Origin of the sequence: Massilia phyllostachyos, from assembly GCF_021044825.1 — a bacterium.
GTDB classification, from domain to species: Bacteria; Pseudomonadota; Gammaproteobacteria; order Burkholderiales; family Burkholderiaceae_D; genus Telluria; species Telluria phyllostachyos.
In genome coordinates this window covers 53362-167555 of record NZ_JAJNOC010000002.1, presented here as the reverse complement: position 1 = coordinate 167555, position 114194 = coordinate 53362, and the positions used below count along the sequence as shown (strand labels likewise).

Sequence of the window (114194 nt, the reverse complement as noted above, 5' to 3'; positions counted from 1 at the left end):
AGACGGCCCACTTTTCTCGGAACGACCGTGATGCGCTACCTGGCTGCCCTGGCATTGCTGATCGCGGCCCTGCTGCCGATGCCGGCGCTGGCCGCCCCCGCCTCCGCCCACGCTCCGGTCTGCCTGCTGGGCATCGACGGCGCCCTCGGCCCGGCCACCGCCGACCACGTCGTGCGCGGCATCGACGCCTCGCACCGGCGCGGCTGTCAGCTGCTGGTCCTGCGCATGGACACGCCCGGCGGCCTGGATACCGCGATGCGCGGCGTGATCAAGGCGATCCTGGCGAGCCGGGTGCCGGTCGCCGCCTTCGTCGCCCCCAGCGGCGCGCGCGCCGCCAGCGCCGGCACCTACCTGCTGTACGCCAGCCACATCGCGGCCATGGCGCCGGGCACCAATGTGGGCGCTGCCACTCCGGTCGCCATCGGCACGCGTCCGGGCGAGGCGCCCGCCCAGCCGGGAGCCGGCAAGCCGGACGGCGGCGCATCGGCGATGGAAAGAAAGGCGCTGAACGACGCCGCCGCCTACCTGCGCAGCCTGGCCCAGCTGCGCGGACGCAACGCCGACTGGGCCGAGGGCGCGGTGCGCGAGTCGCTCAGCCTGAGTGCCGGGGAAGCCCAGCGCCTGGGCGTCGCCGACCTGAATGCGCCGGACGTCGCCGCCCTGCTGGCGCAGCTCGACGGCCGCAGCGTGACCGTGCTCGGGCAGGAGCGGCGCCTGGCCACGCGCGGCGCGCCGCTGGTCGAATTCGCGCCCGACTGGCGCACCGAGGTGCTGGCCGCGCTCACCAATCCGAGCGTGGCCCTGCTCCTGATGACGGTCGGGATCTACGGCCTGGTGTTCGAATTCATGAATCCCGGCGCGGTGGCGCCCGGCGTGATCGGCGCGATCTGCCTGCTGCTCGGGCTCTACGCGCTGCAGCTGCTGCCGGTAAACTACGCCGGCCTGGCCCTGATCGCGCTGGGACTGGTGTTCATGGGCCTGGAAGCGTTTTTGCCCAGCTTCGGCATCCTCGGCCTGGGCGGCGTCGCCGCCTTCGTCGCCGGCGCCCTGATGCTGATCGATACCGAGCTGCCCGGCTACGGCATTCCGCTCGGCCTGCTGGTCCCGCTGGCCGTGGCCAGCGCCCTGCTGCTGTTCGCCACCGCGCGCCTGGCGCTGCGCACGCGCCGGCGGCCGGTGGCGGGCGGCATGGTCGGGATGCTGGCGACGGTCGAGCGCATCGGCGACTCGAGCGGACATGAAGCCTGGGTCCACGTCGAGGGCGAATCCTGGCGCGCGCTCAGCAGCGCCGTTCTGGTGCCGGGCCAGGCCGTGCGCGTACTCGGGCGCAGCGGCCTGACCCTGGAAGTCGCGCCCATCGTTGACAAGGAGCTCCCATGATTCCCGGTCTCGGCCTCGGCTTCGCGGCCCTGCTGTTCCTGCTGCTGGCGCTGCTCGCGACGGCGATCCGCATCCTGCGCGAGTACGAGCGCGGCGTGGTGTTCCAGCTGGGGCGCCTCTGGGGCGTCAAGGGGCCGGGCCTGGTCATCATCATCCCGGCGCTGCAGCAAATGGTGCGGGTCGACCTGCGCACCGTGGTGCTGGACGTGCCGACCCAGGACGTGATCTCGCGCGACAACGTCTCGGTCAAGGTCAATGCGGTGATCTACTTCCGCGTGGTCGATCCGGAGCGCGCCATCATCCAGGTCGCGAACTTTCTCGAGGCGACCAGCCAGCTGGCCCAGACCACCCTGCGCGCGGTGCTCGGCAAGCACGAGCTGGACGAGATGCTGGCCGAGCGCGAGCGCCTCAACGTCGACATCCAGCAGGTGCTCGACGCCCAGACCGACGCCTGGGGCGTCAAGGTCGCCAACGTCGAGATCAAGCACGTCGACCTGGACGAATCGATGGTGCGCGCGATCGCGCGCCAGGCCGAGGCCGAGCGCGAGCGGCGCGCCAAGGTGATCCACGCCGAGGGCGAGCTGCAGGCGTCCGAAAAGCTGCAGCAGGCGGCCATGGTACTGGCGCGCCAGCCGGGCGCGATGCAGCTGCGCACCCTGCAGACCCTGAGCGCCATCGCCGGCGACAAGTCCTCGACCATCGTGTTCCCGCTGCCCCTCGACATGCTGGCCGGGAACGCCACGTCCCATCTTGCCCATACCTCGGCCACGCCAGGGCCCGCCGGCGCGCCCTGAACGCGGCGCCGCGCCGCGCGCGCAGCCCCGGCAGGGTCAGCCCAGCCGGCAGCAGCACCCAGGCCGCCGGTTCCGGCACCACCAGCACCGGATCGAGCAGCATCGTGCCGCAGCAGAACACCCCGGCGCGGTCGCAGGAGTGGGCCAGGATCTCGCGGCGGTCCTTGATCGCGACCGTTCGGGCAAGCGCCGAAGGCGCTGCTGGCGGTGGACGATTCGCCCATGGCGGGGAGGGAACTTCCTTCAGTGATTCGCCCTGCCCGCGCCGCCGTAGCGCCGCTCGAACGCCTCGATCGGCATCGGGCGGCCCAGCAGGTAGCCCTGCAGGGTCGGACAGCCCTCCGCCACCAGGAAGCGGCGCTGGGCCTCGTTCTCGACGCCCTCGGCGACGATGTCGAGCTTGAGCGCGCGCGCCAGCGCGATGATGGCTTCCACGATCGGGGCTGCGTCCGGGTCCAGGTGCACGTCGTGCACGAAGGAGCGGTCGATCTTCAGGGCCGCCAGCGGGAAACGCTTCAGGTAGGACAGCGAGGAATAGCCGGTGCCGAAGTCGTCGAGCGAGAACTCGACGCCGTGGCGGCGCAGCGCGTGCATGCGCCCGATGATGGCGGCGGCGTCCTCGGCGAACACGCTCTCGGTCAGTTCCAGGCACAGGCGCCGCGGCGGCGCCCCGGTGTCGGCCAGGATGCGCGCGACCTGGTCCGGGAACTCGGCGCTGCGCAGCTGGTGCACGCTGACGTTGACGGCCAGCTTGAGCGCGCCCAGCGTGGCGTCGGCGCGCCAGCGCGCCAGCGCGCCGCAGCTCTGTTCCAGCACATGGCGGCCCAGCGGCGCGATCAGGCCGGCCGCCTCGGCCAGGCCGATGAAGGCGTCCGGTCCCACCAGTTCGCCGTCCGCGCGGCGCCAGCGCACCAGGACTTCGGCGCCGACCAGGCCGCCGGCGCTGTCGAACTGCGGCTGGCAGAACAGCACGAACTCCCCTTGCGCCAGGCCGTCGCGCAGCGCCCCTTCGAGCGCGAGCTGGCGGTCGGCGGCGGTCTGCATGCCGGGGTCGAAGAAGCGCGCGGTGTTACGCCCGCCCGCCTTGGCCCCGTACATGGCGAGGTCGGCCTGGCGCAAGAGCGTGTCGATGTCGCCGGTGGCGCCGTCGAACAGGACGATCCCGATGCTCGGCGTGCTGAGCAGGGTGCGGCCGGACAGTGCGTAGGGTTCGCCCAGCGCGGACAGCAGCTGCTCGGCCACGTGGCTGGTCTCGTTCACCGCCGCGCCCTCCGCCGCGCCGAGCTGCTCGAGCACGATCACGAACTCGTCGCCGCCCAGGCGCGCCAGGGTGTCGCTGTGGCGCAGCGCGCCGCGCAGGCGCCCGGCCACCTGGCGCAGCAGCGCGTCGCCCAGTTCGTGGCCGAGGGTGTCGTTGAGCAGCTTGAAGTTGTCGAGGTCGAGCAGCAGCAGCGCCCCGTGCTGGCCGGAGCGGGCGGCGCGCGCCAGCGCCTTGTCCAGCTCCTCGATCAGCAGGCGCCGGTTGGGCAGCCCGGTCAGGTGGTCGAAGTAGGCGGCTTCGTAGATGCGCCGCTCGGCCAGCTTGCGTTCGCTGAGATCGGTGTTGGTGCCCGAGACCCGCAGGGGACGGCCGTGGCGGTCGCGCAGGACCAGGCCGCGCGACAGCACCGGCACGTAGTGGCCGTCGCGGTGGCGCAGGCGCAGCTCGACGCTGTAGCGGGTCAGGTCGGTGGCGTACAGATCGTGCATGAAGGTGTCGAGCGCGGCCCGGTCGTCGGGGTGGGCCAGTTTCATCCACACGCCGGGGTCGGCCGCGATGGAATCGGGCCGGTAGCCGAGCATGCTCCACCAGCGCCGCGAAAAGTAGATCTCGCCACTGACCAGGTCGTGGTCCCAGGGCGCGTCGAGCGAGCCGCGCAGGGCCAGCCGCAGGCGCTGCTCGGACTTCTGCAGGCGCTGCTTGGCGCGCTTGAGCGCGGTGCAGTCGGTGAAGCAGACCACCACCTGGGCCAGCTGTCCGGCGCGGTCGAATTCGGGATAGGCATTGCAGATCAGCCAGCGCAGCGGTTCGGGACCGGCGCCGCAAATCCCCACGATCCGCTGCGCCACCTTGCGGCGCGTGCGCAGCACCAGGTTGACGGGAAACTGCTCGGCCCGCATGGGCGTGCGGTTGGTGCGGACCAGGCGCCAGGCGTCGGCGCTGGCGGCGCTGCCGATCAGCTGCGCCGCATCCTGCCCCAGCAGGGTGCAGGCCATCGGGTTGGCGGAACGGATGCGGCCATCCGGACCGTGCACGACGACGCCCGCCGGCAAGTGGCCGAGCAGGTCGTCGAGGCGCCGCTGAATGCCGACGGCCGAACCGGGTTCCATGATCGCTGCGCCGTGCGGGGGCGAAGTTGGTGTGGATCCCATCCTAGCATGCCGGGCCGGATGGCGGCGGCGCGCGTGGCGTGTGCGGGGCGATGGCGACGCATTTGATCAAGGTCAAACACATGAGCCGCGCCAGGCCGGATCGTTCCGGTAACGCCGCCGCGCGGCACCACTCGCCAAGGGAGCGAACCATGATCAAGACCATCGTCGTCCACGTCGACGGCAGCGCGCACCAGGACAGCCGGCTGCGCGCCGCCGCGCGCCTGGCCAGCGAGCACGACGCCCACCTGGTCGGCAGCGCCGCCACCGGCATCTCCTTTGCCGACATGGCCCTGCTGGCCGGCGCGGTCTCGCCGCCGTCGCCGGTGGTCGATCTCGATGCCCTGCGCGCCGGCGCGCGCCGCCGCCTCGACGATTTCACCGTCCAGGCCGGCCGCCTGGGCGTGGCCTCGATCGAGACCCGCCTGGCCGAGGAAGACACCGCCTTCGGCCTGCTGCTGCAGTCGCGCTATGCCGACCTGCTGGTGCTGAGCCAGGACCCGCCCCGCGGCAGCGCCGCGCCCTCCACCCCGCGCGACCTGCCCACCCACCTGGCCCTGCACGGGGTACGCCCGGTGCTGGTGGTGCCGGACAGCTACCACGACGCACCGATCGCCTCCACCATCGTGGCCGGCTGGGACGGCGGCGGCTGCGCGCTGCGCGCCATCGACGCCGCCCTGCCTCTGCTGTGCCGGGCCGATGCGGTCAAGCTGGTGCTGGTCAACCCGGACACCCTGTCCGGACTGCATGGCGAGGAACCCGGCGCCGACATGGCCCTGTACCTGGCGCGCCACGGCGTGGCGGTGGAGGTGATCGTCGAGCGGACCCAGGCCACCGCCGGCAACGCCCTGGCCACGGTCGCGCGCGACAGCGGCGCCGGCCTGATCGTCGCCGGCGCCTACGGCCACAGCCGCCTGCGCGAGTGGGTGCTGGGCGGCGCCACCCGCGAGTTGCTCGAGCGCACCCCGGCGCCGCTGCTGCTGGCGCATTGAAAGGGATGGCGTGAACGCCCGCAACGGGATCCCCGCCAGCGAGCAGCGGCGCGAGGCCAGCGCCTGGCAGGGCGGCATCCGCCCGCGCTATCCGGAAACCCGGATCGAACACGCCCAGATCGACCTGGCGCTGAACGCCTGGCTGGGGCGCCTGACCGCGTGGGTCTCCCCCGCCGCCCTGGGCGCGGCCTGGCAGGACTGGGCCGCGCACCTGCTGCTGTCGCCGGCCAAGCAGATCGAGCTCGGCATCCAGGCCGCCGCCGACGGCGCCGACTGGCTGCGCTACTGCGCCGGCGCGCTGCTCGGCGGCGGCGGCGAAGCGGTGCGCCCGCTGGCCCAGGACAAGCGCTTCGACGATCCGGCCTGGCGGGCCTGGCCCTGGTCCGCGCTCAGCCAGGGTTTTCTCCTGAGCCAGAAGTGGTGGCACCGCGCCACCAGCGGCGTGCGCGGGGTCGCGCCCCACCATGCCGACGTGGTCACCTTCGTCGCGCGCCAGCTGCTCGACAGCGTGGCCCCCTCGAACTTCCTGGCGACCAATCCGGTCGCCCAGGACGTCACGCGCGCGCGCGGCGGCGAGAACCTGCTGCGCGGGGCGCTGCGCTTCGGCGCCGACCTGCGCCGCGCGCTCGCCGGGACGCCCGCCGCGGTCGCTTTCCGGCCGGGGCGCGAGGTCGCGGTCACCCCGGGCACGGTGGTGATGAAAAACCGCCTGGTCGAGCTGATCCGCTATGCGCCGCAGACCGCGCAGGTGCACGCCACGCCGCTGCTGGTGGTGCCGGCCTGGATCATGAAGTACTACATCCTCGACCTGTCGCCGCACAATTCGCTGGTGCGCTACCTGGTCGAACGCGGCCACACGGTTTACATGATCTCCTGGAAGAATCCCGATGCCGGCGACCGCGACCTGACGCTCGACGACTACCGGCGCCTGGGCGTGATGGCCGCCCTCGACGCCATCACCGCGCAGACCGGCGCGCCCGCCGTCAACGCCTGCGGCTACTGCCTGGGCGGCACCCTGCTCGCGATCGCCGCGGCGGCGATGGCGCGCGACGGCGACGCGCGCCTGGCCAGCCTCACCCTGCTGGCGGCCCAGGTCGACTTCACCGAGCCGGGCGAACTGTCGCTGTTCATCGACGACAGCGAAGTCGCCTTCCTGGAAGCGGCCATGTGGCAGCAGGGCTACCTCGACACGCGCCAGATGGCCGGCGCCTTCCAGCTGCTGCGCTCGAACGACCTGGTATGGTCGCGCCGGCTGCGCCACTACCTGCTCGACCTCCCGGACCGCGACAACGACCTGGCCTCCTGGAACGCGGACGCCACCCGCATGCCCTTCCGCATGCACACCGAGTACCTGCACAACCTGTTCCTGCAGAACCGGCTGGCCAGCGCGCGCTACCTCGTCGGCGGCCGGCCGGTGGCACTGAGCGACATCGGGGCGCCGGTGTTCGCGGTCGGCACCATGACCGACCACGTGGCGCCCTGGCGCTCGGTGTACAAGATCATCGCGCTGACCGAGACCGAGGTCACCTTCCTGCTGACCTCCGGCGGGCACAATGCCGGGGTGGTGTCGCCCCCGGGCGTGGCGGGCCGCAGCTACCAGGTGGCCCTCCACCCGCAGGACGCGCGCTACCTGGCGCCGGACGCCTGGCAGGCCGCGAACGCGCTGCACGAGGGCAGCTGGTGGCCGGCCTGGGAAGCCTGGCTGGCGCGCCATGCCGGCCCGGCGCGCGCGCCGCCGCCCCCTGTGGCCGGCGCGGCGGCGCCCGGCAGCTACGTGCTGGCGCCGTGAAGCGGGAGCCGGGAGCGGCGGTGGCGGCGGCGCCGGCGCCGGCCACCCTGGCGGCGCTGGACGCCGGCGCCGCCCTGCGCCTGCTCGGCAGCGGCGCGGACGGCCTGGGCGCCGCCGAGGCGCGCCTGCGGCTGGCGCGCCATGGTCCGAACGCGGTCGCCGCCGCGCCGCGCCGCCCACCGTGGCTGACCTTCCTGGCCGGCTTCGCCCGTCCCCTGCCCCTGCTGCTGCTCGGGCTTGCCGGCCTCGACCTGGCCACCGGCGCGGGCTTCGGCGCGCTGGTGATCGCCGCCATGGTGCTGCTGGCGGCGGTGCTCGGCTTCGCCCAGGAATACCGCGCGGACCGCGCCGCCGACGGCCTGCGCGCGCTGGTGCGCACCACCGTGCAGGTGCGGCGGCCCGGACCCAGTGGGCCCGATGACGCCGGCGCCGTCGTCGAGACCGCGCTCGAAGACCTGGTGCCGGGCGACGTGCTGCAACTGGCCGCGGGCGACCCGATCCCGGCCGAGGTGCGCTTCATCGAGGCGATCGACCTGTTCGTCGACCAGGCCGCGCTGACCGGCGAATCGCTGCCGGTGCGCAAGCACGCGCAGGCCTGCGCGGCGAGTGCGCCCACCGGTGGCGGCTTCGCCGACGCCGCCAACCTCGGCTTCATGGGCAGCCACGTGACCAGCGGCAGCGCGCGCGCCCTGGTGTTCGCCACCGGCGCCGGCACCGGCTTCGGGCGCCTGGCCGCCGCACTCGCCGAAACGCGCGAACGCAGCGACTTCGACCGCGGCATCGCGCGCGTGATCGCCCTGCTGCTGCGCATCATGCTGGTGATGGCGCCGCTGGTGCTGGTGCTGAACTGGGCCGGCAAGGGCGACCCCTACGGCGCGCTGCTGTTCGCCACCGCGGTCGCGGTCGGCCTGGCGCCCGAGATGCTGCCGGTGATCGTCACCGCCAACCTGGCGCGCGGCGCGCTGGCGCTGGCCACGCGCCAGGTGATCGTCAAGCGCCTCGCCGCGGTCCAGACCCTGGGCGCGATCGACGTCCTGTGCACCGACAAGACCGGCACCCTGACCCAGGACCGGGTGGTGCTGGAGCGCCACGTCGACATCCACGGCCGCCCGTCCGAACGCGTGGTCGACTACGCCTACCTGAACAGCTACCACCAGACCGGCCTGCGCAACCTGCTCGACACCGCGGTGCTGCGCTACGCCCACGTGCATGCGCGCCTGCGGCCGGACCTCGGCTGGCGCAAGATCGGCGAGGCGCCCTTCGACTTCGAGCGGCGCCGCATGTCGGTGGTGCTGGAGGATCCGGACGGGACCCGGGTGCTGGTCTGCAAGGGTGCGTCCGAGGAGATCGCACGCGTCTGCAGCGCGGCCGAGGACGGCGACGGCCGGATCGCCTTCGACGCCGGCCACGCCGGCGCGCTGGGGGCGGTGGCGCAGGGCCTGAACGAGGAAGGCCTGCGCGTGATCGCGATCGCGATCCGGACGCTGGCCGCCGGCGAGGAAGCGGGCGGCGGCGCCGCGCTGGAGCGCGGCCTGGTGCTGCTCGGCTACATCGCCTTCTTCGACCCGCCGAGGGAGTCGGCGGCGCCGGCGATCGCCGCGCTGGCGCGCCACGGGGTCGCGGTCAAGGTGCTCAGCGGCGACAACGCGGCCGTGTGCGCCCACGTCTGCCGGATGGTCGGCATCGATCCCGGTACGGTGGTCGACGGCGCCCGGGTCGATGCCGAGGACGACGCCGGCCTGGCGCGGCTGGCGGCGGCGAGCACCGTGTTCGCCCGGCTGGCCCCGGCCCAGAAGACGCGCGTGATCCGCTGCCTGCAGCAGGCCGGGCGGGTGGTGGGCTTCCTCGGCGACGGCGTCAACGACGGCCCGGCCCTGAAGGCCGCCGACGTCGGCATCTCGGTCGACACCGGCGCCGACGTGGCGCGCGCCTCGGCCGACCTGATCCTGCTGCAGAAGAGCCTGGTGGCGGTCGACGACGGCGTGCTGGCCGGGCGCCGGGTGTTCGGCAACATCGTCAAGTACATCCGCATGAGCGCCAGCTCGAACTTCGGCAACATGCTCAGCGTGCTGGGGGCCAGCGTGCTGCTGCCCTTCCTGCCGATGGCGCCGGTCCAGGTGCTGCTCAACAACCTGCTGTACGACTGCGCCCAGACCGCGCTGGTCAGCGACCGGGTCGATCCCGGCTTCCTGGCGCGCCCGCGCCACTGGGACGTCGAGGCCCTGCGCCGCTACGTGCTCTGCTTCGGGCCGATCAGCTCGCTGTTCGACTACGCCACCTTCGCCCTGCTGTGGTTCGGCCTGGGCGCCGGCGCCGCGCCGGCCCTGTTCCAGACCGGCTGGTTCGTCGAGTCGCTGCTGTCGCAGACCCTGATCGTCTACGTGATCCGCACCGGCGCCGGCGCCGACGCCGGGAACCGGCCCTCGGCGCCGCTGGTGGCGACCAGCCTGGCCGCCTGCGGCATCGGCCTGTGGCTGCCTTGGTCGCCGCTGGCGGGGCCGCTCGGCTTCGTGCCGCTGCCGCCGGCCTACTGGTGGGGACTGGCGCCGATCCTGGCCGGCTACCTGCTGCTGACCCGGGCCGCGCGTTCCTGGCTGCACCGGCGCGCGGGGCTGGGATAGAACGCGATTGAGCGATGTCAGTCTTTTTCCCGGACCACGGGATAAGCTGCCCCGACAACCAACCAGAAGGAGGATTGCCATGATCGACACCAAGGTCCACACCGCAGGCGGCGCCATCCTGGGCCGCGTCATCCGCCGCCGCGCGCTCTGCTGCGGCGCCGCCGCGCTGCTGCTGGCCGCCCTGCCGGCCGGAGCGGCCCAGGATGGACGCGCGGGCGCCCAGGCCACTCCGGCGGCGGGTCAGGACGGGACGACCGAGGCCCAGCGCAAGGACGCCGCCGGCCGCCGCCTCGACGACGCCGCCGCCGTCGTGCGCACCATGTCGGCCACCCCGGCCCTGGCGGAACTGCTGCGCATGGCGCGCGGCGTCTACATCGTTCCGCTCTACGGCCGCGCCGCGCTCGGCGTCGGCGCCGCGGGCGGCTCCGGCGTGCTGCTGACCCGCCATGCCGACAGCCACTGGGGCAACCCCGCTTTCTTCACCATCGGCGGGCTCAGCGTGGGCCTGCAGGCCGGCGTCGAGAGCGGCCCCATCGCGCTGCTGCTGATGAACCAGAAGGCGGTGGAGCACTTCCGCAAGCGCAACAACTTCTCGCTGAGCGCCGACGCCGGCCTGACCGTGGTCAACTTCGCGCGCATGAAGCAGGGTTCGACCGCCGGCGACGTGGTCGCCTGGTCGGGCGCCAAGGGCCTGTTCGGCAACGCCGCGACCGTCGCGCTGAACGACATCCGCTACAACGAACGCCTGACCCATGCCCATTACGGCAAGCCGGTCACGGCCCAGCAGGCGATCGACAGCAGCGCGCCCGACCCGCGCGCCGAGGCGCTGCGCGCGGCGCTCGGCGCCGGCGCCGGCGGTTCCACCACGGCCAGCGACTGAGCGCCCGGCGCACCCTCTCAGCGCGGCCGCAAGGCCGCGCCGAAGCGCGCCAGCGCCAGCGCGAACAGGACGGCGCCGATGCCCAGCAGGGCCAGGCAGGGCCGCCACACCGCGTCCAGGCCGGCGCCGCGGAACAGGATCGCCTGGCTCAGTGCGACGAAATGGGTGGTCGGCGCCAGCAGCATCGCCTCGCGCAGCAGCGGCGGAATGCTTTCGCGCGGGGTGGTGGCGCCGGACAGCATCTCGAGCGGCAGCAGCGCCAGGATCACCAGCAGGCCGAACTGGGGCATGCCGCGCGCCAGCGCCGCCATCAGGATGCCGAGCGAGGTGGTGGCGAACAGGTGCAGGGCGGCCCCGAACAGGAACAGCGGCACCGAGCCGGCGACCCCGACCTGCAGCAGGCCGCGCAGCACCACCAGCAGCGCCACCGCGGTGGCCAGCAGCACCACCGCCGCCATCGACCACAGCTTGGCCAGCAGGATCTCGGCCGGCCGCACCGGCATCGCCAGCAGGTGCTCCACGGTGCCGTGCTCGCGCTCGCGGATCAGGGCGGCGCCGCTCAGGATCACCGACAGCATGGTCACGTGGTTGATCATTTCCATCAGGCCGCCGAACCAGGACGGCGCCAGCGCCGGGTTGAAGCGCGCCCGCAGCGCCAGCTCCACCGGCGGCGCCGGCTGCGCCCGCACGCCGCGCACGAAGGCGTCCACCTCGCCCAGCGCGATGCGCTCGACGTAGCCGCTGCCGGAAAATGCCTGGCTCATGCGGGTGGCGTCGACGTTCAGCTGCAGCGCCGGCGCCTGGCCGGCCAGCACCCGGCGCTGGAAGCCGGCCGGGATCACCAGCACGAAGGTGGAACGGCCGCGGTCCAGGCGCGGGTCGAGCTGGTCCAGCGGCACGGCTTCGGGCGGCACGAACTGCGGCGCCAGGAAGGCCTGGCGGATGCGCAGCGACAGCGGCGACGCGTCTTCGTCGACGATGGCCAGCGCGGCGCGGCTCAGCGTGTCCGGCTGCGAGGTGGCGGCGATGTAGACCCCGGCGGTGAAGCTGTACACAATCAGCACCAGCAGCACCGGATCGCGCGCCAGGCTCCACCATTCCTTGACGCCGAGGCGCCAGACCTTGCGCCAGGACGGTCCCACGGCTAGCGCTCCTGGCGCGGCAGCGCCGCGATCGCCAGGCCCAGGATCACGGGGATCGCCGCCAGCAGGGCCAGGAATTCACCGCCCAGGTCGGCGAAGCCGAGCGCCTTGGCGAACACGCCGCGGCTGGCGGTCAGCATGTGCGAGACCGGATAGGCGGCGCCGATGAGCCGGCCGGCGCCCTCGAGCGAGGCCACCGGGTTGATCAGGCCGGCGAACTGGATGGCCGGCAGCATGGTGCCGATCATGGTGAGGAAGATCGCCGCGATCTGGCTGCGCGTGAAGGCCGAGGCCAGCAGGCCGATGCCGGTCGAGCTGACGCAGAACAGGAAGGCGGCCGTCGCCAGCGCCGCCACGCTGCCCTTGAGCGGCACCCCGAGCAGCAGCACCGCCAGCAGGGTCATCAGCAGGAAATTCAGCATGGCCAGCAGCACATACGGCGCCGCCTTGCCGAGCAAGAATTCGCTGCGCCGCAGCGGCGTCACGTAGAGGTTGACGATCGACCCCATTTCCTTTTCGCGCACCACCGCCAGCGCCGCCTGCATCGCCGGCAGGTTCAGCAGCAGCAGCGCGATGATGGCCGGCACCATGGCCGGCATGCTGCGCACGTCGGGGTTGTAGCGAAAGCGCGTCTCGACCCTGGCCGCGTCCGCCGGCGGGCCGGCCGCGCCCGCCACGCGTGCGCGCAGCCAGTGCGCGTGCACGCCCTGCACATAGCCTTGCGCGGTCTCTGCGCGGAACGGGTTGGCGCCGTCGATCCAGGCGCCGATCCGGGCCGGGCGGCCGCGCTCGAGCGCGCGCGCGAAGCCGGACGGGATCTCGATCGCCAGCGCCAGCTCGCCGGAGCGCATGCGCCGGTCGAGCTCGGCGTAGCCGGCCAGCGGCGCCCGCTCGCTGAAGTAGCGCGAGCCGGCCAGGTTGAGCGCATAGTCGCGGCTGAGGGCCGTGCCGTCGCGGTCCAGCACGGCGTACGGCAGGTCCTCGACGTCCATGTTCAGGCCGTAGCCGATGACGATCATCAGGAGCAGCGAGCCGAGCGTGGCCAGCAGGGCCCGCACCGGGTCGCGCGCCAGCTCCAGTGTCTCGCGCCAGCTGCAGGCGGCGGCGCGGCGCAGCCAGGCCCCGCCCGCGCGCCGCGGCGGCGCCTGGGCCGGCGGCAGCACGGGCGGCGCCCCGCCCGCCTCGGGATCGGCCTCGCGCAGCCAGGCCACGAAGGCGTCTTCCAGGCTGGCCGCCCCGCGCGCGCGCCGCAGCTCGGCCGGCGTGCCGCAGGCCAGCACCCGGCCGCCATGCATCAGCGCCACCCGGTCGCAGCGCTCGGCCTCGTTCATGAAATGGGTCGAGATGAAGATCGTGACCCCGCCGCCGCGCGACAGGGCCAGCATCTCGTCCCAGAAGCCGTCGCGCGCCAGCGGATCGACGCCCGAGGTCGGCTCATCCAGGATCAGCAGCTCCGGCGCGTGCACCAGCGCGACCGCCAGCGACAGGCGCTGGCGCATCCCCAGCGGCAGCGCGTCCGGCATCGCGTCCAGCAGCGGCGCCAGGCCGAAGCGCTGCGCCAGCGCCATGCAGCGGGCGCGGCCGGCGGCATCGGGCAGGTCGAACAGGCGCGCATGCAGCAGCAGGTTCTGGCGCACGCTCAGTTCGCGGTACAGCGAGAAGCCCTGCGACATGTAGCCGACCCGGCGCCGCGCCGGCAGGTCGTGGCGGCGCAGCGGCTGTCCCAGCACCCAGGCCTCGCCGCCGCTCGGCGCCAGCAGGCCGGTCAGCATCTTCATGGTGGTGCTCTTGCCGCAGCCGTTGGAACCGATGAAGCCGAAGATCTCGCCGCGCGCGATGCGAAAGCTGACGTCGCGCACCGCGACGAAGGCGCCGTAGCGGCGCCACAGGCCGCGCGCCTCGACCACCGGCGCGGCGCCGGCATCCGGCGCCGGTCGCGGTCCCGGCGCCGGCCGCGACGGCGGCGGCCGTCCCGCGCCCGGCAACAGGGCCACGAAGGCCTGCTCCAGGCTGGCGCAGCCGGTGCGCGCAAGCAGCGCCGCCGGCGCGCCCTCGGCCAGCACCCGCCCGCCGTGCAGCGCCACCAGCCAGTCCATCCGGCCGGCCTCTTCCATGTAGGCGGTGGCCACGAGCACCGACAGGCCCGGGCGCGCCGCGCGGATCGCCGCCACCAGCTCCCAGAACTGGACCCGCGCCAGCGGATCGACCCCGGTGGTGGGCTCGTCCAGGATCAGGAGGTCCGGCTCGTGCACCAGGGCGCAGCACACGCCCAGCTTCTGCTTCATCCCGCCCGACAGCGCGCCGGCCGCCCGTCCGAGGAAGGGCAGCAAGCCGGTGCTGCGGGCGAGCAGCGCGATGCGGCCGCGCGCCGCGTCCTGGTCCAGGCCGAACAGGCGCGCGAAGAACGCCAGGTTTTCCGCGACCGTCAGCGCGGGATAGAGATTGCGTCCGAGGCCCTGCGGCATGTAGGCGATGCGCGGGCTGACGCGGGTGCGGAAAGCCGCGCTGCGCATGTCCCCGCCCAGCACCTCGACCCGGCCCTGGCGCACGCGGCGCGCCCCCGCCAGCACCGCGAGCAGGCTCGACTTGCCGACCCCGTCCGGCCCGATCAGTCCGGTCATGGCGCCCGCCGGCAGCACCAGGTCGACGCCGTCGAGCGCGACGGCGTGCCGGTAGCGCAGGCGCAGTCCGGCGACCCGCGCCACCGCCGCCTGCGACGGCATGCCTTCGCTCATGCGCCGCTCCGCAGCGCCAGCGCCGGCGGCCAGGGCGCATCGCGGTCCACGCGCAGCCAGGCCACGCCCGGCACCCCGGCCTTGACGTAGCCGGCGTAGCGCTGCAGCACGGCGCGGTCGACCTGGGCCTTGACGCGGAACATCAGCTTCTCGCGCTCGCTCGCCGTTTCCACCGACTTCGGCGTGAACTGGGCCGCGCTGGCGACATAGGTGACCCGCGCCGGCACGATGAAGCCGGGAGCGGCGTCGAGCTGCAGCCGCACCTCGGCGCCGAGGGGAATCCGGCCGGCCGCCGCCTCCGGCACGAAGAAACTCATGAACACGTCGCCCAGGTCGATCAGGTTGAGCACCGTGGCGCCGCCGGCCAGCACTTCGCCCGGCTCGGCGACGCGGTACTGGACCCGGCCGGCGCGCGGCGCGGTGAGCGCCAGGTCGCGCAGGTCGGCGTCGATGCGGGCGGTCGCCGCCGCCGCCACCGCCACATTGGAGCGCGCCTCGACCACCTGGGCCGCGGCCGCGGCGCCGGCCGCCGCCGCCGCTTCGCGCTGGGCGCGCGCCGCGGCCAGCGCGGCCTCGGCCCCGCGCACCCGGGCCGTGTCGTCGTCCAGTTCCTGCGCCGCCACGGCGCCCGCCGCCGCCAGCGCGCCGGAGCGGCGCAGGCGGCGCTCGGCCGCATCGAGCTCGCTGCGGCGCTGGACCACCGTGGCCGCCAGCGCCGCCTCGTCGCTGCGCCGCATCGCCCGGCCCGCCTCGGCCTGGGCCACCGCATCGCGCGCCTGGCGCTCGCGCGCCCGCGCCTCGCCGCGCTGGGCCAGCAGCGGCAGCGAATCCATGCGCGCCAGCAACTGCCCCGCCACCACGGTGTCGCCCTCCTCGACCAGCACCGCAGCCAGGCGTCCCGGCAGGCGGGTGGCCACGTCGACCTCGACCGCCTCGATGCGGCCGTTGCCGCTGACGAAGCCCGGCGGCGCGCCGGCGCCGCCGCCGGCCCGCCATGGCCCCGCCAGCACGCCGATCGCCGCCAGCGCGGCCAGCACCAACAGCGCGGCGGCGAGGCGCCGGCCGGACAGCGCGCCGAAACGCAGGCCGGGCCCCGCCTCGCCGCCCCAGAATTTGATCTTGGTCAAACCATCCATCATGGGTAGCCCCAATGCTGTCGATTCAGCGATTGCCGGAGGGTGTCATGTTCCTTGAAAGAGTCTGTATCGCCACCGATGGTTCCGACCTCGCGGTGCGCGCGGCCCAGATGGGCGTGGTGCTCGCCCGCGGCGGCGCCGGCCGCATCGTCGCCGTCGCCGTCGCCCAGCCGCGGTTCTCCATGCCGGAGGCGGCCGGCGGCGCCCTCGCGGCCGGTTCCGCCGCGGTGGACGCCGCAGCGGACGAAGCGAGCCTCGCGCGCCGCGAATTCGAACGCGTCCGCCGCGCCGCGCGCGCCCACCTCGACACCGTCGACCGCATCGCCCGTGCCGGCGGCGTCGCCTGCGACGGGGTCGCGCCGCTGGCTTCCAGTCCGGGCCCCGAGATCCTGCGGGTGGCCCAGGCCCACGGCTGCGACCTGATCGTGATGGGCGCCCACGGCCCGAACGACGCCAACCGCTCCTTCGCCGGCAGCGTCGCGCAGTACGTGCTGGCCAATTCGCCGATCCCGGTGCTGCTGCTGCGCGATCCGCGCGAGGCCGCCCCGCCCGACTTCGCCGAGCCTGCCGCGTGATGGCGGGACGGACCTCACGGCACGATCGCCACCTTCAGCACGCCGTCGCGCTGGGCCGCGAACAGCGCGTAGGCTTCCTCGATCCGGTCGAGCGGGAAGCGGTGCGTCACCAGGGGCCGCAGATCGACCCGGCCGGACGCCACGATGTCCATCAGGCGCCGCATCCGGTGCTTGCCGCCGGGGCACAGCGTGGTGACGATCCGGTGGTCGCCCAGGCCGGCCGCGAACGCGTCCACCGGCAGGCTGAGCTTGCCCGAGTACACGCCCAGGCTCGACAGCGTGCCGCCGGGGCGCAGGGCGCGCAGACAGTTCTCGAAGGTGGGCTGGGTGCCGAGCGCCTCGATCGTCACGTCGGCGCCCTGGCCGCCGGTGAGCGCCAGAATCGCCTCGACCGGGTCGTCGCGGGTATGGTCGACCACGTGGTCGGCCCCCAGGCGCCGCGCCATCTCCAGGCGCTCGGGCACGCTGTCGACCGCGATGATGCGGCTGGCCCCGCGCAGGCGCGCGCCGGCGGTCGCGCACAGGCCGATCGGCCCCTGCGCGAACACCGCCACGGTGTCGCCGATGCGGATCGCGCCGTTCTCGGCGCCGCCGAAGCCGGTGCTCATGATGTCGGGACACATCAGCACCTGCTCGTCGCTCAGTCCGTCCGGCACCGGCGCCAGGTTGGCCATCGCGAACGGCACCCGCACGTACTCGGCCTGGCAGCCGTCGATCGTATTGCCGAAGCGCCAGCCGCCGATCGCATGGCCGCCGCACTGCGACTGGTGGCCCTCGAGGCAGGGATGGCACTGCCCGCAGGGCGTGATGGCGCCGACCACCACGCGCTGTCCGAGCCGGTAGCCGTCCACCCCGGGGCCGAGCTCGGCGATCGTGCCGACCGGCTCGTGGCCGACGATCAGGCCGGGCGCGACCGGGTACTCGCCCTTCAGGATATGCACGTCGGTGCCGCAGATGGTGGTCATGGAGACCTTGATCACCGCCTCGCCCGGCCCGGCGCGCGGCACCGGCCTGCGCTCCAGCACGATCCGTCCCGCTTCCTTGAATACCGCCGCCTTCATCGTGTCCATCCTTGCCTCCTTTTCTCACGGGGCGTCAGCGCGCCATCAGCAGCGGCAGGGTCGCGTCCTGCAGCAGCCTGCGCGTGACCCCGCCCAGGAACAGTTCGCGGAATTGCGAGTGGCCGTAGCAGCCCATCACCAGCAGGTCGTAGTTCTCGCGCCGCGCGAGGTCGAGCAGCGCGCGCCCGCCGTCGACGTTGCGGTGCAGGACCAGCAGTTCGGCCTGCACCTCGTGGCGCGCCAGGAAAGCGGCCAGGTCGGCCTGCTGCTGCGGCTCGTCGAGTTCTCCCGCGCCCTGCGGAAGGAAGGCCGCCACCGTCACCCGCACCGCACGCCGCATCACTGGCAGCGCGGCCAGCAGCGCGCCGGCCGCTTCCTTGCCGCCGTTCCAGGCGGCCAGCACGTGGCGTCCCATGCCGTGCAGGACCGGCGCGCACGGGACCACCAGCACCGGGCGGGCGCTGGTGAAGGCCACGTACTCGGGGATGCGGCCGATGGTGTCCTTCAGGGCCTCGTTCGGATCGTCCTGGCCGACCACCACCAGGTCGGCGAAGCGGCCGATGCGCGCCAGCGCCTCGCTGGCCAGGTCGCACACCAGCCGCTTCTCGAACGACACCCCGGCCCCGAGCGCCAGTTCGCCGAACACCTCCAGCGCGCGCGCCGCCGCGTCGTGCAGGGGCTGGAAATAGCTCGCCTCCAGCGTGCCGGGTGCGGCCTGGTAGCCGTGCGGGAACACCTCGCGTGAGACGCCGGTGACCGCCACCCCGACCAGGTGCGCCTCGTGCTCGGCGGCCAGGCGCGCGGCCAGGCGGATGCGCTGGGGCGCATGGCGCGATTCGTCCACGTGCACGACGATGGTGCGGTAGCTCATGGCGTTCCTCGTATCGACGATGGCGGCAAGGGGCGTTGGATGGCGGGCTAGGTGCGGCGCGGCGCCGGCGCCGTCCGGGAGGCGCGGGCATGGCGCGCCAGCGGGCCCGGCGCGCGGGCGTGGCGCAGCGCGTGCACCGTGCGGCGCGCCTGCGCCAGTACGCGCAGCGAGCAGAAGCGGTGCAGCGACAGCAGGCAGGGCAGCGCGTCCACGACCTCGCGTCCGACGCCGAGCTCGCCCGACTCGACGCGCGCGGCGGCGTGGTGCAGGGCGCTGAGCAGCTGCGCGTTGTCGCGCCGCTGCTCGCGCACGCCGGGAAAGCCGATCGCTTCCATCTGGATTTCCTCGGCCCGGAACGCCGCTTCGACGGCCGCGACCAGGTGGCCGAAGAGGTTGGCGAAGGCGGCGTCCGGCGCGCGGCCGGCGGCGCGCACCCGGACCAGCAGGCGGTTGCGGGCGCGCGCCATCGCCCGCACCACGGTGTGCGGGCCCTGGCCGGGCAGGGGCGGAGAAATCATGGCGATACCTCGTGTGGATGAAAGCTGCGACCGAGCTGGCAGTCTCCGTGCTCTCCGGGTCCATGCGTTTGACCCAGATCAAATCCTCAGGATTCGCCGCGTGTCTTTTCGCCTGGAAATAGCGCAACAGAAGTACGAGGGTTTCGGCGAGCGATTTGACCTGAGTCAAACAAACGGCGGACCCGCTTCGCTAGGCTGGTCCGGACTCTCCCACTAGCAGCCCGGCCATGAGCATCCGCAACCTGCAGCACCTGTTCGCCCCCGCCTCGGTCGCCGTGATCGGCGCCTCGGACCGCCCCGGCAGCGTCGGCGCCACCGTCTGGCGCAACCTGGCGGCCGGCGGCTTCGCGGGCCCGCTGTGGCCGGTCAACCGGCGCCACGCCCGGGTCGGCGGCCAGGCGGCCTGGCCGAGCGTGGCCGCGCTGCCCGGCGTGCCGGAGCTGGCGGTGATCTGCACCCCGGCCGCCGGCGTGCCCGGCCTGGTGCATGAACTGGGCGCGGCCGGCTGCCGCGCCGCCGTCGTGCTGAGCGCGGGGCTCGGCGCCCCCGATCCGGACGGCCCTCCCGGCGCCACCCTGCGCCAGGCCATGCTGGAGGCGGCCCGGCCCTGGCTGCTGCGCATCCTGGGACCCAACTGCGTCGGCCTGCTGGTCCCCGGCATCGGCCTGAACGCCAGCTTCGCGCCGGGCGCCGCCCTGCCCGGCCGGCTCGCCTTCGTCGCCCAGTCCGGCGCCCTGGTCACCGCCGTGCTCGACTGGGCGGCGGCGCGCCGCATCGGCTTTTCCTGCTTCGTCTCGCTGGGCGACGGCAGCGACGTCGACTTCGGCGACCTGCTCGACTGGCTGGCCGCCGATCCCGGCACCGACGCCATCCTGCTGTACGCCGAGAGCGTGCGCCAGGCGCGCAAGTTCATGAGCGCGGCGCGCGGCGCGGCGCGCGCCAAGCCGACCCTGGTCGTCAAGGCCGGCCGCGGCGCCGAGGCGGCGCGCGCGGCCTTCAGCCACACCGGCGCGCTGGCCGGATCCGACCTGGTCTACGACGCTGCCATCCGCCGCGCCGGCATGCTGCGCGTCGGCACCACCGGCGAATTGTTCGATGCGGTGGCGATGCTGGCGCGGGTGCGCCCGCCGCGCGGCGAGCGCCTGGCCATCCTGACCAACGGCGGCGGTCCGGGCGTGATGGCGCTCGACGCCCTGCACGACGCCGGCGGCGTCGCCGCCCGGCTCGGCGCCGGGACGCTGGCGCGCCTGGACGCGGTGCTGCCGCCACTGTGGCCGCGCGCCAATCCGGTCGACATCATCGGCGACGCCCCTGCCGCGCGCTACCGCGACGCCCTCGCGCTGCTGCTCGACGGCCCCGAATGCGATGCCGTGCTGCTGATCCACGCGCCCACGGCGCTGGTGCCTTCCGCCGAGATCGCGGCCGCCCTGCTGCCCCTGCTCGGGCAGGCCGGACGGCCGGTGCTGTGCTGCTGGCTCGGCGGACCCAGCGTGGCCGAGGCGCGCCGCCTGTGCATCGAGGCGGGCGTGCCGGTGTTCGACACGCCCGAGGAAGCGGTCAAGGGCTTCCAGCAACTGGTCGATTACCGGCGCAACGCAGCCCAGCTGCTGCAGGCGCCCGGGCCGGCCGAGCTGCCGGCGCCGGACCGCCAGGCGGCGCGCAGCCGCATCGACGCGATGCTCGCCGCCGGCCGCCTGGAAGGCGGCGACCTCGACGCCAAGGCGCTGCTGGCCGCCTACGGCGTCCCGGTGCTGGCCACCGAGGCGATCCCGGACCGCGCCGGCGCCTTGGCGGCGGCGCGCCGCATCGGCTACCCGGTGGCGCTCAAGATCCTCTCGCCCGACATCCCGCACAAGACCGAGGTCGGCGGCGTGGCGCTCGACCTGGCCGGCGACGCTGCCCTCGCCGCGGCGCTCGACGCCATGGAGGCGCGGGTGCGCGCCCTGCGCCCGCAGGCGCGCCTGCAGGGCTACACGGTGCAGGCCATGGCGCGCCGGCCGCAAGCGCTGGAACTGATCGTCGGTCTCACGGTCGATCCGGTGTTCGGCCCGGTCGTGCTGTTCGGCCAGGGCGGCATCGCGGTCGAGCTCAGCGCCGACCAGGCGGTCGCCCTGCCGCCGCTGAACCGGCTGCTGGCCGCGGAACTGATCGGGCGCACCCGGGTCGCGCGCCTGCTGCAGGGTTACCGCGGCCTGCCGCCGGCCGACCTGGACGCCCTCGCGGACGTGCTGGTCCGGGTCGGCCGCATGGCGGCCGAATTGCCGGAGCTGGTGGAACTCGACATCAATCCGCTGCTGGCCGATGCGACCGGGGTACTGGCGCTGGACGCCCGCCTGCGCCTGGCGCCCGTGCCCGCCGGCCAGGACGCCGCCGCGCGCCTCGCCATCCTGCCCTACCCGGCCGAACTGGAGCGCCGCGCCGACAGCGCGCTCGGCCCCTTGACCATCCGCCCGATTCGTCCCGAGGACGCCCAGGCCCATATCGCCTTCTTCCGCGCGCTCACGCCGGAAGACGTGCACATGCGCATGTTCGGCATGATGCGCGAACTGACGCCGCAGCAGCTGGCGCGCTTCACCCAGATCGACTACGCGCGCGAGATGGCCTTCATCGCCACCCGCCCCGTCCAGGACGGCGCAGCGGCGGACGGCGCCGAGACCCTGGGCGTGGCGCGCGTGGTGCTCGATCCCGACGGCGAGCGCGGCGAGTTCGCCGTGACGGTGCGCTCCGACCTCAAGGGCCGCGGCCTGGGGCGGCTCCTGATGGAGCGCCTGCTCGACTACTGCGCGGAGCGCGGCGTCGCCGTGGTGGAGGGCGCCGCCCTGCCGGAAAACACCCGCATGCACGCCCTCGCGGCCACCCTCGGCTTCGCGCTGGACAGGGGGGCGGACGGCGTGCTGCGCATGCGGCGCCGGTTCAGGCAAGAGGCGGCATGAGCACCATGGGCAAGCGCATCCTGATCATCCAGGGCCATCCGGACGGCGCCCACCGGCACCTGTGCCACGCGCTGGCCGCGGCCTATGCGGACGGCGCCCGGGCGGCCGGCCACAGCGTCGAGACGGTCGACGCCGGCCGGCTGCACTTCCCGCTGGTGAGCGATCCGCGCCGCTGGCTGGACGATCCGGCGCCGGAAGCCTTGCAGCCGGCGCAGCAGGCGATCGCGCACGCCGAGCACATCGTGCTGGTGTTTCCACTGTGGCTGGGCGACATGCCGGCGCAGCTGAAAGGCTTCCTCGAGCAGGTGCTGCGGCCCGGCTTCGCGCTGGCGCGCGCACCCGCCAACCCCATGCGGGCCGGCCTGCTGGGCGGGCGCAGCGCGCGCATCGTCGTCACCATGGGCATGCCGGCCTCCTTCTACCGCTGGTTCTACCGCGCCCACGGCCTGCGCCTCCTGCGCCGCAACATCCTGGCCTTCGTCGGCATCAGGCCGGTGGCCGCGACGGTGGTCGGCGAGGCGGGCGCCATGCCGACGGACCGGGTGGCGCGCTGGTGCGCACGCCTGAGCCGCCTGGGAGCGCGCGCCGCCTGAGCCCGGGCCTAGCGGCGCCGCGCGGCCAGCCGCTTGCGCAATTCCAGACCGCCCAGCGCCAGCACGGCCGTGGCGAGGGCGGCGCCCAGCGCGGCCGGCGGCGGCGGCGCCAGCAGCAGCACCCGCGCCGCCGCCGGCGCCCAGATGCCCACCCCGAGCAGGGCGACGGCGGCGGCCGCGATCGCCCAGAACACCGGGTTGGCGGCGCGCAGCGTGCGCCGCAGTCCCTCGCGCTGGCGGTTCGACAGCAGCAGCGCCAGGTTGCACAGCACCAGCGCGGCGAAGGCGGCGGCGCGCGCCTGCGGCGGCGCCAGCCAGGACAGGGCCCAGCCGTACAGCGCAGCCACCAGCGCCAGCACCCAGCCGCCCTGCAGCAGCGCGCCGAGGAAGGCGGCGCGGTCGAACAGCGCTGCGCCGGGGGCGCGCGGCGGGCGCCGCATCTGGTCCGGCTCGGCCGGCTCGTTCTCGAAGGCGAGCGAACAGGCCGGATCGATCACCAGTTCGAGGAACACGATATGCAGCGGATACAGCATCACCGGCCAGCCCAGCAGGACCGGCGCCAGCGCCATGCCGGCGATCGGCACGTGCATCGCGATCACGTAGCGCATCGACTTGCGCATATTGGCGAAGATGCGCCGCCCCGCCGCGATCGCCTCGACCAGCGCGGCGAAGCGGTCGTCGAGCAGGGTCAGCTCGGCCGCCTCGCGCGCGACGTCGGCGCCGCGCAGTCCCATCGCGACCCCGACGTCGGCGGCGCGCAGGGCCGGGGCGTCGTTGACGCCATCGCCGGTCATGGCCACCACCGCACCGCCGCGCTGCAGGGCCTGGACGATGCGCAGCTTCTGCTGCGGGGCGATGCGCGCGCACACGTCAACCGCGGCCAGCCGCCGCGCCAGCGCGGCGTCGTCCAGCGCCGCGATCGCCGCGCCGCCCAGCAGCTCGGGATCGCCGCGCGCCAGCCCGGCCTGGCGCGCAATCGCGCGCGCGGTTTCCGGATGGTCGCCGGTGATCATCAGCACGCGCAGTCCGGCCGCGCGGCAGGCCGCCACCGCCTCGGGAATGTCGGGCCGCAGCGGATCGGCCAGCGCGACCAGGCCGAGCAGCTCGGGCTGGAAGCCGTCCGGCTCGTCCGGCCAGGGTCCGGCCATCGGCGGCAGCCGTCTGCGCGCCACCGCGAGCACGCGCAGGCCGTCGGCCGCCATCTTTTCCGCGGCAAGCAGCGCCTGCTGTCCCGGTCCCGATGCGCACATCGCCGCCACCGTCTCGGGCGCACCCTTGATCGCCACCAGCAGCATGCCGTCGGCGTCGCCCCAGACCTGGGCCAGGGCCGGGCGCTGCGGGGTCAGGCCGTATTCGTGCAGCAGACGCCATCCCGGCGCCGGCGCGCCGCCCATGCGCCAGAGCGCCGCCTCCATCGGATCGCTGCCTGGCGGACGGCTGGCGTACAGCGCGCAGTCCAGCACTGCGCGCTGCGCCGGCGCCGGCGCCGTCCCGGACGCGGTTTCGTACACCGCGCCATCGCGCCACAGGCGCGCCACCGCCATCCGGTTCTCGGTCAGGGTGCCGGTCTTGTCGACGCACAGCACCGAGGTCGAGCCCAGGATCTCGATCGCCGCCAGGCGCCGCGTCAGCACCCGGCTGCGCGCCAGGCGCCAGGCGCCGAGCGCCGGGAACACGGTGAGGATGACAGGAAACTCTTCCGGCAGCATCGACATCGCCAGCGCGATCCCCGCCAGCAGCGCCGGCAGCGGCGCGCTGCCGCGGCTGATGAGCAGGACCACCAGCAGCACGCTGACGATGCCGCCCAGGATGGCGAAACGACGCGCCAGCGCGGCCGTTTCACACTGCAAGCGCCCCCTCGGCGGGGCGATGCTCCCGAGCGCGGCGCCGATGCGGCCGATCTCGCTGCGCGCGCCGGTGGCGGCGACCCGCGCCAGGCCGTGGCCCTGCACCACCAGGGTGCCGGCGTACACCCAGGGCAGGCCGGTTCCGCCCGGGGCGCTCGGCGCAGCGCCGCCCGGCGCGGCCTGCTTGGCGACCGGCGCCGATTCGCCGGTCAGCAGCGACTCGTCCACCAGCAGGCCGGCGGCCGCCAGCAGCAGGCCGTCGGCCGGCACCCGGTCGCCCTCGCCCAGCTCGACCAGGTCGCCTTCGACCAGCGCGCCGGCCGCCAGGCGCGCCAGGCGCCCGTCGCGCCACACGAGGGCGGTCGGCGCACCGAGCGCACGCAGGGCCTGCAGCGCGCGCTCGGTGCGGCCTTCCTGGAACAGCGTCAGGCACAGCATCAGCAGCACCATGGCGGACAGGAAGGCGCCCTCGAGCGGCTCGCCGAGCGCCAGGTAGACCGCGGCGGCGCCGAGCAGCAGCAGGTACATCGGTTCGCGCGCGGCGTCCAGCGCGATCCGGCGCCAGCGCCGGCCGCCGCTGTCGGGCAGGCTGTTGGGGCCGTCGCGCGCCAGGCGCCGGGCGGCCTCGGCGCTGTCCAGTCCCTGCGGCGGCGCCCCTGGCGCGTCCTGCTTCATGGCTGCGGCGCGCCCGGCGCTTGATCGGGACCCGCCTTTGCCGGATACTGGATGGCGCGGCCGCCACGGCCGCGACGGGGGCTTCCATGCACATCCTGACGCTCGACGGGCCCGAACCCCGCTGCCACGACTGCCCGGTGCGCGCCGCCTGCCTGGCGCCGCAAGCCGGCCTGTGCGGCTGCCGCCGGAGCCTGGACTGCGACCGCCCGCTGTTCGGCCGCGGCCAGCCCTTCGCCTTCCTGTACACCGTGCGCAGCGGCCGCCTGAAACTCTGGCGGCCGGATCATCGCGGCCGGCCGCTGGTGACCACGTTTCCCGCCGCGGGCGACCTGCTGGGCCTGGACGCCATCGGCGCCGGGCGCCACGCCTGCAGCGCGGTGGCGCTCGAACCGAGCGAGGTGTGCGAGATTCCCTATGCCGGCCTGCAGGCCGCCCTGCCCGGCGCGCCGCGCCTGATGCGGCGCTTCCACGCCGCGCTGAGCGAAGAAATCGTGCGCGAGCAGGCCGTGCTGCTGCAAGCCGGGCGGCCGGCCGGCGCCCGCCTGGCCGGCCTGCTGCTGGACTTGTCGGCACGCCAGGCCGCCGGCGGCGGGGACGCCGACCGCCTGCGCCTGCCGATGTCGCGCGCCGATATCGGCAACCACCTCGGCCTGACCATCGAGAGCGTCAGCCGCCAGCTGGGGCGGATGCGCACGGCCGGCTGGATCGCCGTGGACGGGCGCGACCTGACCCTGCTGCGGCGCGACCGCCTGCAAGCGCTGCTGGCGCCGGGCGGAGAGCTTCATTCGTCCGCCTGACGCCCGGCCAGCTCGATGCGGTCGCGGCCGTTCGACTTGGCGCGGTAGAGGGCGCCGTCGGCGGCCGCCATCAGCGCCGTGAAGTCGGCATGCGCGCTCCCCAGCGCCGCCACGCCGAGGCTGGCGGTGCAGCGCACGACGCCGCCGGGCGCATCGAGCCGGATGGCGGCGACCGCCACCCGCATGCGTTCGGCGCAGGCCAGCGCCTCCGCCTCGCCGGTCTCGGGCATCACGCACACGAATTCCTCGCCCCCGACGCGTCCCAGGTAGTCGCTGGCGCGCAGCTGGGCGGCGCAGGCCCGGCTGACCGCGCACAGCAGGCGGTCGCCGACCGCGTGGCCCCAGCTGTCGTTGACGCGCTTGAAGTAGTCGATGTCGAGCATAGCGATCGCCAGCGGACGGCCGTAGCGGCGCGCCGCGGCGAGGTCGTGCCCGGCCAGCTCCATCAGGTAGCCGCGCGCCAGCACGCCGCTCAGGCTGTCATGGCGCGCCGTCCAGGCCAGGACGCGCTCGGCCAGGAAGTCGGCGCGCAGCAGGCGCCGCTGGAACACGGCGACCGCGGCCACCAGGCACAGCACCACGCCGTACACCAGCACGCAGGTGGCGAATACGGGCGGCGCCATCACCTGCGCGGCGAGCAGCAGGAACAGCAGCGAGGGCGGCAGCACCAGGACGGCCAGGCGCGCGGGACGCGGCTCGACCAGGGCCAGCGGAAACATCGCGCCGGTGATCGCGGGCATCGCCAGCACCATCCCGCCCGGCAACAGGGCGGAACTGACGACCATCGCGCTCGCGTGCGTGATGTAGACCAGGGCGCAGCGCCAGGCGACCGGAAAGCGGCCGCCCCAGGAAACATAGCCGGCGGCGCCCAGCAGAACCAGCCCCAGCCGCACCACCAGCGTGCCGGCGGCAACAACGGGGTCGACCCAGTAATCCCAGGCGCTGAACAGCAGCACCCCGATGCCGAACACCAGCCCGAGCGCGGGCAAGGCGTCGGACAGCGAGCGGTCGAGGGCCGCGTCGAACTCGCCCTGCGCTTCCGGGTCGAGCCCGTCCGTGCTGCGCTCGGCCAGGAAGCCGCGGCGCCAACCGGCGCCGGCGCCCCTGCCCGCGTTGGCGACGCCGGGAGCATGCTCCGGCCAGTCGTGGTGCGCCGCCATGCGCAGAGCCGCCGATCCCTTGCCGAAGCGCACCTGTCGGTCCGGTCAGGCGGCGCCGCCCGCCGGCTGGCTGGCGGGACGCGTTTCACGCTGCGGCAATGGCGGACGCAGCACCATGACCGGCGCCGGCGCATAGGCCAGCACGCCCTGGGTGACGCTGCCGGCCAGCAGGCGGCTCAGGCCGCGCCGCCCGTGCGAGCCCATGACGATCAGGTCGCAGCCGTGCTCGCGCGCGGCGTCGGCGATCGCCGCCACCGGGTCGAGCGCGCAGCTGGCCACCGTGGTGCACGGGACGCCGGCCGTGCGCGCACGCGTGGCGACCGCGCCCGCATACTCTTGCGCCTGCCTGAGCAGCTGCTCGGCCTGCAGGCGCGGGTCCCAGGCCACAGCGCCCTCGAAAGCCTGGAAGACGGGCTCGGTGACGGCCACCGACAGGGCGACGATGTCGCTGCCGCAGGCGCGCGCGAAGTCGATCGCCGCATCGGCGGCCTGGATGGCCACCGGCGACCCGTCGGTCGGGACCAGGATGTGCCGGTACATGGCCGCCCCTAGCGGTGCACCAGCACCGGGATCGCGCTGTGCACCAGCACCTTCTGGGTCTCGCTGCCCAGCAGCAGGCCCTTGATGCCGCGCCGGCCGTGCGAGGCCATCACGATCAGGTCGCACAGCTTGTCGCGCGCGGCCGCGATGATCGCCTCATAGGGCTCGTCGGACACCCGCTGCACGGTGCTGCAGGGAACGCCGGCGTCGCGCGCCACCGCCGCCGCCTCGTCCAGCAGGCGCTGCCCGGCCGCGCGGCTGGCCGCCAGGTATTCGTCGCGGGTCTGCTCCAGCATCTCGGCATTCGCGCTCAGGACATGGAATTCCGGGGTCGCCGTCATGGCGACCACCTCCGCTCCCACGTCGCGGGCGAACTCGACGCCCGAGCGGATGGCGCGCCGGGACGCCTCGGAACCGTCGGTCGGCAGCAGGATGCGCTTGTACATGGCGAACCTCCAGGAAAGGGAAGCCGGCGGCGCCGGCGTGGCGTTGATGGATATTCGATTGCTTGCCCCTCAGTCTGTTCACCCCACAAAGCGTGTTGTTTGACCGAGATCAAAAACTTCAACATCGGTGCGGAGCGCGCCGCATCCGGCGGCTCAAGCCGGCGCCAGGTCGTCGCCGAAGCAGACGCCCAGCTCGCGCGCCGTACGGATGGTGTCGCCCTCCAGGGGAACGCGGCGGTTGCGGCCCGCCACCGCGGCCAGCGGCACGGCGCCGATGTCCTGCCCGGCGAGCGCCACCATCACCCCCGACTCGCCGCGCGCCAGCGCCCGCACGGCGGCGGCGCCGAAGCGGGCGGCCGTGACGCGGTCGAAGGCGGAGGGACTGCCGCCGCGCAGCAGGTGGCCCAGCGCGACGCTGCGGCACTCCTGGCCGAGGCGTCCGGCCAGCCTGGCTTCGACCCAGGCGCCGATCCCGCCCAGGCGCTCGGCATGTCCGGCGCCTGCCGCCGCCCGCAGGACTTCCTCGCCGCCGCGCGGGCGCGCGCCTTCCGCCGCCACCACGATGGCGTGCCCGCGCCCGGCCGCGTGGCGCCGCGCCACGCAGCCGGCGATGGCGTCGATGTCGAACGCAATTTCAGGCAGCAAAATCGCGTGGGCGCCGCCGGCCAGGCCGGCATGCAGGGCGATCCAGCCGCCGTAACGTCCCATCGTCTCGACCACCATGACCCGGTGCTGGCTGTCGGCGGTGGCGTGCAGGCGGTCGATGCAGGCGGTGGCGAAATTCACCGCCGTGTCGAAGCCGAAGGCCTGGACTGTGCCGTCGAGGTCGTTGTCGATGGTCTTGGGCACGCCGACCACCGGCAGTCCCCCCTCCTGCAGCCTGGCCGCGATCTCCATCGAGCTGTCGCCGCCGGCCAGCACCAGCGCGTCGAAGCCGCTGGCGCGGATCAGGGCCAGCAGCTCGCCGCTGCGGTCGCGCGCCGCCCCGCCTCCCGGCTCCGGATAGTGCAGCGGATTGCCGCGGCTGGTGCTGCCGATGACGGTGCCGCCCAGGTGGCCGATGCCGTGCACGGCTTCCGGCAGCAAACGCGTCACCGGCTCGCCAAGGCAGCTCGCGGGCGCAAGCAGGCCGTTGAAGCCGTCGCGGATGCCCCAGCATTCCCAGCCCAGGCGGCTGGCGGCGAGCACGACGGCGCGGATCACGGCGTTCAGGCCGGGGGCGTCGCCGCCGCCGGTGGCGATGGCGATGCGGCGGATGGGCGTGGGCATATGCGTCGCTCCGGTGTCGGCTGCGGCTATGGCGGCGCGGGCGCCGCGTCGTCGTCCCGGGCCGCCGGCACCAGCACCGCGGCCCCTTCGACGCGGCCGGCGCGCAAGGCGTCCAGCGCGGCGTTGGCCTGTTCCAGCGGGTAGGACGACACCGCGGTCCTGACCTCGCCATGGGCAATCTTGCGGAAGAACGCGGCGCCGTCCGCACGCCGCAGGTTGGCCACCGAGCGCAGGCAGCGCTCGCCCCACAGCAAGGCATAGGGAAAGGACGGGATGTCGCTCATGTGGATGCCGGCGCACACCACCACCCCGCCAGGACGGACGGCGGCCAGGGCCCGCGGGACCAGCTCCCCGGCCGGCGCGAACAGGATGGCGGCGTCGAGCGGCTCGGGCGGCCGGGCGCCGGCGTCGCCGGCCCAGCCGACCCCCAGAGCGCGCGCGAAGTCCTGGGCGCGGGTGTCGCCGGGCCGGGTGAAGGCGTACACCTTGCGGCCCTGGCGCAGCGCCAGCTGGGCCAGCAGGTGGGCGGCCGCGCCGAAGCCGTACAGGCCGAGGCGCTGCGCCGTTCCCGTCATGGCATAGGCGCGGTAACCGATCAGTCCGGCGCACAGCAGGGGCGCGGCATGCAGGTCGTCATAGGCGTCGGGCAGCGCCAGGCAGTAGCGCTCGTCCGCCAGCGTGTAGTCGGCGAAGCCTCCGTGGCGGTCGTAGCCGGTGAACACCGCATGTTCGCACAGGTTCTCGCGCCCGCCGCGGCAATGGCCGCAGGCGCCGCAGCTGCCCCCGAGCCAGGGCACGCCGACCCGCTGCCCCATGTCGAAGCGCGCAGCCAGCGGCCCGGCGCCGGCCACCCGGCCGACGATCTCGTGCCCGGGCACCAGGGGCAGCAGGTGCGGCGGCAGCTCGCCGTCGACGATGTGCAGGTCGGTCCGGCACACCGCGCAGGCGCCCACCCGGATCAGGATCTCGCGGCCCCGCGGCGCCGGCACGGGCAGGATCGCGCGCCGAAGGGGGCGCCCGGGTGCGTCCAGCAGCATCGCCGTCATCTGCGCGGCCACGGGTGCGCTCGATGGTGCGCCCGATTGCGCGCCCGTGTGTGCGCCCGTGTGCGCCGTCATTGGACCTCCCCGAGGATCGCGGCGGCGCGCGTGTCGCGCCACTCCGGGGCCGGCGCCGGCGGCCCGCTGTCGCCCAGCACCGTGCTCCAGGCGCGGACGATGCGCCGGTACTCGACCCCGGCGCGGCGGATCCGGCGCTCCAGGTCGAACAGCCCGTTGGCCACCACGTGGCCGCGCGCCTCGCGCAGGTCGATGTCCCAGTCGAACTGGTCGGTCAGGCTGTACCAGGTGAAGCCGATGATGGGGAAATCTTCCTGGCGCAGGCGCAGCACGTTGGCCCACTGGCGCTCGAGCCAGAAGGCGGCGTTCAAGCCCTGCATCTGGTTGGTCTCGGTGTGCATGATGGGCAGGCGGTAGCGCTCGTAGTACTGGCGCGTCAGGCCGTAGTAGCCGAGCACGTTCGATCCGCGCGTGCTGCCGTCGGCGAACACCACCGATTCGCCCGCCTCGTAGTAGTCGGTGCCCATGATGCAGGCGGGCCAGCACTGGCGGCGCAGGAAGAAGTCGAGCCGCGACTGCGGCATGCCGTTGCCGAGCAGGTAGTCGACCATGCGCGGCGACGGCCGGCGGCCATAGTTCAGGTCGAGCGAGAGGAAGCGCTGCTCGTTCAGGTAGTCGGCGTGTCCGACGGCGTCGGGGTCCCGGGGGTGGTAGTAGCGCGTCGCCTCGCTCTGCACGAACCAGGGATCGGCGGCGCGCAGGATCGCCTCGCTGGCGCGCACATTGGCTTCGACCAGGTTGCCCAGCGCCGTCACGAAGGCGCGGTCGCTGCGCAGGCGCTCGTTCCAGAAACCGCGCAGGGCGGAGTATTCGGCCGTCACCAGCATCTCGTTGACCGGCGTGTACAGCCAGATCCAGGGATAGCGCCGCGCGAACGCCTCCGCATACTCGGCGAAGTAGCGGGGAAACTCGGGGTTCTGGAAGTCGCCCAGCCAGTCGGGCAGGCCGAAGTGGCAGAGATCGGCGATCGGCACGATGCCCAGGCGGCGCAGTTCACCGAAGGCCGCATCGGCGAAGTCCCAGTCGTAGCGGCCGGGGCCGACGTGGGTCCGGTGGTAAGGCGTTCCGTAGCGCAGGCAGCGCAGGCCGAGTTCGTGCACGAGCCGGAAGTCTTCCCGCCAGCGCCGGTCATGGCCGCACGCAGCCATCTGGTCGACCCGGCAGGGCCGGCCGTCCGGGCCGGCGATGACGGGGGCGCTGTTCTCGATGCCGGTGCAGAACGAGAACGAGCGCAGCAAATTCTCGGGCGTCAGCGGCGGTAAGGCGCGGCCGGCGGGCGGCATCGGCGGCAGCGTCGTGGGCGGCGTCGTCATTGCCGGATATCCGAGCCGCGCCGGGCCTTGCGCTTACTGCACCGCGATCTGCTTGCGCGCCGTGCCGGGCTTCTTCGGCAGGGTCAGGTGGAGCACGCCGTCCTGGTACTTGGCCTCGGTCTTGCTGTCGTCCACTTCCTGGAGCAAGGTGAAGCTGCGGTACTGCGAACCGCTGTAGCGCTCGCTGTAGACCGTATCGCCGACGGTCTGCTCGTCCTGCCCCTGGGTCGTGGCGCTGATCGACACCATGGTGCCGTCGACCGCGATCTTGATGTCTTCTTTCTTGAATCCCGGCATGTCCGCCTTGACCAGGTAGGCCTGGTCGGTTTCCTGGACGTCGATGCGAATCTGGCGCTCCGCGTCGAAACCGCGCATGCCGCCGGCGATCGGGAAGTCGCGCATGAACTCCTCGATGGTGCGCAGGGGCGACAGGCGCATCGTGTCGCGGAAGGGGTCGAAGCGGGTCAGGTTGTTGGCCATGGTGTTCTCCTTGTCGGTTGTTGTATCGTGGACTCATGAAGGGACAGGCGGTGATCGGGAAGCGCTGTTTCCGCCATGTGTTTGACTATGTTAGGTGCGACCAACAAGCTCTATATGAGCCGTATCAATGTGTGCCGCTTGAAAAGCACGGCTTGCGTACTGTACGGGCACGCGGCGCAACGCCGCCACCACCGGCAGGCACGCCGCGCGCAGGTCCTGCGCCCCCGGCGCAGCACCGGTGTCGACCACGACGGCGTGCCGGCGCTCGCCCCGCGACAGCGGCTGCGCCGCCTGCAGCTGCCGCTCCAGCACCTCCGGACCGGCGTCCGACGCGTCGCCGCCCGCACGCCGGCGCGCCGCCACGCGCGCGCGCATGAGGTCCCGCCCGGCCTGGGCCACCACCAGCACGCAGGGCAGGCCGAGGTCGCGGGCGACGGCGCGCAGCCGGGGGCGCTGGACCGCCGCGAGGCAGGCGGCGTCGATCACGACCGGCCAGCCGGCGCCCGTCACGGCGCGCGCCAGCTCGCCCAGGCGCTCGTAGGTCCGCCGCGTCATGTCGTCGCCGTACAGGTCGACGCCGGCGGCCCGGTCCAGGCGCTTGCGTTCCACGTCGGAGCGCAGCTGCACCGCGCCGAGCAGCTCGACCAGCATGCGCGCCACCGTGGTCTTGCCGCTGCCCGCCGGACCGTACATGACGACCATGGCCGGGGCGCCGTAGCGGCTGGCATGGTGCGCGAATGCGAGGTAGGCACGGCCCGCGCGGCGGCAGGCCGCGCGCTCCGGCGCCGGCGTGCCCGGGGCGCCCGCGCGCAGCAGCATCACCCTGGCCCGCACCAGCGCCCGGTGCACGCGATAGTGGCGCAGCAGCGCCAGGCCGGCGTAGTCCCCGCCCTCTTCCAGGTAGCGGTTCAGCAGGCGCGCGGCGAGGTCGGGCCGGCCGCGGCAGGCCAGGTCCATGTGGACGAAGGCGAGATCGTCCATGACGTCGATCCAGCGCAGGCTGTCGTCGAACTCGATGCAGTCGAACGCCATCACCGTGCCGTCCCGTGTCAGGATATTGCCGCAATGCAGATCGCCGTGGCATTCGCGCACCATGCCGCCGCGCTTCCTGTCCGCCGCCAGCGCCGCCAGCGCCGGGCCCTGGCGCGCGGCCCAGGCGCGCAGGCCGGCGAGCACGCCGCGTCCCACGTCCCCGGGCGCCGCTCCTGCGAGCGCATCCAGGGTGGCGCCGAAGGTGTCCGCCACCTGCCGCGGCGTCCCCCAGGGGCTGTCCGGCGGCGCGCGCGCCGCGTCGCGGTGGAAGCGCGCCAGCAGCGCCGCCAGCCGGTCGACTTCGGTTCCCGTCAACAGGCCGCGGGCGATCCGGTACGACCACAGCGCCGACTGCGCGAACGCGCGCATCCGCACCGCATACTCGATCGGCGCTCCCGCCCCGTCGAGGCGGGGACGGGCCGGGTCGCCCGCGACGGCGCTGACGCCGAGGTAGAGGCCGGGCGCCAGGCGGCGGTTCAGCCGGCACTCGCGCTCGCACTGGCGGCGGCGCGCGGCCAGCGTGGCATAGTCGAGAAAGGGCAGGCGCAGCGCCTTCTTCAGCTTGTAGGCGTGCGCGCCGCACACCAGCACCCACGAGATGTGGGTCTCGAAATACTGCACCGGCGTCCCGCCGGCCGCCAACGCGCAGGCCAGGCGCCGGACCAGCGCCTGCTGCGCCGCCGGCGCATCGCCGGACGGCGGCAAGGGCGCGCCGCATGGGTTCGCCGGTACGGCAAGAGCGCGTTTCGATTCTTCGTCCACCCATCTTGGACCACGATCCCGCCGCTTGATTCCGTGACGCGCGCCGACCGCCGGCGCCATTGGGGCCGTCATGTCCAGGGCCGATTCGATTGTATGACGCGCGTCAAAGCATGCAGCATCGCCATGCACTTTTGGCGGAAAACGGATCGAATCATTTCAACATATCCCTTGTCTCATTAACATTTTTTTGAACAGGAGGCCCACATGAACAGGCTGGCGCTCGACATGCCCGTCGTCGGCGAATGCACCGTCGGCGATTGCGCATACAACGCACACCACAGCTGCCAGGCGCGCGCCATCACGGTCGGCGCCGGCATCCATCCCGGCTGCGACACCTTCCTCGCGGCGACGCCCCATTCCAGGGACGCGGGCCGCCATGCCGGCGTGGGCGCCTGCAAGGTCGCCGCCTGCGAGCACAACGAGGATTACGAATGCGGCGCGCAGCAGATCGCGGTCGGCCGCGACGGCGACGGCGCCTGCTGCCTGACCTTCCGGCGCCGCGCGCCGGTGCAGCCGGACAGCCGCGAGCGCAAGCGGGCGGCCGATTAGTCAAAGCCGCGGTATTTGATCTGGGTCAAGGACCGAGCGTGAGGCGCCGGCGTACCTTCGACCCGGTTCAATCCCCAATCTTCCTCCAATCGTGATCTTCGCCCGCAGCGGCCTGGCCGCCCTGTTCCTGGTTGTGGCGGCCCTGCCCACCGACATTCCTGCCGGCGCCGCTGCGCCGCCCCTGGATGCGCCGGCCCGGGTCCAGCGCCTGGATGCCCCGGGCCTGCCGCCGCGCTGGCTCGACGACGGACAGGCCCTGGCGCGCGAGGCGCTCGGCCTGCTCGCGGATGCCGGCTCGCACGGCCTCGATCCGGCGCTGTACGGCACGGCAACGCTGGCGCGGCGCCTGGAGGCGGCGGACCCGGCCGACATCGGCTTCGAGCGCGACCTCGGCGCCGCCGTGCTGCGCTACCTGGCCGACCTGCACGGCGGGCGCACCGCCTCGCCCTACCGGACCGGGCCGCCCGCGGACGGATTCGACCCGGCGGCGGCGCTGCGCCGGGCCCTCGACGCCGGACGCGTGGCCACGGCGGTCGCGTCCGCGGCGCCGGCCATCGTCCTCTACGGCCGGGTGCGGGAAACGCTGGCGCGGTATCGCCTGCTGGCGCAGGAACATCCATCCTGGCCGCCGCTGCCGGCTGGCGGCGCTGCGCCCGCCGCGGCCGCAGAAGCGCTGCGCGAACGGCTGCGCACGCTGGGCGACCTCGAGGATGGAGCGGAGGGAGACGGCGCCGGCGAGGCCGATGGCGCGGCCCTGGCGGCGGCGCTGCGGCGCTTCCAGTCGCGCCACGGCCTGGAACAAGACGGGGTCCTGGGTCCGGCCACCCGCGCGGCCCTGGCGGTGCCGCCGGCGCGGCGCGCCGTCCAGCTGGCGCTGACCCTGGAACGCCTGCGCTGGCTGCCGCCGCTGCATGGGCGCGTGATCGCGGTCAATGTTCCGGCCTATCGGCTGTGGGCCTTCGACGGGGTGCCGGGCGGGCCGCCGGTCCTGGAAATGCGCGTCATCGTCGGCAAGGCGGCCGGCACGCCGACGCCGCTGTTTCTCGGGCAGATGCGCTATCTCGAATTCAATCCCTACTGGAATGTGCCGCACAGCATAGCCGGCGCCGAGATCGCGCCGAAGCTGGCGCGCGACCCGGGCTGGCTGCGTCGCAACGACATGGAGCTGGTGACGGCGGACGGGCGGGTGCTGGCTGCGGCCGGCGCGGATGCGCCCGCCGCCCTGCGCGCCGGGTCGCTGCGGGTAAGGCAACGGCCCGGCGCCCGCAACGTGCTGGGAGCGGTGAAGTTCGCCATGCCGAATCCCATGAACATCTACCTGCATTCGACCGCGGCCAGGGAACTGTTCGCGCGCAGCCGGCGCGACCTCAGCCACGGCTGCATCCGCGTCGAGGACGCGGCCGGCCTGGCGCGGTTCGTGCTCGCCGACCCGCAGCGCTGGGACGCCGAACGGGTGGCGGCCGCCATGCGTCCCGGCCCCAGCCGCACCGTGGCGCTGGCCGTGCCGGTGCCGGTGGTGCTGTTCTACGCCACCGCGGTCGCCGACCGCCACGGCCGCGCCCTGTTCGCCGACGACATCTACGGGCGCGATGCGGCGCTGCTGCGGGCCCTGGGTGGCGGCGGACCGGCGCGTACGATTGAGCCAACGCAAACCGAGCGCTCGACCACCGCGCACGATGGGCGCTTCATGATCGAAGGAGAAGTGCGATGAACGAGCCGACTTCGCGCCAGCCGGACGACGCGGTCCACGACCCCTATGCCGCCCTGCAGGCCCTGGCATCCCCCGCGGTGTGCGGCGGGTGCGGCGCCGTGCATGCCGATGGCCACTGGGCGTGGTCGCCGGCGCCGCCCGGCGCCGCCGCTACCACCTGTCCGGCCTGCCTGCGCGAACGCGACCGCCAGCCCGCCGGCGAGCTGACCGTCGACGCCGCGCTGGCCCGGACGCACCGCGAATCCATCATCGCGCTCGCGCGCGCGGTGGAAGCGCGCGAAAAGCGCCTGCATCCGCTGCAGCGCATCATGGACATCGCCCCGGTGGCGCCGGCGGACGGCGCGCTCACGATCACGACCACCGACCCGCACCTGGCGCGCGGCCTGGGCGAAGCGCTGCAGGAACGCTTCCGCGCCCGCGCCACGTATGCCTTCGCCAGGGGCCAGCACCTGCTGCAGGTCGCGCTCACGCCCTGACCTGCGCCGCACGCGGCGCGATCCCGAGGGCGCTTTCGACCTCGAGCAGGTCGCGCAGCGTCGCCAGCAGCGAATCCGGGTTGAGGCTGATCGCATCGATGCCCTGCTCCACCAGGTAGCGCGCCACTTCCGCATAGTCCGACGGCGCCTGCCCGCAGATGCCGATATGGCGGCCATTGCGGCGCGCCCCGGCGATGGCCTGGCGCAGCATCTCCAGCACGCCCGGGTCGCGTTCGTCGAAGTCGAAGGACACGATGTCGGAGTCGCGGTCCACGCCCAGCACCAGCTGGGTCAGGTCGTTCGAGCCGATCGAGAAGCCGTCGAACAGGCGGGCGAAGGCGTCGACCTGGATCACGTTGTTGGGAATTTCGCACATGACGTGGATTTCGAGGCCGTCCCGGCCCCGTTCGAGGCCATGCCCGGCCATGGCGTCCAGCACCGCCTCGGCTTCCCGCACGCGCCGGCAGAAGGGAATCATCAGGCGCACATTGCTCAGCCCCATTTCTTCGCGCACGCGGCGCATGGCGCGGCACTCGAGCGCGAAGCCGGGCGCATAGGCCGGATGGACGTAGCGCGCGGCGCCGCGGAAACCCAGCATGGGATTGGCCTCGACCGGCTCGAACGCGGCGCCGCCGAGCAGGCCGGCGTATTCGTTGGTCTTGAAGTCGGACATGCGCACGATCACCGGTTTCGGGTAAAACGCGGCGGCGATGGTGGCGACGCCCTCGGCCAGTTCGCGCACGAAGTAGTCGGCCGGCGTGGCGTGGCCGGCGCACAGGCGGGCGATCTCGGCGCGCGCGGCCGGATCGGCCACGCGTTCGGGCTGCACCAGCGCCATCGGGTGGATGCGGATGTGCTCGGCGATGATGAATTCCATGCGCGCCAGGCCGACCCCGTCGTTCGGCAGGAAGCGCGTGCGAAAGGCGATGTCCGGGTTGCCGATATTGAGCATCAGGCGGGTGCGCGGCATCGGCAGCGCGGACAGGTCGGTGCTGGTGCGACGAAACGGCAGCCGCCCCGCGTAGACATGGCCGGCGGCGCCCTCGGCGCAGGACACCGTGACCGCGTCGCCGGTATGGATGCGCGCGGTGGCATCGCCACAGCCGACCACGGCCGGCACTCCGGTCTCGCGCGCCACGATCGCCGCGTGGCAGGTGCGGCCGCCGCGGTCGGTCACCACCCCGGCCGCGGTCTTCATGACGGTGCCCCAGTCCGGCATGGTGGTCGCGGCCACCAGGATCTCGCCGGGACGGAAGGCTTCCAGCGCGGCGGCGTCGGCGACCACCCGGGCGATGCCGCTGGCCACCCCGGCGCCCACCGCGCGCCCGGCGGCGAGCAGCGCGCCGCTGCCTTCCAGCCGGTATTCGTCGAGCAGCGTGGCCGAACGGCGCGCGGCGACCGTCTCGGGACGCGCCTGCACCACGTAGAGCTGGCCGTCGAGCCCGTCGCGCGCCCATTCGATGTCCATCGGCACCGGGTGGCCCGCCCTGGCTCCGTAGTGCTCCTCGATCCGCAGCGCGGCCTCGGCCAGCTCCAGCACGCCGGCGTCGTCGAGGCAAAAGCGCGCGCGCTCGGCCGGCGCAGTCTCGACGTTGCAGGTGGCCTGCGCGGCCCCCGGCGGCGCGTACACCATGCGCACTTCCTTGCCGCCCAGGCTGCGCCGCAGCACGGCGCGGCGGCCGGCGCGCAGCGCCGGCTTGAACACGTAGAACTCGTCGGTGTCGACCGTGCCCTGCACCACGTTCTCGCCCAGCCCCCAGGCCCCGGTCACCAGCACCACGTCGCGGAAACCGGTTTCGGTGTCGAGGGTGAAGATGACGCCGGAACAGGCCAGGTCGGAGCGCACCATCTTCATCACCCCCACCGACAGCCAGACCTTGAAGTGGTCAAAGCCGTTCTCGATGCGGTAGACGATCGCGCGGTCGGTGTACAGGCTGGCGTAACAGCGCCGGACGGCGTCGAGCAGCGCCTGTCCGCCGTCGACATTGAGATAGGTTTCGTGCTGGCCGGCAAAGCTGGCGCTGGGCAGGTCTTCGGCCGTGGCCGAGCTGCGCACGGCCACCGTCAGGCCGGCGCCGTACTGCGCGCGCAGGGCCTCCCAGGCGCGCAGGATGTCCTCCGCGAGCGCCGCCGGCAGCGGCGCGGCCAGCACCACGTCGCGCGCCGCGCGGGCGCGCCGCGCGAGGCCGGCGACGTCGCGCGGGTCGAGCCCGTCGAGTGCGGCGTGCAGCCGCGCCCAGGCGCCGGCGGCGTCGAGGGTGGCGCGGAACGCATCGGCGGTGACGGCGAAACCGTTCGGAACGCGCACGCCGCGCCCGCCGAGTTCGCGCACCATTTCGCCGAGCGATGCGTTCTTGCCCCCGACCGATGGAATGTCGTCGATGCCGATTCCGGCGAACCAACGGATGAAGCCGCCTTCTGTATCCATGTGCCACCCTCCCCGCTACAAGGCCGTATCGGTCGATCCTAGCGAGGCACGCGCCCCGGTATTTAATCTGGCTCAATCGCGCCTCCCCGGAACGGCGTGCCGGCGGGCGCATACTGGGCACCGCTTGCCTTGACGGAGATTGCGATGTACAAGCGCATCCTGGTGCCGACCGACGGCTCCGAAACCGCGATGCAGGCGGCCGAGACCGCCCTGTACCTCGCGCGCCACTGCCACAGCGAGATGGTGGCTTTCGCCGTCGCCTGCCCGCGCGACTACCTCGGAGGCGCCGAGCGCGGCCTGGTAAGCGGCACGGGTCCGCTGGCCGAAAAGCTGCTGCGCGAGGCGGATGGCTGCGCGGAGGCGGTGGCCGCCCGCGCGCGCGGCGCCGGCGTGCCCTGCGATACCGAAACCGCCTGGTCGCTCAGTCCCGGCGAGGCGATCGTCGCCGCCGCCGATGCGCGCCAATGCGACCTGATCGTCATGGGCTCGCACGGCATGCGCCGGGCCACGGACGAGCTTGCGGGCAGCGTCACGCGCCACGTGCTCGCCCGCTCGGCGGTTCCGGTCCTGGTACTGCGCCCATCCGCATAGGCGAAGACGGTCCACGCGCGCTCCGGGGCAGAGCGAACAGGCGCATGTTAGCGGCGGCTCATGCTGCCGCATTGCAAGAAATTCTGGTGCGGCGTAAAATCGTTAGTCACCTAATGATTAGCCGCCTAACATGCACGATCCCACCTTCCCCGCCCGCAGCGAGCGCTTTTCCAAAGCCCTGCACTACGGCGCCCGCGCCTGGCGCCAGTTGCTCGACAAGCGCCTGAAGCATCTCGGCATCGGCCAGTCAGGCTGGATGACCATCGCCATGGTCGCGAAATCCGAGGAGGCGATGTCGCAGAAGACCCTGGCCACCCTGGTCGAGGTCGAAGGCTCGTCGATGGTCGCGATGCTCGACCGCCTCGAGCGCGACGGCCTGGTCGAGCGCCTGCCCTCGCCCACCGATCGCCGGGTCAAGCTGGTGCGGCTGACCGCCGCCGGCCACACCGTCTACCAGGAGGTCAAGCGCGAAGCCGGCGCCATGCGCAACGAGATGCTGGGCGACGTCGACCCGGCCGCGCTGGAGGCCGCGACGCGCCTGCTGGAGTCCGTGCGCCAGCGCATCGAGGACGCCCTGTGAGTTCGGCAGCACCGGTCAACCGCACCATGATCACGGTCTCGATCATGCTGGCGACCATCATCCAGGCCCTCGACGGCACCATCGCCAACGTCGCGCTGCCGCACATGCAGGGCGCCCTGTCCGCCTCCCAGGACCAGATCACCTGGGTGCTGACCTCCTTCATCGTGGCGGCGGCGATCGCCACACCGCTGGGCGGCTGGCTGGTCGACCGCTTCGGCCTCAAGAACGTGTTCCTGGCCTCGGTGGCGGGCTTCGTGATCGCCTCGGTGCTGTGCGGAGTCTCGACCTCCCTGACCGAGATCGTGCTGGCGCGCATGCTGCAGGGCGTGTTCGGCGCGGCCCTGGTGCCGCTGTCGCAGTCGGTCCTGCTCGACATCAATCCGCGCGAGAAGCACGGCTCGGCGATGGCGGTGTGGGGCATGGGCGTGATGATCGGGCCCATCCTCGGCCCCAGCCTGGGCGGCTGGCTGACCGACAGCTACAGCTGGCGCTGGGTCTTCTTCATCAACGTGCCGATCGGCGCGCTGGCCTTCTGGGGCATCTGGCGCTACATCCAGCCGTCAAAAGCGGCGCGCCGGATGCGCTTCGACATGTTCGGCTTCCTCACGCTCTCGATCGCGATCGGCGCGCTGCAGATGCTGCTCGACCGCGGCGAGCAGAACGACTGGTTCGCATCCGGCGAGACCTGGTTCGAACTGGTGCTGGCGCTGCTGGCGTTCTCCTACTTCATCGGCCACACGCTCACGCGCCCGGCCGGCCAGTCCTTCGTCGACTTCCGCCTGCTGAAGAACGCCAACTACGTCACTGGCCTGCTGTTGATCTTCATCGTCGGCGTGGTGCTGTTCGCCACCCGCGCCTTGATGCCGACCATGCTGCAGGGGCTGATGGGCTATCCGGCCGCGCTGGCCGGCCTGGTCACCGCGCCGTCGGGACTGGGCACCATGCTCGCCATGCTGGTGGTCGGCAGGCTGACCGGCAAGGTCGATTTCCGCATCCTGCTCGGCACGGGGTTCGCGATCACCGCCTTCTCGCTGTGGCAGATGACCCAGTACACGCTGGTGCTGTCGCAGTCCGACATCGTGTGGCCGGGCGTGATCCAGGGGATCGGCCTGGGCCTGGTGTTCGTGCCGCTGTCGGCCGCCACCTTCGCCACCCTGTCGCCGCAGATGCGCGCCGAAGGCACGGCGCTGTACAGCCTGGTACGCAACATTGGCTCGAGCATCGGCATCGCGCTGGTGCAGGCCCTCTTGGTGCGTAACACCCAGGTGGTGCACGCGTCGCTCGCCACCCACATCAACAATGCCAACCCGGCCGTTGCGGCCTCCGGCGCCAGCCTGGCGATGATCGACGGCGAGATCACGCGCCAGGCCTCGATGATCGCTTATGTGAACGACTACTGGCTGATGATGCTCCTGACCCTGGCCGTGATTCCCACGCTGCTCCTGATCCGCCCGCCCAAGGCATCCGCCCCCGCGCCGGTGGACCACGCGGCCCTCGACTGACCGAAAGACTTCAAGTGCGATATCTACGACTTCTACCTCTTGCCGCGGCGCTGGCCGGCTGCATGCATGTGCCTACCGACGCCTCGCGCGCGCAGGGACCGGACTTTGCCCGCGCCCAGCACGCCGCCGCCATCGACCTGCCGCTGCATGACTGGCCGAACGAAGCCTGGTGGCGCGCCTACCGCGACCCGCAGCTCGACGCCCTGGTCGCCGCGGCCCTGCGCGACAATCCGAACCTGGCCGTGGCGCAGGCGCGCGTGGCCAGCGCCAACGCCGCGGTTGCCGCCGAGCGCGCGGCCGACGGCGGCCACGTCGGCGTCGAGACCGGCTTCAACCGCCAGCGCTATTCCTCGAACGGCTTCTTCCCGCCCCCGATCGGCGGCGCCTTCTATAACGACGCCTCGGTCCAGCTGCGCGCCGGCTACGACTTCGACTGGTGGGGCAAGCACCGCAGCCTGATCGCGGCCGCCCTCGGGGACACCGACGCGCGCCGCGCCGAAGCCGCGCAGGCGCAGCAGGTGCTGGCCGCCAGCGTGGCGCAAAGCTACCTGCGCCTGCAGATGCTGTGGGCGCGCCAGGAGAACACGGCCGCGCTGATTGCCCTGCAGCGCGACCTGCTGGCCGGCCGCGAGAAGCGCCTGGCGCAGGGCCTGGCGGGCAGCGACGATGCGCGCAATGCCGAACTCGATCTCGCCGTCCTGCAGGAGCAACAGCAGCGCTTCGACACCGACGCCGGCCGCGAGCGCGAAGCGCTGCGCGCGCTGATCGGCGGCGACCCTGCCGCGCTCGGCGAACTGGCGCACGTGCGCCCCGCCCCGCCGCAGGACGCCGTGCCGCGCGAACTCGGCCTGGAACTGCTGGCGCGCCGTCCCGACCTGCAGGCCGCGCGCTGGCGGGTCGAGGCCCAGCTGGGCCGCGTGGCGGCCGCTGAAGCGGCGTTCCGGCCCGACATCAACCTGGCCGGCGCGATCGGCCTCGACGCGGTCTCGCTCGGCAAGCTGCTGCGCTACCCGAGCCGCACCCTGCTGCTGGGCGCGACGCTCGACCTGCCGCTGTTCGACAGCGGGCGGCTGGACGCCCAGCTCGGCCAGGCGCGCAGCAGCCGCGACGAGCTGCTGGCCGAATACAACGGGGCCGTGCTCGACGCGGTCGGCGAAGTGGCGCGCGAAGCCGCGACCCTGCAGGGGATCGCGAAGGAAACCGCGCTGCACGTCGACGCCGCGCGCGCCACCACCCGCCTGGCCGAGAACGCGGAGGCGCGCATGGCGCGCGGCCTGGCGACCCGCGCCACCGTGCTGCAGGCGCGCCAGGCCGTGCTGCGCCAGCGCGACGTCGCGCTGCAGCTGCTGGACGCGCAGCTGCAGACCCAGGTCGCGCTCACCAAGGCGCTCGGCGGCGGCTATCACGCCGCGAACAACAACAACCATTCCTGACCCAGACATGAGCACTGAAAACGCAAACCCGAATTCTCTCAATTCCCCCAAGCGCCGCGCCGTCCTGGCCGGCATCACCGCGGCCTTCCTGCTGGCGGGCGCCGGCTATGGCGCCTGGCACCTGATGGTCGGCGCCAGGAACATCGAAACCGACAACGCCTACGTGGGCGGCAACCTGGTCAACGTGTCGGCGCAGGTCGCCGGCAGCGTGGTCGAGATCCGCGGCGACGAGACCCAGCTGGTGCAGGCGGGCAGCGAACTGGTTCGCCTCGATCCGGCCGACGCCGAAGTCGCCCTCGCCCAGGCCGAGGCGCGCCTGGGTGAAGCGGTGCGCGCGCAGCGCGAACGCTATACCGGCGTGGCCCAGTACGAGGCGGTCGTCGAACAGCGACGCGTGACCTTGAAGACCGCCCAGGACGACCTGGCGCGGCGCCTGCCGCTGGCCGGCGAGAACATCGTGTCGGGCGAGGACGTGGCGCACGCGCGCCAGGCCGTGCAAGATGCGCGCGCGGCGGTCGATGTGGCGGTGAAGCAGCTGGCGGCGGCGCGCGCGGGCGTGAGCGGCGTGGCCCCTGGCGAGCACCCGGCCGTGCTGGCCGCCAGGGCTGACTACATGGCCGCCTGGCTGGCCGCGCGCCGCAACACCATCTCCGCCCCGGTCACCGGCTACGTCGCCAAGCGCAGCGTGCAGGTCGGCAGCCGCATCACCCCGGGCGCGCCGCTGCTGTCGGTGGTGCCGCTCGACCAGCTGTGGGTCGACGCCAACTTCAAGGAATCCGAACTGCGCGACATCCGCATCGGCCAGCCGGCCACCATCGAAGCCGACATCTACGGCGACAAGGTGGTCTACCACGGCGAGGTCGTCGGCCTCGGCGCCGGCACCGGCAGCGCCTTCTCCCTGCTGCCGGCCCAGAACGCGACCGGCAACTGGATCAAGGTGGTGCAGCGCGTGCCGGTGCGGATCTCGCTCGATCCGAAGGAATTGCAGGCGCACCCGCTGCGCGTGGGGCTGTCGACCACGGTGGACGTCGATATCAGCAAGCAGGAAGGCGGCGTGCTGGGGGCTATGGCCCCGCAAGCGCCGGCGTATGTGACGCAGGTCTTGAATCAGCCGCTGCAGCAGGCAAAGCTCGCCACCGACGCGATCGTCGAACGAAACCTGCATTAACGTAGGGTGGGCGGTCCTCCGCCCACGCGTCCAACTTCGGCATGCGCTGTGGCGAATCAACCTTGAGTTGAACGCGCGGTCGGCGGAGCCGACCACCCTACGGTAAAAAAGAAAAAGGCTCCCGGTAGGAGTAATGCCGTTCAGTTAGCAGTAAAACCGTCGCCCCGGCGCAGGCCGGGGCCCAAGTCAAGCGTCTCGACAAAGCATGCAAACTTGGGCGGAACACTGCCAGTGGCAGTGTTCCGGCCTGCGCCGGAAGTCGTAGGCGCCAGTGGCGCGTACGACGTTCAAACGCTAACTGAACAGCATTACTCGCGGTAGGAGCCTTTTTCTTTACTACTGGCGAAGAGGGTGGGATTCGCCCACGTCCCGCGGGCCGCCCTCGCGCAAGTATGCGCGAGTCTTCGAATCCCACACGCAAGGCCCGCGTTGCAGGGCGCCCCACGTCCTGCAACCCTTGCTCCTCTCCGCCACAAAAATAAAAAGGGCCCCGATTGGGGCCCTTTTTATTTTCTTGGCGGAGAGGGTGGGATTCGAACCCACGGTACGGTCACCCGTACGCCTGATTTCGAGTCAGGTACATTCGACCACTCTGCCACCTCTCCTGAATCGGTGCTGCGTGGTCGCGTAAGCGAGGCCGCATTATAGCGACTCAATCGCGTTTCGTGAAGGGACATTTATGTTGAAATATTATTTCATCGAGGCATGTGAAATGAAAGAATATTTCAAATACAAAAAGGGCCCCGATCTGGGGCCCTTTTCTTACTACTGGCGGAGAGGGTGGGATTCGAACCCACGGTACGGTCACCCGTACGCCTGATTTCGAGTCAGGTACATTCGACCACTCTGCCACCTCTCCTGAATCGGTGCTGCGGTCGCTCGTATGCGAGAGACAAGATTATAGCGGCACTCTTGCAAAAACGGAAGAGTAATTTATTCGCGTGCGCGAACAATCACTCACGCGGCCGCCAGACGCTCCTGCCCACCCATATACGGGCGCAGCACTTCCGGAATCACGACCGAACCATCGGCCTGCTGGTAGTTCTCCAGCACCGCCACCAGCGTACGCCCCACCGCCAGCCCCGAGCCATTCAGCGTATGCAGCAACTCCGGCTTGCCCGCCGCATTGCGGAACCGCGCCTGCATGCGACGCGCCTGGAACGCTTCGCAGTTCGACAGCGACGAGATCTCGCGGTAGGTGTTCTGCGCCGGCAGCCAGACTTCAAGGTCGTAGGTCTTGGCGGCCGAGAAGCCCATGTCGCCGGTGCACAGCTGCATGACGCGATACGGCAGGCCCAGCGAGGTCAGGATGAACTCGGCCTGGCCGACCATCTCTTCCAGCGCCGCATACGACTGTTCCGGATGCACGACCTGCACCATCTCGACCTTGTCGAACTGGTGCTGGCGGATCATGCCGCGGGTGTCGCGGCCGTAGCTGCCGGCTTCCGAGCGGAAGCACGGGGTGTGGGCGGTCATCTTGAGCGGCAGTTCGTCCGCCGCCACGATCTGGTCGCGCACCACGTTGGTCAGGGAGACTTCCGAGGTCGGGATCAGGTAGAAGGTCTCGCCCTCGCCTTCCGCGCCGCCCTTCTTCACCGAGAACAGGTCGGCTTCGAACTTCGGCAGCTGGCCGGTGCCGCGCAGCGAGTCGGCGTTGACCATGTACGGGGTGTAGCACTCGACATAGCCGTGCTGGCCGGTGTGGGTGTCGAGCATGTACTGCGCCAGCGCGCGGTGCAGGCGCGCCATGCCGCCCTTCATCATCGAGAAGCGCGAACCGGTCAGCTTGGTCGCGGTATCGAAGTCCAGGCCCAGCTTTTCGCCGATGTCGACGTGGTCCTTCACTTCGAAGTCGAACGCCGGCGGGGTGCCGATTCTCCGCACTTCGACGTTGCCCGATTCGTCCGTGCCCTGCGGGGTGCTCTCGTGCGGCAGGTTCGGCACGGCTTCCATGAAGCGCGCCATCTGGTCCTGCACCTCGGACAGCCTGACTTCGTTGGCCTTCAGCTCGTCGCCCAGGCCGGCCACTTCCGCCATCACGGCGCTGGTGTCCTCGCCCTTGCCCTTCATCATGCCGATCTGCTTGGACAGCGAGTTGCGCTTGCCCTGCAGTTCCTCGGTGCGCGTCTGGATCGCTTTGCGTTCCGCTTCGAGGGCGCCGAAGGCGTCCACGTCGAGCTTGAACTTGCGGGTCGCCAGGCGCGCGGCGACGGTGTCGATGTCTTTGCGGAGAAGTTGGATGTCAATCATGTCGGGTTGGGCTTGCTATGTCGAAAACACAATTGTACCAAGCCGACAGACAATCCTAGCGAGATTCGGCATCCGCGTGCCCGGGCCCGTCGCCGGCCCGCCGTTGCGTTACCTCTGGATTAGTTCAGGCCGGCTTTTTCGGCGACGCTCAGGCGCGGCGCCTTGACGACGACCACGTGCACGGTCGAGTCGATCAGGACGGCGGCGTCCTGCTGGACGATCTCGACCGGACGCGAAGCGGCGGTGGCGTAGCTGGCGACCAGGCCCAGTGCGGCGGCGGTCAGGAAGACGGCTTCGAAGTTTTTGCGGATGTTCATGGTGGGCTCCTTGGGGTTCGTTGAGTGATTCGGTATGGTTGAACTTTACCGATCACGCCCCTCGACCACCATCGACTTGCGATGAAGCGCCAAAAACAGGGCGCAGAATGCGCAACGCGCGGACCGACCGTGAAAAACGGTGCGTAGCCCGCGCTTTGCGTGCAGATACGGGATGTACAGCTCAGTCGACCGTGCCGTCGCCCCTGGCGTCCTGATCCAGCCCGCGCAAGAAGGCCAGCTTTTCCGCCACCTTCGACTCCACCCCGCGCGGCACCGGCTGGTACCAGCCCGGCTCCGGCATCCCGTCCGGCAGATAGGTTTCGCCCGCCGCATACGCATGCGGCTCGTCGTGCGCATAGCGGTAGGCGTGGCCATAGCCGAGCTCTTTCATGAGCTTGGTCGGCGCGTTGCGCAGGTGGACCGGCACCTCGCGCGACTTGTCCTTCTTGACGAAGGCCATGGCCGCGTTGAAGGCGTTGTAACCCGCATTGCTCTTGGCCGCGATCGCCAGGTAGATGACCGCCTGGCCCAGCGCCAGCTCGCCTTCCGGCGAACCGAGGCGCTCATAGGTCGTGGCCGCGTCATTGGCGATCTGCAGCGCGCGCGGGTCGGCCAGGCCGATGTCTTCCCAGGCCATGCGCACGATGCGGCGCGACAGGTACTTGGCGTCGGCGCCGCCATCCAGCATGCGGCACAGCCAGTACAAGGCAGCATCGGGATGCGAGCCGCGCACCGATTTGTGCAGGGCCGAGATCTGGTCATAAAAATTGTCGCCGCCCTTGTCGAAGCGGCGCGCGTTCAGGGTCAGCGCATTCTCGACGAACTCTTTCGTGATGCGCGTGACGCCCGAGGTATCGGCCGAGGTCTTGGTCTGCTCCAGCAGGTTGAGGAAGCGGCGCGCGTCGCCGTCGGCGTAGCCGACCAGGGTGTCGACCGCAATCTCGTCGAACGCCAGGTGCTGCAGCACCTTCTCCTGGGCGCGCGCCAGCAGCTGGCGCATCTCGTCGTCGCTCAGCGCTTTCAGCACATAGACCTGGGAGCGCGACAGCAGCGCCGAGTTGACTTCGAACGAGGGGTTCTCGGTGGTGGCGCCGATCAGCGTCACCAGCCCCGACTCGACGAAGGGCAGCAGCGCATCCTGCTGCGACTTGTTGAAGCGGTGGATCTCGTCGATGAACAGGATGGTGTGCTTGCCGCGCGCCAGGTACTGCTCCGCCTGTTCGACCGCGGCGCGGATGTCCTTCACGCCCGACAGCACGGCCGACAGGGCGATGAACTCGCAGTCGAAGGCGTAGGCGGTCAGGCGCGCCAGCGTGGTCTTGCCCACGCCCGGCGGGCCCCACAGGATCATGGAGTGCGGCTTGCCGGACTTGAACACCAGGTTCAAGGGTTTGCCGGGGCCGAGCAGGTGGCTCTGGCCGATCACCTCGTCGATGGTGCGCGGACGCAGGGCTTCGGCCAGGGGTGGGGCGGGTTCGGTTTTGAAGAGATCGTCCATCTGCCTAGTGTAAACGATAGGCGTCGGGACGTTGGTGCGTGGCGGCGCTATTGGATTGCGCGCAAACTAGGGCCGGTACGACGTTGTTCGAGTTTACCTTTAGCTGAAAAACCGTCATCCCGGCGCAGGCCGGGATCCAAGTCTCTTGCGTAGCCAGCAGCCTTACTGGCTAACCACGTCGGCCCCCTTCGGCATCGCGAAGGTGAACTGCTGGGCGCTCAGCGCCGGATTACGCTGGAAGTTGGTGAACTTCAGCACCGACACCTGGCCGAACTGGTCCTTCAGTTCCATCGCCACCGGCACGCCGCCCTTCAGGCCGATGCCGATCTGTTCGAAGGTGGTGTCCTTGGTCTTCGGCACGGCGGTCAGCCATTCGGCGCCGTCACGCTCGCCTGCTTCCGACAGGGTGAAGTTCTTTTCCAGGTCATTGGAGCCGAACAGGATGGCGGCGGGCGACGAGCCCAGCGCGTTGCCGAGTTTGCGGGTGGTGACCTGGTTCAGGTCCTTGTCGTAGACGTAGAGGGTGTCGCCGTCGGCCTGCAGCAGCTGCTCGTAGGGCTTCTGGTAGGTCCAGATGAACTTGCCGGGGCGAGCGAAGACGAAGGTGCCGCTCGAGACCGGGGCGGCCTTGCCGGATCTCGATTTGCCGGTTTGCTGCTGGGTGAAGTCGCCCTTGGCGGACTTGGTGCCGGCCACGAAAGACTTGAACTGGTCGAGGGCGGCGGCTTGCGCGGCGCCGGTGAAGGCGGCGGCGCTGGTGGCGATGAAGGCTGCGATGACTTGGGGGGTGAATTTCATTTGTCTATTCCTCTTGTTGTGGTGCGCTACGCGCGTTGACCGGGTGGGCGTTTGTCATTCCGGGCATTGCCCGAAATTACCCCGCCCACCCTACGAACAGCATGCAGCCAACGTAGTAGCGGACGCGGGTTATTCGGCGGCGGAGGTGGCGGGCACCAGGATGTCGCGGTTGCCGTTCGACTGCATCGGCGACACCATGCCGGCGTGTTCCATCTGCTCGATCAGGCGGGCGGCGCGGTTGTAGCCGATGCGCAAGTGGCGCTGGACCAGCGAGATCGAGGCCTTGCGGTGCTTGAGCACCACGGCCACGGCCTGGTCGTAGAGCGCGTCGGACTCGCCGCCGCCCTCGCCCGCCGGGACGCCCTCGGCATTGCCCTCTTCCAGCGTGCCGCCCTCCAGGATGCCTTCAATATAGTTCGGTTCCCCGAGCGACTGCAGATGTTTTACAACTCGATGCACTTCGTCGTCCGACACAAAGGCGCCGTGCACGCGGATCGGCAGGCCGGTCCCCGGCGGCATGTAGAGCATGTCGCCCATGCCGAGCAGGGTTTCCGCGCCCATCTGGTCGAGAATCGTGCGCGAGTCGATCTTGGACGAGACCTGGAAGGCGATACGGGTCGGGATGTTGGCCTTGATCAGGCCGGTGATCACGTCCACCGACGGGCGCTGGGTCGCCAGGATCAGGTGGATGCCGGCCGCGCGCGCCTTCTGGGCGATGCGGGCGATCAGCTCTTCCACCTTCTTCCCGACCACCATCATCAGGTCGGCCAGCTCGTCGATGATGATGACGATGGTCGGCAGTTTTTCGAGCGGCTCGGGCGAGTCCGGGGTGATCGAGAACGGATTCGGGATGTGCTCTTCCCGCTTGGCCGCTTCCAGGATCTTGCCGTTGTAGCCGGCCAGGTTACGCACGCCCAGCTTCGACATCAGTTTGTAGCGGCGCTCCATCTCGTTGACCGCCCAGTTCAGCGCGTGGCCGGCCTGGCGCATGTCGGTCACCACCGGCGCCAGCAGGTGCGGGATGCCTTCGTAGACCGACATCTCCAGCATCTTCGGGTCGATCAGGATCAGGCGCACATCAAGCGGGTCGGATTTGTAGAGCAGCGACAGGATGGTCGCGTTGATGCCCACCGATTTACCCGAACCGGTGGTGCCCGCCACCAGCAGGTGCGGCATCTTGGCCAGGTCGGCGCAGACCGGCTTGCCGGCGATGTCCTTGCCCAGCGCAACCGTCAGCGCCGAGGCGGCGTCGCCGTAGACCTTGGAGCCGACGATCTCCGACAGGCGCACGATCTGGCGCTTTGGGTTCGGCAGCTCGAGCGCCATGTAGTTCTTGCCCGGGATGGTCTCGACCACGCGGATCGAGGTGAGCGAGAGCGAACGCGCCAGGTCGCGCGCCAGGTTGACGATCTGGCTGCCCTTCACACCCGTGGCCGGCTCGATCTCGTAGCGCGTGACGACCGGGCCCGGGTAGGCGGCCACCACCTTGGCTTCGACGCCGAAGTCGGACAGCTTCTTCTCGATCAGGCGGCTGGTGAATTCCAGGGTCTCGATCGACACCGCTTCCTGGGCCGGCGGCGCTTCGTCGAGCAGGCTGAGGGGCGGCAGGCCGCCGTCGCCGGAGAGCTCGTGGAACAGCGGCGTCTGCATCTCTTTCTGGGCGCGCTCGGACTTCGGCACGCTGGTCATCTGCGGCTCGATCTTGATCGAGGGCGCGGCGGCTGCCACCGGCGATGGCATGGCCGGCATCGCTGGCTCCAGCTTCGGTTCCGGCTTCGGTTCAGCCTTCGGTGCGCGCGGCGCCTCGAACACTGGCTCGGCCTTGACGATCGGGGTCGGCTCCGGATGCTTCTCGGCGAACTTCTGGCGCTCGTGCACCACCAGCTCGTCGCGCGCCACGGCGGCCGCTTCTCCGCGCCTGCGGTCTTCGTGGTCTTCCATGCGCAGGCGGAACCAGCCGATGGTGTTCTCGACCGACTCGCCGATACGCTCGGCCACGGCCAGCCAGGACACCTGGAAGAACAGCGAGAAGCCCAGGCCGAACAGCAGCAGCATCAGCAGGGTCGCGCCGGTGAAGCCGAAGGCGACGTGGCTCGAATGGCCGATCACCTGCCCCAGCACGCCGCCGGCGGCGCGCGGCAGCTCGACGTGCCAGGACCACATGCGCAGGTATTCCAGGCCCAGGCTGCCGGCGAACATGATGGCGAAGCCGGTCCAGCGCACGTACATCTCGCCGGTATGCACCGGTTCCTCGGCCGGCTCCAGGCGCCCGGTCAGGCGGCGCCAGCCCTGCCAGACGCCGCGCAGGAAGATCACGCCCCACCACCAGGCGGAAAAGCCGAAGATGAACAGCAGCAGGTCGGACAACCAGGCGCCGGCCTTGCCGCCCAGGTTGGCGATCTTGGGGACGGCGTTGGCGTGCGACCAGCCCGGGTCGCCCTTGTTGTAACTTAATAAAATCAGCACGAAATAGAGAAAGGCGACGGCCATGGCGATCCAGCGCGCTTCCATGAGGAGGCGCGAGAGCCGGCCCGGCAGGGGCTGGCGGGACCGCGTCGACTGGGCGGTACGGGTATAAGCTGAGGTGCTTGCTTGGCTGTTCTTGCTCATGCTGGGTACTGCTTGAAGTAATCGCTAACGGCAATCCGCCCATTCTAAGCCATATACCGCTGGGCTGGCCTACGATTCATGCTCGCGTGCATCATCGACTATAATCTTGTGTTGCTCGCCTGTCGCATTCAGCCCTTGATTCCGGCGCAGGCCGCCCCCAGTTTCCGCATGTTCATCTCTTTACGATAAGCTCCCATGACGACTACCAAACACGCCAAAGTCCTGATTCTCGGTTCCGGTCCCGCCGGCTACAGCGCCGCCGTGTACGCCGCGCGCGCCAACCTGCAGCCGATGCTGGTGACCGGCGTCGAGCAAGGCGGCCAGCTGATGACCACGACCGACGTCGAGAACTGGCCGGGCGACCCGCTGGGCGTGCAGGGTCCGGAACTGATGCAGCGCCTGCTGCAGCATGCGGAGCGTTTCAATACCGAGATCGTGTTCGACCACATCCACACGACCTTCCTACAAGAGAAGCCGATCCGCCTGGTCGGCGACAGTGCCGAATACACCTGCGACGCCCTGATCATCGCCACCGGCGCCTCGGCCCAGTACCTCGGCCTGCCCTCGGAACAAGCCTTCATGGGCAAGGGCGTGTCGGCCTGCGCCACCTGCGACGGTTTCTTCTACCGCAACCAGGAAGTCGCGGTCATCGGCGGCGGCAATACCGCGGTCGAGGAAGCCCTGTACCTGGCCGGCATCGCCTCGAAGGTCACCCTGATCCACCGCCGCGACAAGTTCCGCGCCGAGCCGATCCTGGTCGACCGCCTGATGCACAAGGTCGGCGAAGGCAAGATCGTGCTGGAGCTGAACCACACCCTGGACGAAGTCCTGGGCGACGACAGCGGCGTGACCGGCCTGCGCCTGAAGTCCACCGGCACTGGCGAATCGAAGGACCTGACCGTGCACGGTCTGTTCGTGGCGATCGGCCACAAGCCGAACACCGGCATCTTCGAAGGCCAGCTCGAGATGCACAACGGCTACATCAAGACCAAATCGGGCACCGAAGGCATGGCCACCGCCACCAGCGTGCCGGGCGTGTTCGCGGCCGGCGACGTGCAGGACCATATCTACCGCCAGGCGATCACCAGCTCGGGCACCGGCTGCATGGCCGCGCTCGACGCCCAGCGCTACCTGGAAGCGCTGGAAGACGATCCGAAATAAGCGGCAGGAGTACGATGGCGGGCATGAAAGACTTTGCTGACCTCAAGGGCTTGCGCGACAAGCTCGCGGAAGACGAGCGCCTGCGCGCCATCGAACAAGCCGCGCGCGAAAAGCGCGAGCGCATCGCAAAAGAACGCGCCGTGGAGTTCCGCGGCGCGATGGAAGGCGTGCACAAGCTGCCCGAATCCGACCGCTACGTTTACCGCCCGGTCTACGTGGCCTCCGAGCGCGCCTTCCAGGACCGCAAGCCTCTCACCGAGGAAGAGGAAACCGAGGCCGTGCTGCGCGAGTCGCTGTCCGACCTGTTCGACGTCGACGGCCTGCTCGACGAGGATCCGTCGCTCAGCTACGCCCAGCCGGGCGTCGGCCCCGACGTGGTGCGCAAGCTGCGCAAGCGCCACTGGCCGGTGCAGGACGAGCTCGACCTGCACGGCATGAACCGCGACCAGGCGCGCGACGCCGTCACCGATTTCCTGTCGCGCGCCAACCGGCGTGGCGTGCGCTGCGTGCGCATCGTCCATGGTATCGGTTACGGGTCGCCGAAGGGACAGCCGGTGCTGCGCGGGATCGTGCACAGCTGGCTGGTGCAGAAGAGCGAGGTGGTCGCCTTTTGCGTGGCCGGCAAGAAGGACGGCGGCCATGGCGCCCTGGTCGTTCTGCTGCGTGCCGCCCTCGTTGACTAATTGTGACAACGTAAGTCGTAAAAGTTGCGTCAAGCAATTGTCATTCATTGTAAAATGCTGAGCACCGGAATTTGCCGGAATTGACGAGAAAGGGTGGCGCGTGGAGGGAAACATCGTGGTGCCGATGGAGCACGGTCGCCAGGTCGACCTGTTGAATTGCGCAGACGAGCCGATCCACATCCCCGGATCGATCCAGTCGCACGGCGCCCTTCTCTTCTTCAGCGCTGATGGCGCCCTCGCGGGCTGGAGCGCCAACGCCCCCGCGCTGCTCGGCATCGAACTGGCGCTCGGATCGCCCTACTCCGCCCTGGCGCTGCCGGTAGCCGCGCTCGAACTGATGGTCGATTACATCGACCCCGAAGACGGCGAGACGACGCCGACCATGGTGCCGGTGAGCGTCCAGGGCGCCGAGTTCGATTGCATCGTCCATGCCGGTTGCGGGCGCGTCATCGTCGAATTCGAGCGCCGCGAGGCGCCGGCCGACGAGGTCACCCTGTTCGCGGTGAAGGCGCACGGCTCGATCGAGCGCCTGCGCCGCCAGAAGTCGATCGAGGGCCTGCTTGCCAGCGCGGTCGACCAGATCCGCGAGTTCACCGGCTTCGACCGCGTCATGGCCTACCGCTTCCGCCCGGACGACAGCGGGGACGTGGTGGCCGAGAGCCGCCGCGACGACATCGTGCCCTACCTCGGCCAACGCTACCCGGCGTCGGACATTCCGACCCAGGCGCGCCGCCTGTACGTGCTGAACACCCTGCGCTCGATCGTCGACATCGGCGACACCGTGGTGCCGCTGCTCGGCGCGCCGGATGCGGCGCCGCTCGACATGAGTTACGCGGTGCTGCGCAGCGTCTCGCCGGTGCACATCGAATACCTGAAGAACATGGGCGTGGGCGCCTCGATGAGCGTGTCGATCGTGATCAACGGCCGCCTGTGGGGCCTGATCGCCTGCCACCACATGGCGCCCAAGCTGGTGCCCTACTCGATCCGCATGGCGGCCGACGTGCTGGCCCAGGTCATGGCCTCGACCATCCACAGCCTCGAGTCGCGCTCCGAAGCCCAGGTGATCGAACGCTCGGCCTCGACCCGCACCAAGCTGATCGAAGACCTCCTGATCGAGGACGATCCGCTCGAGACCTTCGAGCGCTTCGCCGACGCGATGGTGGAAGTAACGGATGCGCAGGCCCAGGTCACCAGCTACTACGGCAAGCTGCGCGTCCACGGCGACCTGCCGCGCGAGCTGGCCGAGGCCATCGTCGCCACCCTGCCCGAGTCCGGTCACGACCTGCTGGTGCGCGAGCAGCGCGCCGACTGGCCGGAAGCGATCCGCGAGCGGCTCGGCAAGTGGGTCGGCATGCTGGCCCTGCCCTTCGACCCGGCGTCCGGTGGCTGGAACATCGTGCTGCGCGTCGAGCAGATCGAGCAGGTCGCCTGGGGCGGCCGTCCCGAGAAGATCGTCGCCATGGGCCCGCTGGGCGAGCGCCTGACGCCGCGCGGTTCCTTCGACGCCTGGTTCGAGACGGTGCGCGGCCACGCCCATCCATGGGAGCCGACCATCGTCGCCAACGCGCGCCTGACCCTGGCCGAACTGGTGCGGGTGATGGCCTCGCGCCGCGCGCAGACGGAGGCCACGCGCGCCCAGTTGCTGGCGATGCTCGGGCACGACCTGCGCGACCCGCTCCACTCGATCAATATGGCCGGCATGGTCATCGAAAAGGGCAACAGCCAGCCGACTATCGGCCGCCGCATCCAGTCTTCCACCAGCCGCATGCAGCGCATGATCAGCCAGGTGCTTGACATGAGCCGCATCGACGGCGGCCTGGGACTGGGCGTGACGCTCGAGCCGACCGACTTGAGGGCGCTGGTCGAAGACCTGATCGACGAGGCGCGCCTGGCCTATCCGGCGATCCCGTTCCAGCTGGTCTGCGACGAACGCGCCATGGTGAACGCCGACGGCGGCCGCCTGGGCCAGGTCCTGTCCAACCTGCTGAGCAACGCGCGCCACCACGGCGAGCCGGGCAAGCCGGTGCGCGTGTGCGTCACGACCCGAGGCAGGGAGGCCGTCATCGACGTCAGCAACGCCGGCGCCGAGATCCCGCCGGACGTCGCCGCGACCCTGTTCAACCCCTTCAAGCGGGCCTCGCTGAACAACCCGCGCAACCGCACCGGCATGGGCCTTGGCCTCTACATCGCGCAGCAGATCGTGCGCGAGCACCATGGCGAGATCACCTACCGCCATGACGACGGCGAAGTCATCTTCTCGGTTCGCCTTCCGCTGCTGTAGGGTGGGCGGAGGACCGCCCACCCTACCGTCATGCACATCCGCATGGTAGTCTAGCAACACCTCGGGCTACCGTTCACCGCATGACCCTCATCAAGTTCATCGAAATCATGGCGATCCTGGTCGGCGCCTTTTCCGGCTTCATCGAAGCCCGGCGCAAGCGCATGGACCTGGTGGGTGTCTTCACGGTGGCCTTCATCACCGCATTCGGCGGCGGCACGCTGCGCGACATCCTGCTCGACCGCCGCCCTCTGTTCTGGGTCATCCACCAGGAATACGCGATCCTGATCTTCGTCCTCGCCCTGGTGGCCTCGCCCCTGATCCGCACCCTGCGCCAGATCGTCTCCGAACGCCTGATCGTGATCGCCGACGCCGTCGGCCTGGGCCTGTTCTCGATCGCCGGCACCTCGGCCGCGCTGGACGCCAACATGCCGATCTTCATCGCCTCGATGATGGGCGTGATCACCGGGATCTTCGGCGGCGTCCTGCGCGACATCGTCTGCAACGAGGTGCCGATGGTGTTCCGCGACGGGAAACCCTATGCCATCTGCGCATTCCTTGGCAACTGGATGTTCCTCCTGATGGGCAAGTACGGCGCCGAGCACGATTTCGCGCTGTGGTCGAGCGCCCTGTTCATCAGCGGCCTGCGCCTGATTACCTGGAAGTTCGACCTGCGCATGGGCCGCTAGCGCAGGCCGCTGACAGTCCCCTCTTTCGGATAGCCGATCGTGTAGTCCATGTCGAAGCGCGCCGTCTCGTTGGGCTTGAGGCTGCGCTCCCAGCCCACCAGCCCGCGGCGCGCCTGCCAGTCCTTCAGCGTCGGCTGCGGGCCGAGCGCCACCTTCACCTGCACCTGCTCCGACTCGCTCACCGGGGTCGGTTCCAGCACCAGGATGTCGATCGGCGTGCGATGCAGGTTCGTCACCACGTAACTGTCGGCGATGCGGCGCTCGTTGTCGCGCACTAACAGACCCTTCTCGCCCGACTTCTCGTTGCGGTTCTCGACCACCACGCGCACCAGCGGATCGCGGCCGAAGGCCAGCGAGAAGCGCTCGTTGTCCCCGGGCCGCCAGTGCAGCGCGCCGACGTAGGCGCCGTCGCGGCGCAGCTGCACCTGGCCGGGCAGCCAGACACCGTCGAGCCGCGGCGCATCCGCCGTCACCACCGCCAGTTCGTGGTAGTAGCGCGGCGCGATGCGCACGCTCTGCTTCACCGGCACGCTTTGCCGCGACAGCGCCACCGAGATTTCACGCCCGTCCGAGGCCAGGTCGACCCGCGCCGGCACCTCGAACTCGGTGGTGAAGCCTCCCTGGGTTTCCAGCACCGGCGCGATGTAGTCGTCGGCCACCCGCGATCCGCTCACCGCGACCCGGGCACGGGCATCCGGCGCAGGCGGGGCCGGCGGCGCCGGCGCGTAGGCCGGGCGGATATTGCGCGATTCGCCGATCAGCGGCAGCGGCGGCTGCCAGCTCAGGAGCCAGGGCGAGGGATCGGGCGCGTTCACCGACAGGTTCGGCTGGCCGGTCGACAGGCGCAGCTTCACGCGGCTCCAGTCCTCGCCGGTCTTTTGCGAGATCGTCGCCATCCGTTCGATGTCGACCGTCGACGCGTTCGAATCCAGCGAAGCGCGGTAGGCCGGCTTCCAGCCGGCGCGGTTGACCTGGTAGCTCAGCACGATGCGGCCGGCCTGCTTCGCGGCGACGGCCACCGTCATGGTGCGGCTCTCGCGCGTCGCGGCATTGGCCTTGGCCAGGTCGCGCCTGAGCACCTCGAGTTGTTTGGTCAATGCCCGCTTTTTGACTTCGCCCGCGTGCACGCGCAGCAAGGCTTCGCTGGCGCCCTTGCGGATGGCGTCGAGCGTCCCCGCCAGCGCCTTCGGATCGACCGGCGCCGGCCGGCCCGCCGGGGTGTCGGCGCCGCCCAGGCGCTCCAGGTAGCCCTGCACCACCTGCGACGCCTTGGCTTCGGCGTCGATCAGCGCCACCTGGTCTTCGAGCGACTGGATTTTCGCTTCGAGCTCCGCCGCGCGCGGACTCGGGTTGTCCGCCTGGCCCTGGTCGCGCGTGAGAACCTGGCCGACCTGGATGCCGGGGTCGGCCTGCAGGCGCACGGTGCCGGTGTCGAAGTTGGCCAGCAGGCCGGTGATCTCGACCTGGGTCATGCCGGGGCTGACCTGCACGCTACGCTCGACGGTGGCGCTGCCGGGGTAGAGGGTGACGCTCTGGATGGGGGCGTCGGCGGCCGAAGCGCCGGACGCGAGGAGGGTCAGGATGATGGCGCCGTGCCGCTGTATGAATGCCATGGGAACGCTCTGGGTAAGGATTGTCCCACGAGCGTAGCAGATGGCGGGCGTGGCAATACCCACGAAATGTCACCGGGCCCGCGGCTCATACCCTACAACAGCCGTCCCAGCGCCTTGCGCAATTCTTCCTGCGTGTACGGCTTGGCCAGCACGCTGATCGACAGGCCCTGCAGCCGCTCCGGCGCCACCACGTAGCCGCTGGCGAGCAGGATCGGCATCGCGGGCCGCAGCTCGCGCACCTGGCGCGCCAGGCCGATGCCGTCGAGGGCCCCGGGCATCACGACGTCCGAGAACAGCAGGTCGAAGCGATCGAGCGGCTGGCGCAGCGCTTCCTGGGCGTCGCGCGCCAGCGTGGCCTTGCAGCCGAGATTGTCGAGCAGGGTAAGCGTCGCATCGGCGACCTCGGGGTCGTCCTCGACCAGCAGCACGCGCGCACCCGCCACCGTCACCATGCCGGCCGGCTCGCCCGCCTCCACCTTGCCCTGCGCCTCGCTGGCGCGGCTGCGCGGCAGCAGGATCGAGACCGTGGTGCCGTCCGGCGAGCTGTCGATCCAGGCCGTGCCGCCCGACTGGCGCGCGAAGCCGTAGACCTGGCTCAGGCCCAGCCCGGTGCCGGCGCCGACCGGCTTGGTCGTGAAGAAGGGATCGAAGGCCTGGGCCGCGACCTCCGGCGCCATGCCGGGCCCGGTGTCGGCCACCGTCAGCCACACGAATTCGCCGCGCAGCTCGGTGTCGGGCACCTTCGGCGAAGGCAGCGTCAGGTTGCAGGCGCCGATGGTGACCGCGCCGCCGCGCGGCATCGCGTCCTTGGCGTTGACGGCCAGGTTCAGCAGCGCCACCTCCAGCTGGGTCAGGTCGGCGTCGGCCAGCCACAGGCCGGCTTCGATGTCGAGGGTGAGCGGGATCTGTTCGCGCAGCGACTGCTGCAGCAGGTCGCGCATCTCTTCCAGCTGGCGCGCCAGGTCGAGCACGCCGCCGGCCAGGGCCTGGCGGCGCCCGAAGGCGAGCAGCTGGTGGGTCAGCTTGGCGCCGCGAGAAGCGGCGCGCTGGATCGCGTGCAGGGCGCGCTGGAAGCGTTCGCCGCCCGGCTCGACCAGCGGCAGCAGGGTGGTCGAGCCCTGGATCACCTGCAGCAGGTTGTTGAAGTCGTGGGCCACGCCGCCGGTCAGGCGGCCGATGGCTTCGAGCTTGCGCGATTCGTTCAGCGCGCTCTCGACCCGCTTCCTGGTCTCGACTTCGGCATACAGTTCGGCGGTGCGTTCCAGGACCCGCTGTTCCAGCAGGGCGGCGGCGGCCGACAGGGTCTGCATCTGCTCGCGCACCGTGAACTGCCAGGCGCGCGCGCGGCAGGCGGCGTCGAAGGCCGCGCGCAGGACGTTGGCCGGGCTGGGCCGCGCCAGCACCGTCAGGTTGGCGAACTGGCGCAGGAAGGCCCACTGCTCGAGCGAACCGCCGCTATTGGCCTGGGCGCTGAAGACGATGATCGGCAGGTCCGACCAGGACGGCTGTTCGCGCAAGCCCTCGGCCAGCGGCGCCGCGTGCGCCTCGAGCGCATCGTCGGTGACCAGCAGCACGGTCAGGGCGGCGTCGCGCACCGCGGCCGCCAGCGTCTCGCCGTCGCCGCAGGGCCGCGCGCGGGCGCCCCATGCCTCGAGCTGCTCCGCCAGCGCCTGGCCGTCCTGGCCGAAAGGCGCGCAGACGGCGGCGACGACATCCCAGCCGGCTTTGCGCGGATCCGTCATGGCGCGTGGCGCGCGCCCTCGGCGGCCACGCGCGGCACGCCGGTGAGAACGCCCTGCAGGTCTTCCAGCGGCGCGCCGACCTGCACGCCGCGGCTGGTCAGCGAAAACTCGCGGATCGTCGTCTCATGGTGACCCGGACGCTTCTTGATCACCGAGATCGCCTTGCGCATCGCGCCCTCCGCCTCGAAGTAACGCAGCAGGATCACGGTGTCGCTGATGAAGCCGACGTCGAGCGTGTCGCGCACGTCCTGCAGCAGGCCGCTCTGGCTGACGATCAGGAGCGAGAGCACGCCCTGGTTCGCCAGGTAGCTGAGCAGCTCGTGCATCTGCAGCATCAGAGACGCTTCTTCCTGCATGGTCTCGATGTAGGAATTCAGGCTGTCGATCACTACCACCGCGGCACCGTGGTCTTCGACCTGGCGCCGCACCTTCCAGATAAACTCTCCGGGGGTGATGCGGGTCGGGTTGATCCGCTCCCAGTACACCTTGCCGGCGTCGATCGCCTCGGACGCACGCATCGACAAGCCGCTGGCGCGGTCGAGCAGCGTGTCCTTGGTCTCGTCGAACGCGAAGTAGGCGACCTGCTCGCCGCGTTCCGCCGCGACATTGGCGTATTGCAGGGCGAGCGAAGACTTGCCGACTCCGGTCGGGCCCAGGATCATGGCCGACGTGCCGCGCACCAGTCCGCCGCCAAGGATGGCGTCGAGTTCGGCGACATCGCTGGTGACCGCCTCGCGCCTGCGCTCACCCTGGTGTTCTTCGGCGATCAAGCTGGGGAAGACATACACTTCGCGCGACGTGATGGCGAAGTCGTGCCAGCCGCTCTGGAACTCGGCGCCGCGCATCTTGACCACCCGCAGGCGCCGCCGCGCCGCGCCGAATTCGCGCTCGCGCTGGTCGAGCGTGATCACGCCGTGCACGGTGCCCTGCAGGTCGAACTGGCGCGGCTCGTCGGTCAGGTCGTCCATCAGCAGCGTGGTGCATTCCTGCTGCAGCAGGAAACGCTTGAGCGCCACGATCTGGCGCCGGTAGCGCATCGGATCGTTCGCGACCATGCGCAGCTCCGACATCGAGTCGATCACCACCCGCTCCGGCTGCAGCTCGGTGATCGCCGCCATGATGGCGTCGATGGTCTGGCTCAGCTCCGCTTCCGAAGGAAACAGCACGCTCTGCTGTCGTTCGAGCTGCGCTTCGGCCGGCACCACCTCGCGCAAGGCGATGCCGTTCAGCGACCAGCCATGGCTCTGCGCAGTCGCCTGCAGCTCCTCGACGGTCTCGGACAGCGAAATGTAGAGGGAACGCTCGCTCTTCTCCGCGGCGTCGATCAGGAAGCGCAGGCCGATGGTGGTCTTGCCCGTGCCCGGACGGCCTTCGATGAGGTGGATGCGCCGCTTCGGCAGCCCGCCGCGCAGGACGAGGTCGAGCTCGGGAATTCCGGTGTGAATTTTTTCCAGGTCGCTCATGGCATGCTCAATAAAGTGGAAGCACACTGACAATCAATATTGTCAATTATGTAATTTTGCCTCCATCATAACTCAGCTGTTGGCCCGTCCGCTTGAGCGGCTCGCCCGTCACGACGCCGGATAATGCCTACAAACTTCAGGCCCCAGTGACGGCCTCAGACCGCATCCGGTCCGGTCTCGCCGGTGCGGATGCGGATCACCTGCTCGACGTTCTGAACGAAAATCTTGCCGTCGCCAATCTTGCCGGTGCGCGCCGCCTTGATGATGGCGTCGACCACGCCGTCCGCCATGCCGTCATCGACCACCACCTCGATCTTCACTTTCGGCAGGAAGTCGACCACGTATTCGGCGCCGCGATACAGCTCGGTGTGGCCCTTCTGGCGGCCGAAGCCCTTTACTTCGGTCACCGTCAGGCCGGTGACGTTCACGTCCGCCAGCGCCTCGCGCACCTCGTCGAGCTTGAAGGGTTTGATCACGCAGGTAATCTGTTTCATGCTTTGTCTCTCTTTTCAGTCAGGGATATTGTTCAGGTCATCCAGCCACACCGTGGCTTCGGAGTCCGAGGGCGCACGCCAGTCGCCGCGCGGCGACAGCGAGCCGCCGTTGCCGACCTTCGGCCCGTTCGGCACGCAGGTGCGCTTGAACTGGCTGGTCTTGAAAAAGCGCCACAGGAAGATGCCGAGGTTCTTCTTGATCGCCGCCAGGTCGTACTGCCTGTGCGCGCCGGCGGCGTTCGGCCACCTGCCCTGCTCGCGGTCGTGCCAGGCGCTCCAGGAAAGGAATGCGACCTTGCTCGGCTTGAAGCCGTAGCGCAGGGTGTAGTACAGGTTGAAGTCCTGCAGCTCGTAGGGGCCGATGGTGTTCTCGGTGATCTGGGCCGGCTTGCCGTCCTTGTCGTCGCCGGGCACCAGCTCGGGGCTGATCTCGGTCTCGAGGATGCGGATCAGGACGTCCGCGCCGTCCCGCACCACGGCCCCGGTCTCGGCGACCCAGCGCACCAGGTAGGAGATCAGGGTCTTGGGCACGCTGGCGTTCACGTTGTAGTGCGACATGTGGTCGCCCACGCCGTAGGTGCACCAGCCCAGCGCCAGCTCGGACAGGTCGCCGGTGCCGATCACGATCGCGTTGTGGAAGTTCGCGAGGCGGAACAGGTGGTTGGTGCGCTCGCCCGCCTGCACGTTCTCGAAGGTGATGTCGTATTCGGGCTTGCCCTCGCTGTAGGGGTGGCCGAGGTCCTTGAGCATCTGGATGCAGCTCGGCCGGATGTCGATCAGCTGGGCGCTGCAGCCGACCACGCGCATCAGCTCATTGGCCTGGTGCAGGGTGCGCTCGCTGGTGGCGAATCCCGGCATGGTGTAGGCCAAAATGTTGGTGCGCGGCAGACCCAGGCGGTCCATCGCCCTGGCGCAGACCAGCAGCGCGTGGGTCGAATCGAGCCCGCCGGAGACGCCGATCACGACCTTCCTGATGCCGGTGCTGGACAGGCGCTGGATCAGGGCCTGCACCTGGATGTTGTAGACCTCGAGGCAGCGCTCGTCGCGGCGCGCGGCGTCGGCCGGCACGTAGGGGAAGCGTTCGACGGTGCGCGACAGCGGCATCTCCTTGTCCAGCGGCAGGTCGAGCTGGAACTGCACGAGGCGGAACTTCGCCACCTCGTCGGCATGGCGGCGCACCGATTGCGCGAAGGTGGTGGCGTGCATGCGCGCGTTCGACAGGCGGTCCAGGTCGACGTCGGCGTGGATGACGTGCGAATCGTCGCTGAAACGTTCCGATTCGTTCAGCAGGTCGCCGTTTTCGTAGATCAGCGACTGGCCGTCCCACGCCATGTCGTTGGTCGACTCGCCGCGCCCGGCCGAGGTGTAGAGGTAGGCCGCCATGCAGCGCGCCGACTGCTGGCTCACCAGCTGGTGGCGATAGCCGCTCTTGCCCACCACGACGTTCGAGGCCGACAGGTTGACCAGCACCGTGGCGCCGGCCATCGCGGCGAACGAGGACGGCGGGATCGGCACCCAGACGTCTTCACAGATCTCGACGTGGAAGCGCAGCAGGGGCAGGTTCTCGACCTCGAACAGCAGGTTCGGACCGAATGGAACCGTGGCGCCGAACAGGTCGACCTGGTCCACCGCCGCGCAATCCGCGGCGCTGAACTGCCGGGATTCGTAGAATTCGCCATAATTAGGCAAGAAGCTCTTGGGCACCACACCCAGCACCCGGCCATTCGCGACCACGGCGGCGCAGTTGAACAGCTGGTGGTTGACCTTCAGCGGCAGGCCGACGACCAGGGCCAGCGGCAGCGTGTTGGAGGCCTCGACGATCTGGGCCAGGCCGGCAAGGCAGCCGTCGAGCAGCGCGCGCTGGTGGAACAGGTCTTCGCAGCTGTAGGCCGACAGGCCCAGTTCCGGAAAGGCGGCCAGCACCGCGCCATCGTCGGCGGCCTGGCGCGCCAGCGCGAGGGTCTGGGCGACGTTGAAGGCCGGGTCGGCGATGCGGATGCGCGGGATGGCAACCGCGACGCGGGCGAAGTGGTGGGTATAGAGATTGAAGAATTGCTTGTTCATTGGTGAGTCTTTCGCAGGTGCGCATGAAGGCGCAGCTCATCAATTCCTTAGGGATGTCATTTTGAATTATCGCACGCATATCGTTTCTTCCTTGTCCGAGATTGGGCAAGACCAGTGGGATGCGCTGGTCGCCACGCAGGACGATCCCAATCCCTTCCTGTCCTACGCTTTCCTGCACGCGCTGCACGAATCCGGCAGCGCGGCGCCGGAGAGCGGCTGGCAGCCGCAGTACATCGTGCTGTTCGACGGCGAGCGGCTGGCGGCCGCCCTGCCCCTGTACGTGAAGGGCCACTCGTACGGCGAATACGTGTTCGACTGGGCCTGGGCCGACGCCTACCAGCGGCACGGGGTCGAGTACTACCCCAAGCTCCTGTCCGCGATTCCGTTCACGCCGGTCAGCGGACCGCGCCTGATGGCGGTCGACGGCGCGGCGCGCGCGGCGCTGGTCGACGTGCTGGTGGCCACGCAGAACGCGACCGAGGTCTCGTCGACCCACGTGCTGTTCCCGCCCGAGGACCAGGCGCGCCAGCTGCGGGAGGCGGGCTTCATGCTGCGCAGCGGGGTGCAGTTCCACTGGCTGAACCAGGGCTATGCCTCGTTCGACGAGTTCCTGGCGACGCTCGAGCAGAAGAAGCGCAAGAACATCCGCGCCGAACGGCGCAAGGTGCGCGAGGCCGGCGTCACGCTGCGCCGGGTGCGCGGGCGCGACGTCACGGATGCCGAATGGGTGCTGTTCAACCGCTGCTACCGGCATACCTACCAGGCGCATTACTCGACGCCCTACCTGAACCTCGATTTCTTCCGCCGCATCGGCAGCGCCATGCCGGACAACATCCTGCTGGTGATCGCTTCGCGCGACGGGCGCGACATCGCGGCATCGCTCGTGATCCACAGCGAGACCACGCTGTTCGGCCGCTACTGGGGCGAGCTGGAACACGTGCCCTGCCTGCACTTCGAGGCGGCGTATTACCAGCCGCTCGAGTTCTGCATCGAGCAGGGCATCCGGGCTTTCGAGGGCGGCGCCCAGGGCGAGCACAAGATGGCGCGCGGCTTCCTGCCGACCCGCACCTGGTCGGCGCACTGGCTCGCGCACCCGGCGTTCGCGGATGCGATCGAGCGCTTCCTGGAGCGGGAGAAAGGCGGGATCGACGACTACATGGACGAGCTGGACGAGCGCAATCCGTTCAAGCGTTGATATGATGGGCGCATGGCGCCCACGCCTTCCCTGTTGACTGCCTGCCAGGCTGCCGCGATCGACTTCGTGCGCGGCCGCAGCACGGGCGGGCTGTTCGGACTGGCTAGATGCGGCGCTGATCGGCGCGGCGGCGGCGCACACCGGCCGTCATGATTCGCAGGGGCTGAAGAAGGTCTGGCACATCCTGGCCAGGTACGGGGACCTGTCGGCGGCCTGAGTCAGGATCCGGCTGCCGGCCAGTTCGACAGCTGCTCCAGCGCCGCCGGCAGAGCTTCGGCCGGCAGCACGTAGCGGCCGTAGGCGACGCCGCCGATCGGATCGAGATCGCGGTCGCGCGTGAAGCCGAGGGTGGTGTAGAGACGCAACGCGGTCGCCATCATCGGGCTGGTGTGCAGGCCGACGGCCGGGGCGCCGTCGCGCAGGGCGTGGCGCAGGCAGGCGGCCATCAGTTGCCGGCCGATGCCGCGTCCGCGCTGGCCGGGCGCGACGACCAGCATGCGGATCACGGCCCAGTCATCCGGGAAGATCGCGCTGCGCGGCTTGCCGGGGGCGAGGTGCAGGACCGCGCCCAGCACCTCGCCGTCGATGTCGGCGACCAGGAGCTCGGCCTGGCTTGCCAGTTCCGAGGTGCGCGCGCTGAACGCCGGCCAGTCGGCGTAGGCGTGGGCGTATTGGGAGAAGGCGGCCAGCGCCACGCGGTCGACGGCGTCGCGGTCCGCCTTTCGATAAGGTCGTATCGAGCACTGCATGCCGTCAGCCGTCTCCTTGCGCGTCCAGTCGTCGAGTATAGCGACATGGCGCGGCATGTTTGTCACGCTTTTCCACTGGCGGCCGGGGTATGATGGGCGGATGAGATCACGCGCACACCCGTTCGCTGCCGCTGCCGCGGCAGCATTGCTGCTGTCGGCCTGTTCGGATGCCGGCCAGCGCGGACGCAAGGGGCCGGCGCCGTTCACGGCCTTCGATGCGCTGACGGTGGAACAGTCGGGCTGTTATCGCGGCTGCCCGGTATTCGAAGTCAAGATCTTTGCCGACGGGCGGGTGCGCCACTCCGGCCCGGAGTTCGAATTCACGGGCGGCGCCCACGCATCGCGCATCGACCGCCGTGCCCTGGACAGCATCGCCGGCGCCTTGCGTACGGCGCGTCTCGACGATATGCGCGACCGCTACCGGGACCGGACCGACGGTTGCGAATACACCTACATGGACGCGTCGACGCTCAGTATCAGCCTGACCCGGGCCAGCGGTCATCGCAACAAGAGCGTCGACCTCTACACCGGCTGCCTCGGCCCACGCGTTCCGACGGAGCGGATCGGTGCATTGATCGACGCGATCGACAAGGTCACCGGTACGGCCGCGCTGCTCGAACAGCGCAAGCGCTTGCGTCCGCAGAACGGCGAGACGGCCGGGGCGGCGTGGTAGCCCTGCCGTTGCAGCGCCACGGCACGCCAACACGGTATGATGCGCGCATGAGAATTCAAGCGACATGGTTTGCGGCCGCTGCGGCGCTGCTGCTGTCCGGCTGCTCGGACGGCGTTCCGCCCTGGCGGCAGGCGCACTGGCCCACCGGGGGATTCGAGGTCGTGTACCTGGCGCGGTCGGCGTGCTACGGGACATGCCCGGTGTACGAAATCGACGTGTTCGCGGATGGCCGCGTGCGCTACACCGGCGAAGAACATGTGAAAACCACGGGCACCCACGAGGCCCGCCTGTCCCCGCACGCCGTGACACAGCTGGCGGCGGCGGTCCAGGCGGCCCGCTTCGAAACGCTGGGCGGCAGCTTCCAGGACGCGAATGATGGTTGCCGGGATCTCGTTACCGACGCGCCCTCGCTCACCATCGGCGTCAAGCGCACGGGACGATTGCTGCGCGTGAATTACTACACCGGCTGCTCGGGGCCCGCGGTGCCGTCCGCGCGGATCCACGCCCTGGCGGACACAATCGACCGGATCGCCGGTACGCAAGCGTTCATCGTCGGGCAGGCGCAGCCGATTGCCGGGGCGAGGTAGGCGGCGCGAAACAGAAGGGCCGGATCGCATGGTGCGAATCCGGCCCTTCTTGATTTCCTACCCTTGCCGGCATGCGGCAAGGAGGGATGATGTGCTGGCTTAGTTCCAACCGCCCGCGTTCGAGCGGAACTCGACGTGGAAGGGTTTGGACAGCTCGGCCTGCTTGCGCAGCACGTTCAGGGCGCGGCCATTGGCGGCGGACATCAGCACACGGGCGACGTTGTGGAACAAGTTCTTCATGCTCGACTCCTTCTGGTGCGGAGCCCATTCGAGCGGCCCCGCGCAACGGTTTGATCGCACATGCGATCGACACCTACCGTTATAGAGCTCAGTCGAAGCAATTTCCAATTCTGATTTGCAATACCAGATATCGACCTGGTGAATGTTATTCGAGCCGCCTCCCTAGCCAGGAGCGTATCCCGTCGAATGAGCGGAATTCGGTAACGGAACGGCATGCGATGCCTGGGTTGCGTGCTTGCAACATCCGCGACATGGCCGCGCCGGGGCCAAGCTCGAGCGCGACGGTTACCCCTGCCTCGCCGGCGGCGTCCATGCAGTCCATCCAGCGGATCGGCTCGGCAAGTTGGCGCGACAGCACGCGAGTAGCGAGCCCGGCATTGTCCACCTTTTCGGCCGAGATGCCGGACAGGACCGGGCACACCGGTGCGCTCCAGGCTTGTCGCGCCAGCAATCCGGCGAACGGCGCCACCGCTCCCTGCAGCAAGGGCGTATGCGACGCGACCTCGACCGGCAACACGGTGGCGCGGGCGCCCGCATCGGCGGCGGCTAGCGCCAACGCCTCACGCGCCGCGGCCGGGCCGCCGGCGACCAGGGCATCCTCGCCGGTCACGATCGCCGGGAAAAAGCCGAATCGCTGGAGCAAGACCTCGATGGCTTCGAGCGGGATGCCGGACACGGCGACCATGCCCTGCGCCGCACCGGTGTCGAGGCAGGCGTCCATCAACCCTGCACGCTCGGCGGCGAGACGCACCGCGTCGATCGGGGCGAGCGCGCCGGCGACGCCGTAGGCCGCCAGTTCGCCGATGCTGTAGCCGGCCACCAGCGCCGGTGCGGGAACGGTCTCGCGCAGCGCCGCCCACATCGCCAATGTCGCCGCCACGATCGCCGGCTGGGCGACGCGGTTGGCGAACAGGGACGCGCCGTCGGCCACGCCGGTGAGCACGGGCGCGAGTGCGGCGTCGGCGAAGCAGGCGTCCAGCAGGACGGCGGCGGCGGGATCGGCGCGCGCCATGTCGAACATGCCCGGGTGTTGCGCACCCTGGCCGGGACAGAGGATCAACAGCCTGCCTGCCACGTCAACCCTCGCCGCCGCAGACGGCATGCACCAGGCAGACCGCGCCCAGCAGATCGGCCGCACCGCCCGGCGACAGGCGCGCCGCGACGAAACGACGGTGGCAGGCCAGCGCCCGCGCTTCCCAGTCCGGCGCCGCGCTGCCGCCGCGGGCGACGAAGGCGCGCGCCTCGCTGCGCACGGTCAAGGCGCCATTGATGCCGCCGCGGTGGTAGACGTTGGTGTCGCTGATGCTGGCCATCAGGGAGAACAGCGCGTCGATCCGGGCCCGGCGCATGCCGCGTCCCTCGCGCAATGTGCGCTGCAGGGCCGGCAGGCCGACTTCGAATACGGCAGGAAAACCGCGTGCGCCCTCTTCTCTCGCGCCGCTGGCGGCGTAGCGCAGCAGGGCTTTGGCGCCATGCGATTGCGTGCCGGTGTCGACGCTGTGGGCGCCGAGTGCGGCGGCCCAGTGCGTTGTCAGGGCGGCCCGGATTGCGCCTGGGGTCAAGGGTGTCCGTTCAGCTTGGCAGCGGCCGATTGCCGCGCACAGCATGCCGAGGCAGAAGATGGCGCCACGGTGGGTGTTGATGCCGGCGGTGGCGCGCAGCATGCGGGCCTCGGCGGCGATGCCCAGGCGCTTGAGTTCGAAGAAAGGTGCGCCCGCCATGCCGGCTTGGGCGATATCCAGGAAATAGCGGCGCAGGGAGAACATGCTGCGCAGGAAGGTTGCTGCCGTCATGTCGTCGTGGCTGCCGTTGTCGACGAGTGAGACAAGGCCGGGCTTTGGGTACAAGGCTAGTTCCACATAGAGGCTACGTACGGCGAGGCGGGCGACGTGGTGGCAGAACTGTCGGTCGCGGTGGGCGCTTGGTACGCCACTGGCGCTTGTACTATGGTGGAGAAGCATCATCGGACGGCCCATGCTGTCGTGTTCGCTCTCGCAGCGTCATCGTCGAGCTGACGATTGCCGGAAGGCGGGGTTGTGTTCGCCGGCGACCAGTTCGTCAGGATGATTGGACTGGGCAAGGTCACGCGTGGCGAGTATGCGACGAAATTGGGCACCGGCCTGCCCGGGTGCGACGGGGCGGGTGCTTGTGGAAGTCGGGTGGTTTTCGGCTGGGCGACGGCATTGGGCACCCGCCCGCGCGGGTGCGACGGGGCGGGCGGTTGTGGGAGGTGGTTGGTTTTCGGCTGTGCGACGACATTGGGCACCGGCCTGCGCGGGTGCGACGGAGTAGGCACTGGTGGCAAGAGATTGGGCCGCGACGGCGCAGCGGACTTGGGCACCGGCCTGCGCCGGTGCGACGGAGCGGAGGATGGTAGTTGCAACATGGAGCGCCTCATCTCGAGCACTATGTGAGGGATTCCGTGCGGCGCGAGCGAGGCGGTTAGTTCAGGCATGCGCCGTCCTCCAGTGTCGTGATCAATTCCTCGGGCTTGACGAGGGCGACCCGTTCCAGCGCCTTGGCCAGCACCCGGGTGCCGGGGGCGCTTTCGAAGGCGGCGCGCAGTTCTTTCCAGGCCACGGCGCGGCCGTCGGGGAACACGACTTCGCCGTCGAGCGGCAAGCTTGCGGCGTGGGCGTTGAGCAGGTCGAGCCCGGCCATCAGCTGCGCACGGCTCAGGGGACGCAGCAGCAGGTCGATGTCGGATTCGGGCCGTACGTAATGCTGGCCGGTAAGCGCCTCCAGGGCGACCGAGCCGTACACCGCCAGCCCGAGCCCGGCGCCGGCCGCTTCCTGTTCGAGGCGCGCCAGGGCGTCGCGCCATTCCTCGGGCACGGCGTCGAGGGCGCCGACCAGGGGCAAGGCGCGGGTCCGGCGCTTGACGTCGGACAATTCGACCCGGCAGGCGAGGCGCAGCTTGCCGCCGTCCTCCTCCCGGGGCGGCATGGCGAAGCCGATCGCGACTTCGCTGGCGGCCAGCGCCGTCTCGGCGCGCCGCACCACGGCGGGCCAGCCGGCGTCGCGCCAGGCGTCGAGCGCGCTGCGGGCTTCCTGTGGTGCGCCGGCGCGCACGCGGTCCCAGCCGCGGTGGGTCAGCCAGACCAGGTCATGCCGGGCGAACATGGCTGCCCGTCCTGACCGCTTCCGCGACCGGCTGCGCCAGCTGGCGTCCGCCGCGTTCGCGTCCCAATGCCATGCGCACGTCTTCCACGGGACTGTCGGCAAGCGCACGCGACAGCTCGGCGGCGAGGCTTCCTTCCTGCTCTCCCTGCCAGATGCCGTGCAGGCCGCCCATGCGCAGGTAGTTTTCCGGCCCCGGCGCGAACACCGGGTTGTCCCTGGCCAGTTCCGTGAGGCGTTCCTCCGGCACCTTGGTGATGCGCGCCATCGCCGGCAGCCCCATCACGCGGATGGTCGCTTGCGGCAGCGCGTAGCAGCTGCTGGCGATCAGGCCGCTGGTGATGAAGCCGCCGCTCAAGGCCTGGTCGTAGACCAGGCCGACGACCGTGTGGCCCTTGCGGCGCGCCAGGTCGACGCATTTGCCGAGGTGGGCCATGTAGCTGTTGATGCCCAACATTTCGTCGCGGTGGCGCAGGCGCTGGCCGACGGTGTCGACCAGGATCAGGATCGGCCGTCCCGGATGCTCTTGCACGGTGCGCAGGATGGCGCGGGCCTGGCTGAGGGCGATCTCGATGCCGATCGGGACGTGGCCGGTGGTGCCGATCACGTCGACTGTCTTGCCCTCGACCTGGGCGCTGCCGGACAGGAAGTGCTCGTGCTCGACGATGTCCTGCCCTTCGGGGAAGAGCTGCGTTGCAAGTTGGTGCCAATCCATTCCTATTCCCCCTTCCCGGCCTGCACACGGTGCCGGCTCGCCAGCGCCATGAAGGCGTCGGCGTCCAGCATCGGCACTGTGGCCGGCTCCGCGATGCCGAGCCGGCGCCAGATATCCATCGGTTCCGCCAGGCCCTCGCTGAGCGTGATGCGGCGCTCGAGCATGGCCTGCTCGCCGAGCAGTTCTTCCAGGCTGAGGCGGCTGCCGGCGGCCTTGATGTCCGCGATGGCCTGGATGGCGGCGGCGCGGAATGCCGCCGTATCGTCCGGCACCAGCGCCTGGCAATCGCCCATCAGATAGCGGTGCTTGCCGCCTGTGGTGCGCCAGACCAGGGCGCGGTCGCGCGAGTCGAATTCCTCGACGCCGTTGGCGGTTTCGATCACCTCGGGGCCGGACATGGCGAGGCGCCCTTCTTCCGACATGATGACGGCGTTGGCGCAGCGCGCCGAGATGCCCATGCCGCCGAAGCAGCCGTTCGAGCCGCCGACCAGGGCGACGACCGGGATGCCGGCCTCGCGCGCGTCCAGCATGGCGCGCATCACTTCCGACACCGCGATCAGGCCGGCATTGGCCTCGTGCAGGCGCACCCCGCCGGACTCCAGCAGCAGCACGACCGCATCCGCCCCTTCATCGACCGCCCGGCGCAGCATGCCGACCAGCTTGGCGCCGTGCACCTCGCCGACCGCGCCGCCCATGAAGGCGCCCTCTTGCGCCGCGCCGAACACCGTCAAGCCGTCGAGCTTGCCGCGTCCCACGATCACGCCGTCGTCGAAGGAAACCGGGGCGTCGAGCTGGGCCAGGTGCGGGCTGGCCACCCGTGCGCTCGGCGGCAGGAATTCCTCGAAGGAGCCGGCGTCGAAGATCGCCGGGATGCGCTGGCGTGCGGTGAGTTCCAGGTAGCTGCTCATGGCGTGCCTCCGGTCAGCGATTCGACCGCCTGGTCCAGGCGCAGGCCGACCACGGCGGGCGTGGCGCCCATGTCGTTGATGCTGATGCGGGCGTCGCTCAATTGCCAGCGCGCGTGGAAGTCGGCCATCACCGCCTCCCAGGTGGCGCCGAAGCCGACTGCTGCGGTGCGCACCTCGATCTCGCAGGCGCCGTTCAGTTGCGCCGGCTCGATCAGCACCTCGAGGTTGCCCGAGCCGACCACGCCGACCAGCTGCGGATTGCCAGCCAGGGGACGCGTGCCCGCCTCGAAGCGAAAATGTAGGGTTTCCATTCAGACTCCTTGATCACTGCTACTACCAGTTCCTGAAGCGCTTGGGCGGCTCGTACAGGCCGCCGGATGCGCGCACCAGGCCTTTCATGTTCTTGGCGGCCAGCAGATCGCGGGTCGCCAGGCGCTTGTCGATGCCGAGGTCCTCGGCGCGCCGGATCACGCCGCGGTCGCGCAGGTTCTCGACCATGCGCTTGTCGCGGCCCATGCCCACCGGGGTGTAGCCGGCCACGCCGCGGATCGCCTGCTCGCGCTCCTCCTCGCTGCGGCACAGCAGCAGGTTGGCGATGCCCTCTTCGGTCAGGATGTGGGTGACGTCGTCGCCATAGATCATCACCGGCGGGATCGCCATGCCGGCCTGCTCGGCCAGCTGCCAGGCGTCCAGTTTTTCCACGAAAGCCGGCGCCATGTGCTCGCGGAAGGTTTCGACCATCTGCACCACCAGCTTCTGGCCGCGCGGGATGGTGTTGCGCCCTTCCCGCGCCTGCCTGCCCGCCTTGAGCCAGGCCGCGCTCGGGTGCCGGCGGCCGCGCGCATCCGCGCCCATGTTCGGGGCGCCGCCGAAGCCGGCGATACGGCCCAGGGTCGCGGTCGAGGAATTGCCCTGCAAGTCGATCTGCAGGGTCGAGCCGATGAACATGTCGCAAGCATAGTGCCCGGCGGCCTGGGAGAACGCACGGTTGCTGCGCATCGAGCCGTCCGGCCCCACGAAGAACACGTCCGGCCGCGCGCGGATGTAGTTTTCCATGCCGAGCTCGGAGCCGAAGGAATGGACCGATTCGACGAAGCCGGCCTCGATCGCGGGAATCAGGGCCGGGTGCGGGTTCAGGGCCCAGTGACGGGCGATTTTCCCTTTCAAACCAAGGTCGGCCGCATAGGTCGGCAACAGCAGTTCGATGGCGGCGGTATCGAAGCCGATGCCGTGGTTCAGGCGCTCGACCTCGTATTCCGCGTAGATGCCTTTGATCGCCATCATCGCCATCAAGACCTGGATTTCCGAGATCAGGGCCGGGTCGCGCGTGAACAAGGGTTCGATGTAGTACGGAGCCGGCGACTGCACCACGTACTCGACCCAGCCGCCCGGGATGTCGACGCGCGGCAGCTTGTCGACGATCTGGTTGACCTGGGCGATCACGATGCCGCTCTTGAACGCGGTGGCTTCGACGATGGCCGGGGTGTCCTCGGTATTCGGGCCGGTGTACAGGTTGCCCTCGCGGTCGGCCATCTCGGCCGCCACCAGGGCCACGCGCGGGGTCAGGTCGACGAAATAGCGCGAGAACAGTTCCAGGTAGGTGTGGATGGCGCCGATGTTCAGCTTGCCGCTTTGCGCCAGCTTGGCCAGGCGCCCCGCCTGCGGCCCCGAGAAGGAAAAGTCCAGGCGCGATCCGATGCCCTTCTCGAACACGTCCAGGTGCTCGGGCAGCGACAGCACCGACAGCAGCATGTGCAGGTTGTTGACCTGGGCCGGGTCGAGCCGCGTCAGGGCCTTGCCGAGGAAATCGGCCTGCTTCTGGTTGTTCCCCTCGAGGCAGACGCGGTCGCCCGGCTCCAGCACGGCGTGCAGCAGCTCGACAATGTGGGTGGCCTGGACGACTTTGCCGTCCAGCTCGGCCCCGAGCGCGGACCTGGCCCGCGCCAGGCGTTCGCCGCGGTTGCGTTGCTGGGTGGACCAGCGGCCTTCGACAGCATTCATACGATTTCCTTTGATTCCTACTACGATTCAGAGCACCACGAACAACAGCCACACCACCACCGGCGCGACCAGGGTGACGATGCCGCCATAGATCATCAGCTGCCTCAGGAACACGTCGCGATCGATGTGCTGGGCGCTGGCCAATACCAGGGCGCCGTTGGTCGAGAACGGGCTGACGTCGACGATGGTGGACGCCACCGCCATGGCGGCGATGAAGCCGATCGGGTCGACCCCGGTGCCGGACGCCAGGAAGGGCACGGCCAGCGGGATCAGGGAACCGAGCACCGCGGTCGACGAGGCGAAGGCGGACACGATGGCGCCGACGAAGAGCAGCAGCAGCGCCACCATCAGCGGCGAGGTCAGGCTGGCGACGCTGTCGCCGACCCAGGTGATGGTGCCCATCTTCTGCATCACGCCGACATAGGTAGAGACGCCGACGATCAGCATGATCTCGGGCCAGGACACCTGGCCGATGGCGCGCTTCTGCACCTGCGGCGACAGCAGCGAAATGAGCAGGCCGATGGAGATCGCAACGAAGCCGATGTCGAGCTTGTACATCAGGGTGAGGACGGCGAGCGCGATCAGGCCGACCACGGTGACGACCTGGTGCAGGTCCGGCCCTTTGTCGAGCGCTTCGCGCGCCGCGCCGGCCACGCCGCCGGTGCCCTGGGTGCCGCCGACGCCGGCCGCGGCGGAGGCCGAGCGCTGGGCGGTCAGGCGTTCCTCGCTGGCCGCTTCGTTCTCGGCGTCGCCGTAGATCTGCGGGCCTTGCGCGGCCACCGCCACCGGCGGGCCGAAGGGCGAGATGCCGATGCCGCCGCCGCTCGTGGCTCCCCTGGGCGCGGTCTGGCGCATCAGCTTCATGCCGCCGAAGACGAAGAACAACACCGCCGACACCGCCAGGTTGACGCCCAGGCTGGTCAGCGCGGTGGTCAGCTCCGAGATCGGCAGGCCGGCTTCCTGCACCACTTTGTTCGTGATGCCGCCGTAGATGCTGATCGGCGAGAAGCCGCCGCCCTGGGCGCCGTGCACCACCATCATGCCCATCATGAGCGGGTTGATGTTGTACTTGGCGGCGAAGCCGAGCGCGATCGGGGCGATGATGGCGACCGCCGCCGGGCTCACCGCGCCGACGGACGTCAGCACCGCGGTGATCGCGAACATCACCCAGGGAATGGCGGCGATGCGTCCGCCGACCGCGCGCACCGCGAGCCGCACCAGCCAGTCGATGGTGCCGTTGTTCTGGGCCTGGGCGAACAGGAAGGTGATCCCGACCAGGGTCAGGAACAGTTCGGCGGGAAAGCCCGCCATGATGGCCTTGGCCTGCATGCCGGCCACGACGGAGCCGACCAGGAAAGCGCCGACGAAGGCGATGACGCCCATATTGATGGGCAGCGCGGTGGCGATGACGAACATCAGGGCCAGCACGCAGATTGCGATCATGTGCGAAGACATGGGGCTTGCTCCTCCAAGGCGCGGCGCCAGTCGTGCTGTGCCGCTGGTAATACGTCTCCAAATGCATGCCTGGTCCGGTGGTACAGCCGGCCGGGCGTGCTCTTTTGTCATGCTATTTTGTGACGTAAAGGTAGCGCCGAATCCGCATGCGATCAATTAGGCTCGCCGTGCGACGTTTACTTTCAGCGGAACTATCGAGGCTGAACGTGATCGTGCGGCCGGTGTTCAAGCGTGCTTGAGCATGCGGCAGACGGCCGCCAGCGCCAGCAGGTTCGGGTCGCGTTCGCGCACCCGCAGGAAGGAAAGGCCGATGGTCTGGCGCATGTGGAAGTCCGCCTTTAGCGGGATCAGCTGGACCCGGTCGCCGAAGGCGTCGCGCACCCGTCCCGGCAGCAGGGTGTAGCCGATGCCGGCGCCGACCAGATTCATCAACGAGAAGATGTCGCCCACGCGGGTGACGATGGTGGGCGCGAAGCCGGCGATGCGGAAGGCTTCCTGGAAACCGCTGAAGGTGACGAAGCCGTCGCGCAGGCAGACGAATTTTTCGCTTGCGCATTCGCGCAGGTCGACTTCCTTCATCTGGGCATAGGGCGAGCCGGCCGGCGCGGCGAAGAAAACCTCGTCCTCGAACAGCGGGATCGATTCGACGTCCGGGTCGGGGTCGGGCACCGCCATCAGGGCGGCGTCGATCGCGTTCTGCTTGAGCTTGTTCAGCAGGTCGGCGTTCGAGCCGAGCACCAGTTCGGTTTCCAACTCCTGCTTGCGTAGCTTGATGCCGATGATGACGTTCGGGATGGTGCCGGTGGTGAGTGAATACAGGGAGCCGATCTTGAGGTGGTCGGCCGAGTAGCCGGCCGCCGAGCGGGTGGCGGCGATGCCGTCTGCCATCAGCTTGACCACGTCGCGGCTGACGTCGGCCAGTACCTGGGCCGCCTCGTTCGGGATCAGGTTGCGGCCCTGCAGGCTGAACAGCTGGCAGCTCATCGCCTCTTCCAGCGAATGCAGGGCGCGGTGCACGCTCACCGCGCTGATGTCGAGCATGCGCGCGGCGGCGTTCAGGTTGCCGCCCTCCATGTAGGCGAGCAGGACTTCGAGCTTGCGGAAGGTGATGTCGTCGCTGATGCGGCTGCGCATGGAATCCCTTTTTGATGTGGTTACGTATGAGGATACCGTAGGGTGGCCGGCCGTACACCCTACACGAAGAGGTCGGGATGCCCTTCGGCGCATTCGCGCAGCAGATTCCACACCACCTTCACCCTCCGTAACCGGTACAAATCCGTCGGCGCCGCCAGCCAGAACGAGCGCTCGGCCTGGAACCCCGGCAGCACCCGCACCAGCCGCCCATCGTTCGGCACCGCATACGGCGGCGCCATCATCAAGCCCATGCCGAGCGAGGTCGCCTCCAGCTGCCCGGTCATGCCCGAACAGCAGATGCGCCGCCGCGGCGTGAACCCGAGCTCGTTCAGGTAGGACAGCTCGCGGCTGGCCAGCCGGTCCTGCACGTAGTCGACGAAGTCGTGGCGCGCCAGGTCGGCCTGGGTGCGGATCGGCGGATGGCGCGCGAGGTACGACGGCGAGGCGTACAGGTAGAAGTGGAACGACGCCAGCCGCGCCACCATGTAGCGTCCGGTGGTCGGCGGATCGAGCATCACGCCGAGATCGGCCTCGCGGTTGGCCAGGTTGGCGAAACGCGGCAGGTTCAGCAGGTCGATCGACAGGTCCGGATGCTGCTCCAGCAGCTTGGCCAGCAAGGGCGCCACCACCCTCACCCCGAACACCTCGGGCACGCCCAGGCGCACCACGCCGTGCGCCGCCACCTCCGCCCCGCCGATCTGTTCGGCCGCCGCCAGCGCCGCGCCCTCCATCGCCTCGGCGTGCGGCAGCAGGGCCTGGCCGACCTCGGTCAGCTCGTAGCCTTCGCGCGAGCGGTCGAACAGCGTCGAGCCGAGCTGCGCCTCCAAACGGTCGATGCGCCGGGCCACGGTCGTGTGCTCGACTTCCAGCCGGCGCGAGGCCCCGGACAGGGTGCCGGCGCGGGCCAGCTCGAGGAAGAAACGCAGGTCGGTCCACTCGGGCAGCGTGTTCATGGCTTGTCTGTTCTCTATCAAGGCTCATATTGTGCACCAGTGCACATTCCTCCTGCAATCGCTTCGGACAATTTCCATATTGCAGCGCACAAAAGGTGCACGCCTCGATTCCTCCCTAGTCAAGACATGCACGCCACTGCTGCGGGGAGGCTGTGCATTTTTGCACACCGGGTGGGCGATTGTTGACTATCGAAGCAGACCGGAGCGGTGCACACTGCCGACCATGCGACATCCTGAACGCGTGCCGCTATCAAATAATTAGGAGACATCGATGCGTCTGACCAAGAACAAAATGAAGCTGCTGAACCCCGCCATTCAATCCGCCGTGGCCCTCCTGGTGCTGTCGACGGGGAACACCGCGTATGCACAGGAAGCGACCGGCGCCCCGCCGGTGGCAAATGCCGAAGAAGGCGTGAACAAGGTGGTGGTGACGGCCCGCCGCCGCGAAGAGACCCTGCAGGACGTGCCGGTGTCGGTCACCGCCTTCAGCGCCGACCAGCTCTCGAAAGTCGCGACGCCGGACATCACCGCCCTCGCAACCGCCCTGCCGAACACCACCCTGAAGGCCTCGCGCGCCACCAACTCGACCCTGACCGCCTTCATCCGCGGCGTCGGCCAGGCCGACCCGCTGGCCGGCTTCGAGTCGGGCGTCGGCATCTACATCGACGACATCTACCTGGCCCGCCCGCAGGCGGCGGTGGCCGACATCTACGACGTCGAACGCATCGAGGTGCTGCGCGGCCCGCAGGGAACGCTGTACGGACGCAACACCATCGGCGGCGCGGTCAAGTACGTGACCCGCAAGCTGGCCCCGCAGACCGACGCCCGCCTGCGCGCCACCGTCGGCCAGTACGGCCAGAAGGAAATCGTCGCCACCGTCAGCACCCCGGTCAGCGACACCGCCCGCATCGGCGGCACCTTCGCGCGCTTCAAGCGCGACGGCTTCGGCAAGAACCTGACCACCGGCGGCGAGAACTACGACAAGGATGTCACCGCGGCGCGCCTGTCGGCCGAATTCACCCCGACCCAGGACCTGTTCATCCGCATCGCCGGCGACGTCACCCAGGACGATTCCAGTCCGAAGAACGGCCACCGCCTGATCGTCGGCCGCACCAGCGGCGCGCCGATCCTGAGCAACGTCTTCGACACCCGCGCGAACCTGATGAAGGCGATCGGGAAGGACCAGGAAGTCAAGGCGCACGGCGTTTCGGCGACCGTCGAGTACACCCTGAACGACGCCTGGACCTTCAAGTCGATCACCGCCTCGCGCAAGGACAAGTCCTATGCACCGATCGACTTCGACTCGCTGGCGGTGGTCGACATGGAAGTGCCGGCCCTGTACACCAATGAGCAGTTCAGCCAGGAATTCAACCTGACCTACACCGGCGACAGGCTTGCCGGCGTAGCCGGCATCTACTACATCGACGCCAACGCCTTCAACAAGTTCGATACCATCCTCGGTGGCGCGGTCCCGACGTCGACCTTCACCAGCGGCGACATCGACACCAAGGCCTGGGCGGTCTACGCCGACGGCAGCTACAACGTGACCGACGCCTTCAGCGTTTCGCTGGGCGGCCGCTACACGGTCGACGAACGCGACGCCGAAGTGCTGCGCCAGATCTACCTGGGCGACAAGGGCTCGCCGGGCCTGGGCAATGCGGGCGCCATCCTGTTCCGTACCGACACCGACCTGCGTGGCGGCGTGCTGCACCGCAAGGACAAGAAATTCACCCCGCGCGTGGCCCTGAGCTACAAGATGAATGCGGATCACAACGTCTACGCGTCCTACTCGGAAGGCTTCAAGGGCGGCGGCTTCGATCCGCGCCTGAATGTGGTCGGCACCCGCATCCCGCTGGCGACGGCGCGCGCCGGCTATGCGCCCGAGACGATCGAGACTTATGAACTGGGCCTGAAATCGGCCTTCAACGGCGGCCGCATCACCACCAACGCCGCCGTGTTCTACAGCGACTACCAGGACGTGCAGATCCCGGGTTCGGTGGCGATCGACACCAACGGCGATGGCCGCGACGACAGCTTCGCCGGCGTGACGACCAATGCGGGCAAGGCCAAGATCAAGGGCGCCGAACTGGAAGCCATCGCCAACATCACCCCGAACTTCATGATCGCGGGCATGTACAGCTACATCGACGCCGAATACAAGGAATACATCTCGGCCGGCGTCAACGTGGCGGCGCAGCGCACCTTCCAGAACACCCCGAAGAACTCGGCCAACCTGCGCTTCAACTACGATATTCCGATGCCGATCGCGGGCCGCACCGGCAAGCTGTCCCTGATCGGCAGCGCCTCCTACAAGGGCGCGACCGCCCAGTTCGAGACCGCCTCGCTGCTGGACCAGGAATCGTACAAGCTGTATGACGCCAGCATCGTCTGGACCCGCACCGATGGCAAGATCCGCGCCGGCATCCATGGCAAGAACCTGAGCGACAAGCATTACAAGACCGGCGGCTACCTGTTCCCGACCCTGGGCAACGAAGGCACCCTGACCGCCTTCTACGGCAACCCGCGCCAGTGGTCGGCGACGCTAGAGTACCGCTTCTAAGCTTCAGGCTTCCCCGCAGTACCCGCACCCCGCTGGCTGGCGCTTTCGACAGCGCCGGCCGGGGACGGTGCGGTCTCATGAAATGGCAATACGCCAGACAAGCAACGAAACACAGGATCAGCCAGCGTGTCCACCTTCACACCAATCAGTTACACCAGCGGCGACGGGCTGGCGCTGTACGCGCGGGATTATGCTGCCACTGCGGCCACTGCGGCGGCCCCGGACGGCGCCCCGGCGCGCCTGCCCGTGATCTGCATCCACGGCCTGACACGCAACTCCGCCGACTTCGACGAACTCGCCCCGATACTTGCCGCCATGGGACGCCGCGTGATCGCGGTCGACGTGCGCGGCCGCGGCCACTCGGCGCACGACCCGAATCCGGCCAACTACAACCCGGTGGTCTATTCTTCCGACATCGTCAGGCTGATGGAGCAGCTGGGCCTGGCCCGCGCCGTCTTCGTCGGCACCTCGATGGGCGGCCTGATCACCATGACCCTGGCGGCGCGCCGGCTCGACCTGATCGCCGCCGCCGTCCTGAACGACGTCGGTCCGACCCTGTCGGTACGCGGCCTGCAGCGCATCGCCGGCTACGCGGGCCGCTGCAACACGGTCGCGTCCTGGAACGACGCCGCCGACTACGTGCGCGACATCAATGCCTGCGCCTTCCCCGCCAATTCCGACGCCGAGTGGGACAAGTGGGCGCGCCGCGCATTCGAACAGAAGGATGACGGACAGCTGGCGCTGCGTTACGATCCGCATATCGCCACCGCGATCCAGACCGGTAAACTCCGTCCGACCTCGATGGCGGCGCGCATGGCCTTCCGCCGCCTGGCGCGGCGCCGCCCTACCCTCCTGGTACGCGGTGCGCTGTCCGACCTGGTCGAACTCGACCAGGCCAACTGGATGCGCAAGGCGGCGCCGGAAATGCAGTATGCCGAAGTACCCGAGGTCGGCCACGCCCCCATGCTCACCGAGCCGGCGGCACTGGATGCGATCCGCGCCTTTCTGGCCCGGGTGCCGTGAGAACACGCAAGAACAAGGAGACTCCATGAAACACCTGCTCAAACCCCTGTCCGTCGCCATGCTGGCCGCCTTTGCCGCCAGCGCCGCGCCAAGCGTCTTCGCCCAGGGCAAGGACATCAAGATCGCCCTCATCGCCGGCAAGACCGGCCCGCTCGAAGCCTATGCCAAGGAAACCGAGCTAGGGTTCATGATGGGCCTCGAGTACCTCACCAAGGGCACGATGGCCATCAATGGCCGCAAGATCAAGGTGATCGTCAAGGACGATCAAAGCAAGCCAGATCTCGGTCGCACCCTGCTGGCCGAAGCCTATGGCGACGACAAGGTCGACATCGCGGTCGGCACCACCTCGTCCGGCTCGGCGATCGCCATGCTGCCGGTGGCGAAGGAATACAAGAAGGTCCTGATCGTGGAACCGGCCGTGGCCGACGCCATCACCCAGGAAAAGTGGAACAAGTACATCTTCCGCACCGCGCGCAGCTCGATGCAGGACGCGCTGGCCGCGGCCAGCACCCTGAAAAGCGGCAGCATCGGCTTCCTGGCCCAGGACAACGCCTTCGGCCGCGACGCCATCGAGGCCGGCAAGGACGCCCTGAAAGCGACCGGCAGCAAGGCCGCGACCATCCACGAGGAATACGCGCCGGCCGCCACCGCCGACTTCACCGCCCCGACCCAGCGCCTGTTCAACGCCCTGAAGGATAAACCCCAGCCGCGCGTGCTGGCCATCGTCTGGGCCGGCCCGAACCCGCTGAACAAGATCGCCGACATGAAGCCGGAACGCTATGGCATCGCCCTGGCCCCGGGCGGCAACATCCTGCCGGTGATGAAGACCTGGAAGAGCTATGCCGGCACCGAAGGCACGGTCTACTACTACCACGGCTTCCCGAAGAACAAGATGAACGACTGGTTCGTCGCCGAGCACACCAAGCGCTACAAGATGCCGCCCGATATGTTCACCGCCGGCGGCATGGCGGCGGCCAGCGCCGTGGTCTCGGCCTTGAGCAAAGCGCCGAACGCGAAGAACGGCGACGAGATGGTCGCGGCCATGGAAGGCATGAGCTTCGAGACGCCGAAGGGCACCATGAGCTTCCGCAAGGAAGACCACCAGGCGATCCAGCCGATGTACCACTTCCGCATCAAGAAGGACCAGAAGAGCGAGTGGGACCTGCTGGAACTGGTCCGTGAAATCCCGGCGAGCGAAATGCCGCTGCCGGTGAAGAACAAGCGCTGACATGACGGCTCCAGGCACCCAGCCCTCCCTGTCCACCCGCGACCTGACCATCCGCTTCGGCGGCCACGTCGCGGTGAACGGGGTGACGGCGGACTTTTATCCCGGCACCCTGACCGTCATCGTCGGCCCCAACGGCGCCGGCAAGACCACCTACTTCAACCTGATCTCGGGCCAGCTGCCGGCGACCTCGGGCAGCGTCTTCGTGCACGGCCAGGACGTGACCAGGGCCGGCGCCGCGCGCCGTACCCGTCTCGGCATCGGGCGCGCCTTCCAGCTGACCAACCTGTTCCCGAACCTGACGGTGATCGAGAACGTGCGCCTGGCGGTACAGAGCCGCGCCGGCATGGGCCTGAATTTCTTTTCGATCTGGTCGAGCCACAAGGAACTGATCGCGCGCGCCGAGCATTACCTGGAACGGGTGGCGCTGGCGGCGCGCCGCGATGCCTATGTGGCGACCCTGTCGCACGGCGACCAGCGCAAGCTGGAAGTGGCGATCCTGCTGGCGCTCGAACCCGAAGTCATGATGTTCGACGAACCGACGGCCGGCATGAGCGTCGACGAAGTGCCGGTGGTGCTGGACCTGATCCAGGCAGTGAAGGCGGAGCGCAACAAGACCGTGCTGCTGGTCGAGCACAAGATGGACGTGGTGCGCGCCCTGGCCGACCGCATCATCGTGCTGCACAACGGCACCCTGGTCGCGGACGGCAAGCCGGCGGAAGTGATGCAATCGAAGATCGTACAGGAAGCTTATCTTGGAACACCTGAAACCGCAGTCGCCTGAGCCGCTGCTCACCCTGTCCGGCGTGCACACCCACATCGGCCAGTACCACATCCTGCAGGGCGTGGACCTGACCGTGCCGCGCGGCGGCATGTCGATCCTGCTGGGCCGCAACGGCGCCGGCAAGACCACGACCCTGCGCACCATCATGGGGCTATGGAAGGCCAGCGCCGGATCCATCGTGTTCGACGGCCGCGACATCACCAGGATGTCCACGCCCGACATCGCCCGCCTCGGCATCGCCTATGTCCCGGAAAGCATGGCGGTGTTCTCGGACCTGACGGTGCGCGAAAATCTCTATCTGGCCGCACGCAAGGGCGCCCTGGACGAGGCGCGCGTGGACTGGATCTGCGGCTTCTTCCCGGCCCTGAAGAAATTCTGGAACTACCCGGCCGGTAACCTGTCCGGCGGCCAGAAGCAGATGGTGGCCATCGCCCGCGCGATCGTCGAGCCGCGCAAACTCTTGCTGGTCGACGAACCGACCAAAGGCCTGGCGCCCGCCATCGTGGGCAGCCTGATGGCGGCCTTCCGCGAGCTGAAGGACACGAATACGACCATCCTGCTGGTCGAGCAGAACTTCAACTTCGTACGCACGCTCGGCGACACCGTGGGCGTGATGGACGACGGCCGCGTCGTGCACGCCGGCTCGATGCCGGCGCTGGCCAATGACGAGGAACTGCAGCAACGCCTGCTCGGGCTCTCGCTCGACTCTCACCAATAGGAACACGATGAGCGCAACCTTACCCCTTGCCGCCAAGGACACGCCGCTGCCGAAGGCCAAGCGCGACATCGCGCCGCTGCTGCTGGTGCCGGTCCTGATGCTGGCCGTACTGCCGCTGGTCGGCGACTTCCCCACCTGGGTCACCCTCACCGTCGCCGGCCTGGCGATGGGGATGATGATCTTCATCATGGCGAGCGGCCTGACCCTCGTCTTCGGGCTGATGAGCGTGCTGAACTTCGGCCACGGCGCCTTCGTGTCGGTCGGGGCCTTCGCCGCCACCACGGTGCTGATCCCGATGCGCGGCTGGCTCGAAGTCGACTCGCTGCTGCTGAACCTGGGCGTGCTGGCGCTGGCCGTGACGGTCGCCATGCTCGTCACCGCCATCATCGGCTGGGCCTTCGAGCGCGTGATCATCATGCCGGTCTACGGCCAGCATCTGAAGCAGATCCTGATCACCATGGGCGGCATGATCGTCGCCGAACAACTGATCCACGTGATCTGGGGCGCCGAGACCATCGCCCTGCCGCTGCCGACCGCCCTGCGCGGGGCCATCTTCCTGGGTGACGCGGCGATCGAGAAATATCGCCTGGTCGCGGTGGTGGTGGGCTTGCTGGTGTTCGTCGGCATGTTCCTGACCCTGAACCGCACCAAGATCGGCCTCCTGATCCGCGCCGGCGTCGAGAACGGCGAGATGGTCGAAGCGCTCGGCTACCGCATCAAGCGCCTGTTCGTGACCGTGTTCGCGGCCGGCTCGGCGCTGGCCGGCCTGGGCGGCGTGCTGTGGGGCCTGTACAAGGAAACCCTGAACGCGGCGATGGGCGGCGAGATCATGGTGATGATCTTCATCGTCATCATCATCGGCGGCCTGGGCTCGGTGGGCGGCTGCTTCATCGGCGCCCTGCTGATGGCCCTGGTCGCCAACTATGCCGGCTTCCTGGCCCCGAAGGTCGCGCTGGTCTCGAACATCATTTTGATGATCGCGATCCTGCTGTGGCGCCCCGCCGGCCTGTATTCGAAGATGCGAGGTTGAATCCGATGCGCTACCTTCTCCTTTCCGGCGACCTGCCGCGCAGCCGTGCCCTGAGCCTTGTCCTGCTGCTGATCCTGTTCGGCCTGGCCTTCGCGCCCTTCCTCACCAGCGGCGCGCGTCCGCTCAACACGGCGGCCACGATCTGCGTCTACATCGTGCTGGTGGCGTCCTACGACCTGCTGCTGGGCTATACCGGCATCGTGTCGTTCGCCCATACCATGTTCTACGGCATCGGCGCCTACGGCATCGGGATCGGCCTGTCGCGCGTCGACGAGCCAACCTGGGGCGCGGCGCTGGTGGGTCTGGGCATCGCCCTGCTGGTGGCGCTGGCGCTGGCCCTGGTGGTCGGCCTGTTCGCCCTGCGCGTGCGCGCCATCTTTTACGCCATGATCACCCTGGCCGTGGCCTCGTCGTTCGCGGTGCTGGCTTCGCAATTGTCCGACTTCACCGGCGGCGAGGACGGCATCACCTTCAGCGTGCCGGAAGTGCTGACGCCCGGCTTCACCCTGATGGAAAACGAAGTCTTCGGGCGTTCGATCGACGGCAAGCTGCTCAGCTATTACCTGGTGTTCTTCGGCTGCCTCGTGTTGTTCCTGTTCCTGCTGCGCCTCGTGAATTCGCCCTTCGGCCGCGTGCTGCAGGCGGTGCGCGAAAACGAGTTCCGCGCCGAGGCGCTGGGCTACCGCACCATGGTGTACCGGATCTGGGCCAACTGCCTGGCCGCCCTGGTCGCGGCCCTGGCCGGCGCGCTGATGGCGCTGTGGCTGCGCTACGTCGGGCCGAAGACCTCGCTCGGGTTCGAAGTCATGACGGACATCCTCCTGATCGTCGTCATCGGCGGCATGGGGACGATGTACGGCGCGGTGATCGGCGCGGCGCTGTTCATCATTGCGCAGAACTATTTGAAGGAGCTGATGGGCGTGGGGTCGAGCGCACTCGAAGGCGTGCCGCTGCTGGCGGCGATGCTGCATCCGGATCGGTGGATGCTGTGGCTGGGGGTGCTGTTCATTCTGTCGATTTATTTCTTCCCCATTGGGATTGTTGGGAAGCTCAGGCTGCGTAATCTCATGGCGCGGCAGAAGCGGACGTAGCGGCTGCTCATACCAACCTTGGTCCCCGGCCTGCGCCGGGGCGACGGTTTTGAAGGCAACGAAGTTGTCGGCATCATCGTCATCGCGCACGCAACCAACGTCGCTCCGGCGCAGGCCGGAGCCTGATTTTTCCAGCAGTACCCCACGGCCTCCCCTGCGGAGGCCGTTTTCATTTGAGTTCCCACCCCACCCTTGAGCCGACCCGAGCCTTCATCCGCCCGCATTGAATACACGTCAATATTGCCAGTTCGCTTACTCATACCATAAAGACAACAAAGGTCTCGATGTCAGCCAGCGCGGGCCGCCGTCCATCCACCATTCATCTGGCTCAGCATGAAAGGCTCATCATGAAACGACTCACCCGGCTTACCGTTGCGGTTCTGCTGGCTTGCGCCGCCTGGGCGCCGCTGTCCAGCCATGCCGTCGAAGTCCTGAACGAAGGCTTCGGCGACGTCTCCAAGCTCTCGGGCTGGTCCCAGCTCAACAACAGCATGCCGCCGGGCACCGGCTGGTTCCAGGGCTACACGGACGTCTTCGGCGCCCAGCGCGGCCCGGGCAATTCCTATGCCGCCGCCAACTACCTCGGCGCCGCCAACGGCATGGGCGTGGTCGACAACTGGCTGATTACGCCGACCCTGGCGCTGTCGGGCATCAGCACCCTGTCGTTCTGGGCCAGGAGCGAGGGAACGGCCGGCTTTTCCGACCTGCTCGAAGTGCGCTTCGCCTCCGGCAGCGGTTCCACCGCGGAAGACTTCGACGTCCTGCTGCTCACTATCGGCGGCGAAGCGGCATTTCCAAGCCAATGGCAGCAATGGAGCGCGAATCTGACGGTCGAAGGAGAAGGCCGTTTCGCTTTCCGCTACCTGGGCGACGCCGCCACGCTCGACTACGTCGGCCTCGACAGCGTGCGGGTCGTCACCGCCGTGCCGGAACCGACCAGCTACCTGATGCTGCTGGGCGGGCTCGGCGTGCTGGGTGCAAGCGCGCGGCGCCTGCGCCGTGGTCCGGCCAAGGACACGGCCCAGAACGCTACCCGCTAGCGCACACGCGACCGCGCGCAGTAGCGCGGCTGCGCGGCGTCATCGGGCGTTCGTACGCCGCCACAGTTCGACCGGGCGCGCGTCCCTGCGTCTGCTTGACGTGCCTGCCTAACGCGCCTGCTCAACGCGTCTGTTTACCGCGCATGTTTCCCGCGCCTCTTTACGTATCGTCAGGAGAAAGCCATGCCCATCCGTACACCGATGTTCCTGCTGCCGCTCGCCGTGCTGTGTCTGCCGGCCGCCGCACAGCAGGCTGATCAAGAGGTCCCGCAGCCCGCACAGCAGGCCACGCAAGAAGCGGCTCCCCAGTCCGAGCCGGACCAGGGAATGGTCGTCGTGCGCGACGCCCAGACCGGCCAGCTGCGCACCCCCACCCCGGCCGAGATGCGCGCGCTGCAGCCGCGTACGCCGGGCGCTGCCCGCGCACCGGGCCAGGCGAAGATGGTCACCGGCCCCGGCGGCCGTCGCTCGGTGCAGCTGGGCGACCGCCACCTGGTGTACTCGGTCGTCACCCGCGGCCCCGACGGCAAGCTCAGCGACCAGTGCGTGCACGGCGTGCATGCCGCCGAGAACGCCATCGACCAGCCCGCCCGTGCCGGCAAGCCAGAGGAGCATCGCCATGAAAGCCGCTAAGCCCTTCCGCCGCGTGGCCGCGGCCTTCGCGCTCGCCTTCGCCGGGTTCGGCATGGCCGGCAGCGGCGCCGCCCAGGCCGCCGCCACCATCGTCATCGTCAACCAGAACGCGCCGGGCGAAGGCTTCAACGACCCGACCCCGGCCACGCCGGTGGGCGGCAACCGCGGCACCACCCTGGGCCAGCAGCGCCTGAACGCCTTCCAGCACGCCGCCAACATCTGGGGCGCCACCCTCACCAGCACGGTGACGATCCGCATCGGCGCTTCCTTCGTGCCGCTGTCCTGCAACGCCAGCGGCGCCGTGCTCGGCTCGGCCGGCGCCTACGAGATCTGGTCCGACTTCCCGAACGCGCCGCGCACCAACACCTGGTATCCGTCGGCGCTGGCGAGCAAGCTGGCGAATACCGACCTGACCGCCGCGACCGATCCGCACATCATCGCGCGCTTCAACTCGCGCCTGGGCCTGTTCCCCGATTGCCTGCCGGGCTCCCCCTTCTACCTGGGTCTGGACAACCGCCACGGCGGCCAGATCGACCTGGTGACCGTGCTGCTGCACGAGATGGCGCACGGCCTCGGCTTCCAGACCTTCACCGACGACTTCAGAGGCGAGCTGTTCTTCGGCATCCCCTCGATCTGGGATTACTACCTGGTGGATAACCGCAACAACACGGCCTGGGTCAACCTGACCGACGCCCAGCGCGCCGCATCGGCCGTGGCCTGGCGCGGCCTGTCCTGGAACGGCCCCATCGTGACCGCCGCCGTGCCCAAGGTGCTGGGGCCGCGCTCCAACCTGAATATCAGCGGCGCGAATGCGAACGCCGCCGCCGGCGACTACCACGTCGGTGACGCCACCTTCGGCGCGCCGCTGGTCAAGCGCGCGGTCAGCGGCCAGCTGATGCCGGTGGTCGACCAGGGCAACGGCGCCGGCCTGGCCTGCACCACGCTCAGCGCCGTCAACGCCCTCGCCGTGCGCAACAACATCGCCCTGGTGGACCGCGGCAGCTGCGACTTCACGGTCAAGGCGGCCAACGTGCAGGCGGCCGGGGCGATCGGCATGGTGGTGGTGGACAATGTGCCCGGCGACGTGGTCGGCCTGAGCGGGACCGATCCCGGCATCGCCATCCCGGTGGTGCGCATCACCCTGGCCGACGGCAACGCGATCAAGGCCGCTCTCCAGCGGCGCTCGCGCACCAGTTCCGGCGTCATCGCCAGCCTCGGGCTCGACCTGCGGCAACTGGCCGGCGCCGACGCCCAGCGCCGCATCCTGATGTACACGCCGAGCATCTACGTGCCGGGCTCCACTGTGTCGCACTACACCACCGAGGCCAAGCCGAACCAGTTGATGGAACCGTCGATCAACGACGACCTGCTGCACGTCGTGAAGCCGCCGCGCGACCTCACCTTCCCGCTGCTGCGCGACATCGGCTGGTGAGCGACATCGGGGCCTGTCCCTGAACGTAAAAAAGCCGGCGCCCCCTCACGGGACGCCGGCCTTTCCGGACACGCCAGAACGAAATTACTCGCCCTTGGCCTTGAATGCCGCCACGCCCTTGGTGATTTCCGCCTGGGCGGCGGCCTTGTCGGCCCAGCCTTCGATCTTGACCCACTTGCCCGGCTCGAGATCCTTGTAGTGCTCGAAGAAGTGCTGGATCTGCTTCAGGGCCAGTTCTTCGACGTCGTCCAGCGACTGGATTTTCTTGTACATCGGCAGCACCTTCTCGACCGGCACCGCGATGACCTTGGCGTCGCCGCCGCCGTCATCGGTCATGTTCAGCACGCCCAGCGCGCGGCAACGGACGACCACGCCCGGCGGCAGCGGGAACGGGGTGATGACCAGCACGTCGCACGGGTCGCCGTCGTCGGCGATGGTCTGCGGCACGTAGCCGTAGTTGCACGGATAGTGCATGGCGGTACCCATGAAGCGATCCACGAAGATCGCGCCGCTGTCCTTGTCGACCTCGTACTTGATCGGGTCGGAATTCATCGGGATCTCGATGATGACGTTGAAGTCGTTCGGCACGTCTTTGCCGGATGGGACGTTATTCAGGCTCATGGAGTTTCCTTGGTTGCTGAAGTTTCAATAAAGTTTGTCATTATAACGAAACGCACCGGCCCTGTGCGGCGCAGCAGGGGCAACGGTGTGAGAAGAAGGCAGTCGGGTCCGTAGGGTGGGCGGTCCTCCGCCCACGCGTCCAATTCACCAATGTTCAGCAGCGATCTTACCGACGCCAACGATACAGAACCCGATGTTGCGGATGGCAGACGACGCCCCCGCCGCTTGAACGCGCGGACGGCAGTCACCGCGCAGGCGGATCACATCGCGGGGTGAAGCCGTCCACCCTAAGACACTGTCGAGTCAGCTCACAGGATGCTGGCCAGCGCACACTGCCGATAATGATTCGCCGCTTCCTGCTCCTGCCCCAGCGCCTCGTGCATCTGCGCCAGCTTCAGGTGCGCCTCGCGCACCATCGATGCCTCGGTCGCATCCGACAGCGCCTGCTCCAGGTAACGCTGTGCCTTGCCCCACAGTTTCTGTTTCAGGCACAGCGAACCCAGGGTCAGCGCCAGCTCGGCATCCAGCGGACGTTCCTTGAGCCAGGTCTCGCAATGCTCGATCTGGGCCAGCAGCGACGGCGAGCCCGACGGACCGGCCGCCTCCCGATACGCGCGCACCACGCAATCGTCCCAGTTGGCCTTGAGCGCCTCCTCGGCGATCACGCGCGCCTCGTCGTGCAGGCCGCAGGCATTGAAGGCATTCGCCGCCCGCGCCGCGATGAAGGGCACCGTGCGGTCCGCCGGCGGCACGCCGGCCCACACGCGGCGGATCGACTCCGCGTCATGCCCCTCTTCGCCCAGCAGCGCTTCATAGGACATTTCACGCAGGCGCGCCGACAGCGCCGGATGCAGGGCCTTGCGTTTGTCCAGGATGCGCACCAGGCGCAGCACTTCCGGCCAGTTGCGCGCCTGCTGGTTGGCCTTCATCGACCATTGCAGGGCGTGGATGTGGCGCTGGCCGCTGGCGTTGAGCTCGGCCACGGCTTCCAGCGCCGCTTCCGGCTGGTGGTCGTCGACCAGCAATTCCGTGACCGTCATCAGGCGCGCCGTCTTGAGCGCATTGTCGTGGACGATGCCGGCCAGCCAGGCGTCGCGCCGGGCGGGCTCGCGCATGCGGTGGGCGGCGCGCGCGCCGATCAGGGCGGCCAGGCCCGCGTTCTCGGGCAGCTCGGCGGCGCGCATCGCGGCCTTCTCGGCATGCCCGAAGCGGCCTTCGAACAGCGCCTTCAGTGCATCGCGCAGCCCCTTGTTGCCTTCGCGCTCGCGCTTGCGCTGGCGGTAGGCCGCCACCCGTTCCGGCATGCGCATCGTCGACTTCACGGTGCGCACCAGCACGTAGATGACGGCGAACAGCAGCGCCATCAGCACCACGAACAGGTTCAGCGACATGTCGACCCGGTAAGGCGGATAGGACAGCACCACATTGCCCGGGTTGAAGCGCGCCGTCACGGCGATGCCGATGGCCGCGGCCATCAGCGCAACCAGCCAGAGAAGAAGCCGCATCGCTTACCCCTTCGCCTTGTAGTTGCGCACCGCGTTCAGGCTCTCGGCCAGGGTCGGCATCTCGATGTTCAGGTTGTTCGCCTGCACCTGGCGCAGCCCCGATTGGGCCGACTGGGTGGCGCGGGCACGCGTATCGAAGTATTTGAGCAGAATCTCTTGCGCGCTGGCGAGATCATCGCGGAAAGCCGCCTCGTTACGCGACAGCAGCGCCAGGCGCGCGTTCAGCAGGCGCAGCTTGAGGTTTTCGCGCACGAAGAACGATTCGGTCGGCGACAGCAGCAGCGCTTCCGGCGTCTCGACGCTGCGCACCCGCACCAGCTGGCGCAGGTCGTCCCACATTTCCTGGCTCCAGTTGCGCCAGGTCTGGACCATGCGCTGTCCCAGGCCCAGCGACTCGGGCGCCGGCGCGGCCGCGCCGCCCTTGCCGGCTTGCCGGCGCGTCTCGCGCACCGGCGCCACCGGCAGCAGCGGTTTTTCGTCCGACAGCATCGGCAGCGTGTCCACCTGGGCGATCACATTGTCCAGGCGCAGCGCGACCCCGGCCAGGTCGACCGCCGGCATCGCCTTCAGGCGCTCGATGTCGGCGCCGATCGCGCGGCGGATGTTGAGGAATTGCGGCTTGTCGGAGCGGCCCAGCGAGCGGTCGGCATTCTGCAGCGCGATCAGGGCGCCCTGCACGTTGCCGGCCAATTGGAGTTGCTGGCTGGCGGTGCTCAGCACCTGCTCGACCTCGCTCAGCGCCCACTCGTCGCGGTTCTTGGACAGGTCCTGGTAGAGCTGTTCCAGCGCCAGCTGCTGGGTCTGGGCCTCGGCCTGGCGGCTTTCCAGCACGCCGACCTTGACCTGCAGCTCCTTGGCCGTGTCCGACACCTCGCGCGCCAGCGCGGCGGTCTCGGCGTTGACGGCATTGCCCTTCTGCAGGCTTTGCGCCATGTCGCGCCGCAGGGTATTGATGCGGCTGTGCGAAGACACGGTCTGCACCGCCAGCAGCACGGCGAGCACGGTCACCGCCAGCGGCAGGGGACGCTGCAGGGCTTGCAGCAGGCCGCCGGTGCGCTGCGGCGCCACTTTTTGCAGGGCCACGCCGGTCGAAGGGGTCTGGTCTGGATTGTTCGGCAATTCGTTCATTCTTGTGATTGTATCGCGGCAAGTAATCTAGCGTCGCCGGAACCCGTGAGCGTGATCCGGCTGCATCCGAGGGCGCGCGCCGTCTCGGCGATGCGCGCGTGGGGAACGATCAGGTGCTGCTCGCGCAGGCGCTCCGGCCCCGCGGCCGGATCGAGCTCCCGCACCAAGGCCTCCAGCCCGCGTAAAGCTTCCGAGCTCGTGATTATCCAGTCGTTTTGCCCCGCCAGCAAGCCGGCCAGCTGGCTGGCGAGCGCGGCGTTCAGCCGGGGGACGCTGCGGCGGTAGGCGGCGACCGGCTCGACCAGCGCCCCGGCCGCGCGCAGGGTATCGGCCATCAGTTCACGCCCGCGCTCGCCGCGCACGATCAGCACCCGCTTGCCGGCGAGGGCGGCCAGGTCCAGGCTGGCCAGCAGGTGTTCGGAATCGCTGTTCGCCGGGTCCGGCGGGCAATGGATGGTCGTAATGTCCGGGGTGACGCCATGGCGCGCCAGGGCGAGGCGGCTGCCCTCGCCCACCACGGCGACCGGCACCCCGGCCGGCCAGGCGGACAGATGGGCGAACGCCGCATCGACCGCATTCGGCGAGACGAAGGCGACCAGCGCATACGAGGGCAATTGCCGCAGGGCCGCCTGCAAGCCGCTGTTGTCGTCCAGCGGCGCGATCTCGAGCAGCGGCAGCACGGCCACCCGGCGTCCGAGGGCGGCAATGGCCCGCGCCAGGCTGTCAGCCTGGGCGCGCGGCCGGGTGACGACGACCGTCCGCTCAGGCATCCTGGCTGGCATTGGCCGCGGCCGCGGGGTCGGCGGCGGCCGCTTCCTGGCGGCAGGCTTCCAGGATGCCGTGCGCGTCCTGGCTGTCGAGCAGGATCGAGACCTGCTCGCCGAGGAAGTCGGGGTAGTCCCAGGAACCGGCGACTTCGCCATGCGCGCTGCGCAGGCCGTCGGGCGTGGCCACCATGGCGCGCAGGCGCATGGTCGTGCCCTCGACGGTGGCGAAGGCCGCCAGCGGGATCTGGCAGCTGCCACCGAAGATCTTCGACACCTTGCGCTCGGCCGTCACGGCGCGCGCGGTGGCGTCGTGGTTCAGCGGGGCCAGCAAGGCTTTCAGGTCGACGCCGTCGCTGCGCTCGCCGCGCACGATCTCGATCGCCATCGCACCCTGGCCGGCGGCCGGCAGGCTGTCCTCGGGTTCGAGCAGTGCGCGGATGCGCTCGGGCAGGCCGAGGCGGATCAAGCCGGCCGCGGCCAGGATGATGGCCGCGTACTCGCCGCGGTCGAGCTTGCCGAGACGGGTGTCGAGGTTGCCGCGCAGCGGCTTGATGACCAGCTGCGGGTAGCGCGCCGCTATCAGCGACTGGCGGCGCAGGCTGCTGGTGCCGACGATGGCGCCCGGCGGCAGTTCGGCCAGGCTGGCGTAATCGTTGGAGACGAAGGCGTCGCGCGGGTCTTCGCGCTCGAGCACCGCGGCCAGCTCGAAGCCTTCGGGCAGTTCCATCGGCACGTCCTTGAGCGAGTGCACGGCCAGGTCGGCGCGGCCCTCGGCCATGGCGACCTCGAGTTCCTTCACGAACAGCCCCTTGCCGCCTACTTTAGAGAGGGTGCGGTCGAGGATCTGGTCGCCGCGCGTCGTCATGCCGAGAATCTCGACGGAGCACTGCGGATATAATGCGGCGAGACGCGCGCGCACGTGCTCCGCCTGCCACATGGCCAGGCGGCTCTCGCGGGATGCGATAATCAGCTTCGCTGGCGCCTGCGGCGCCGTTTCATTTGCTTTCAACACGTATTCTTTCACTGTCGTCGGGCCCTACCAGGACGATGGCGGTAAACGGCCCTTGCATAAGATCATAAATTTTAGCATGGGCCCTCTTGCAGACCGTGGCGAACCGCCATCGCACAACCGAGCCGTAGTTTCCTATTTCTTAGTGGTCGATAATGGACAATCCAGCTGCATCAGTTAGCCCCGCCGTACAGAACGTGAACAACCAGCGCGATCCGGACAAGGACGCGCCGCTGAAGGAAGACATCCGCCTGCTCGGCCGCCTGCTGGGCGACGTGCTGCGCGACCAGGAAGGCGAGCAGGTGTTCGAGGTCGTCGAGACCATCCGCCAGACCGCCGTGCGCTTCCGCCGCGAAGCCGACCCGAAAGCGGGCGAGGAACTCGCCACCCTGCTGCACCGCCTGACGCGCGACCAGACCATCACCGTGGTGCGCGCCTTTTCCTACTTCTCGCACCTGGCCAACATCGCCGAGGACCAGCACCACATCCGACGCCGCCGCGCTCACCTGATCCGCGGCGCCGCGCCGCGCCAGGGCAGCGTGCGCTACGCCTTGAACAAGCTGCGCGAAGCCGGCGTCGCGCGCGAGGCCGTCGAGGGCTTCTTCCGGGACGCCCTGATCGCCCCGGTGCTGACCGCCCACCCGACCGAGGTGCAGCGCAAGAGCATCCTCGACGCCGAGCACGACATCGCGCGCCTGCTGGCCGAACGCGACCGCGACCCGACGCCGAAGGAACTGCAGAAGAACAGCCAGCTGCTGCACGCGCGCATCGCCACCCTGTGGCAGACCCGCATGCTGCGCTACTCGAAGCTGACCGTGGCCGACGAGATCGACAACGCCCTGTCCTACTACCGCATCACCTTCATGCGCGAAGTGCCGGCCCTGTACGACGACATCGAGGAAGAGATCGCGGCGGAGTACGAAGGCAAGGCGCGGCCGATGGACGACGCCCGCTTCCTGCAGATGGGCAGCTGGATCGGCGGCGACCGCGACGGCAACCCGAACGTCAACGCCGACACCATGCGCCATGCGCTGACGCGCCAGTCGACCACCATCCTCGATTTTTATCTGGAAGAGGTGCACACGCTGGGCGCAGAGCTGTCCACCTCGACCCTGCTGGTGCCGGTGACGCCCGAAATGCAGGCGCTGGCCGACGCCTCGGTCGACACCTCGCCGCACCGCAGCGACGAACCCTACCGCCGCGCCCTGATCGGCATCTACGCTCGCCTGGCCGCCACCGCACGCGAGCTCGGCGTCGGCCACATCCTGCGCAAGGAAGTTGCCGAAGCCGCGCCCTACCTCGACGCCGGCCTGTTCGCGGCCGACCTGGAAGTGATCGCCGACTCGCTGCGCGCCAACCACGGCGCCATGCTGATCGAGCCGCGCCTCGCCGGCTTGAAACGCGCCGCGCGCATCTTCGGCTTCCACCTGGCCTCGCTCGACATGCGCCAGAGCTCCGACGTGCACGAGCGCGTGCTGGGCGAGCTGTTCGCGCGCGCCGGCGCCCAGGCCGATTACGCCAATCTCGACGAAGCGCGGAAGGTGAAGCTGCTGCTCGCCGAACTGGCCCAGCCGCGTCCCCTGTACTCGCCGTTCGAAGCCTATTCCGACGAGACCAACTCGGAACTCGGCGTGCTTCGCACCGCGCGCGAGATCCGCCTGCGCTACGGCGAGCGCGCGATCCGCAACTACATCATCTCGCACACCGAGACCGTGTCCGACCTGCTGGAGGTCCTGCTGCTGCAGAAGGAGACCGGCCTGCTGCGCGTGTCCAGTGGCGCCTGCGACGTGATGGTGATCCCGCTGTTCGAAACCATCCCGGACCTGCAGCGCGCCAGCGCCATCATGGACGAGTGGATGTCGCTGCCGCAGGTGGCGAGCATCATTCAGCAGCAGGGCCGCCTGCAGGAAGTCATGCTCGGCTATTCGGACTCGAACAAGGACGGCGGCTTCATGACCTCGAACTGGGAGCTGTACCAGGCCGAGCTGAAGCTGGTCGACGTGTTCGCGTCGAAGGGGGTCAAGCTGCGCCTGTTCCACGGCCGCGGCGGCACCGTCGGCCGCGGCGGCGGCCCGAGCTACGATGCGATCCGCGCCCAGCCGCCCGGCACCGTCAACGGCCAGATCCGCCTGACCGAACAGGGCGAGATCATCTCGTCGAAATTCTCGAACCCGGAGATCGGCCGCCGCAACCTGGAACTGCTGGTGGCCGCGACCCTGGAAGCGAGCCTGGCGCCGCATGACAAGCAAGCCGCCGGCGGCGCGCGCCTGGCGCGCTTCGAAGCCGTGATGGCCGAGCTGTCCGAGCGCGCCTACCGCGCCTACCGCAACCTGGTCTACGAGACCCCGGGCTTCACCGACTACTTCTTCTCCGCCACGCCGATCGCCGAGATCGCGGAACTGAACCTGGGTTCGCGTCCCGCCTCGCGCAAATCGACGCGCCGCATCGAAGACCTGCGCGCGATCCCCTGGGGCTTCTCCTGGGGCCAGTGCCGGCTGCTGCTCCCCGGCTGGTACGGCTTCGGCGCCGCGGTCAGCGGCTGGCTGAACGACGGCGACCGCGACGAGCGCCTGGCGCTGCTGAAGGAGATGCATGGCGCCTGGCCCTTCTTCGCCACCTTGCTGTCGAACATGGACATGGTGCTGGCCAAGACGGATCTGGCGATCGCCTCGCGCTACGCCGGCCTGGTGGCGGACGCCGAGCTGCGCGAACGGATCTTCCGCCGCATCACGGCCGAACACGGCGAGACCCTGCGCTGCCTGGAAGCGATCACCGAGACCACCGAACGCCTGGCCGGCAATCCGCTGCTGGCGCGCTCGATCCAGAACCGCTTCGCCTATCTCGATCCGCTCAACCACCTGCAGGTGGAACTGATCCACCGCCGCCGCAAGCTGGGCGACAACGAGGACCCGCGGGTGCACCGCGGCATTCACCTGTCGATCAACGGGGTGGCCGCCGGCCTGCGCAATACCGGCTGAAGATGAGGTGACAAGGCCCTGGCGCGGGGGTACAATCCGCCGCTTGAGCGATTGGTGTCCGCCCGCAGGTCTGCGGGAGGATGAAACGGGAAGCCGGTGACGCGCGGGATAGCCATCCCCGCCAGTCCGGCGCAGCCCCCGCTGCTGTAAGCCAGACGACGCCGGCCGTACGCCACTGTGCATTGCACGGGAAGGCAGGGCCGGCGAAGGACGAAGGCGAGCCAGAAGACCGGCCAATCGCGAAACACGTGGCAAGCGCCCGGGGTGTGGCGCTGCCGGTTGGCTGTCCCCGTTTCTTCGGTCCTGGTCTCGACTCCGCACGCGCCTTTCACGGCGCGGCGGGACGCGCGCGGCTGCTCCGGAAAATCCGGGGCCGCCTGGTTTTCGTCCCGAGGTCGACCCGAATTGAGCGCTCGTTTATTCCTTCGCGTCCTGGCGGCTGTGTGCTGCCTGTGCGTCATCCCGGCCCACGCCGGCACCCTGTTCGCCGTCGTCACCGAGCGCGCGGCGCCCAGCGCCATCGAGGCGGCCCATCGCCACCTGACGCGCCATCCGAAGGACCGCATCCTGCTGCGCACTCCGGCCCAGCTGATGGCTGCGAAAGAAGCTGAGGTCGCGCGCTGGATCGGCGGCGCCGACAGCGTCCTCGCGGTCTCGGTGTTTGGCGACCCGGCGCGGCGCCTGAAGGATGCCGTCGAACGTCACGCCAGGCCGGCGACGCAAGTCCTCGCCCTGAACGGCGAAGCCACCCTGAGCCTGATGACGCGCGGGCGCCACGGCGCCCTGCAGGCCTTCTCGCCCGAGCTGCTGCGCCAGCTCTCCAACGAAGCGCCGCCGGAACCCGCCCTGCGCGCCGCCGGGGCCGACCCTGCCGCCGCCCACTGGCTGGCCGCGCGCCGCCTGTGGCAAGGCGGCGGCAGCGACAACACCGCCGCCCTGTTCGCCCACCTGCTGGCGCCGACTACGCCGGTTCCCGCCCCGCGTCCCGAGCCGGCCCTGCGCCTGCGCGCCGGCGAGCGCGAACTGGCCGACGCCGCGGCCTGGGGCCACGCGGCCGAACTCGGCCTCGAGGATCGTCCAAGCGTGGTGGTGCTCGACCTGGCGAACATGGACGGCCTGGCGCCGGCGGCGCTGTGCCGCCAGGTCGAAGCGCGCGGCCAGCCCTGCGTGCAACTGCTGACGCGCTGGGGCGGCGCTTCGCGCGAGGCGCTGGAGCGCCTGCCGGAGCTGGTGGCCCCCGCTCGCCCGGCCGCGCTGGTGGTGCTGCAGGACTTCGTGGTCGGCGCCGCTGAAGGCCGCGAAGCGGTCGAGGAAGCGTTCAAGCGCCTCGACATCCCGGTGTTCAAGGCGATCCGGCTGATGGACCGCACCGCCATGCAATGGCGCCTCTCGCCGGATGGCTTGAGCCCGGATTCGGTGCAGTACCGCGTCGCCCTGCCCGAGCTGCAGGGCATCGGCCAGCCGATCGTGGTGGCCGCGCTGGGCAAGGCCCAGCACGACCCGAAAACCGGCATCGAGAACCGTCCGCCCGAGATCCTGGACCAGGAGACGGCCAGGGTCGCCGCGCGCGTGGACCGCTGGCTGAGCCTGCGCACCAAGGCCAACCGCGACAAGCGCGTCGCCCTCATCTACTACAACCACCCGCCGGGCCGCCAGAACATCGGCGCCGACAACCTGGACGTGCCGGCCTCGCTGTTCGACATGCTGCAGGCGATGAAGCGCGCCGGCTACACGGTGGGCGAACTGCCGGCGACGCCGGAAGCGCTGCTCGACCTGATCATGGCCAGAGGGGTCAACATGCCGGAAGACCGCGCCGCCCTGCGCGAGCTCGCGGGCACGGTGAACAGCGTGAGCGCGGACGACTACCGGCGCTGGTTCGCCACCCTGTCGCCGCGCGTGCAGGGCGAAATGACGAGCGGCCTGCTGGGCCGCCTGCATGCCGACGTGCTGGCGGCGGAAGCCGGACGCGAATACGCGATCGGCCGCAAGCGCGCCGATGTCGTCATCGCCGAGCTGCAGCACCTGGTCGAGGGCGCGGATCACCCCAAGCGCGCGGATGCGCTGCGCGACCTTTCCGCACTGCGCGAAGGCTACACGGCCTGCCTGGATGAACGGGCAAGCCGCCGCTGCGCCGGCCTGGCGCCGCTGCAGCGGCGACTGGTCGGCTACGGCATCGAAGGCATGCGCGGCTGGGGCGCGGCGCCCGGCAAGGTGATGGTCGACGGCGGCAAGCTGCTGGTGCCGGGCATCGTGTTCGGCAACGTCTTCATCGGCCCGCAGCCGCCGCGCGGCTGGGAAGTCGAGGAAGAGCTGCTGCATGCGAACACCAGCATCACGCCGCCGCACCAGTACCTCGGCTTCTACCACTGGCTGCGCGACCGCTTCAAGGCCGACGCCCTGGTCCATGTGGGCCGCCACTCGACCTATGAATTCTTGCCCGGCAAGGCGGTGGGCCTGGCCGCCGACGACTACCCGAGCCTGATCGCCGGCGACCTGCCCGGCATCTATCCCTACATCGTCGATGGCGTCGGCGAAGGCACCCAGGCCAAGCGCCGCGGCCTGGCGGTGATGGTCGACCACCTGACCCCACCCCTGGCCGCGACGCCGCTGTACGACGATCTGCTGGCGCTGCGCCAGGTGGTCGAGAGCTACGAGGCCGCCAGTTCGGAGTCGCTGAAAACCCAGGCCGCCGCCGTGATGCGCGAGCGCGTCATCAAGCTGAACCTGCGCGCCGAGCTGGAGGAATCGATGGCCGACGTGCTGAAGGTGCGCGGCATCGGCTTCGACGCCGCCGACGACGATTTGCTGGCGCACGAGGTCGGCCACTACCTGACCAAGCTGCAGGAAAAATTCATGCCCTACGGCCTGCACGTGTTCGGCCGCGACTGGGACCGCAAGTCGCTGGACCTGATGCTGGACTCGATGAGGAAGGGCGGCATCGCCGACCCGGACATCGAGCGCAAGCTGGCCGAATCGCCGGCGCTGGAGATGCGCGGCCTGCTGGCCGGCCTGGACGGCCGCTACATCGCGCCGGGCAAGGGCAACGATCCGCTGCGCTCGCCGGAAGCCCTGCCGACCGGGCGCAACTTCCATGCGGTGGACGGCGACATCCTGCCGACCCGCCTCGGCTACGGCCTGGGCGAACGCCTGGCCGCGCAGGCCGCGGACCGCGACAAGGACAAGCCGCTCGCCGGCAGCGAAGGCATCATCCTGTGGGCCTCGGACGCGGTACGCGACGAGGGTGTGATGGTCGCGTTTTCCCTGGCGATGATGGGCGCCGAGCCGGTGTGGAATGCGCGCGGCGTGGTCACCGACGTGCGCCTGAAGCCGAATGTGGTGCGGCGCGACGCCATCGTCACCACCTCGGGGCTGTTCCGCGACCTGTATCCGAACCTGATCCGCCTGATCGACCGCGCCGGCCGCCTGGCCCTGGCCGCGTCGAGCGACACGCTGCTGGAGCAGGATCCGCAGCTGCGCGAGCCGCTGCAGGCGGCGCTCGCGCCCCTGCCCGGCAAGGTCGCCTGGGGCCGCGAGCCCCTGGAAAACAACCGCGTGGCGCGCGAGTGGCTGGCGCGCACCCGCACACTGCAGGCGGGCGGCCTGGCGCCGCAAGAAGCCGGCGTGGCCGCCGCCCAGCGCATCTTCGGCGATGCGCCCGGCGCCTACGGCACCGGCGTCAACCGCCTGACCGAACGCTCGGGCGCCTGGCGCGAGCGCGAGGAACTGGGCCGCGCCTACCGCCTGCGCATGGGCCATGCCTACGGGCTCGATGCGGAGGGCGAGACCAGCCATGCCGCCTTCGATGTGGCGCTCGACGGCATCGCGCGCACCTACCATGGCCGCGCCAGCAATCTGTACGGCCTGCTCGACAACAACGACGCCTTCGACTACCTGGGCGGCCTGTCGCTCGCCATCGAAGGCCGCACCGGACGCGTGCCCGAAGCCCTGATCCTGCAGCACGCCCAGCCGGGCCGCGCCGACGTCGAGCCGCTGGCCGGCGCCCTGCTGGGCGAGCTGCGCGGCCGCTTCCTCAATCCCGCCTGGCTGAAGCCGCTGATGGAGCACGGCTATGCGGGCGCCCGCACCATGGGCCAGGAATTCATCGAGAACCTGTGGGGCTGGCAGGTCACGCGTCCCGACCTGGTCAAGAACTGGGCCTGGGACGAGGTCAAGTCCGTCTACTTCGACGACCGCTACGACCTGAAGCTGCCGGAATTCCTGGGTAAGCGCCACAACGCCCAGGTCAAGGCGCACATGCTGGCGGTGTTCATGGTGGCCGCCGAAAAGGGATTCTGGAAGACCGACGAGGCCACCATCCGCAAGATGGGCGGCGAGCTGGCGCGGCTGGTCGCCGCCAACGGCCTGCCCGGCAGCGGCCATACCGCGCCGAACCACCCGATGTGGCAATGGCTGGCGCCGCGGCTGGACGCGGCGGACGCGCAGGCGCTCGGCGTCACCCTGGCGCGTGCGCGCGGCGAGCTGCTGCCGGCGACGTCGATGTCCGCGCCGGCCGTTCGCGCCGCCCAGCCCTCGCCCGGCCAGGCGCCGAGTGCTCCAGCGGAGCCGGCCAAGCCTGCGCCCGCCCCGCGCGCCTACGAATTGAGCCGCCTGGAAGATCCCATCCCCGCCCCGGCCCGCCGCGTCGCCCTGGTGCTGGCGCTGCTGGCCTGCGGCCTGACCCTGTTCTCGCTCGGCCTCTGGCGCGGGCGCCATCTCCCCCAACCTTCGAGGAAAACATCCCATGCTTGAACTCCTGTCCTTCGCCTGGCTGCACGACGCCGTCAGCTGGTTGCTGGTGCCCGCCCTGGCGCTGCTCCTGACCGCCTGCGCGGTGGCGCTGGTGGAAGCCGGCATCGCCGTCGGCGAGCGCTTCCACGGCCTGAAGCAGCTCGGCGCCCAGGGTGACGTCGAGCGCGTGCACCTGGTCGCCCGCAAGCGCCTCGAGCGCGCCGACCTGCTGGCGCGCATCCCGCCGATGCTGGGCCTGATGGCCACCATCATCCCGCTCGGACCGGGCCTGGCCGCGCTGGGACGCGGCGACCCCGCCCAGTTGGCGAGCGCCGTCACGGTGGCGTTCGATGCGACGGTGCTGGGCCTGGTGGCCGGCATCGGCGGCCTGGTGATCGGCAAGCTGCGCCGCCGCTGGTATGAGGAGACCCTGGAAGCGATGGAGCAGCCGGCATGAGCAGGCTGCGCCTGTACTCGCGCCTGGAGGCGCGCTTCGACGACGGCGACGAAGACCCGCGCGCCAGCCTGGTCAACCTGGTCGACGTGATGCTGGTGTTCGCCTGCGGCCTGATCGCCGCGATCGCCGGCACCCAGGGCGCGCGCACGGTGCCGCAGCCGGTCGAGAAGGGCCGCCAGATCGAGCGGCCGCTGGACGGCGCCGGCACCGCCGGCAGCGGCTATGCCCGCGTCGGCGAGGTGTACCGCGACCCGAAGACGGGCAAGCTGGTGCTGGTCGAAGCCCCGGCCGCGAAATAGCTCAAGCGCCGCACATGCCGACCGTGCCGCCATTCTTCACATGGGCCGGCACGGCGTTCGGCGCCACGCAGACCTGGGTCGACGTCTTCTGGCACACCAGCACCTTGCCGCCGTTTCCGCAGCGGGCATCGATCACCTTGACCATCCCTGTCGCCTGGGCGAAGCAGGCTTCCGGACTGGCCGCCTGTGCCGTGATGGCGAAGCTGCCGGCTGTCGTCGCCGTGAACGTCGTGGTGGCTCCACTGCTCGTAGACAGGCCGGCCGCCGAACTCCAGGTGAAGGTGCTGGCGCCTGCGATGTCGCTGGCGGAGAGCACCACGCTCTGCGTCCCATAGCCGAGCGTGATGGTGCTTGCGGGATGTCCGGTCTGCTCGCCCAGGCGGCGCAGCAGGGCGATCTTCGGCTGCGGCACGTGGCCCTCGATCCGGACCGTGGCTTGCGCACTGGCGACATTGCCGCCCTTGTCCGTGACCGCCAGCGCCACCTTGTGCGCGCCGATGTCGGCGCAGGAGAAGGTGGTGCGCGACGCCGCCAGCGACTCCACGCCCCAGTTGTCGCTGCTGCCGCCATCGATGTCGGCGGCCGTGATCGACGCCATGCCGCCCGCCAGCCGCAGCGCCACATCGCGCGTGCGCACGGTCGGCGCCACGAAGTCGTTGCTGACGACGTTCGTGCGCGGGCTCTCGGCGCCCAGGCGGTTCACGGCGGTGACCGCATAATAGTGATACTGGCCCGGCGCCACCCCGGCGTCGATGAAGGCGCCGCTCGCGCCGTCGCTGACGGCCAGCAGCACGCCGGGGGCATCGACATCGATGTCGCGCTGCGCCGAGCGATAGATGGCGTAGCTGCGGGTCTTCTCGAATTCGTCATTCGATTCCGGCGCAGGCCCCCAGGCCAGCTGCACGGCATCGTTCTCGCCCACGCTCGCCATCAGCTGGCCCGGCGCACCCGGCGTGGCGGCGTCCTTCCACGCCATCAGCGGCAGCAGCGCCGGCCGCGCATAGGTGGCGTTCTTCAAGGAGGTCCGGTAGCCCAGCGGGTCGGCCTGCAGGAAGGCGTGGCGGAAGTGGATCTGGCCGCCCACGTTGGCGCTGGCGCGGTTCAGCGCGATCTGGCGGTTGATCTGTTGCGGGTCGGTCCAGCCGGCCGTGTTCATCTTGTAGTCGGCCAGGCCGATGTACATGTGGCGTTCGTAGGCGTTGTCGTTCCACCAGGGGACCAGCAAGCCGTAGTCGGAGCCGGCCTGGCCGATGTACCAGTAGACCTGCGGCGCCAGGTAGTCGACCCAGCCCTCGCGGATCCACTTGCGGGTGTCGGCGAACATGGCGCTGTAGTGCTGCGAGGCGCCGGCGGACGTCGGCGAGCCGATGTCCGGGTCGGTGCTGCTGCGGTAGATGCCCGAGGGCGAGACGCCGAACTTGACCCAGGGTTTGGCGGCGCGGATCTCGTCGTTCACGCGCTTGATGAGCATGTCGATGTTATCGCGCCGCCAGTCGGCGCGGCCCGCGGTCGTTGCCGGGAAGCCGCGCGGGTCGGCGTTGTAGGCGGCGTCGTCGAGGATGGCGCCGCTCGGGTAGAAGTAATCGTCGAAGTGGATGCCGTCGACGTCGTAGCGGCTGACGATGTCCATGATGACGTTCACCACGTGGTCGCGCACCTGCGGCAGGCCCGGATTCAGGATCTTGACGGTGCCGACCGTGAGCAGCCAGTCCGGGTGGGTCTTCGAGACGTGGTTGCTTGCATACTGCGCCGGGTTCGATTCGTTGGCGACGGTGGCGACCGCGCGGTAGGGATTGATCCAGGCGTGGAATTCCATCCCGCGGGCGCGCGTCTCGCCAATTGCGAACTGCAGCGGGTCCCACAGTGGGTTCGGCGCGCTGCCCTGCTGGTTGGTCAGGTAGTAGGACCAGGGCTCATAGGGGCTCGGGTACATGGCGTCGGACTGGCTGCGCACCTGGAAGAAGGCGGCGTTCATGCCGGTCGCCTTGTTGTGGTCGAGGATGGCGCGCAGGGCGGCCTGCTGCTGAGCTGGCGTCTGGGTGCGGTTCGGCCAGTCGAGGCTCAGGTGGGTGCTGATCCAGACGCCGCGCATTTCGCGCTTGGGCGAGGCTGGCCCATCGGTCTGGGCGTGGGCGAAGGACACGGCCAGCATGGCGGCTGCCGCGGCGAGCAAACGTTTTTTCATGGTCGTTATGTTTTGCAGGGTTGTTGGGTACGCCGTCCTTCAAACAGCGTACGCCCGAGCAATTTTGACAACCAATGAAATTACTGCCGCGTTACATAACCGGCGTACATACGACGCCCGGCCTACCGCCTGATCGAAATGCCGAAGGTGAAGGCGTAGTCGGGGGTGCGGCTGTTCAGGCCGCGCGAGAACATGGCGTCGAGCTGGATGTCCTTCGACAGCAGGTAGGCGCCGCCGATGTCGAAGGTGGCTTCGGTGCCGCCATGGCGCCCGCGCGCGATCTGCGGCAGGGCCACCTCGGCGAAGCCGCTGAGGCGCTCGCCGAGCGGCTTCTCGACGATCGCCGCCAGGATGCCGTAGCGGTAGCGGCCGGACGCGTCGCGCTCCACGCCGACGCCCGGCATCAGGCCGAACGACATCTCGTTCGGCAAGTCCCACTCGGCGGCGACACGCAGGTTGGGACGGACGCCCTGGCCGCGGAAGGCGCGCGAGCCGGTGTCGACGTCGGCACTCAGCAGCACGGCGACCGAGGGCAGGCCGCCCGCCGCATCCAGCGCATGCCAGCTGAAGCCGAGCGCGGTGTCGGCATAACCCGCCTCGGTGCTGCGTCGGCCGTCTTCGACCGTATGGCGGATGGTGCGGGCGTCGCTCTCGATGCGCAGCTCCAGCTGTTCGGAGACGCCGAAGCGCAGCATGGTCGGCATCGACAGGGTGCGTTCACGCCCTGCCCCGCCGCGGTCGCGTTCCAGCAGCAGGCCGGTCTCCAGCTGCACCACTCCCTTGCCGACGACGTTGCTCGGTTCGGCCAGGTTGGGACGGCTGCTCTCGATCTCGTCCTGGGCGTGGGCACAGGAGAGGCAGGCGGCAAGGAATACGGCAGATAGCTTCATGAGCTCGACAATAGCCGAAACGCCTCGAGACCGACGCACAAAATAAAAGGCTGTGTTCGCGTTAGTTATGGATTCGCAGCCGCCTTCACTGAACTTGTCGTACCGCAGCACATAGCCACTGCGCTGGTGTACGCAACGCTTGCGCATCCAGTAATCGCTGCCACCCCGAATAGTTCGCCAGGTAGCGACTGGCCACACCCTTGAAGCGCACCAGCCAGTTCTTGAAGCGGCTGTGCCAGCCATTCACGTTCTGGATGTGGATCGCACCGCGTGCGCGCCGGCCCGCCCGCACGTTGACGGATTCATGCGTGATTCCGGCGTCGAGGGCAAACCGGACATAAGCCGCAGCGCCATCGCTGATGAGCAGACCGTCACCCGGCAGCACCGGCTGCAGGCAGGTGCGCAGTTGCGCAGCGGTCACGGGACCACGTCCGGTATGAAAGTCCAGCGTCGTGCCGATGCGGTCACGCGCCACCAGCAGGCAATCGTGCTCGCGGTTGATGCCGCGCCGCCGGGCGGCGCCACCCCGCTTGCGCGGCGGGCGCGACAAGGTGCGCGAACCCTTCTGCGATTCCAGTCTGTAGGTTTCGTCGGCCTCTATGATTCCCGTCAATGCTGCGGGCCGGTGCCGGGCGGCGCCTGGCGCGAATCGGTGGCGCCAGCGAAAACTCGTCGTGCGATGCACGCCGGTAGCGAGCGCTGCGTCGCGCACGGTGCGCGATTCCAGCAAACACTTGATATATGGCAGCCAGCACTCGCGCTTGCGCAGCCGGGCCAGCGGCGTGCCGGTCAGCGCATTGAAGGAGCGGCGACAACCCAGGCAGCGATAACGCTGCAGGCCGCTGGCGAAGCCGGAGCGGTGCAAACGCGCGCAAGCACAATGTGGACACGGCCGACCTGCCGCGGCCGCTTCGATGAGCGCCAGGCACTCGGCCGGGTCGCGGATGCTGTCGAGCCAGTCGCGCAGCCGGGCAAGATCGGCGCTGGACAATGGCGCGGCGGTCAGAAAAGCAAACAATTCGTCGAAGCGCGGGCCTTGCATCGTCACTCCAGATGAGTTAACTCGACAATGCGTAGGACTTCGACAACGCGATTTGGTTCACCTACGTATCGCGAACACAGCCAAATAAAAACGCCGCCCGAGAATGAGGCGGCGTTTTTGACCAACCGGTAAAAAATTACTGGTTGTGCAGGAAGGTCTTGAGCTTGTCCGAACGCGACGGCTGGCGCAGCTTGCTCATCGCCTTGGCTTCGATCTGGCGGATACGCTCGCGGGTCACGTCGAACTGCTTGCCGACTTCTTCCAGCGTGTGGTCGTTCGACATCTCGACGCCGTAGCGCATGCGCAGCACCTTGGCTTCGCGCGGGGTCAGCGAGTCCAGCACTTCCTTGATGACGTTGCGCATCGAGGCGTGCAGCGCGGCGTCCAGCGGGGCCAGGGTGGTGTTGTCCTCGATGAAGTCGCCCAGCTGCGAATCGCCGTCCTCGCCCATCGGGGTTTCCATCGAAATCGGTTCCTTGGCGATCTTCATGATCTCGCGGACTTTGTTCTCCGGCATTTCCATCTTGGCGGCCAGGGTCGGCAGGTCCGGCTCGCTGCCGGTTTCCTGCATGATCTGGCGCGAGATGCGGTTCATCTTGTTGATCGTTTCGATCATGTGCACCGGCACGCGGATGGTGCGGGCCATGTCCGCGATCGAGCGCGTGATCGCCTGGCGGATCCACCAGGTCGCGTAGGTCGAGAACTTGTAGCCGCGGCGGTACTCGAACTTGTCGACCGCCTTCAGCAGGCCGATATTGCCTTCCTGGATCAGGTCGAGGAATTGCAGGCCGCGGTTGATGTACTTCTTCGCGATCGAGATCACCAGGCGCAGGTTGGCCACCGTCATTTCACGCTTGGCCTGGCGCGCGCGCTTCTCGCCCGCCGCCATCTGCTTGTTGATGCGGCGCAGGTCGGCCAGCGGCAGCGCCACGCGCGCCTGCAGGTCGATCATGCGCTGCTGCAGTTCCTTGATCGCCGGCAGGTTACGGCTCAGCACCGCGCTGTACGGATAGGCGCAGTCGACTTCGCGGTCGCCCCATTGCAGGTCGGTCTCGTTGCCCGGGAAGACCTTGATGAAGTGGGCGCGCGGCATGCCGCAGCGGTTCACGCAGATGTCCAGCACGGCGCGCTCGATCGAACGCACTTCATCCATCTGGCCGCGCAGGGTGTCGCACAGCTTCTCGACGATCTTGGCGGTGAAGCGGATGCCCAGCAGCTCGTTCGAGATGATGGCCTGCGCTTCCTCGTAGTCGTCCGAGCCGTAGCCGGTGGTCTTGAAAGCATGGCCCATGCGGTCGAACTGCTGCTCGATCAGTGCGAACTTCTCGAGCGCGCTCTTGCGCAGCTGGACCAGCTGCTCGGTCGAGTAGCCGGCCGCGCCGCCGCCGACGGCGCCGTCTTCTTCCTCTTCCTCATCCTCGACCGTCGCCTCTTCCTCTTCCTCGTCGTCCGCTGCGCGTGCGGGCGCGGCGGCCACCGGGGCCGGGGCGGCGTCGCTGTGGTCGACGAAGCCGTCCACCACGTCGTCTACCTTCAGTTCGTCCGAGGCGATCTTGTGCGACAGCGCGATGATTTCCGAGATCGTGATCGGGCAGGCCGAGATCGCCTGCACCATGTCCTTCAGGCCGTCCTCGATGCGCTTGGCGATCTCGATCTCGCCTTCGCGCGTCAGCAGCGACACCGCGCCCATTTCGCGCATGTACATGCGGACCGGGTCGGTGGTGCGGCCGAAGTCGGAATCCACGGTCGACAGCGCGGTGGCGGCCGCCGCTTCCACTTCGTCTTCGGTGGTGGCGGTCGGCACGTTATCCGACAGCAGCATCATTTCCGCTTCCGGGGCGCGCTCGTAGACGGCGATGCCCATGTCGTTGAAGGTCGCGATGATGCCTTCGATCGCTTCCGGATCGATGATGTTTTCCGGCAGCTGGTCGTTGATCTCGGCGTGGGTCAGGTAGCCGCGCTCCTTGCCCATATTGATCAGGTTCTTGATCTGCTGGCGGCGCTTTTCCAGTTCCGCTTCCGAGAAGCCGTTCTCGCCGCCCAGCATGCCGGCCAGGCCCTTGGCCTTGCGCTCGCGCAGCTTGGAGGCGGCCTTCAGTTCGGCGCGCTCGATGGTGTTCAGCGCCGCGACTTCGTCGTTTTCCGGCACGAATTCGCTAGGCTTGCGGCCACGGCGGCCCGGGACCTTCACCTGCGGCAGCAGGTAGCCCGAGGTGTCGATCGCGGCCAGCGCGGCGGCGTCGGTGGTGGCGCTGACGGCGCCCACGGCGGTCGGGGCCGCGGCTGGAGCGGAGGCATCGGTGCGGCGGGTGCGGGTACGCACGACCTTCGGCGCGGCCGGCGCTTCCTCGGCCACGGCCGGCGCGGCGGCGGCGGCGGCTTCGGCCTGCGGCGCTTCGGCGGCGGCGGATTTCAGTGCGGCCAGCTTCGAGCCGCGCTTCTTGACGACGACGGTGGCCGCGGCGTTCGGCACGGCAGCGGTGTAGTCCTCGAACGCGGCCGGCTCGGCCTCGACCACGGGTGCGGCAGCCACGGCCGGTGCGGCGGCGACCGGCGCGGCCTCTTCCACCACCGGCTCGGCGGCGGCCGGGGTCTCCAGCAGCGCTTCGTTGGCGGCGGTGTCGACGGCCGGCGCCAGTTCGGCTTCCTGCGCAGCCTTGGCCGCGGCCAGGCGCGAGCGGGTTTTCACCACCGTCACTTTGGCCGCCGCTTCCGTTTCGAGGAAGTAGGAGGTCGCGGTTTTCGGCACTGCCAGCTGGGCCGATGCCGTACTCGGGGCTTTCTTGGCGGTCAGTGTCAGTGTCTTGGCGGTGTTTTTCATAGTGAAGCTCTCTCCAGTCGAGGCGAACGGCGCGCCTGCGAAGTCAATAATCCAGCGGGACCCGCGGGCGGGTCCGGGTGAAGGGGAACGGAAGTGGCCCTAGCTGAGGGCGGACAGGCGGACTTCAAGCAGCAATTCCCCGGGGCCGCCCGTCGAGGGACAGGGTCGGCGCGAGAAACAGGAACTGCGGGTGGTCAAAGTCACGTTGTGCATGTCGGAACGAAAAAAAGCCCGTCGGATGAAACGGGCTTGCATCTGTTTGTTCAGGGGAGAACAATCGGAAAGGCGATATTATGCCGCATTGCAAGTTTTGGTGATAATTGAAATATCCGATAATGGATATAAGCAGCCTGAATATGACAGCACCGTGACGCCCACCATCCCCGAGGCCGGCACGATTGCGACGGCACAAGCCGTGCGCAAGGCAAGGGGCGGATCATACACGATTTCGCGGGCGCGCGCGCGTGAAGAGCCGCCTGCTCTCCTGACGCGCTCCCGTTTTGATTGGAACAAGTACAATACGGCCCGCACTGGCGTACGGGCGCCGTGCTATCCTTCGCATTCCCGTTCTTACCATGAAGTCAATGAATACCATTTCCGCTGCCGAGCCGGGCGACATCGCCGCTCCTGCCACTCCTGAAACTCCAGACACGCCGCAGGCCCAGGAAAGCGCCGCCGCACCGGCTGCCGCATCTGCACCAGCCGCTGCCGCCCCGGCCGCGCCGGCCCAGTCGGCGCGCGCGCTGCTCAAGCAGCTGCAGCAGGAGTTCCCGGCCTTCCGCGACTGCCTGCCGCTGGCCATCGGCATCGACAAGCAGCTGCTGGCGCGCATGCCCGGCCTCGACCGCAAGACCATGCGCGCGGCGCTCGGCATCCACACCGGTTCGATGCGCTACCTGCGCGCCATGGAAAAAGCCAAGGTGCGCTTCGACCTCGACGGCGCCGCCGGCGCCGAAGTGACCGACACCCACCGCCTGCACGCCAAGGAACAACTGCAGCAACGCTTCAAGAAGGAAGCCGAGCGCAAGAAGGCCGAGCGCGACGCCGCCGCTGCCGAGGAAGCGGCCCGCCAGCGCCAGGAAAAGCTGCAGGCTCTCGCCAACAAGTTCTCGCGCCAGTGAGCGTAGCGGAGCCGCTGGAGGGCGCGCCGGACGACGGGCTCGCGCCCTACCCTGGCCTCGCGCTGTCGAACGTGCGCCTGGTGCGCACGCCGCAGGATGCGGCCGAGGCCCTGGCGGCCCTGTCGCAGGCCGACGTGATCGGCTTCGACACCGAATCCAAGCCCACCTTCATGAAGGGCGAAGTCTCGACCGGGCCGCACCTGGTGCAGCTTGCGACCGACGACCACGCCTGGCTGTTCCAGATCGGCGCCAAGGCCGGCCTCGCCACCCAGGCGCCGCACCTGATCGAGGTGCTGAAGCCGGTGCTGGAATCGAACGACATCCTGAAGGTCGGCTTCGGCCTCGGCGACGACCTCAAGCGCCTGCGCGCCAAGCTCGGCATCGAGACCCGCAACGTGCTCGACCTCGCCACCGCCCTGCGCCGGCGCGGCGAACGCAATACCCTCGGCGCCAAGACGGCGGTGGCGCGCTTCTTCGGCCAGCACCTGCAGAAATCGCGCCGCATCACCACCACCAACTGGGCCTTGCCGCAGCTGAGCGAGAAGCAGCTGCTGTATGCGGCGGACGATGCGCACGTGTCGCTGCGCCTGTACCGCCACTGGCGTGCGAATCCGCCGGTGGAAGACAAAACTCCGTTGCCACCCCGAAAAGCGTCGTAGAGGGTGTGAAAAAACGGCTGTGGCAAGGCGCCGAGTCGAAGACAGTACACTCGTACGGCGAGACGAGGCAACGCAGCCATGGACGAATTTTTCACACACTCGTAGCGTGGGCCCGGGCGGCCCCGCGGTCCTCTACCCGCGCGTTCAACCAGCATATACATGGACGATGCGCCGGCTCTCACCGTGTATTTGAACGCGCGGCCGGCAAAGCCGACCACCCTACAAGTGCGGTGCAGCAAGACTAGCGGACCCATCCGCGTTATCATTCCGGCATCGCCACTCCCGGGTCGCTCCATGCCGCATCTTCGCAAGCTCGCTGTTGCGCTGTGCCTGGCCACCTCCGCCGTCCAGGCCCAGGTCGCCCCATCGCCCACAGTCCCCGACACCCTGGCCCAGCGCCTGCTGGCCTGCGCCTCCTGCCACGCGCGCTTCGATGCGCAGGGCAACCCGGTCAACGACAGCTACTTCCCGCGCATCGGCGGCAAGCCGGCCGGCTATCTGTATAACCAGCTGCGCAACTTCCGCGAAGGCCGGCGCCAGTATCCCCTGATGACCTACCTGGTCGACCACCTGCCCGACCCCTACCTGCGCGAGATCGCCGCCCACTTCGCAGCCCAGCCGCCGAGTGCGCACGCGGCGCAGGCAAGCGGCGTCGCGCCGCAGGTGCTGGAGCGCGGCCGCCAGCTGGCCATGCAGGGCGACAGCGCGCGCAAGATCCCGGCCTGCGTGGCCTGCCACGGCCAGAAGCTGACCGGCGTCGAGCCCGCGATCCCCGGCCTGCTCGGCCTCCCGCGCGACTACCTGAACGCCCAGTTCGGCGCCTGGCGCAACGGTGCGCGGCGCGCCCACGCGCCCGACTGCATGGCCGAGATCACGGCGCGCCTGTCGCTGGAAGAAGTGAACGCCGTCTCGAGCTACCTGGCCAGCCAGCCGGCGCCGAACGACCCGCGGCCGGCGAGCAGCATTGCGCGCCCGCTGCCGCTGGCCTGCGGCAGCGCCCCGGAGGGCCAGCCATGAAGAAAATCCTGATCGCCCTCCTCGTCGCCGTTCTCGCCGGCGTCGCCCTCGCCTGGCCGCGCGAAGAATTCGTCGCCGCCAGCTCGCCCGCGGCCTGGGCGCCCACGCCGGACAACATCGCGCGCGGCGCCTACCTTGCGCGCGCCGGCGACTGCGTGGCCTGCCACACCGCGCGCGGTGGACCTGAATATGCCGGCGGCCGCGCGCTCGACACGCCCTTCGGCCGCCTCTACGGCCCCAACCTCACGCCGGACACGGACACCGGCATCGGCCGCTGGAGCGCCGACGATTTCTGGAACGCCCTGCACAACGGGAAGTCGATCGACGGCCGCCTGCTGTATCCGGCCTTCCCCTACACCAACTACACCAAGGTATCGCGCGCCGATTCGGATGCGCTGTATGCGTTCCTGCGCAGCCTGCCGCCGCAGCGCCGCCCCAACCAGCCGCACGAGCTGGACTTCCCCTACAACCAGCAAGCGGTGCTGGCCGGCTGGCGCCTGCTCTACTTCAAGCCCGCCGTATTCACGCCCGAACCCGCGCGCGGCGCCGAGTGGAACCGCGGCGCCTACCTGGTCGAAGGCCTGGGCCATTGCAGCGCCTGCCACAGCAGCCGCAACCGCCTCGGCGCCAGCGGAGACACGCTCTCGGGCGGCCTGATCCCGACCATCGGCTGGTACGCGCCCTCGCTCACCGCCCAGGGCGAAGCGGGCCTGGGCGACTGGGACCGGGCGCACATCGTGGCCCTGCTGCACACGGGCGTCTCGCCGCGCGGCAGCGCCACCGGCCCGATGGCCGAGGTGGTCGCGCGCAGCCTGCAGCACCTGAACCTGGACGACGTCGGCGCGATGGCCACCTACCTGAAGTCGCTCCCCGGCAGCGCGGCGCCGGCGCCTGCGGAATTCCAGCTGGCCGGCGAGCAGCTGCTGGCCGAAGGCCGGCGCCTGTACACGACGCATTGCGTGGACTGCCACGGCGCCGACGGCAAGGGCAAATCACCCGCCTATCCGCCGCTCGCCGGCAACCGCGCCGTCACCCTCACGCCCGCCGTCAACGCCATCCGCATGATCCTGAACGGCGGCTTCCCGCCCGGCACCGCGGGTAACCCGCGCCCCTACGGCATGCCGCCCTACAGCCACGAGCTGAACGACGCCCAGGTCGCCGCCGTGCTGACCTATGTGCGCGCCAGCTGGGGCAACGCGGCGCCGCCGGTCGGCACGCCGGAAGTCAACCGCTGGCGCAGCGTGCCGCTCGACTGAAGCGTTATCCAATCCGGGAGGATGACATGGCCTATATCGACTGCTTCCTGGCGCCGGTTCCACGCGCCAACCGCGCTGCCTATGAGGCGTTGGCGCGCATCTCGTGGGATGTGCTGAAGGACCACGGAGCGCTGGCCGTGACCGAATGCTGGCTCGACGAAGGCGGGCCGGATGCCGCGAGCTACCATGGCGCCGACGCGCGCCGCGAGGCCGCATCGTACGCCAGCTTCTTCGGTGCGGCCGGCGCGAAGGACGACGAGACCGTGGTCCTGTCCTGGGTCGAGTGGCCGGACAAGGCCGCGCGCGACGCCGGCATGGACAAGGTCACATCGGACCCGCGCATGCAGTTCGGCGACGGCCCCATGGTCTTCGACGGCGCCAGGCTGGTCGCGGGCGGCTTCCTGCCGATGCTGCGACGGACGGCGCCGGATCAGGGCTCTCGCGCCAGGCCCGCCTGACGAGACCACCAGCCGCTCTAC

The 114194-nt window shown here is 69.8% G+C and carries 92 protein-coding genes, 2 tRNA genes and 1 riboswitch; of the genes, 44 read left to right on the top strand and 50 right to left on the bottom strand.

Annotated features, from left to right (window positions below; genetic code table 11):
* The first annotated feature begins 30 nt into the window (after positions 1-30).
* The gene (locus LQ564_RS07745; protein ID WP_231057536.1) at positions 31-1380 is read left to right on the top strand and encodes an NfeD family protein; all 1350 of its coding nucleotides are present in this window, start codon (positions 31-33) and stop codon (positions 1378-1380) included.
* Positions 1377-2174, top strand: coding sequence for a slipin family protein (locus LQ564_RS07740; RefSeq protein ID WP_231057535.1), 798 nt, complete (start codon positions 1377-1379; stop codon positions 2172-2174). Before LQ564_RS07745 ends, LQ564_RS07740 begins: the two co-directional genes overlap by 4 nt.
* Positions 2175-2417: 243 nt before the next feature.
* Here the strand turns inward: LQ564_RS07740 and LQ564_RS07735 are convergent, their stop codons facing one another.
* The gene (locus LQ564_RS07735) at positions 2418-4544 is read right to left on the bottom strand and encodes a GGDEF and EAL domain-containing protein (RefSeq protein ID WP_231057534.1); all 2127 of its coding nucleotides are present in this window, start codon (positions 4542-4544) and stop codon (positions 2418-2420) included.
* Positions 4545-4735: 191 nt separating this feature from the next.
* Here LQ564_RS07735 and LQ564_RS07730 point away from each other — a divergent pair, with 191 nt between their 5' ends.
* From LQ564_RS07730 to LQ564_RS07715, 4 genes are all read left to right on the top strand, one after another.
* Positions 4736-5575 carry a universal stress protein gene (locus LQ564_RS07730; RefSeq protein WP_231057533.1) on the top strand — a complete coding sequence of 280 codons (840 nt, stop codon included), beginning with the start codon at positions 4736-4738 and terminating at the stop codon, positions 5573-5575.
* Positions 5576-5585: 10 nt separating this feature from the next.
* Positions 5586-7364: a PHA/PHB synthase family protein gene (locus LQ564_RS07725; protein WP_231057532.1), complete on the top strand. Its 1779-nt coding sequence runs from the start codon at positions 5586-5588 to the stop codon at positions 7362-7364.
* Complete coding sequence (gene mgtA, locus LQ564_RS07720) at positions 7256-9985, top strand: magnesium-translocating P-type ATPase (protein ID WP_231057531.1); 2730 nt, start codon at positions 7256-7258, stop codon at positions 9983-9985. Before LQ564_RS07725 ends, mgtA begins: the two co-directional genes overlap by 109 nt.
* A 79-nt stretch (positions 9986-10064) precedes the next feature.
* Positions 10065-10865, top strand: a complete 801-nt coding sequence (locus LQ564_RS07715) for a lipid-binding SYLF domain-containing protein (protein WP_231057530.1) — start codon at positions 10065-10067, stop codon at positions 10863-10865.
* A 17-nt stretch (positions 10866-10882) separates the two neighbouring features.
* Here the strand turns inward: LQ564_RS07715 and LQ564_RS07710 are convergent, their stop codons facing one another.
* Genes LQ564_RS07710 through LQ564_RS07700 form a run of 3 tightly spaced genes read right to left on the bottom strand, consistent with a single transcriptional unit; the run spans position 10883 to position 15881 of the window.
* A complete protein-coding gene (locus tag LQ564_RS07710) occupies positions 10883-12007 on the bottom strand; it encodes an ABC transporter permease (protein ID WP_231057529.1) in 1125 nt (374 codons plus the stop codon).
* Positions 12008-12009: 2 nt separating this feature from the next.
* Positions 12010-14742: a ribosome-associated ATPase/putative transporter RbbA gene (gene rbbA / locus LQ564_RS07705; protein WP_231057528.1), complete on the bottom strand. Its 2733-nt coding sequence runs from the start codon at positions 14740-14742 to the stop codon at positions 12010-12012.
* On the bottom strand, positions 14739-15881 hold the full coding sequence (locus LQ564_RS07700) for an HlyD family secretion protein (protein WP_231057527.1): 1143 nt from the start codon (positions 15879-15881) through the stop codon (positions 14739-14741). Before LQ564_RS07700 ends, rbbA begins: the two co-directional genes overlap by 4 nt.
* Positions 15882-15925: 44 nt before the next feature.
* Here LQ564_RS07700 and LQ564_RS07695 point away from each other — a divergent pair, with 44 nt between their 5' ends.
* Positions 15926-16453: a universal stress protein gene (locus LQ564_RS07695; protein WP_231057526.1), complete on the top strand. Its 528-nt coding sequence runs from the start codon at positions 15926-15928 to the stop codon at positions 16451-16453.
* 14 nt (positions 16454-16467) lie between these two features.
* On the opposite strand, the gene LQ564_RS07690 is transcribed toward LQ564_RS07695, so the two are convergent.
* Genes LQ564_RS07690 through LQ564_RS07680 form a run of 3 tightly spaced genes read right to left on the bottom strand, consistent with a single transcriptional unit; the run spans position 16468 to position 18903 of the window.
* Entirely contained in the window at positions 16468-17523 is a 1056-nt protein-coding gene (locus tag LQ564_RS07690) for an NAD(P)-dependent alcohol dehydrogenase (protein WP_231057525.1), read from the bottom strand.
* Positions 17524-17548: 25 nt separating this feature from the next.
* Entirely contained in the window at positions 17549-18385 is an 837-nt protein-coding gene (locus LQ564_RS07685; RefSeq protein WP_231057524.1) for a universal stress protein, read from the bottom strand.
* A gap of 47 nt (positions 18386-18432) precedes the next feature.
* A complete protein-coding gene (locus tag LQ564_RS07680; RefSeq protein ID WP_231057523.1) occupies positions 18433-18903 on the bottom strand; it encodes a hemerythrin domain-containing protein in 471 nt (156 codons plus the stop codon).
* A 227-nt stretch (positions 18904-19130) separates the two neighbouring features.
* Here LQ564_RS07680 and LQ564_RS07675 point away from each other — a divergent pair, with 227 nt between their 5' ends.
* The gene (locus LQ564_RS07675; protein ID WP_231057522.1) at positions 19131-21836 is read left to right on the top strand and encodes a bifunctional acetate--CoA ligase family protein/GNAT family N-acetyltransferase; all 2706 of its coding nucleotides are present in this window, start codon (positions 19131-19133) and stop codon (positions 21834-21836) included.
* Entirely contained in the window at positions 21833-22429 is a 597-nt protein-coding gene (locus LQ564_RS07670) for an NAD(P)H-dependent oxidoreductase (protein ID WP_231057521.1), read from the top strand. Before LQ564_RS07675 ends, LQ564_RS07670 begins: the two co-directional genes overlap by 4 nt.
* Positions 22430-22437: 8 nt before the next feature.
* Here LQ564_RS07670 and LQ564_RS07665 read toward each other — a convergent pair whose 3' ends face one another.
* Positions 22438-24951, bottom strand: a complete 2514-nt coding sequence (locus tag LQ564_RS07665; protein ID WP_231057520.1) for a cation-translocating P-type ATPase — start codon at positions 24949-24951, stop codon at positions 22438-22440.
* Positions 24952-25037: 86 nt separating this feature from the next.
* On the opposite strand from LQ564_RS07665, the gene LQ564_RS07660 reads away from it, so the two are divergent.
* Positions 25038-25748 (top strand): helix-turn-helix domain-containing protein, encoded by a 711-nt coding sequence (locus tag LQ564_RS07660; protein ID WP_231057519.1) that lies wholly within the window; start codon positions 25038-25040, stop codon positions 25746-25748.
* Here the strand turns inward: LQ564_RS07660 and LQ564_RS07655 are convergent.
* The 8 genes from LQ564_RS07655 to LQ564_RS07620 form a co-directional block, all read right to left on the bottom strand.
* Complete coding sequence (locus LQ564_RS07655; protein WP_231057518.1) at positions 25733-26908, bottom strand: GGDEF domain-containing protein; 1176 nt, start codon at positions 26906-26908, stop codon at positions 25733-25735. The two genes, LQ564_RS07660 and LQ564_RS07655, sit on opposite strands and share 16 nt — an antisense overlap.
* 45 nt (positions 26909-26953) lie before the next feature.
* Positions 26954-27448 (bottom strand): universal stress protein, encoded by a 495-nt coding sequence (locus tag LQ564_RS07650; RefSeq protein WP_231057517.1) that lies wholly within the window; start codon positions 27446-27448, stop codon positions 26954-26956.
* 8 nt (positions 27449-27456) lie between these two features.
* The gene (locus LQ564_RS07645; protein WP_231057516.1) at positions 27457-27894 is read right to left on the bottom strand and encodes a universal stress protein; all 438 of its coding nucleotides are present in this window, start codon (positions 27892-27894) and stop codon (positions 27457-27459) included.
* A gap of 153 nt (positions 27895-28047) precedes the next feature.
* A complete protein-coding gene (locus tag LQ564_RS07640) occupies positions 28048-29163 on the bottom strand; it encodes a 6-phosphofructokinase (protein WP_231057515.1) in 1116 nt (371 codons plus the stop codon).
* A 26-nt stretch (positions 29164-29189) separates the two neighbouring features.
* The gene (locus LQ564_RS07635) at positions 29190-30209 is read right to left on the bottom strand and encodes a zinc-dependent alcohol dehydrogenase family protein (RefSeq protein ID WP_231058125.1); all 1020 of its coding nucleotides are present in this window, start codon (positions 30207-30209) and stop codon (positions 29190-29192) included.
* A gap of 68 nt (positions 30210-30277) precedes the next feature.
* Positions 30278-31594 (bottom strand): family 1 glycosylhydrolase, encoded by a 1317-nt coding sequence (locus tag LQ564_RS07630; protein ID WP_231057514.1) that lies wholly within the window; start codon positions 31592-31594, stop codon positions 30278-30280.
* Positions 31595-31627: 33 nt separating this feature from the next.
* Positions 31628-32074 (bottom strand): Hsp20/alpha crystallin family protein, encoded by a 447-nt coding sequence (locus LQ564_RS07625; protein WP_231057513.1) that lies wholly within the window; start codon positions 32072-32074, stop codon positions 31628-31630.
* 90 nt (positions 32075-32164) lie between these two features.
* On the bottom strand, positions 32165-33811 hold the full coding sequence (locus tag LQ564_RS07620; protein ID WP_231057512.1) for a bifunctional aminoglycoside phosphotransferase/ATP-binding protein: 1647 nt from the start codon (positions 33809-33811) through the stop codon (positions 32165-32167).
* A 261-nt stretch (positions 33812-34072) separates the two neighbouring features.
* Here LQ564_RS07620 and LQ564_RS07615 point away from each other — a divergent pair, with 261 nt between their 5' ends.
* The 3 genes from LQ564_RS07615 (at position 34073) to LQ564_RS07605 (ending at position 36604) form a co-directional block, all read left to right on the top strand.
* Positions 34073-34417 (top strand): DUF1540 domain-containing protein, encoded by a 345-nt coding sequence (locus LQ564_RS07615; protein WP_231057511.1) that lies wholly within the window; start codon positions 34073-34075, stop codon positions 34415-34417.
* A 91-nt stretch (positions 34418-34508) separates the two neighbouring features.
* Positions 34509-36128, top strand: coding sequence for a L,D-transpeptidase family protein (locus LQ564_RS07610; protein WP_231057510.1), 1620 nt, complete (start codon positions 34509-34511; stop codon positions 36126-36128).
* On the top strand, positions 36125-36604 hold the full coding sequence (locus tag LQ564_RS07605; RefSeq protein ID WP_231057509.1) for a BCAM0308 family protein: 480 nt from the start codon (positions 36125-36127) through the stop codon (positions 36602-36604). Before LQ564_RS07610 ends, LQ564_RS07605 begins: the two co-directional genes overlap by 4 nt.
* On the opposite strand, the gene ppsA is transcribed toward LQ564_RS07605, so the two are convergent.
* Entirely contained in the window at positions 36594-39032 is a 2439-nt protein-coding gene (gene ppsA, locus LQ564_RS07600) for a phosphoenolpyruvate synthase (protein WP_231057508.1), read from the bottom strand. The genes LQ564_RS07605 and ppsA overlap by 11 nt on opposite strands.
* 144 nt (positions 39033-39176) lie before the next feature.
* On the opposite strand from ppsA, the gene LQ564_RS07595 reads away from it, so the two are divergent.
* From LQ564_RS07595 to LQ564_RS07575, 5 genes are all read left to right on the top strand, one after another.
* Positions 39177-39623 carry a universal stress protein gene (locus LQ564_RS07595; RefSeq protein WP_231057507.1) on the top strand — a complete coding sequence of 149 codons (447 nt, stop codon included), beginning with the start codon at positions 39177-39179 and terminating at the stop codon, positions 39621-39623.
* A gap of 130 nt (positions 39624-39753) precedes the next feature.
* Positions 39754-40203: a MarR family winged helix-turn-helix transcriptional regulator gene (locus LQ564_RS07590; protein ID WP_231057506.1), complete on the top strand. Its 450-nt coding sequence runs from the start codon at positions 39754-39756 to the stop codon at positions 40201-40203.
* A gap of 26 nt (positions 40204-40229) precedes the next feature.
* Positions 40230-41705, top strand: a complete 1476-nt coding sequence (locus LQ564_RS07585) for an MDR family MFS transporter (protein WP_231058124.1) — start codon at positions 40230-40232, stop codon at positions 41703-41705.
* Positions 41706-41719: 14 nt separating this feature from the next.
* A complete protein-coding gene (locus LQ564_RS07580; RefSeq protein WP_288380734.1) occupies positions 41720-43138 on the top strand; it encodes an efflux transporter outer membrane subunit in 1419 nt (472 codons plus the stop codon).
* A 7-nt stretch (positions 43139-43145) separates the two neighbouring features.
* A complete protein-coding gene (locus LQ564_RS07575; protein WP_231057504.1) occupies positions 43146-44306 on the top strand; it encodes an HlyD family secretion protein in 1161 nt (386 codons plus the stop codon).
* Positions 44307-44821: 515 nt separating this feature from the next.
* On the opposite strand, the gene LQ564_RS07570 is transcribed toward LQ564_RS07575, so the two are convergent.
* The 7 genes from LQ564_RS07570 to LQ564_RS07540 form a co-directional block, all read right to left on the bottom strand.
* A tRNA-Ser gene (locus LQ564_RS07570) sits at positions 44822-44911 on the bottom strand.
* Between the two features lie 164 nt (positions 44912-45075).
* Positions 45076-45165, bottom strand: a tRNA-Ser gene (locus LQ564_RS07565).
* A 98-nt stretch (positions 45166-45263) separates the two neighbouring features.
* Positions 45264-46556: a serine--tRNA ligase gene (serS, locus tag LQ564_RS07560; protein WP_231057503.1), complete on the bottom strand. Its 1293-nt coding sequence runs from the start codon at positions 46554-46556 to the stop codon at positions 45264-45266.
* Between the two features lie 119 nt (positions 46557-46675).
* Entirely contained in the window at positions 46676-46873 is a 198-nt protein-coding gene (locus tag LQ564_RS07555) for a hypothetical protein (protein ID WP_231057502.1), read from the bottom strand.
* Between the two features lie 181 nt (positions 46874-47054).
* Positions 47055-48371, bottom strand: a complete 1317-nt coding sequence (locus LQ564_RS07550) for a replication-associated recombination protein A (protein ID WP_231057501.1) — start codon at positions 48369-48371, stop codon at positions 47055-47057.
* A 162-nt stretch (positions 48372-48533) separates the two neighbouring features.
* On the bottom strand, positions 48534-49169 hold the full coding sequence (lolA, locus tag LQ564_RS07545) for an outer membrane lipoprotein chaperone LolA (protein WP_231057500.1): 636 nt from the start codon (positions 49167-49169) through the stop codon (positions 48534-48536).
* A gap of 129 nt (positions 49170-49298) precedes the next feature.
* A complete protein-coding gene (locus LQ564_RS07540; protein ID WP_231057499.1) occupies positions 49299-51779 on the bottom strand; it encodes a DNA translocase FtsK in 2481 nt (826 codons plus the stop codon).
* A 195-nt stretch (positions 51780-51974) separates the two neighbouring features.
* Here LQ564_RS07540 and trxB point away from each other — a divergent pair, with 195 nt between their 5' ends.
* The 4 genes from trxB (at position 51975) to LQ564_RS07520 (ending at position 56590) form a co-directional block, all read left to right on the top strand.
* Positions 51975-52940: a thioredoxin-disulfide reductase gene (gene trxB / locus LQ564_RS07535; protein WP_231057498.1), complete on the top strand. Its 966-nt coding sequence runs from the start codon at positions 51975-51977 to the stop codon at positions 52938-52940.
* Between the two features lie 14 nt (positions 52941-52954).
* Entirely contained in the window at positions 52955-53623 is a 669-nt protein-coding gene (locus tag LQ564_RS07530) for a Smr/MutS family protein (RefSeq protein WP_231057497.1), read from the top strand.
* A gap of 124 nt (positions 53624-53747) precedes the next feature.
* Complete coding sequence (locus LQ564_RS07525; protein WP_269143491.1) at positions 53748-55904, top strand: ATP-binding protein; 2157 nt, start codon at positions 53748-53750, stop codon at positions 55902-55904.
* Positions 55905-55984: 80 nt separating this feature from the next.
* A complete protein-coding gene (locus LQ564_RS07520; RefSeq protein WP_231057495.1) occupies positions 55985-56590 on the top strand; it encodes a trimeric intracellular cation channel family protein in 606 nt (201 codons plus the stop codon).
* Here the strand turns inward: LQ564_RS07520 and LQ564_RS07515 are convergent.
* The 5 genes from LQ564_RS07515 to LQ564_RS07495 form a co-directional block, all read right to left on the bottom strand.
* Entirely contained in the window at positions 56587-58203 is a 1617-nt protein-coding gene (locus tag LQ564_RS07515) for a mucoidy inhibitor MuiA family protein (RefSeq protein ID WP_231057494.1), read from the bottom strand. The genes LQ564_RS07520 and LQ564_RS07515 overlap by 4 nt on opposite strands.
* A gap of 92 nt (positions 58204-58295) precedes the next feature.
* Positions 58296-59945, bottom strand: coding sequence for an ATP-binding protein (locus LQ564_RS07510; protein ID WP_231057493.1), 1650 nt, complete (start codon positions 59943-59945; stop codon positions 58296-58298).
* Positions 59942-61408, bottom strand: a complete 1467-nt coding sequence (locus tag LQ564_RS07505) for an ATPase domain-containing protein (RefSeq protein WP_231057492.1) — start codon at positions 61406-61408, stop codon at positions 59942-59944. The genes LQ564_RS07510 and LQ564_RS07505 overlap by 4 nt, the downstream gene beginning before the upstream one ends.
* Positions 61409-61563: 155 nt before the next feature.
* Complete coding sequence (locus LQ564_RS07500) at positions 61564-61902, bottom strand: P-II family nitrogen regulator (RefSeq protein WP_231057491.1); 339 nt, start codon at positions 61900-61902, stop codon at positions 61564-61566.
* A 15-nt stretch (positions 61903-61917) separates the two neighbouring features.
* Positions 61918-63966: an NAD(+) synthase gene (locus tag LQ564_RS07495; RefSeq protein ID WP_231057490.1), complete on the bottom strand. Its 2049-nt coding sequence runs from the start codon at positions 63964-63966 to the stop codon at positions 61918-61920.
* Between the two features lie 61 nt (positions 63967-64027).
* On the opposite strand from LQ564_RS07495, the gene LQ564_RS07490 reads away from it, so the two are divergent.
* Positions 64028-65161 (top strand): GNAT family N-acetyltransferase, encoded by a 1134-nt coding sequence (locus LQ564_RS07490; protein ID WP_231057489.1) that lies wholly within the window; start codon positions 64028-64030, stop codon positions 65159-65161.
* Positions 65162-65379: 218 nt separating this feature from the next.
* Here LQ564_RS07490 and LQ564_RS07485 read toward each other — a convergent pair whose 3' ends face one another.
* The gene (locus LQ564_RS07485) at positions 65380-65967 is read right to left on the bottom strand and encodes a GNAT family N-acetyltransferase (RefSeq protein ID WP_231058123.1); all 588 of its coding nucleotides are present in this window, start codon (positions 65965-65967) and stop codon (positions 65380-65382) included.
* A gap of 43 nt (positions 65968-66010) precedes the next feature.
* Between LQ564_RS07485 and LQ564_RS07480 the strand changes: the two genes are divergently transcribed.
* Both LQ564_RS07480 and LQ564_RS07475 read left to right on the top strand, forming a co-directional pair.
* Positions 66011-66583 (top strand): DUF6438 domain-containing protein, encoded by a 573-nt coding sequence (locus tag LQ564_RS07480; protein WP_231057488.1) that lies wholly within the window; start codon positions 66011-66013, stop codon positions 66581-66583.
* A 47-nt stretch (positions 66584-66630) separates the two neighbouring features.
* Positions 66631-67170 carry a DUF6438 domain-containing protein gene (locus LQ564_RS07475; RefSeq protein WP_231057487.1) on the top strand — a complete coding sequence of 180 codons (540 nt, stop codon included), beginning with the start codon at positions 66631-66633 and terminating at the stop codon, positions 67168-67170.
* Positions 67171-67269: 99 nt separating this feature from the next.
* On the opposite strand, the gene LQ564_RS07470 is transcribed toward LQ564_RS07475, so the two are convergent.
* From LQ564_RS07470 to LQ564_RS07420, 11 genes are all read right to left on the bottom strand, one after another.
* Positions 67270-67410 carry a hypothetical protein gene (locus tag LQ564_RS07470; protein ID WP_231057486.1) on the bottom strand — a complete coding sequence of 47 codons (141 nt, stop codon included), beginning with the start codon at positions 67408-67410 and terminating at the stop codon, positions 67270-67272.
* Positions 67411-67555: 145 nt separating this feature from the next.
* Positions 67556-68512 (bottom strand): acyltransferase domain-containing protein, encoded by a 957-nt coding sequence (locus LQ564_RS07465; RefSeq protein ID WP_269143477.1) that lies wholly within the window; start codon positions 68510-68512, stop codon positions 67556-67558.
* On the bottom strand, positions 68487-69374 hold the full coding sequence (mdcB, locus tag LQ564_RS07460) for a triphosphoribosyl-dephospho-CoA synthase MdcB (protein WP_371873439.1): 888 nt from the start codon (positions 69372-69374) through the stop codon (positions 68487-68489). The genes LQ564_RS07465 and mdcB overlap by 26 nt, the downstream gene beginning before the upstream one ends.
* Positions 69375-69852: 478 nt before the next feature.
* Positions 69853-70533 (bottom strand): malonate decarboxylase holo-[acyl-carrier-protein] synthase, encoded by a 681-nt coding sequence (mdcG, locus tag LQ564_RS07455; protein ID WP_231057484.1) that lies wholly within the window; start codon positions 70531-70533, stop codon positions 69853-69855.
* Complete coding sequence (mdcE, locus tag LQ564_RS07450) at positions 70517-71245, bottom strand: biotin-independent malonate decarboxylase subunit gamma (protein ID WP_231057483.1); 729 nt, start codon at positions 71243-71245, stop codon at positions 70517-70519. Before mdcE ends, mdcG begins: the two co-directional genes overlap by 17 nt.
* Positions 71246-71247: 2 nt before the next feature.
* Positions 71248-72153, bottom strand: a complete 906-nt coding sequence (locus LQ564_RS07445; protein ID WP_231057482.1) for a biotin-independent malonate decarboxylase subunit beta — start codon at positions 72151-72153, stop codon at positions 71248-71250.
* A complete protein-coding gene (mdcC, locus tag LQ564_RS07440) occupies positions 72150-72464 on the bottom strand; it encodes a malonate decarboxylase acyl carrier protein (protein ID WP_231057481.1) in 315 nt (104 codons plus the stop codon). The genes LQ564_RS07445 and mdcC overlap by 4 nt, the downstream gene beginning before the upstream one ends.
* Positions 72465-72486: 22 nt before the next feature.
* Entirely contained in the window at positions 72487-74154 is a 1668-nt protein-coding gene (gene mdcA / locus LQ564_RS07435) for a malonate decarboxylase subunit alpha (RefSeq protein ID WP_231057480.1), read from the bottom strand.
* Positions 74155-74181: 27 nt separating this feature from the next.
* Positions 74182-75609: an SLC13 family permease gene (locus LQ564_RS07430; RefSeq protein ID WP_231057479.1), complete on the bottom strand. Its 1428-nt coding sequence runs from the start codon at positions 75607-75609 to the stop codon at positions 74182-74184.
* Positions 75610-75834: 225 nt separating this feature from the next.
* The gene (locus tag LQ564_RS07425) at positions 75835-76743 is read right to left on the bottom strand and encodes a LysR family transcriptional regulator (protein WP_231057478.1); all 909 of its coding nucleotides are present in this window, start codon (positions 76741-76743) and stop codon (positions 75835-75837) included.
* 59 nt (positions 76744-76802) lie between these two features.
* The gene (locus LQ564_RS07420; protein WP_231057477.1) at positions 76803-77696 is read right to left on the bottom strand and encodes a LysR family transcriptional regulator; all 894 of its coding nucleotides are present in this window, start codon (positions 77694-77696) and stop codon (positions 76803-76805) included.
* 271 nt (positions 77697-77967) lie between these two features.
* Here LQ564_RS07420 and LQ564_RS07415 point away from each other — a divergent pair, with 271 nt between their 5' ends.
* The 10 genes from LQ564_RS07415 (at position 77968) to LQ564_RS07370 (ending at position 89232) form a co-directional block, all read left to right on the top strand.
* Positions 77968-80256: a TonB-dependent receptor gene (locus LQ564_RS07415; protein ID WP_231057476.1), complete on the top strand. Its 2289-nt coding sequence runs from the start codon at positions 77968-77970 to the stop codon at positions 80254-80256.
* Between the two features lie 126 nt (positions 80257-80382).
* Positions 80383-81279, top strand: a complete 897-nt coding sequence (locus LQ564_RS07410; RefSeq protein WP_231057475.1) for an alpha/beta fold hydrolase — start codon at positions 80383-80385, stop codon at positions 81277-81279.
* A 25-nt stretch (positions 81280-81304) separates the two neighbouring features.
* Complete coding sequence (locus LQ564_RS07405) at positions 81305-82507, top strand: substrate-binding domain-containing protein (RefSeq protein ID WP_231057474.1); 1203 nt, start codon at positions 81305-81307, stop codon at positions 82505-82507.
* 1 nt (position 82508) lies between these two features.
* Positions 82509-83288, top strand: coding sequence for an ABC transporter ATP-binding protein (locus tag LQ564_RS07400; RefSeq protein WP_231057473.1), 780 nt, complete (start codon positions 82509-82511; stop codon positions 83286-83288).
* On the top strand, positions 83260-84006 hold the full coding sequence (locus LQ564_RS07395; RefSeq protein ID WP_231057472.1) for an ABC transporter ATP-binding protein: 747 nt from the start codon (positions 83260-83262) through the stop codon (positions 84004-84006). Before LQ564_RS07400 ends, LQ564_RS07395 begins: the two co-directional genes overlap by 29 nt.
* A 7-nt stretch (positions 84007-84013) precedes the next feature.
* On the top strand, positions 84014-85036 hold the full coding sequence (locus LQ564_RS07390) for a branched-chain amino acid ABC transporter permease (RefSeq protein ID WP_231057471.1): 1023 nt from the start codon (positions 84014-84016) through the stop codon (positions 85034-85036).
* Positions 85037-85041: 5 nt separating this feature from the next.
* The gene (locus LQ564_RS07385; protein WP_231057470.1) at positions 85042-86127 is read left to right on the top strand and encodes a branched-chain amino acid ABC transporter permease; all 1086 of its coding nucleotides are present in this window, start codon (positions 85042-85044) and stop codon (positions 86125-86127) included.
* A gap of 347 nt (positions 86128-86474) precedes the next feature.
* Positions 86475-87167 carry a choice-of-anchor J family PEP-CTERM protein gene (locus LQ564_RS07380; protein WP_231057469.1) on the top strand — a complete coding sequence of 231 codons (693 nt, stop codon included), beginning with the start codon at positions 86475-86477 and terminating at the stop codon, positions 87165-87167.
* Between the two features lie 183 nt (positions 87168-87350).
* Positions 87351-87800, top strand: a complete 450-nt coding sequence (locus LQ564_RS07375) for a post-PEP-CTERM-1 domain-containing protein (protein ID WP_231057468.1) — start codon at positions 87351-87353, stop codon at positions 87798-87800.
* The gene (locus LQ564_RS07370; protein ID WP_231057467.1) at positions 87787-89232 is read left to right on the top strand and encodes a PA domain-containing protein; all 1446 of its coding nucleotides are present in this window, start codon (positions 87787-87789) and stop codon (positions 89230-89232) included. Before LQ564_RS07375 ends, LQ564_RS07370 begins: the two co-directional genes overlap by 14 nt.
* A gap of 84 nt (positions 89233-89316) precedes the next feature.
* Here the strand turns inward: LQ564_RS07370 and ppa are convergent, their stop codons facing one another.
* The 5 genes from ppa to hemC all read right to left on the bottom strand — a co-directional run bounded on the left by ppa (position 89317) and on the right by hemC (position 94190).
* Complete coding sequence (gene ppa, locus LQ564_RS07365) at positions 89317-89853, bottom strand: inorganic diphosphatase (RefSeq protein ID WP_231057466.1); 537 nt, start codon at positions 89851-89853, stop codon at positions 89317-89319.
* Positions 89854-90161: 308 nt separating this feature from the next.
* Complete coding sequence (locus tag LQ564_RS07360; RefSeq protein ID WP_269143476.1) at positions 90162-91358, bottom strand: heme biosynthesis protein HemY; 1197 nt, start codon at positions 91356-91358, stop codon at positions 90162-90164.
* 3 nt (positions 91359-91361) lie between these two features.
* Positions 91362-92486, bottom strand: coding sequence for a uroporphyrinogen-III C-methyltransferase (locus tag LQ564_RS07355; RefSeq protein WP_231057465.1), 1125 nt, complete (start codon positions 92484-92486; stop codon positions 91362-91364).
* The gene (locus LQ564_RS07350; protein ID WP_231057464.1) at positions 92483-93256 is read right to left on the bottom strand and encodes a uroporphyrinogen-III synthase; all 774 of its coding nucleotides are present in this window, start codon (positions 93254-93256) and stop codon (positions 92483-92485) included. The genes LQ564_RS07355 and LQ564_RS07350 overlap by 4 nt, the downstream gene beginning before the upstream one ends.
* On the bottom strand, positions 93249-94190 hold the full coding sequence (hemC, locus tag LQ564_RS07345) for a hydroxymethylbilane synthase (protein ID WP_231058120.1): 942 nt from the start codon (positions 94188-94190) through the stop codon (positions 93249-93251). The genes LQ564_RS07350 and hemC overlap by 8 nt, the downstream gene beginning before the upstream one ends.
* 227 nt (positions 94191-94417) lie before the next feature.
* Here hemC and ppc point away from each other — a divergent pair, with 227 nt between their 5' ends.
* The 4 genes from ppc (at position 94418) to LQ564_RS07325 (ending at position 102724) form a co-directional block, all read left to right on the top strand.
* Positions 94418-97240, top strand: coding sequence for a phosphoenolpyruvate carboxylase (gene ppc / locus LQ564_RS07340; RefSeq protein ID WP_231057463.1), 2823 nt, complete (start codon positions 94418-94420; stop codon positions 97238-97240).
* 35 nt (positions 97241-97275) lie between these two features.
* A riboswitch (cobalamin riboswitch) is annotated at positions 97276-97492 on the top strand.
* Positions 97493-97645: 153 nt separating this feature from the next.
* On the top strand, positions 97646-101989 hold the full coding sequence (locus tag LQ564_RS07335) for a cobaltochelatase subunit CobN (RefSeq protein WP_231057462.1): 4344 nt from the start codon (positions 97646-97648) through the stop codon (positions 101987-101989).
* Positions 101982-102425, top strand: coding sequence for a MotA/TolQ/ExbB proton channel family protein (locus tag LQ564_RS07330; RefSeq protein WP_231057461.1), 444 nt, complete (start codon positions 101982-101984; stop codon positions 102423-102425). Before LQ564_RS07335 ends, LQ564_RS07330 begins: the two co-directional genes overlap by 8 nt.
* Complete coding sequence (locus LQ564_RS07325) at positions 102422-102724, top strand: DUF2149 domain-containing protein (protein WP_231057460.1); 303 nt, start codon at positions 102422-102424, stop codon at positions 102722-102724. The genes LQ564_RS07330 and LQ564_RS07325 overlap by 4 nt, the downstream gene beginning before the upstream one ends.
* 1 nt (position 102725) lies before the next feature.
* Here the strand turns inward: LQ564_RS07325 and LQ564_RS07320 are convergent, their stop codons facing one another.
* The 4 genes from LQ564_RS07320 to rpoD all read right to left on the bottom strand — a co-directional run bounded on the left by LQ564_RS07320 (position 102726) and on the right by rpoD (position 109662).
* Entirely contained in the window at positions 102726-104909 is a 2184-nt protein-coding gene (locus LQ564_RS07320) for a family 10 glycosylhydrolase (protein WP_231057459.1), read from the bottom strand.
* A 122-nt stretch (positions 104910-105031) separates the two neighbouring features.
* Complete coding sequence (locus LQ564_RS07315; RefSeq protein WP_231057458.1) at positions 105032-105799, bottom strand: transporter; 768 nt, start codon at positions 105797-105799, stop codon at positions 105032-105034.
* A gap of 85 nt (positions 105800-105884) precedes the next feature.
* Entirely contained in the window at positions 105885-106841 is a 957-nt protein-coding gene (locus LQ564_RS07310) for an IS1595 family transposase (protein ID WP_231057457.1), read from the bottom strand.
* Between the two features lie 136 nt (positions 106842-106977).
* The gene (rpoD, locus tag LQ564_RS07305) at positions 106978-109662 is read right to left on the bottom strand and encodes an RNA polymerase sigma factor RpoD (protein ID WP_231057456.1); all 2685 of its coding nucleotides are present in this window, start codon (positions 109660-109662) and stop codon (positions 106978-106980) included.
* 584 nt (positions 109663-110246) lie between these two features.
* Here rpoD and LQ564_RS07300 point away from each other — a divergent pair.
* The 5 genes from LQ564_RS07300 to LQ564_RS07280 all read left to right on the top strand — a co-directional run bounded on the left by LQ564_RS07300 (position 110247) and on the right by LQ564_RS07280 (position 114173).
* Positions 110247-110783 (top strand): ProQ/FINO family protein, encoded by a 537-nt coding sequence (locus LQ564_RS07300; protein ID WP_231057455.1) that lies wholly within the window; start codon positions 110247-110249, stop codon positions 110781-110783.
* On the top strand, positions 110780-111442 hold the full coding sequence (locus tag LQ564_RS07295; protein ID WP_231057454.1) for a 3'-5' exonuclease: 663 nt from the start codon (positions 110780-110782) through the stop codon (positions 111440-111442). The genes LQ564_RS07300 and LQ564_RS07295 overlap by 4 nt, the downstream gene beginning before the upstream one ends.
* Positions 111443-111736: 294 nt before the next feature.
* A complete protein-coding gene (locus tag LQ564_RS07290) occupies positions 111737-112459 on the top strand; it encodes a c-type cytochrome (RefSeq protein ID WP_231057453.1) in 723 nt (240 codons plus the stop codon).
* Positions 112456-113715, top strand: coding sequence for a cytochrome c (locus tag LQ564_RS07285; protein WP_231057452.1), 1260 nt, complete (start codon positions 112456-112458; stop codon positions 113713-113715). The genes LQ564_RS07290 and LQ564_RS07285 overlap by 4 nt, the downstream gene beginning before the upstream one ends.
* A 26-nt stretch (positions 113716-113741) precedes the next feature.
* Complete coding sequence (locus LQ564_RS07280) at positions 113742-114173, top strand: DUF1428 domain-containing protein (RefSeq protein WP_231057451.1); 432 nt, start codon at positions 113742-113744, stop codon at positions 114171-114173.
* Positions 114174-114194 lie beyond the last annotated feature (21 nt).

What these genes read in the sequence shown, in the direction of transcription:
- LQ564_RS07745 (WP_231057536.1), top strand. Translation starts at nt 31, where the DNA reads ATGCGCTACCTGGCTGCCCTGGCATTGCTGATCGCGGCCCTGCTGCCG.
- LQ564_RS07740 (WP_231057535.1), top strand. Translation starts at nt 1,377, where the DNA reads ATGATTCCCGGTCTCGGCCTCGGCTTCGCGGCCCTGCTGTTCCTGCTG.
- LQ564_RS07735 (WP_231057534.1), bottom strand. Translation starts at nt 4,544, where the DNA reads ATGGAACCCGGTTCGGCCGTCGGCATTCAGCGGCGCCTCGACGACCTG.
- LQ564_RS07730 (WP_231057533.1), top strand. Translation starts at nt 4,736, where the DNA reads ATGATCAAGACCATCGTCGTCCACGTCGACGGCAGCGCGCACCAGGAC.
- LQ564_RS07715 (WP_231057530.1), top strand. Translation starts at nt 10,065, where the DNA reads ATGATCGACACCAAGGTCCACACCGCAGGCGGCGCCATCCTGGGCCGC.
- rbbA (WP_231057528.1), bottom strand. Translation starts at nt 14,742, where the DNA reads ATGAGCGAAGGCATGCCGTCGCAGGCGGCGGTGGCGCGGGTCGCCGGA.
- LQ564_RS07700 (WP_231057527.1), bottom strand. Translation starts at nt 15,881, where the DNA reads ATGATGGATGGTTTGACCAAGATCAAATTCTGGGGCGGCGAGGCGGGG.
- LQ564_RS07695 (WP_231057526.1), top strand. Translation starts at nt 15,926, where the DNA reads ATGTTCCTTGAAAGAGTCTGTATCGCCACCGATGGTTCCGACCTCGCG.
- LQ564_RS07690 (WP_231057525.1), bottom strand. Translation starts at nt 17,523, where the DNA reads ATGGACACGATGAAGGCGGCGGTATTCAAGGAAGCGGGACGGATCGTG.
- LQ564_RS07685 (WP_231057524.1), bottom strand. Translation starts at nt 18,385, where the DNA reads ATGAGCTACCGCACCATCGTCGTGCACGTGGACGAATCGCGCCATGCG.
- LQ564_RS07680 (WP_231057523.1), bottom strand. Translation starts at nt 18,903, where the DNA reads ATGATTTCTCCGCCCCTGCCCGGCCAGGGCCCGCACACCGTGGTGCGG.
- LQ564_RS07675 (WP_231057522.1), top strand. Translation starts at nt 19,131, where the DNA reads ATGAGCATCCGCAACCTGCAGCACCTGTTCGCCCCCGCCTCGGTCGCC.
- LQ564_RS07670 (WP_231057521.1), top strand. Translation starts at nt 21,833, where the DNA reads ATGAGCACCATGGGCAAGCGCATCCTGATCATCCAGGGCCATCCGGAC.
- LQ564_RS07665 (WP_231057520.1), bottom strand. Translation starts at nt 24,951, where the DNA reads ATGAAGCAGGACGCGCCAGGGGCGCCGCCGCAGGGACTGGACAGCGCC.
- LQ564_RS07660 (WP_231057519.1), top strand. Translation starts at nt 25,038, where the DNA reads ATGCACATCCTGACGCTCGACGGGCCCGAACCCCGCTGCCACGACTGC.
- LQ564_RS07655 (WP_231057518.1), bottom strand. Translation starts at nt 26,908, where the DNA reads ATGGCGGCGCACCACGACTGGCCGGAGCATGCTCCCGGCGTCGCCAAC.
- LQ564_RS07650 (WP_231057517.1), bottom strand. Translation starts at nt 27,448, where the DNA reads ATGTACCGGCACATCCTGGTCCCGACCGACGGGTCGCCGGTGGCCATC.
- LQ564_RS07645 (WP_231057516.1), bottom strand. Translation starts at nt 27,894, where the DNA reads ATGTACAAGCGCATCCTGCTGCCGACCGACGGTTCCGAGGCGTCCCGG.
- LQ564_RS07640 (WP_231057515.1), bottom strand. Translation starts at nt 29,163, where the DNA reads ATGCCCACGCCCATCCGCCGCATCGCCATCGCCACCGGCGGCGGCGAC.
- LQ564_RS07635 (WP_231058125.1), bottom strand. Translation starts at nt 30,209, where the DNA reads ATGACGGCGATGCTGCTGGACGCACCCGGGCGCCCCCTTCGGCGCGCG.
- LQ564_RS07630 (WP_231057514.1), bottom strand. Translation starts at nt 31,594, where the DNA reads ATGACGACGCCGCCCACGACGCTGCCGCCGATGCCGCCCGCCGGCCGC.
- LQ564_RS07625 (WP_231057513.1), bottom strand. Translation starts at nt 32,074, where the DNA reads ATGGCCAACAACCTGACCCGCTTCGACCCCTTCCGCGACACGATGCGC.
- LQ564_RS07615 (WP_231057511.1), top strand. Translation starts at nt 34,073, where the DNA reads ATGAACAGGCTGGCGCTCGACATGCCCGTCGTCGGCGAATGCACCGTC.
- LQ564_RS07605 (WP_231057509.1), top strand. Translation starts at nt 36,125, where the DNA reads ATGAACGAGCCGACTTCGCGCCAGCCGGACGACGCGGTCCACGACCCC.
- ppsA (WP_231057508.1), bottom strand. Translation starts at nt 39,032, where the DNA reads ATGGATACAGAAGGCGGCTTCATCCGTTGGTTCGCCGGAATCGGCATC.
- LQ564_RS07595 (WP_231057507.1), top strand. Translation starts at nt 39,177, where the DNA reads ATGTACAAGCGCATCCTGGTGCCGACCGACGGCTCCGAAACCGCGATG.
- LQ564_RS07590 (WP_231057506.1), top strand. Translation starts at nt 39,754, where the DNA reads ATGCACGATCCCACCTTCCCCGCCCGCAGCGAGCGCTTTTCCAAAGCC.
- LQ564_RS07585 (WP_231058124.1), top strand. Translation starts at nt 40,230, where the DNA reads ATGATCACGGTCTCGATCATGCTGGCGACCATCATCCAGGCCCTCGAC.
- LQ564_RS07575 (WP_231057504.1), top strand. Translation starts at nt 43,146, where the DNA reads ATGAGCACTGAAAACGCAAACCCGAATTCTCTCAATTCCCCCAAGCGC.
- serS (WP_231057503.1), bottom strand. Translation starts at nt 46,556, where the DNA reads ATGATTGACATCCAACTTCTCCGCAAAGACATCGACACCGTCGCCGCG.
- LQ564_RS07555 (WP_231057502.1), bottom strand. Translation starts at nt 46,873, where the DNA reads ATGAACATCCGCAAAAACTTCGAAGCCGTCTTCCTGACCGCCGCCGCA.
- LQ564_RS07550 (WP_231057501.1), bottom strand. Translation starts at nt 48,371, where the DNA reads ATGGACGATCTCTTCAAAACCGAACCCGCCCCACCCCTGGCCGAAGCC.
- lolA (WP_231057500.1), bottom strand. Translation starts at nt 49,169, where the DNA reads ATGAAATTCACCCCCCAAGTCATCGCAGCCTTCATCGCCACCAGCGCC.
- LQ564_RS07540 (WP_231057499.1), bottom strand. Translation starts at nt 51,779, where the DNA reads ATGAGCAAGAACAGCCAAGCAAGCACCTCAGCTTATACCCGTACCGCC.
- trxB (WP_231057498.1), top strand. Translation starts at nt 51,975, where the DNA reads ATGACGACTACCAAACACGCCAAAGTCCTGATTCTCGGTTCCGGTCCC.
- LQ564_RS07530 (WP_231057497.1), top strand. Translation starts at nt 52,955, where the DNA reads ATGGCGGGCATGAAAGACTTTGCTGACCTCAAGGGCTTGCGCGACAAG.
- LQ564_RS07525 (WP_269143491.1), top strand. Translation starts at nt 53,748, where the DNA reads ATGGAGCACGGTCGCCAGGTCGACCTGTTGAATTGCGCAGACGAGCCG.
- LQ564_RS07520 (WP_231057495.1), top strand. Translation starts at nt 55,985, where the DNA reads ATGACCCTCATCAAGTTCATCGAAATCATGGCGATCCTGGTCGGCGCC.
- LQ564_RS07515 (WP_231057494.1), bottom strand. Translation starts at nt 58,203, where the DNA reads ATGGCATTCATACAGCGGCACGGCGCCATCATCCTGACCCTCCTCGCG.
- LQ564_RS07510 (WP_231057493.1), bottom strand. Translation starts at nt 59,945, where the DNA reads ATGACGGATCCGCGCAAAGCCGGCTGGGATGTCGTCGCCGCCGTCTGC.
- LQ564_RS07505 (WP_231057492.1), bottom strand. Translation starts at nt 61,408, where the DNA reads ATGAGCGACCTGGAAAAAATTCACACCGGAATTCCCGAGCTCGACCTC.
- LQ564_RS07500 (WP_231057491.1), bottom strand. Translation starts at nt 61,902, where the DNA reads ATGAAACAGATTACCTGCGTGATCAAACCCTTCAAGCTCGACGAGGTG.
- LQ564_RS07495 (WP_231057490.1), bottom strand. Translation starts at nt 63,966, where the DNA reads ATGAACAAGCAATTCTTCAATCTCTATACCCACCACTTCGCCCGCGTC.
- LQ564_RS07485 (WP_231058123.1), bottom strand. Translation starts at nt 65,967, where the DNA reads ATGCCGCGCCATGTCGCTATACTCGACGACTGGACGCGCAAGGAGACG.
- LQ564_RS07480 (WP_231057488.1), top strand. Translation starts at nt 66,011, where the DNA reads ATGAGATCACGCGCACACCCGTTCGCTGCCGCTGCCGCGGCAGCATTG.
- LQ564_RS07475 (WP_231057487.1), top strand. Translation starts at nt 66,631, where the DNA reads ATGAGAATTCAAGCGACATGGTTTGCGGCCGCTGCGGCGCTGCTGCTG.
- LQ564_RS07470 (WP_231057486.1), bottom strand. Translation starts at nt 67,410, where the DNA reads ATGAAGAACTTGTTCCACAACGTCGCCCGTGTGCTGATGTCCGCCGCC.
- LQ564_RS07465 (WP_269143477.1), bottom strand. Translation starts at nt 68,512, where the DNA reads ATGCCGTCTGCGGCGGCGAGGGTTGACGTGGCAGGCAGGCTGTTGATC.
- mdcB (WP_371873439.1), bottom strand. Translation starts at nt 69,374, where the DNA reads ATGATGCTTCTCCACCATAGTACAAGCGCCAGTGGCGTACCAAGCGCC.
- mdcG (WP_231057484.1), bottom strand. Translation starts at nt 70,533, where the DNA reads ATGTTCGCCCGGCATGACCTGGTCTGGCTGACCCACCGCGGCTGGGAC.
- mdcE (WP_231057483.1), bottom strand. Translation starts at nt 71,245, where the DNA reads ATGGATTGGCACCAACTTGCAACGCAGCTCTTCCCCGAAGGGCAGGAC.
- LQ564_RS07445 (WP_231057482.1), bottom strand. Translation starts at nt 72,153, where the DNA reads ATGAGCAGCTACCTGGAACTCACCGCACGCCAGCGCATCCCGGCGATC.
- mdcC (WP_231057481.1), bottom strand. Translation starts at nt 72,464, where the DNA reads ATGGAAACCCTACATTTTCGCTTCGAGGCGGGCACGCGTCCCCTGGCT.
- mdcA (WP_231057480.1), bottom strand. Translation starts at nt 74,154, where the DNA reads ATGAATGCTGTCGAAGGCCGCTGGTCCACCCAGCAACGCAACCGCGGC.
- LQ564_RS07430 (WP_231057479.1), bottom strand. Translation starts at nt 75,609, where the DNA reads ATGTCTTCGCACATGATCGCAATCTGCGTGCTGGCCCTGATGTTCGTC.
- LQ564_RS07425 (WP_231057478.1), bottom strand. Translation starts at nt 76,743, where the DNA reads ATGCGCAGCCGCATCAGCGACGACATCACCTTCCGCAAGCTCGAAGTC.
- LQ564_RS07420 (WP_231057477.1), bottom strand. Translation starts at nt 77,696, where the DNA reads ATGAACACGCTGCCCGAGTGGACCGACCTGCGTTTCTTCCTCGAGCTG.
- LQ564_RS07415 (WP_231057476.1), top strand. Translation starts at nt 77,968, where the DNA reads ATGCGTCTGACCAAGAACAAAATGAAGCTGCTGAACCCCGCCATTCAA.
- LQ564_RS07405 (WP_231057474.1), top strand. Translation starts at nt 81,305, where the DNA reads ATGAAACACCTGCTCAAACCCCTGTCCGTCGCCATGCTGGCCGCCTTT.
- LQ564_RS07400 (WP_231057473.1), top strand. Translation starts at nt 82,509, where the DNA reads ATGACGGCTCCAGGCACCCAGCCCTCCCTGTCCACCCGCGACCTGACC.
- LQ564_RS07390 (WP_231057471.1), top strand. Translation starts at nt 84,014, where the DNA reads ATGAGCGCAACCTTACCCCTTGCCGCCAAGGACACGCCGCTGCCGAAG.
- LQ564_RS07385 (WP_231057470.1), top strand. Translation starts at nt 85,042, where the DNA reads ATGCGCTACCTTCTCCTTTCCGGCGACCTGCCGCGCAGCCGTGCCCTG.
- LQ564_RS07380 (WP_231057469.1), top strand. Translation starts at nt 86,475, where the DNA reads ATGAAACGACTCACCCGGCTTACCGTTGCGGTTCTGCTGGCTTGCGCC.
- LQ564_RS07375 (WP_231057468.1), top strand. Translation starts at nt 87,351, where the DNA reads ATGCCCATCCGTACACCGATGTTCCTGCTGCCGCTCGCCGTGCTGTGT.
- LQ564_RS07370 (WP_231057467.1), top strand. Translation starts at nt 87,787, where the DNA reads ATGAAAGCCGCTAAGCCCTTCCGCCGCGTGGCCGCGGCCTTCGCGCTC.
- ppa (WP_231057466.1), bottom strand. Translation starts at nt 89,853, where the DNA reads ATGAGCCTGAATAACGTCCCATCCGGCAAAGACGTGCCGAACGACTTC.
- LQ564_RS07360 (WP_269143476.1), bottom strand. Translation starts at nt 91,358, where the DNA reads ATGCGGCTTCTTCTCTGGCTGGTTGCGCTGATGGCCGCGGCCATCGGC.
- LQ564_RS07355 (WP_231057465.1), bottom strand. Translation starts at nt 92,486, where the DNA reads ATGAACGAATTGCCGAACAATCCAGACCAGACCCCTTCGACCGGCGTG.
- LQ564_RS07350 (WP_231057464.1), bottom strand. Translation starts at nt 93,256, where the DNA reads ATGCCTGAGCGGACGGTCGTCGTCACCCGGCCGCGCGCCCAGGCTGAC.
- hemC (WP_231058120.1), bottom strand. Translation starts at nt 94,190, where the DNA reads ATGTGGCAGGCGGAGCACGTGCGCGCGCGTCTCGCCGCATTATATCCG.
- ppc (WP_231057463.1), top strand. Translation starts at nt 94,418, where the DNA reads ATGGACAATCCAGCTGCATCAGTTAGCCCCGCCGTACAGAACGTGAAC.
- LQ564_RS07330 (WP_231057461.1), top strand. Translation starts at nt 101,982, where the DNA reads ATGCTTGAACTCCTGTCCTTCGCCTGGCTGCACGACGCCGTCAGCTGG.
- LQ564_RS07325 (WP_231057460.1), top strand. Translation starts at nt 102,422, where the DNA reads ATGAGCAGGCTGCGCCTGTACTCGCGCCTGGAGGCGCGCTTCGACGAC.
- LQ564_RS07320 (WP_231057459.1), bottom strand. Translation starts at nt 104,909, where the DNA reads ATGAAAAAACGTTTGCTCGCCGCGGCAGCCGCCATGCTGGCCGTGTCC.
- LQ564_RS07315 (WP_231057458.1), bottom strand. Translation starts at nt 105,799, where the DNA reads ATGAAGCTATCTGCCGTATTCCTTGCCGCCTGCCTCTCCTGTGCCCAC.
- LQ564_RS07310 (WP_231057457.1), bottom strand. Translation starts at nt 106,841, where the DNA reads ATGCAAGGCCCGCGCTTCGACGAATTGTTTGCTTTTCTGACCGCCGCG.
- rpoD (WP_231057456.1), bottom strand. Translation starts at nt 109,662, where the DNA reads ATGAAAAACACCGCCAAGACACTGACACTGACCGCCAAGAAAGCCCCG.
- LQ564_RS07300 (WP_231057455.1), top strand. Translation starts at nt 110,247, where the DNA reads ATGAATACCATTTCCGCTGCCGAGCCGGGCGACATCGCCGCTCCTGCC.
- LQ564_RS07290 (WP_231057453.1), top strand. Translation starts at nt 111,737, where the DNA reads ATGCCGCATCTTCGCAAGCTCGCTGTTGCGCTGTGCCTGGCCACCTCC.
- LQ564_RS07285 (WP_231057452.1), top strand. Translation starts at nt 112,456, where the DNA reads ATGAAGAAAATCCTGATCGCCCTCCTCGTCGCCGTTCTCGCCGGCGTC.
- LQ564_RS07280 (WP_231057451.1), top strand. Translation starts at nt 113,742, where the DNA reads ATGGCCTATATCGACTGCTTCCTGGCGCCGGTTCCACGCGCCAACCGC.